This window comes from Nonomuraea sp. NPDC050451 (assembly GCF_044458585.1).
Map to the genome: position 1 here is coordinate 1 of NZ_JBITHZ010000027.1, position 112,438 is coordinate 112,438.

Sequence of the window (112,438 nt, forward strand, 5' to 3'; positions counted from 1 at the left end):
GACAGCTACCTCGCCGGCCTTCACCTACGCGGAGCCATCTTGTGGATCCGAAGCCTTCAACCCATCTGAAGATCTGAACTCCGTACAGGCCCTAGCGCCGCAGGTCCAGCCGTACCCTGGCCAGCCAGGACCCCCAGCCGTTGTCCGGCCGGCTGTCCCCGATGCGCAGGTAGAACGTACGGGCCTCGCCCCGCAGCTCGTTGAGGTCGAGCGTGCGCGCCGAACGGTTGGACAGGTCACGCACGTCGGCGCTCTCCTGCAGCACGGTCCGCCAGTCCCGGTTGTCGGCCGACACCTGCACCAGGAACTGGTTGCCGATGTCCAGCGTCACCGAACCTCCGCTCACCTGGGCCGGCAGCACGAACCGATAAGTGGCGTGGCTGTCGCCGTCGGTGAAACGGGCGCGCCCGTCGAACACCTCGCCGTCGAGCTGGGACCCGTCGGCCTCCAGCAGCCACGGCTCCTCGGCCGCCGTGCCGGGCGTGAACTCCACGGTGTCGCCGACCACCGTGACCGTCACCTGCTCGCCGGCCGCTCCCTGGTCGGAGGTCGCGGCGAGCCGGACCGGGTGGCTGCCGGGACCCGCCGTCGCCGGCACCGTCACCTGGAACGTCACGGTCTGCGACGCGCCCGGCGCGATGGGGCCGAAGGCGGCGGCCTCCGGCTGGACGGTCCAGCCCTGCGGGCCGGTCGCGGTCAGCCGCCCGGTGGCGGGCCGGTCGGCGTGATCGGACACGGTCACCGGGAGCGTAACGGTCTCCCCGGGCGAGGCGAAGACCCCGTTGGCCTCGATGACCAGCGGCGACGTGGCGGGCGGCGCGGGGGCGAGCAGCTCGATCTCCGCGAGCGACGTTCCGCCGGTGAACCTGATCCGGTAGTGGGCGTACGCGCCAGGATGCGCGATCTTGAACGGCCGGGTCTGCAGCCGCCACTGGAAGCTCTCGCCGGCCCGCTCGTCGAGCACCTTCCACGACGTGCCGTCGGCGGAGCCCTCCAGGACCCATCCGGAGGGATCCTCGGACGGCTGGCCGGCGCCGGAGGTGAGCGTGTAGTAACGCGCCTCCCGGTCGCCGTCGAAGGTGTACCGCACCCATTCGGGCAGCGTCGCCCGGGTCGCCGAGTCGTCGTCGAACAGCGCGCTCACGTCGGCGCCGCCGGCCGCCGACGCCGTGCCGCGCCCCGGCCCCGTGACGTCGTGCAGCGGGGCGGGGATCCGGTCGTCGCCGGTGATCGAGGGCGGGGCGGCGTTCTTGCCGGTGCCCCAGCGCGACGGCTTCGGTCCCATCTCGAACACCAGCTCGCCGCCCTTGGCGAGCAGGTCGTGCGGAAGGTACGTCTTGTCGTACGCCCTGCCGTTGACCTTCAACCCCTGCACGTAGACGTTGCGCGCGCTGTTGCCCGGCGCCCTGATGACCAGCTTCCTACCACCCTCCAGACGCACCGTCGCCTTCTTGAACAGCGGCGAGCCGATCGCGTAGTAGGGGCTGCCCATCTGCAGCGGGTAGAAGCCGAGCGCCCCGAAGACCTGCCAGGCCGACATCTCCCCGTTGTCCTCGTCGCCGGGGTAGCCCTGGCCGATCTCGCTGCCCAGGTACAGCCGCGAGAGCGCCTCGCGCACCTTGGCCTGGGTCTTCCACGGTTGTCCCGCGTAGTCGTACATGTAGGCGATGTGGTGCGAGGGCTGGTTGCTCTGCCCGTACTGGCCCATCCGGATGTCCCGGGCCTCGCGCATCTCGTGGATGATCCCCCCGTACGAGCCGGGGAAGGTCGCCGTCTCCTGGGTGGCGAAGAACGTGTCCAACTTGGCGGCCAGCCTGTCGGCGCCGCCGTACAGGTTGGCCAGGCCGCGGCCGTCCTGCGGGACGTGGAAGGCCATGTTCCAGCCGTCGGTCTCGGTGTAGTCGAAGCCCCATGTACGCGGGTCGTAGGCGCTCGGCTTGCGCCGGAAGGAGCCGTCGGCGTTCCTGCCCTGGAAGAAGCGCACCGCCGGGTCGAACAGGTGGACGTAGTTACGGGCCCGGTTCTGGAAGTATTCGTACTCCTCCAGGTAGCGGGCCCGCTGCGCCCCCGTGGATCGCTCGGCCAGCGCCTTGGCCATGTTCGCGATCCCGAAGTCGTTGATGTAGCCGTCCATCGCCCACGACATCGCCTCGCCGGTCGACTGGATGCTCGTGTAGCCGAGGAAGACGGAGGTGTTCAGGCCCTTGCGACCCACGTGCCGGGTGGGCGGGGCGACGGTGGCGTTCTTGACCGCGGCCTGGTACGCGGCCACGGCGTCGAAGCCGGTCACCCCCTTCAGGTACGCGTCGGCGAAGGCGACGTCGGAGCTGGTGCCGACCATCAGATCGGCGTACCCGGGCGAGGACCACCGGGCGATCCAGCCGCCGTCCAGGTACTGCCGCACGAACCCGTCGATCATCTCCCCGGCCGCCTTCGGCGTGAGCAGCGCGTACGCGGGCCAGGTGGTGCGGTAGGTGTCCCAGAAGCCGTTGTTGACGTACACCTTCCCGTCCGCCACCGGAGCCCCGGTCTGGGTGGGCGTGCTGGGCGGGGTGCTGGTCGCCGACTGCACGGCGTGCTTGTAGATCGGCGCGGCGGCGGTGCCGGTGTTCTCGAAGCCGGAGTTGGGATACAGGAACAGCCGGTACAGGTTGGAGTACAAAGTGGTCAGCTGGTCCCGGCTCGCCCCTTCGACCTCGATGACGCCCAGCTTGGCGTCCCACGCCCGCCGGGCCCGCTCGCTGACCGTCTCCAGGGTGTCCGAGGCGGCGATCTCCAGCTCCAGGTTGTGCCTGGCCTGGTCGACGCTGATCAGCGAGGACGCGATGCGCATGGTGACCGTCCGAGTCGTGCCCGCGTCGAAGGACAGGTAGCCGAGCACGTTGTCGCGGCCCTGGCCGGTCAGCTTGCCGCCGCCGGTGACCGGGCGGTCGAAGACGGCGTAGTAGAACATCCGCGTGGCCCCGGTGGACAGGTCGCTGCGCACGTCGGAGTAGCCGGTCACCACACCGCCGGTCGTGTCCAGGGTCAGGCCGCCGCTGTTGCCCACGTTGTCGAAGATCAGCTTGGCCTCGGGGCCGGGGAAGGTGAAGCGGGCCAGCGCCGAGTGGTCCGCCGGGGCGATCTCGGTCTTGAGCCCGCTGTCGAAGGTGACCGCGTACAGGTGCGGCTGCGCGACCTCCCGCTCGTGGCGGAAGGCCAGCGCGCGGGCGGTACGGGACGGGTTCGGCACGCCCTCGGCCGCCGAGGGCATGAACTGGAACGTCTGCCGGTCGCCCATCCACGGGCTGGGCTCGTGGCTGGCGGCGAACGCCTGGATCTGGGGCAGGTTGGCGGCGTTGTTGGCCCGGTGGTAGTCGTACAGCCAGCTCGTCGAGCCGGCGTTGGTCATCGGGGTCCAGAAGTTGAACCCGTGCGGCACCGCGGTGGCCGGGAAGTTGTTCCCCCGCGAGAAGCCGCCGGTGGAGTGGGTCCCCCGGGTGGTCACCACGTACTGGGCGGGGCTCCGGTCGTCGCGTGCCGGGCGGCCCTCGTACGGCTGCCGCTTCCGCTCCGAGACGATCTTGATGTCGTCCACCCACCCGCGGAACCCGGCGGGACCCACGGGGCTGTCGTAGGCCACCAGGATGCGGCTGATCCGCTTGCCCTTGGCGACCTCGCCGATCTGGGCGCGCTTGTAGTTCCACTGGTCGGCGTACAGGGTCTTGGACTCGCCCTGCTCGCGCGGCGCCAGCCGGACGCCGTGCTGGTCGACGGCCTTGAGGTCGCTGAGGTACGTGCCGTCGCGGAAGGCCAGGTCCACCGAGACGTACGTGCTGGGGTAGCGCAGGTCGGCCGCGGTGAACTCGGGGAAGACCAGGTAGGACAGCTCCGTCGTGGCCGTGACCGGGATGTCCACCTCGAACACCTTGTTGGTGGAGTGGCCGCCGGTCGGCGCCGTGGTGCTGCCCGCGTACTGGAACGCCCGCAGGCCGGAGAAGCCGGCGCGCGGCTTGGACACGAAGCCGCCGTTCGGCCCCGAGCCGATCTGGCTGCGCATGTCGCTGGGCGGCTCGGGGCCGGTCCGGCCGTCCGACAGCTCCCACTCGGCCAGCTGCAGGATCGAGCCGCTGCCGATCCGGGTGACGTTGAGCCGGTAGTGGGCGTAGGCGGTCGGGTTGGCGAAGCGGTACTCCTTGCGCTGGAAGCGCGCGGTGAACGTCTCGCCGGTCCGGGTGTCCAGGGTGGTCCAGTTCTGCCCGTCCTGGGAGCCCTGCAGCTGCCAGTCGCGCGGGTCGCGTTCGGGTGCGTCGTTGGCGGAGGTCAGCGCGTAGTGCACGACCGCGACCGGGCCGGACAGGCCGTACTGCGCCCAGGCGGTGCCGGTGAACACCAGCCACTTGGTGTTCGCGTCATCGTCGGCCAGGTTCTCCTTTCCCTCGCCGCCGGAGGCGTTCTCGCCGCTGGCGCTGACCTGGGCGAGCTGGTCCGAGATGCTGCCCTCGACGCGTCCGGGCAGGGTGCCGGTGACGTTCGCGGCCTTCTTGCCGCCGCGGGCGTCGGTCTCCGGCGTGTTGACCCACGTCGGCTGCGGGTCGCCGGGCTCGAAGGAGGAGGCGAAGGCCGCGCCCTCGGCCTGGGCCAGGGCCTGCCCGTCCCGCGCCGCCCGCTGCGTCTCCGCCGCGGGCGGGGCCGGCTCGGCGGCCTGCGGGCCGGGGGGCGGGCTGTAGGAGGGGTTGGGAGTCGGGGTGCCCGAAGGGCCGGGATTGGGCACGGCTTCAGGTCCGGCCGGGCCGGTCAGCGCGGCGGCGGGTGCGGCGAGGACGAGGGTGGTCACGGCGCATAAGACCGCCATCATAAGAGATCGTTTACGACGGGACGGGGAAGGCCAGAGGGTGCTCACAGCGGTCTCCCAAGAGGAGTGATGACAACGTTGTCAACCCCGATCTGTTAAGGAAGTTTTCAAATCGGCGGCGCCGTGTCAAGACCTCAATGGGAGCCGACCAGCGTCTTGAGCGCGATGATGGCCAGCCCCAGCGCGAGGTTGGCGGCCCCGGAAAGGGCTATGACCCGCGCGGGGGCCCGGGCGGTCACAGCCGCCGTGACGGCCCAGGCAGCCTGGCTCGCCACGGCGACGACCAGCGCCACCCAGGTCGCCGCCTTGTCGGACAGGCCCAGCGACGAGGCGAAGGCGGCGCCGATGGCAGGAGGGAAGGACGCCTGCGCCACCGGCCAGTCGTGCCGGCCGGCCGTGCGGAGCCGCTGCCAGGTCAGGGGCTGGGTTCTGCTGGACACCACCCAGGCGTAGACGTGGGCGAGCCAGAACACCACGCCCGTGCAGATCAACACGACCACGAGGTCGCCCGCATAGAGCGGCGTGCCGTCCACCGCGCTGCCGGCCACGACCGAGGCCGCGAGCAGCGAGCCGTACACGGCCCCCGCGAACTCGGTCCGCTCCTGGTCGCCTTCGGTGTCATGCGTGTCCATGGCAGCAGTGTCGTCGGGCGCCTGCCGGGCCCGGCCGGTCGGCGTGCGGGACGATGCACAGTTTTGGGCTGTTCGGGAAGATCGCCAACCTGCCCGGACCGGCCGCGTGAGAGGATCTCCTGGCGATATGGCCTGGTTTTCGATCGTTGGGGGAACGATGTTCGCAATATCCCTGGGCGAGGACGGCGCGGAGCTGCGCCCGCTGGAGCCGTGGCGGGCCGAGGAGCTCCTGGCCCACATGGACCGGGGCCGGGAGTTCGTCGGGCAGTTCATCGCGCTGCCGGACAAGGTCACGGACCTGGAGTCGAGCCGGTCCCTGCTGCTGTCGTACGCGGAGAAGGCCGCCACCGACACCGGGCGGATCTACGGCATCTGGACGGACGGCACGCTGGTCGGCGGCGTGCTCTTCCGCACGATGGACGTCCCGAGGGGGCTCGCGGAGGTGGGCTGCTGGCTGGAGCCGTCGGCGGCGGGCAAGGGCCTGGTGACCAGGGCCGCACGGGTGATCATCGATTGGGCCGTCGAGGAACGGGGCATCCACCGCATCGAGTGGATCGTCGCGGCGGAGAACGCGGCCAGCATCGCCGTGGCCCGGCGGCTGGGGATGACCAAGGACGGCGTGCTCCGGGAGAGCTACCCGCACCGGGGCAAGCGGCACGATCTGGAGATCTGGTCGGTGCTCGCGCCCGAGTGGCGTTCGGCCAGGCAGCCGTCCTAGCGTGACCGGCACCCGCCCGCGGTCCGGGCGGGCGGGTTCACTTCGAGGACCTCATGGGCTGACGTGGGCGCAGTGGCGGAACACGTCGCCGGGGTCCCAGGCCGCCTTCACCTGCTGCAGTCTGCGGTACCTGTTCACGCCCATCGCCCAGCGCACCCGGTCGTCGTCGGCCTGCTCCAGGTTCAGGTAGGAGCCGGTGACCCCGTGCTTCCTGATCGCCGTGGTCACCTCCTCCACCCAGGCGAGGTTGGCGGGGTCGTCGCCGGGATCCACCCAGACGCCGACGGGATGCACCAGCCAGCGCCCGCCGTCGCGGCTGGGGAAGGCGGAGTCCGGCGCCGTCCTGACCGCCTCCGGCAGCGGCGAGACGATCAGCTGCGACAGCGGGCTCGGCGCGGCGATCGCGGCGTCCTGCAGGTCGGAGATCAGGTTCGGCTCGAGGCCGGACACGAACTCCGCCGACCACCTGTTGCGCCGCCCCGGCTGCGAGCCGTCGTCCAGCATCGACTGCAGCGCCAGGTACGGCATCGGCTGGACGGCGTCGAACAGCGGCGTCGCCGCCTCGAAGAGCGGCTGGATCGTGTCGGCGCCCGCCTCCGGGTCGCCGAGCCAGACGGGCACGATCGCGAGGATCGGCCGCCCGACCACGTGCCCGGGTACGAACGGCGCCGGAGGCGCCGTCAGGAAGACCGCCGCGGGTGCGAAGTCGTCGTGCCCGGCCGAGTGCAGCCGGTCCAGGGCCTCCAGTACGGCGGGCGCGTCCGACACCCGGTAGCCGATCATGCCGCCGAGCACCAGCGGGCCCAGCGGGTGCAGGCGGAAGGTGAACGACATGACCACGCCGAAGTTGCCGCCCCCGCCGCGCAGCGCCCACATCAGCTCGGGCTCGCTCTCGTCGTCGGCGACGACCACCCGGCCGTCGGCGGTGACGAGCTCGACGGCGATCAGGTTGTCGCAGCTCAGCCCGTACTTCGCGGACAGCCAGCCCTCGCCGCCTCCGAGGGTGAGCCCGGCGACGCCGGTGTGGCTGATCCGGCCGCCGGGCACGGCCAGGCCGTGCGCCTGCGTGGCCTGGTCGACCTCGCCCCAGATCGCGCCGGCCTGGACGACGGCCGTCCGGGCGGCCGCGTCCACGGTGACGCCGCGCAGCGCCGACAGGTCGATCACGAGGTCGCCGCCCAGCGCGTGCCCGGCCACCCCGTGCCCGCCGCCGCGCACGCTGACCTCCAGACCGTGCTCGCGGGCGTAGGAGAGCGCGCTGACGACGTCGGCGGTGCCGCTGACCCGCACGATCGCGGCCGGCCTGCGGCTGATCATGCCGTTGTGCAGGGCCCGGGCGTCCTCGTAGCCGGCGTCCCGCGGCGTGAGGACCTCTCCTTGTACGGTGGATCGCAGGTCCGTGATGTCTTGTGTCATGCACCCAGCGTGAGCGGATGACCTTGCACCCCCATTTCACGGACGTCTCACGGAATTCGCTGAGATAATTCCCCCATGCCCTCCCTCCCCGGCCTAGACGTCCTCGTGCTCGGACCGGTCACTGTCCGTGCCGGAGAGGCGACGATCGTGGTGGATCGCCTCCTGGAGCGCGCGCTGCTGACCCGGCTCGCGCTCGCGGGCGGGTCTCCGGTCCCCGACGCGCGGCTGGCCGCCGACCTGTGGGGGGAGGCGGAGCTGGCCCGTCCCACCGAGCGCCTGCGGGTCCTCGTCTCCCGCCTGCGCGCCGCCCTCCCCGCCGGCTCCGGCGGTCCCGGGCAGAGCGGGGCCGGCGCGGGCCGGTCGCGGCAGGCGTCGCCCCTGGTCAGGACGCCTGGCGGCTACGCGCTCGACGCCCACGCCGCCGACCTGGTCCAGGCCCGGGCCGCCGCCGAACGGGCGCACGCTGCGGCCAGGTCCGGCGACCACGCGGGCGCCAGGGCCTCGGCGGCGCAGGCGCTCGGGCTCTGGCGCGGGAGCGCGCTGGCGGACCTGCGGGCGATCCCCTATGCCGAGCTGGAGGGGGAGCGGCTGGAGGCGTGGCGGCTGGACCTGCTGGTGCAGCGGCTCACCGCCGACCTCGCCCTGGGCGCGGCGGCCGAGGTGAGCGCGGAGCTGGAGCGGCTGGCGGACGAGCATCCACTGCACGAGCGCCTGTCCTGCCTGCTGGCGCTGGCCCTCTACCGCACCGGCAGGCAGGCCGACGCGCTCGACCGGCTGGCCAGGCTCCGCCGCAGGCTGGCCGACGCGCTCGGCGTCGACCCGGTCCCGGAGACGGCCGCGCTGGAGCTGCGGATCCTCCGCCAGGATCCGTCCCTGCAGGTCACGAACGCCGCCCCGGCGGAAAGCGAGATCGCGCCCAGCCCGGAGCCGCCCCTGCTCTCTGCAGGGTCGCCCGAGGCGGAGCCGTCCCCGCCCTCCGCCGGGTCGCCCGGCGCACCGTCCCCGACCTCCGCCGGGTCGCCCGGGGCACCGTACCCCCTCTCCGTCGGGCCGCCCGGGCCGGAGTCGTCGCCGCTCCCCGCCGAGCCGCCCGCCCCGGATCAGGCTCGCCCCCGGGTACGCCTGCCGGGCCCCGCGACGAGCTTCGTCGGACGGGACGGCGAGCTGGCGGCGCTGGTGAGGCGGCTCGCGCGGCCGGGGCTCGTCACGCTCACGGGCGGGCCGGGCAGCGGCAAGTCGCGGCTCGCGATCGAGGCGGCCAAGGCCGTGGCCCAGGCCCCGGCCGCGGAGCCCAGGGCGGTGACGCTGGTGGAGCTGGCGCCGTTACACCGGGAAGGGGCGGTGCGCGCGGCGGTGGCGGCGGCCGTGGAGCTGGAGTCGGAGTCCGACGATCCCCTGCCGGAGCTGGCCGCGCGCCTGGACGGCGGGCTGCTGGTGCTCGACAACGCCGAGCACCTCATCGACCAGGTGGCCGAGCTCGTCGTCGGGCTGCTGGGCCGTACCGATGGGCTGGCCGTGCTGGTCACCTCGCAGCTCCCGCTGCTGGCGGCGGGGGAGGAGCTCAACCGGGTCGGGCCGCTGCCCGCGCGCGCGGCGGCGACGCTGTTCACCCAGCGGTGCGCCCCCGACCAGGCCGACGCCGAGCCCGCCGCCGTCGCGGCGATCTGCGCCGCCGTGGACCGGCTGCCGCTGGGGATCGAGCTGGCCGCCGGTCTGACCCGTACGCTCACCGTGGCGCAACTGGCCGCACGCGTGGAGGACCGGCTGCGCCTGCTGGTGGGCGGCGGCCGCAACGCGGGCGGCCGGCACACGAGCCTGCGCGCCGCCCTCGACTGGAGCCACGACCTGCTGGCCGAGCGGGAGCGGCTGGTGCTGCGGCGGGTGTCGGTGTTCAGCGGCGGCTTCGACCTGGAGGCCGCCGAACACGTCGTGCCGGGCGCGGCGGGCGCCCCCGGCACGGGCGCTCCCGGCACGGGCGTCCCTGGCACGGGCGACGCCGCCGGGGAGGGCATGACCGTCGGGGACGTCGCGCCCGCGCTGGCCGAGCTGGCCGACCGGAGCCTGGTCACCGTGGAGACGTCCGGGGGCGGGCGGCGGTTCGGCCTGCTGGAGACGGTGCGCGACTACGCGCGGGCGAAGCTGCTCGCCGCCGGGGAGACGGAGGGCGCGCTGGCCTCCCACCTGGGCTGGTGCGTGGCGTTCGTCCGCCGGCTCGGCGCGCCGACCGACTTCCTCGCGGCGGAGGAGGTGTCGGCCGTGTTCGCGGAGTGGCCCAACCTGCTCGACGCGCTGGAGCGCGCCCCCGGCACCGAGCGGGCGGCCGACGGCCTGCGGCTGGCGCTCGAACTGCACACCCCGTGGCTGATCCGCGGCTGGTACGGCGAGGCCGAGCGGCATTTCTCGGCCCTGGCCGACGCGCCGGGCAGCACGCCGACCGAGCGGGCGACCGCGCTGAGCGACCACGCCTTCGTCTCCACCATGGTCGGCAAGTTCGACGCGGCGGCCGAGCTCCTGACCAGGGCCGCCGAGTTGGCCGAGATCGCGTCGGACGACATGGTGACCATGAACGTCCTCTACTACCGCGGCATCGTGGAGATCGAGCGCGGCCGCCTGCGCGAGGCGCTCCCTCCGCTGCTCCAGGGCCTGGAGCTGGCCGAAAGCGTCTCCCACACGCAGCGGGTGTCCGCCTTCGCCGACGCGCTCGGCACGCTCCACCTGTACTCGGGCGATGCCGAGCAGGCGCTCCAGCGCTATGTCACCGCCAACTCCTTCGACCTGGAGACCGGTGACGAGCACGGGCTGGCGCGCGGTCTCAGCAACCAGGCGCAGGCGCTGCTGGGCATGGGCCACCTCAAGGAGGCGCTGGCCTGCGCCACCGAGTCCGACCACTACGCCGCGCGGCTGGACGACCGGCAGATCCTCCCCCTCAACGAGCTGATCAGGGGCGCCGTCTCCACGGCCGAGGGGGATCTGGCCCGGGCGGAGGGTCACATGCGCACGGCCGTCGGTTATGCCGTCACCGACGGCTCCGGAGCGAGCATGGCGCACATCGACCTGGCCGACGTGCTCATCCGGCGCGGGGAGCTCGGCGAGGCCGCGGCGCTGCTGGACGAGGTCTACGCCGAGTCGGCCGAGCACAGCACGCCCTGGCTGGCGGCCCGGGCGGTGTCGGCGGCGCTGGCGCTCGCGGGCCGGGACCGGCGGCGGGCCGGGGAACTGGCCGAGGCGACGGCCGCCGCCTACGCCGCCTCGGGCTTCGGCTGGCCCCGCTACGCCGCCCGCCTGGAGGAGGTCAGAGCCGCGCTCACCACACCGTGACCGCCTCAGCTCGCTGCCACCTCGGCCGGGAGCGCCTGGTCGTAGCCGCCGACCTGGACCTTCACCGACGTGACGTTAGCGCTCGGCGCAGGGAAGAGCCCCCACAGCGTCACCTCGGCGCCCGCGGGCACCGTGTCGAGCTTGCCCGGCGCGAAGGAGGCGCTCATCGTGCCGACGAAGTCGAAGTACGTGGGCTCGGCGAAGCCGCACAGCTCCTGCCGGCCGTTCTGAGCCGCGATCGACAGCTGGCCCGAGGTGAGCTCCTTCGGCGTGAAGTGGTTCTCGTACTCGAGGGATGCGGCCTGCGACCCGGGGTTGGTGACCTTGACGCTCGCCAGGAGGTAGCCCGAAAGCCGCCGTACGCTCTCCACCCGCACCCGGAGCCCCGCGTCGGTCAGGTCGGTCCCCGTCTCCGGGGGGCGTACGGCGGTGTCGCTGTCGATCTGCACCTCGACCCGCCTGTTCTGCGCCCGCCCGTCCGGGTCGTCGCTGCCGTCGGGCTTGACGTTGGGCGCCACGGGCTCGCCCTCGCCGTGCCCCTTCGCCCGGTAGGCGAAACCGTCTCCGAGAGCGGGACGCAGCACCTGGCTGACGGCCGCGGCGCGCTCCTCCGACAGCGTCTGGTTGTCGGAGGTGCCCCCGATCGCGTCGGTGTGCCCGTCCACGGTCACAGATCCGGACGAGGCGGAGACGCGGCCGCGCAGCGCCTCGACGGCGGTCCTGGCCGACGGCGACAGCTTTGAGCTGCCGAACTCGAACAGCACGTCGCTGGGCAGCCGGAACGCCTCACGCGTGCCGCCCGTCGTCCTGCAGACCAGCGGACCGACCTGGAGCTTGTTGTGCGGGCCACGCAGCGCGGGGTCGTCGGCCGGTTCGGCGTCCGTGATCGGCACGGTCACCGGGAGCAGGCCGTTGAGCACGACGAGCATCTCGGTGGCCTCCTTGGGCGGCGCCGCGAAGACCGCCGTCACCGGGGCCGAGCGGCCCGGCTCGATGTCGACGTCCGCGCTGATCCGCCCGTCCGGGCCCGAGCTGCCGATCAGGCCGTACGCGGTGCCACGGGGCAGGTCCACCAGCGTGATCAGCTGCTCGCGGCTGTCGAGGCCGAGGGCGCCGAGCGAGATCTCGTCGTCCGTGCTGTTGAAGAGCTCGAACTGCAGCGCCAGCTCGTTCTCGCCGGACCTGACCAGGCGCAGGTTCCGGCCCTCGACCGGCAGCGCCGACGAGGTGGGCCCGGCGACCACGCCCTCCGAGGACGACTGCGAGGGCGCAGGGGACTCCTCCTGCGTGGGGGAGGGGTCCTCGGGCCGGTCCTGGGCCGGGGCCTCGGGAGCCTTCACGGAGGATGTGGGCTGGGCCGGCCGCCCCAGCGCACCACAGGCGGAAAGGGCGAGCACGAGCGCCGTCCCGCAGGCCACGCTCCTGGTCATGTCAGTCATCGGCATGCGGACCAGCCTGGGAGCACGGCGTTCCACGGACATTTCACCGGAGTCTCACCGCGGGACGGCGTGCCCGGAGTCATCCTCCCGACGATGACTCCCGTCAACAGGCGCCGATGACCGCGCACACTACTGCCGTCCGCGCGCCCCGGCCACCCTTGACGCATCGCAACAACGACGGAGGGAGACAGCGTGATCGAGGTTTCCGACCTCACGAAGCGCTACGGGGGCAGGCTCGCGGTGGAGGGCCTCTCCTTTCAGGTGCGACCCGGTGTGGTGACCGGGTTCCTGGGCCCGAACGGGGCGGGCAAGAGCACGACGATGCGGCTGATCCTCGGCCTCGACCATCCCACGCGCGGCACCGCCACGATCGGCGGCAAGCCGTACCGGAGCCTGAAGAAGCCCCTGCACCGGGTGGGCTGCCTGCTGGACGCCAAGGCCGCGCACGGGGGGAGGAGCGCCCGCGGCCACCTGCTCGGGTTGGCGCGCAGCAACGGGATCGCGCGCGGCCGGGTGGACGAGGTGCTGGAGTACACCGGGCTCACCAGCGTGGCCGTACGCAAGCCCAAGAGGTTCTCGCTGGGGATGAGCCAGCGGCTCGGCATCGCCGCGGCGCTGCTCGGCGATCCGGAGGTGCTGATCTTCGACGAGCCGGTGAACGGGCTCGACCCCGAAGGGGTGCGCTGGATCCGGACCATGATGAAGAAGTTCGCGTCGGAAGGGCGGACCGTCCTGGTCTCCAGCCATCTGATGAGCGAGATGGCCGACACCGCCGACCAGCTCATCGTCATCGGCCGCGGCAAGCTCATCGCCGACATGACCACCCAGGAGCTGATCGCGCAGGGCTCGCAGGGCCACGTTCGCGTCAAGGGCCGGCAGCTGTCCCGGGTGGCGACCGTGCTGGAGAACGCGGGAGCGAAGGTCACCATGGGGGACGGCGACCTGCAGGTGTCGGGGATGACTCCCGAGCGGATCGCCGAGCTGGCCACCGACCACGCGCTCACCCTGCACGAACTCACACCCGTGTACGCGTCATTGGAGACCGTGTTCATGGAACTGACCGCCGACAGCGTCGAATACCAGGCCCAGGGGGGCACCCGATGATCTACGTGCTCCGGTCCGAGCTGGGCAAGATGTCCTCGATCGCCTCCACCTACTGGAGCGCGTTCGCCGCCGTGCTCGTCTCCGTCGCCATCGGCGTCATGGTCGCGGCGGGCATGATGGCGGAATGGGCGAGTGCTTCCCTCGCCGAACGTGCGCAGGCCGAGTCGGCCTTCGCCCCCGTCAGCTACTCGATGTTCGGGGTCGGGTTCGGTCTGTTCGCGGTCCTGGTGTTCTCGGCGCAGAACATCACCTCCGAGTACGGCACGGGCCAGATCCGCTCCACGCTGGCCGCGGTGCCGAACCGGACGATGCTGCTGACCTCGAAGGCGCTGACCGTGTTCCTGGCCGGAATCGTGATCGGGCTGGTGATGAACGTGGCGTCGTTCGTCGCCGGCCAGTTCATCCTGTCCATACACGATCTCGATACCACGATCACGGCGCCGGGCGTGCTCGTCGGCATCGTCCGCGGCGCGGTCGCGGTGGGGCTCGCGGGGGTCGCGGCGTTGGCGGTGGGCTCGCTGGTCCGGAACACCCCCGCCGCCATCATGATCGTGTTCGCCGTCTTCTACCTGCCCATGTTTCTGGCGCCGATGGTCCCGGCTCGGGTGGCGGACAACCTGGATTACCTGCCCAGCATGCTGGCCGTCGGGGCCGCGGCACCCCAGTCGGAGGTGGGGCCCGAAACGGTGGTCGCCCCTCTCCCCTCACTCGGGCTGATGGTGGCCTGGGCGGTGGTCCCGCTCGCGATCGCGGTGGTCGTCAACGAGCGGCGTGACGCTTAGAGCCAGCCCATCCGCTGGGCGGTGCGGATCGCCTCCAGCCTGTTCTGGGCGTTCAGCTTGGACATGGCGTTGGAGATGTAGTTGCGGACCGTGCCCTCGGTCAGGTGCAGCTTCCTGGCGATCCCGCCGATGGTCGCACCGTCGTCGGCCAGTCGCAGCGTCTCCCGTTCCCGGGGGGTCAACGGGCTGTCGCCGACCGCCATGGCGTCCATCACCAGCTCCGCGTCGAGATACCGGCCACCCCGGTGGACCTTGCGGATCGCCTCGCCCAGTTCCTCGGCATGCGCGTGCTTGCCGAGGAACCCGCTCACCCCCGCCGCCATCGCCCGCCGTAGATGGCCGGGCCGTACCAGGCGGGTGAGGATCACGACCTTGCACTGCGAACGGATCGCCTCGGCGGCGGCCAGCCCGTCCATCCCGGGCAGCTCGATGTCGATCACCGCGACGTCGGGGCGGTGCTCGGCCACCGCCCCGCTGATCTCGTCCCCACGGGCGACCTGCGCCACGACCTCGATGTCCTGCTCCAACCCCAGCAGCGCGACGAGCGCCCCGCGGACCAGGTGCTCGTCGTCGGCCAGCAGTACACGCGCATTCATCCCCATGGGGACAAAGGTGGCGTGAGCCCCTTTCACCCACATCTCACGCACATTTCAGGACTCCGGACCTCGAACGCGCGGGTCAGAGCACGCTCTCACGGCTCCAGGCCGAACAGCGCCCAGGACTCGCCCGCGGCCAGGCCGGCCAGTTCGCGGCCGCACTCCCGCAGCAGCTGCGGGCCCGAGGTGATGTGCGCGGCTCCCGCGTGGACGTCCCTGAACAGCCGCTGGATCAGCCCGTCGCGCAGCGCCGAGGTGCCGCCGGACGCGTAGACGAAGTGGGAGACCTCGGTGATCGTCGACGTGATGTGGTTGAGCGCGAGCCGCACCATCGTCTCCTGCCGTACGTCGAGCGTCCGGCCCGAGTCGAGGGTGCGCTCCACGTCGTCCCACGTCTCGCGCACCAGGGCCGACGCGGCGCGGAACTTCGCCTCGGCACGGGCGAAATCGGTGTGGAAGGCGTGGCTGTCGGCGATCTGCCCGGTCCGCCCGGCCCGTGCCACGGCGTAGCGGCTCAGCTCGTCCAGCAGCCGGCGGCCGACGCCGAGCGCCCAGGCGGAGTGGCAGATCAGCGCCTGGTCGACCAGGCCGAGCCGGTAGATGGCGCCGCCGCGCAGGGGCTCGTTCGTGTCGAAGACGTGCGACTGCGACTCCGGCACGAAGACGTCGTCCATGGAGTAGTCGATGCTGCCGGTCGCGCGCAGGCCGAGGACGTCCCAGTTGCCGAGCAGCTTGACGTCCTCGATCGGGGTGATGAAGATCCGGACCTCGTCGGTGCCCTCGATGGTGCCCAGGCTGTGGACGTACTGGGAGTGCAGCATGGCGGAGGCGAAGCTCCACTGCCCGCTGAGACGGAAGCCGCCGTCCTCGGGGACGGCGATGCCCGGACGGGTGCCCTGGCCCGCGAAGAGCGGCATCCGCGGGCCCTTGAAGATGCGCTCGACGGCCTCGTCGCCCAGGTAGGCGCCGGCCGTGCCGTTCTCCAGGGTGGTGGCCATGACCACCCAGCCCGTCGAGGGGTCGGCGTAGGAGAGCTCTCCGAGGACGGCCATCAGCTCCCTGGGCGACAGCTCGGCGCCGCCGAGCGGCACTGGCACCCATATACCGAAAAGTCCTGCCTCGTGTAGGGCGTCCACGACGGGGGCGGTGAGTCTGCCCTGCTCCTCGGCCTGGTCCGCGTCGCGCTCGATCAGCGGGCGCAGTGCCCGGGCTCGCTCCAGCAGGGTGTTGCCCGCGGTGTGCAGTCGCGGCGTGTCGCTCATGTCCAGGTGCTCCTGTTCGCGATCGTCGGCGCTCTTACTCCGTCAGATCACGTAAGCGGCGCATTGTCCAGAGCCGCCGCGCAACCTCACGGTCCGGCGGCCCGGCTCGATCCGCGGACGATCAGCTCGGCGGCGAGCTCGATGTGGCGGGACTCGATCTTCTCGCCGGCGGCCAGGCGCAGCGCCGTGCGCAGGGCGACGCCGCCCATCTCGCGCAGCGGCTGGCGTACGGTGGTCAGCTGCGGCGAGGTCATGATCGCTATCTCGGTGTCGTCGAAGCCGACCACGCTGAGGTCCTCGGGGACACGCAGGCCCCGCGCCCTGGCGGCCTGTATGGCGCCGAGGGCGCTCTCGTCGCTGACGGCGAAGATGGCCGTCGGCGGGAGCCGCAGGTCGAGCAGGGCGGCTCCGCCCGTCTCCCCGTCGGGATAGCAGAAGCCCGAAGCACGGACGTATTCGGCGGGCACCGGCATGCCCGCGGCTTCCATCGCGGCGCGATAGCCGTGCATACGTGCCTGGTTGGACGCCGCGCCGGCGATGCCGCCGAGGTAGGCGATGCGACGGTGCCCGAGGTCCAGCAGATGCCGGGTGGCGGACAGGCCGCCGGCGAAGTTGGTGGAGCCGACGCTGGTCACAGGGGTGTCCGGCAGGTTCATCGGGTCGATCACGACCACCGGCAGGCGAGCCCGGGACAGCCCGGCGAGCTGGGCCGGGGCCGGCTCACTGCCGAAGGTGATCAACGCTCGCCGCCCGGCGTCGACCAGGCCGCGGACCCAGGAGGCCCCGCCGCCGGCCATGACCGCCGGGCTGGTGACGACGACGGCCGCGCCCGACTCGGCTCCGGCCTCGATCATGCCCTGGATGATCTGGGCGGAGTAGGCGCACAGATCCGAGGCCACCTCCACCTCGACGGTGGCCGCAGCAGCCGCCCGCGCCCGGCGTGACCGGCGGGCGACGTAGCCGTGCTCGTGCAGCAGGGACTGCACCAGCGAGCGGGTGGCGGGTGCGACGTCGCTGCGGCCGTTGAGGACCTTGGACACGGTGGTCACGGACACGCCGGCCGAGGCGGCGATGGTGGCCAGCGTGGAACGCCCGGGACTGCTCGGCATCGATACCTCCCTCAGGAAACCACCCTAAAGGGAAAGATCAACCGAGGACGGGCCGCCGGGACACGGTCAGGGATTTCCCGATCGGCAGACGGGTGTGGTGTGGTACTCGACGGACGCGCCGGTGGCGTCGGAGATCACCGCCCGGATGTCGTACCGCGCCGTGGGTTGGCAGCCGATCCCCACGAAACTCCTGTTGTCGTACGCGGGGATGTGGCCGCCGTTGACGTACCAGCGGACGGCGACCGGCGCGACCGCCCCGCTGTAGGAGACCGAGCAGAGGAAGCGCCGCGCGAGCGGTTCGCAGCTGCCCCCGTCGAGGGTCAGGGCCATCGCAGTGGTCCTGGCCGCGGCTGTCGAGGAGGCCGACGCGGGCGGGACCGGGCAGAGGAGCAGGCCGATCGCCAGGACAGCGGGCGGGACGAGTCTGTACGACGTGCGCATTCCTGATCTCCCTTTTGGCCGACGACGGAATCGGATTTTCGCGTTCACGGGCACGAGCGGGATCCCGCCCGGCATCGACGGCAGTCAGGTCCCCGGGCGTCGCCTTCAGTATGGAAGGGCGGGCAGGGCGAATCCAGGACCAGAGCCTGTACGGAGATGAGATCAGCGGGATTCGCCTGCGCCCGGCCGCCGATCCTGGTGGTCATCGCCATGGCGCATGGCGACCTCGCCTGCCGGGCGTGGCAGACGACGGCCAGGGGCTTGCCGGAGGCCAGCGCCTCGGTCAGCAGCCGGCCGGCGTCCGCGTCGACGCACAGGTCTGCCCATGGGGCCGTGGCCGCCGGGGAAGTAGACCGCGTCGTAGTCCTCCAGACGTCGAACGCGACCTCCCGCATTGGGTGACGCGCTTCCCGTACCGCCCGGGCTCCGACGGGGAGTAGACAACCCGAACGGCTGGTCAGGGCGCCGATCTCTACAAGCAACGCAACGTCAACCGGATCAAAGAGTGGCCCGGACCGGCCTTCGACCAATCCGAAGGCCGTGCGGGCCCTAGGAGGGCCGGTCGTTCGGCGGAGGCGTGAACTGGCCGTAGCGGACTGCGCGGGTCTGCTCGCCCGAGGGCGGCTGGGCCTGGCCGTGCGGCGGCGCGGGGTATCCGTACGGGCCCGGTCCGTACTGGGGGTTGCCGTGGTCCGGGGCCGAACCGTACTGGGGGTTGCCATGGCCCGGAGCCGATCCGTACTGGGGGTTGCTCTGGTCCGGGGCCGAACCGTACGGCGCGGCACCGTAGCCGCCGGCGTTGTACGCGACGGGGCCGTACCCGTCGGCGCCCTGCCCGTACGCTGCCTGCCCGTACGCTGCCTGCCCGTACGCTGCCTGCCCGTATGCAGCCTGGCCGTACGCCTCCTGCGCCGGAGGCGGGACCTGGCCCGCGGGGAGCTGCCGCCACGAAGGGGGAGCCACCGCGCCGGGCGGGGGCTGGACGAAGGACGGCTCGGAGTGGCGGCGCCGGCGGCCGCGTCCGCGGAGGACCTTGGCCAGGACTGCGACGATCACGGCGGCGATCAGCACCCCGGCCCCGATCAGCACCCACATCAGGATCGGCTTGGGCGACTCGTCCTTGCCCGCGGAGATCGCCTGCTGCGCGTCGCTGATGTACTTGGCCACGTACGGGTGGTTCGGGAACAGCGCCTGGACCTCACGGAACTTCGGCAGCGAGTCCGAGTAGTAGTGCCGGAAGAAGTCGTTGAGCGCCTCGTTGTAGCGGGTCGTCGTGGTGGTCTGGGCAGGCTTGATGTTCTTCTCGCCGAGCTTCTCCTTGATGATGCTCACCGGCAGGACGAAGCTCTCGCTCTCCGACGCCTCGCCGTTCTCGCTCACCGTGCCGGCGATCAGCATGCCGATGACCTTGCCGTCCTTGCTGAACACCGGGCCGCCGGAGTTGCCGTGGTAGGAGGGTGCCTGGGTCTGGATGTAGGGGACGCCGGTCTGCGTGGTGCGCTTGGCGTTGTACGGGCCCTCGGTCAGCGCCGGCTCCAGCTTGGACTCCAGGCTGAAGAACGGCGTATTGGTGACCAGGCCGGGGAAGCCGCTGATGTAGAGCGTGTCACCGGTACGCACGTCGGCGTCGTCGCCGAGCGGCACGGTCGGCAGGTTCTGCTGGCCGTTGACCTTGAGCAGCGCGAAGTCCTTGCCCGGGTAGCTCTCGCCCACCGACACCAGCTCGGCCGGGACCGGCTTGGCCGTCTTGTCCACGCCGCCGCCGGGCAGGCTCTGCATCACCGACAGGCTCTGCTTGAGGTTGCGGAGCTGCATGTGGTTGGTGTTGAACGTGACGTAGATCTGCTGCGCGAGCTTGACGATCTCCTCGTCGGCCTCCAGGCCCCGCAGCCCGCTGATGATCTCCTTGGCGTCCTGCTTGTTGAACTTGGCCAGCGCCTGCTGCGCGAACAGTTGGCTCAGCTCGGTCTCGCCGACCTGAACGCAGTGCGCGCCGGTGACCATGTACCCGTCGGGGGTGACCCACCAGCCGGTGCACAGGCCGCCGACCTCGGCTTCGACCGTGCGCTCCGGGGTGGTCGAGGCGAGGTAGGTGTCCACGTCGGCCGCGATCTGCTGGAACAGCCACTTGGCGATGCTGCGCTCGTCCGAGGAGATCTTGCCGGACGCCACGGTGGCGGTGGCCTGCTCCACGAGCCGGTTGAACGCGGTCTGGTTGATCGTGCTGGTCGGCACGGCGACCGTGCCGGTGTAGGTGAAGCTCGTCAGCTGGACCGCGGGCTGGGTGCGCGCGGCCAGCCAGGTGCCGACGGGCACGTCGGGCCGCTCGTCGGGCGTGTCGGCCGCCGCCGGTAACGCGGGCAGCGCGACCGCCATGGCGACCGCCGCACCTGCGGCGATCTTCATCAATCTTGTCCTGAAATTTCCGCTCACATCCGGAAATGGTGAGGTCCGGCTCTTGTGCGCGGCTTGGAGCTGACTTGGGGGTGCGGCGGGGGACGCGCGGGCCGGGATGCGCAGTCCTCACGGACTGGGATGCGCAGTCTTCTCGCGCCGAGATGCTCAGTCCTCCCGGGCCGGGATGCGCAGGACGAAGCGGGCGCCGCGGTCGGAGTCCTCGATCGTGAGCGTGCCGCCGTGGGCGTGCGCGATCTCGCGGGCGATGGGCAGGCCGAGCCCGGTCCCGCCGGCGTCGCGGTTGCGCGCGGCGTCCAGGCGGGTGAAGCGCTGGAAGACCGTCTCGCGCTGCCCGGGCGCGATGCCGGCGCCGTCGTCGAGCACCTCCAGCACGGCCTGCCGGCCCTGCTGCCGTACGGTGACGAGGATCTGCGACTCGGCGTGCCGCTCGGCGTTGTCCAGCAGGTTCGTCAGGAGGCGGGCCAGCTGCAGGCGGTCGCCCGTGACGGCCACGCCCGGCTGCAGCGTGGTGACGACGCTCTTCGAGCGCGGCCTGTCGGTCTCGGCGGCGACCAGCTCGCACAGCTCCACCGGTTCCCGGGAGCTGGGCGCGCCCGCGTCCAGCTTGGTCAGCGTGAGCAGGTCGGTGACGATGGCCTGGAGCCGGTCCAGGCTGGCCAGGAGCGCCTCGCCCGTCGCCCGCCAGTCGGCGTCCTCGGGGCTGAGCAGCGCGTCCTCGACCTGGGTGCGCATCGCCGTGATCGGGCTGCGCAGGTCGTGCGAGGCGTCCCCGGCGAACCTGCGCTGCTGCTCCACCGCCTCCGCCTGCTTCTTCATCGCGGCCTCCAGCCGCTCCAGCATCTGGTTGCCGGTCCAGGCGAGCGTCCTGATCTCGTCGTCCACGTTCTCCGGTACGGGGAGCCGCATCCCGCCTCCCCCCGCGGTGATCTCGGCCAGCCTCTTCGTGATGTTGTGGACGGGCGCGAGCGTCCGGGCCACCACGCGCGACACCCCGAACCAGGTCAGCGCGACCAGCAGCGACGTCACGCAGATCTGGAAGAGGACCACTTTCAGGCTGACGTACCAGGGCACGGCCGGGGCGAGGGCGTAGATGACCCACGCGCCGTCCGGCTGGTACGCGTGCATGGCGACCACCAGCTCGCACCGCCCGGGGAACGCGCGCAGGTCACAGAACTCGGCGGCGTCGTTGGCCGTGTTCCGGCGGGGGATGGCCGTCGTGAGCCGGGGCAGGCCGGCCAGGTTCGGCGTCGAGGAGACCACGCGTCCCGCCGAGTCGATCACCTGGATGCCGTCGAGCCCGTTGGCGGTCACCGTCGCGGGCAACTGGTTGCGCTTGACCATGAGAAGCACGCGCAGGGCCTCGCTGGCCACGTCGTACGCGCGGATGTCGGCGGCCTCGTTCCTGATGGCGTACAGCACGAACGCGCTGACGACGACGTTCAGCAGCAACATGGCCAAGCTGGCGAGCAGCGCCAGCCGCATCCGCAACGACCGGCCCAGCCGTCTGATCACTCCACACCCCGTAGTCAGAAGACCACATGGAGTGTGTTCGCCCCTAATTCAGGGAGATTCCCCCACAAATCCGATAAGTGGGTCACAGCTCCCGTGAACGGCTACCGTAGGCGTCCGGAGGTGATCAAGAAATCTTGCGTAGGACGATCGCGGGCCTGTGCCTGGTGCTGCTCCTGGCCTCCTGTGGCTGGTGGTCCGATCGGGTCTCGCCGGGCCGGTTCGAGACACGTGCCCAGGAGGTGGTGGCGCGCTGGGACGGCTCGGCCGCAGACCGCGCCTGGCGTTCGGGTCTGGTCCCGCTAGGAGGGCTCCAGGATCGGGGTGGCTGGACCGACCCTCCTGCCTGGGTCACCCGGAGCACGCATAACGGCGTGTGGAAGCTCGCGGCCGAGTTACCCGCGGACCCCCTGACCGACGCGCGCGTGCGGTGGCCGGACGGCTCGGTCTCGGCGGTGCCGCTCGTCACGGCGGCCGACGCGTACGCGGAGTTCAGCAAGCCGGCCGACTTCGTCGAGGAGGAGTGTCCGGCCAAGGGCTGCCGCCCGCTCCGGGTGACCGGGGCCGAGCTGGGCGAGGCGACGGTGGAGACCAGCCGCGGCACGATCACGGTGCCCGCCTGGCTGTTCACCGCCAAGGGGGTCGAGTTCAAGTTCGCGTACGTGGCGGTCGCCCCGTCGGCCGTCACCGCCCGGCCGCAGGCCGCGGAGGGGGAGACCGAAGAGGTGACGGGTTTCGACCTCGTTGCAAGCAAGCCGCACGATCTGCTCCTGAAGTACGGCCACGGCTCCTGCGACCGCATTCACGGGGCGCGGGCGTACGAGACCGGCAGGCTCGTGGTGGTGGACGTGGACGAGGAGGGCTCCGGCGGGATGTGCGACCTGATGCTCAACATGGCCACGATCACCGTCACGCTGACGCGTCCGCTCGGCGACCGTCTCGTGCTCGACTCGGGCACGGGGCTGCCCGTCGTGCGCGGGGTGACACCGGCGCTGTACGGTCACCGGTAGCAGGGGCACAATGGCGCGATGGCAGCGCAGTACGACAACACCGACGCGTTCCGCGGCGCGAACTTCACGATGGCCGACCTCTCCGCCGCCACGTTCCGCAGCTGTGACCTACGCCGGATCAAGATCGTCGACTCCTGGCTCATGGACGTCAACGTGTCCGGAGAAATACGCAATTTCCGCGTCAACGACGTGGACGTCACCCCCTACGTCGAGGCCGAGCTCGACCGCCGCCATCCCGAACGGGTGCGGCTACGGGAGATGCGCACGGCCGACGACTTCCGCGCGATGTGGGAGACCATCGAGCAGCTCTGGTCCGAAACGCTCACCCGCGCCGAACGGCTGCCCGAAGAGGCGCGCCACGAACGGGTCGACGACGAATGGTCCCTCGTCGAGACGCTTCGCCACCTCGTCTTCGCCACCGACGCGTGGGCGGGCCGGGCGATCCTCGACGCGCCGGACCCGTTCCACCGGCTCGGCCTCACCCATTCCGGCTACCCGCCCGAGGACGCGGCGGCGCTCGGCATCGAGCTCGCCGCCCGCCCGTCGTACGCGGAGGTGGCGCAGGCGCGCGCCGACCGCGTGGCGCTGGTACGCGGCATCCTCGACGGCCTCACCGACGAAGGGCTCGAACGGGCCTGCACCCGCGCCCCCGCGCCCGGCTATCCGGAGGAGCCGCGCACGGTCGGCAGCTGCCTGCGCGTGGTGATGGGGGAGGAGTGCGAGCACCGCCGCTACATGCTGCGCGACCTCGCGGCACTCGAAGCACGCTGACCGCGATCACCGCGCTGTCCGGCAGCACGTCATCCGGTGGTGCGGAACGGGTCGCCGGCCGGCAGCCAGGCCGTGTCGGCGTCCAGGCCGAGCCCGCCGACGTCCCGGGCCAGCGCCTCGACGGCGGCCCGTACGGCCTTGCGGGTCTCGTCGCGCCGGGACACCAGGCCCCAGGTCCAGTACGGAGCCGGTTCGACCACCGGCCGCTGGACGAGGTCCGGGGGCACCGGGGTTCGGGCAGCCAGGGCCCGACGTAGGTCTCGCGGCGCCGGCGCAGGGCGCTCTGGTGGGGAACAGCAGTTCGCGATGGTCGTGTGACATCCCCGCCGGGAAAGTGACCTGAGTCGCAAAGTTCCCTTTTTGTGACAGATGACCAGAATGACGCAACAGTTTGTCGTCCCTTCAGCCTCTCTATGCACAACGTTCACTCGTGCGCTCCAACGTGTCCGCCCGGGAGCAAGCCGCTTTATGGGCTGCTTATGCACGTATAGAAGGGACTGCCAATGGCAGCACGAAAGTCACTGGGCGGTTTAGGGGGCCGGGCGCGTTTCGCCCTGGCCGCCTCGATCGCGACGCTGCTGGTGAGCAGCTTCGTCACGGCCGCGTACGCCGACCCGGGGACGACGGAACAGGACCGGGGCCGGCCCAGCCCCACGCCGACGACCACCGCCGTCCCGAGCCCTCCGACGCTCACCCCCGCGAGCGGTTCGTACCTGGAGGGCACGGCGAAGGTCGCGGCGGTCCCGACCGCGGCCGGTGACAGCGTCACGAAGCTCGCCGTCGACGACACCGCGCTCAACGCCACCCGTACGGTGGGCGTCTCGAAGCTCCGCTTCGACGTGGGCTCGAACTCGACGGAGGCGCAGTACCACAGCTACGTGCTCGTCAACGGCGAGTACCGCAGCGAGATCGGCAACTTCGTGAACGAGCGCGCGAGCATAGAGATCCCGAACGAGCGCCTCGTCAAGGGAGAGAACACCGTCGAGATCGTCGTCGGCGCGATCCAGTCCTCGTGCGGCACCAACTACGACGACTTCGTGCTGTCCGACGTGGGCCTCGAACTCCTCGGCGAGGTCGCGGACGGCGAGGACAACCCGTACACGCTGTCCTTCGGCGACGGCAGCTGCGGCACGAACACCACGCTGCTGAAGCGCGCCACGCTCAAGTTCTTCGTCCAGGGCGAGCCGCAGGGCACCACGGGCCTCGCCGCGGACCTGGACACCACGACCCTGTCCAACGGCGAGCACACCATCACCGCCACGACCGCGGCCGGCGTGACCGTCAAGAACACCGTGACCGTGAACAACGCCCCGGCCGGGGCGCCGCGCCTGCTGCCGACGGACGGCACGCTCGTGGCGGGCACCAAGCCGGTCTTCGCGACGGTCCCGGCGAACAGCGGGGGCGGCGTCAAGTCCCTCACCGTGGACGGCGAGAAGCCCGTCACGAAGCCCACGCTGGGCAACGGCGCCGCGATGCTCAGCTTCGACGTCGGCGCGGACGGGATCGAGGACAAGTACGACGACTTCCTGCTCGTCAACGGCAAGCGTATCGACCTGGGCGGCACCTGGGCGAGCCGGCGCGTGACCGTCGCGGTCCCGGCCAAGTTCCTGGTGCCCGGCGACAACACGATCAAGGTCGTCACCGGCGACGCCAAGGAGACCTGCGGCAACAACCGCGACGACTTCACGATCACGAACCTCGAGCTCACCCTCGACGGCGCCACCGTGACCGGCCAGGACGTCCTGGCGTCGTACGAGATGGGCGACGGCACCTGCGGCAGCAGCCAGACCCTCCTGCGCGAGGCCGAGCTGCGCTACAAGATCGACGCCCCGGCGGTGCAGATCATCGAGACGCTCGGCTCGGGCGAGGCGACCTTCAGCTTCAACGTGGGCAGCAACTCGATCGAGGCGCGCTACCAGAACTTCCTGCTCGTCAACGGCCAGAAGGTCGTGCTCGACGGCGACTTCGTGAGCAAGCGCGTCGACTTCACGATCCCGAACGAGTTCCTGGTGCCCGGCTGGAACACGATCGACTTCGTGGCCGGCACCTTCCCGACCTCGTGCGGCAACAACCGCGACGACTTCGCGATCTCGAACGTCGCGCTCACCCCGGCGCAGGGCACGGCGACCGGACAGCTGCTGAAGACCTCGTACAGCCTGGGTGACGGCAACTGCGGCGACAACGTCAACCCGCTCACCGAGATCGACCTCGAGTTCCTGGTGGACGCCCCGGCCCGCGGCCTGCGCGCGGACCTCGACACCACCGCCATCAAGGACGGCAAGCACAAGCTCGCCGCGGAGTCGGTCACCGGCGAGGTCGCCACCCGCACCCTGATCACCGACAACTCGGCGCCGAGGGTCGCCAGGAGCGTCCCGGCCGAGGGTGAGAAGATCGCCGCCACGGTCGTGCTGGACGTCAAGCTGGAGGACGCCTCCGGCGTCGTGTCCGGGCCGGACGTCAAGCTCGACGGCCGGCCGATCGAGCTGGGCGCCCAGGTGGGCCCGGGGCTGCGCGCCGGCAAGCACACCCTGGCCGTGACCGGCGCCGACGGGCTCGGCAACGCCACGACCCGCGACGTCGTGTTCGAGTCCGCGGGAATCCCGGACGTGCCGGCCGAGCTGAGCCCGGCGCGGGGCGCCACCGACGTGTCGGACCCCGTCACGCTCTCGGCGAAGGTGGCCGAGCCCGACGGCGGCCAGGCGACGGCCACGTTCAACGAGGCGAAGATCCTCACTCCGGAGCAGGTGTACCAGGGCACGGCCCAGTCTCTCCCGACGACCCTGCGGGTGCCGGGTGAGAAGCGCGTCAGGACGGACGGGCTGGAGCCCGCCGACGGCAAGACGCTGGACGCGCCCTCCGGGCAGGATCTCGTCTACCAGCGGTACGACGTCGAGGTGCAGGGTCACGTGGACTCCCCGGTCCTGCGCTGGGAGGGCGGCATCGACCCCGAGCGCCTGGCGGGGCTGCGGGCGTGGAACGCCAAGTCCAAGGCGTGGGACCTGCTGACGAGCGCCCGCGGCGCCGCCGAGGGCAAGACCGTGCTCACGGCCGTCGTCGACGACGACTACATCGACAGGCGCCAGATCCACGTCATGGTGACGGGCGAGGACCCGTTCGCCGACGACATCGACCCCGGCGACCCGAACGGCTTCGCCGACCCCTCCAGCTACGACTTCTCGATCGTCCACTTCACCGACACCCAGTACATCTCCGAGGGCGCGGTGGAGCAGGAGACCGCCGAGGAGCGCGCGGTGTGGGAGTCCGCCTACGCCGGCATCGTCAACTGGATCAAGGACAACAAGGACCAGCGCAAGATCTCGTACGTCGCGCACACCGGCGACATCATCGAGAACAACATCCGCAAGCCCGCCGACGAGGCCACGCGGCAGCAGGTCGTCGGCGAGCTGGAGGTGTCCTCGAAGCAGCAGAAGGTGCTGGACGACGCGGGCATCCCGAACGGCGTGATCGCCGGCAACCACGACAACCAGTCCGGTACCGAGAACGGGCCGGAGGCGATCTACAACAAGTACTACGGCCCCGGCCGGTACCAGGGTGCGTCGCAGGGCTGGCAGCACGCCGAGTACGGCGGGCCGTGGAAGGAAGGCGACAACCAGAACCACTACGACCTGTTCTCCGCGGGCGGGCTGGACTTCGTCGTGGTCGGCCTGTCGTACGGCGTGACGAGGGAGGAGGCCGAGTGGGCCGACTCCGTCTTCAAGAAGTTCCCCAACCGCAACGGCATCCTGCTCTCGCACGACTACCTCGTGCCGAGCACCAACCCGGACGGCCGCGGCGCCGGCTTCTCGGCTCCCGACGGCTCGATGCTGTACAAGACGGTGGTCGAGAAGAACCCCAACGTCTTCCTCATCCTCGCCGGTCACGAGCACGGCGTGGGCACCAACGTGAAGCCGAAGGTGGGCCAGGTCGGCAACGGCGTCGTCGAACTCCTGGCGGACTACCAGTTCTACACGGTGTCGGCCGACCGGCTCGGGCTGACCGCGATCGGCGGCTACAACCCGCAGGACCAGCTCCAGTTCGGCGCGAGCTTCTTCCGGATGCTGCAGTTCAACGTCAAGCGGGCGGAGCTGAGTGTGGACACCTACTCCCCGCTGCTCAACGAGTTCGGCGCCAACGAGTACGACCCGCTGCGCCGCTACAACGGGCTCGAGGACAACATGGTGCTGCCGGTCGACCTCAGCTCCCGTACGACGACCTTCCAGACCGACTCGCTGGCGATCTACAAGCCCACGCGGGTCATCGGTAAGAGCACGGTCACGTCGGGCCAGGTCGCCTCGGTGACCTGGAAGCGCCTCAAGGACGACACGGCCTACGCCTGGTTCGTCACCGCGCGCTCCGCGGGCGGCGGCGTGACCGCCTCCGAGCCGAGTGTCTTCGTCACCAAGGACGAGCACGGCCGCCCCGGCACGTGGGGACCGGACTCGCCCATGTACCACTGGTTCAACCGCTGACCCAATCCCCGCCGCCCCCGGACCCCGGTCCGGGGGCGGCCCTCATCCCTGACATGGAGAGACGAGACATGCCCCGCATGCGCCGGCTGTCCGCGGTCGTCCTCGCCCTGGTCCTCGGCGGTGTGTTGCTGGCCGACCTGGCGCGTCCCGCCCCGGCGGCGGCGCACGACGCGACCACGACCGCCCACGCCGAGGTCACCGGCTCGGGCCTGGACGTCAAGGCCGTGCTCGACCTCGAGTACGACCTCCTCATGAAGTCGGCCTGGCTCTACGCCGAGGCCTACGACGCGAAGGAGCGGGCCGAGCAGCTCCGCCAGCTCAAGATCAACCGCGATGCCGTGACCGACTATGTCACGCGCCGCTTCGCCGTGGCGTACGCCGGCAAGCCGTGCGCGCCCACACAGGTCGGCGAGGCGGACATCCGCGTCCGCGGCAAGGCGGCCTTCGCCGTGCTCACCTACGCCTACGCCTGCCAGGGCGAGAGCGGGGGAGCGCACGAGATCTCCAGCGCACTGTTCCCCGACGCCGAGAGCTTCGTCCACAGCACGAAGACGATGGTCCGCTACGAGCTCGACGGCGAGACGGGCTCGGCCGTCCTGGAGGCCAGGGCGCCGACGGTGAAGGTCGGCGAACACGAGGCGTCGAGCCAGATAGGCGAGTTCTTCATGCTCGGCGCCGAGCACCTGCTGTTCGGCCTCGACCACATCTTCTTCCTGCTGGCCCTGGTCATCGGGGCCCGCCGCCTGCGCGACGTCGTCGTCACGGCCTCCGCCTTCACCGTCGCCCACAGCATCACGTTCCTGCTGGCGGCGATGGGGGTGGTGGACGTTCCGAGCGCGATCGTCGAGCCGGTCATCGCGGTGTCGATCATCGTCGTGGCGGTCGCCAACCTCCTGGGCCGCGAGGAGGACAAGCTGGGCAAGTGGCGGCTGCCGATCGTCTTCGCCTTCGGCCTGATCCACGGGCTGGGCTTCGCGGGCGCGCTGGACATCAAGGAGAGCGGGTCCTGGGGGCTGCTCCTGTCGCTCCTGAGCTTCAACCTCGGCATCGAGGTGACGCAGCTCGTGTTCGTCGCGGTGCTCTTCCCGCTGCTGGCGCTGCTGCGCCGCACGCCCGCGGCCCGCTGGGCGGTGGCCGCCATCTCGGTCCCGATCGTGGCGGTCAGCCTGTACTGGTTCTTCGACCGCATCCCGCTGCCGCTCTGACGGTTCTGCCTACCTCTGAGGTAATCGACGCCCTTACGTGCACCCCGGCAGGATGTCGTCCATGAGGCCGCCGGGACGGCGGCCCGCTGACGAAGGAGAAAGCCATGAGCGCGTACGCCCTCGCCCACCTGCGTCCTGTGGCGAAGCCGCACGAGGAGGTGTACGAGTACATGGAGCACATCCAGGCCACCATGGACCCGTTCGGCGGCAGGTTCGTGGTGCACGGGGCGCCGGTGGAGGTGCGTGAGGGCGAGCGGCCCGGCGGGTTGGTGATCATCGAGTTCCCGTCGATCGAGCAGGCGCGCGAGTGGTACGACTCGCCTGCCTACCAGGCGATCCTGCGCCTGCGTGCCGACCACATCCCCGGTGACCTGGTGCTGGTGGACGGCACGGAGCCGGACCACGACTCGGCGGCGATGGCGGCCGCGCTGCGGGCGGCGGCGAACCAGTGAGGTCCCGCCAAAGGTGAACGCAGCATGCACGTTTTGTTAGGAAACGCGTCATTTGCACCCTCTACCGTGCCGGGCATGAAACGCATCTCCCTGGCGGTAGGCGCCGCCGCGCTGGCCGCGAGCATCGCCGCGACCGGTCCCGCGTCCTACGCCACCGCCACCGCTGCCGCCACGCCGGACGGCGCGGCCCGGGCCACGCTGACCGGGTTCGCCTCGCTCCCCGCCCAGACCTTCGTGCCCGGCAGCGAGCCGTCCGGCTCCCAGATCGGTACGGCTCCGATCAACGGGGTGACCCCGCCCTTCTCCGGCCAGCCGGTCCAGGGGTTCAGCGGCATCGTCCGGCGCGGTGACGGCACGTTCGAGGTGCTGTCCGACAACGGGTACGGGAACAAGGCCAACAGCGCCGACTTCCTCCTGCGCGTCCACCGCATCAAGCCGGACTTCCGCGCGGGCACCGTGGACGTGCTCGGCGGCTTCAACCTGTCGGACCCGCGCGGCCGGGTGCCCTGGCCGCTGACCAGGTCCGACCGCAAGCTCACCGGCGCCGACTTCGACGTGGAGTCGATCGTTCGGGCCGATGACGGCACGTACTGGATCGGCGACGAGTTCGGCCCGTTCCTGCTGCACTTCTCCGCGCGGGGCACGCTGCTGGAGGCGCCGATCGAGCTGCCGGGCGTCAAGGCGCCCGAGAACCCGACGCTGAACGGCGCGACCCCCAACCTGGCCGGCAGCAAGGGCTTCGAGGGCATGGCCCGCTCGGGCGACGGGCGGTGGCTGTACCCGCTGCTGGAGGGCATGGTCAACGGTGACCCGGCGGGCACGCTGCGGATGAACGAGTTCGACGTGCGCAAGCGCGCCTACACCGGCAAGCGGTGGACGTACCGGCTGGACAGCCCCGCCAACGCGATCGGCGACGCCATCGCGGTGGACGAGCACCGCTTCCTGATCATCGAGCGGGACAACAACCAGGGCGACGCGGCCGCGCTCAAGCGCGTCTACCTGGCCGACAACCGCGACCGCGACCACGACGGCGCCATGGACAAGACCCTGGCCGCCGACCTGCTGGACCTGGCCAACCCCAAGGGGCTCGGCGGGTTCGGCGAGACGTTCCGCTTCCCGTTCCAGACCATCGAGGACGTCGTCATCCTGGACGACCGCACGCTCGGGATCCTCAACGACAACAACTTCCCGTTCTCGTCGGGACGCACGCCGGGCCAGCCGGACAACGACGAGTTCATCACCGTCCGCCTGCCCTGGCGCCTGCACGCCCGCTGACGGGCGAGGGTCTTCCCGGCGGCCCGCCGGGAAGACCCTCAGGCCGAGGTGACGTGGCTGGGCTGGGGCGCCTGGCGGGCGAGCCAGGTGGTCGGATGCTGGCGGATCTGGTCGATGGAGGTCAGCGCGGCGCCGATGACGGCCGCGTCCGGGCCCAGCAGGGCGGGCCGGAGCGTGATGGGCGCCCAGGCGGCGGTCAGGACGCGCCGGTCGATCTCGGCTCTCGCGTTCGCGGTGAGCCAGGACGCCAGGAGGGAGAAGCTGCCGCCCAGCAGCACGGTGTCGATGTCGAGGATGTTGAGCATGTCGGCCAGCGCGATGCCCAGCGCGGTGCCGGCCGCGTCGAGGGCGGCGATGGTGGCGGGGTGGCCCGCCTCGGCCCGGCCGGTGGCGGCGGCGTCGGGGGTGGTGCCGGCCGGCGCGGGCTCGTCGCCGAGGACGGCCGACAGGCTGGCGTACGTCTGCAGGCAGCCGCGCGAGCCGCACGGGCAGGCGTTGCCGTCGGGATAGACCGTCACGTGGCCGAGCTCGCCGCTCCAGCCGCGGGCGCCGCGCATGAGCTGCCCGTCCAGGACGATGCCGGCGCCGATGCCGAGCCCGCCGGAGACGTACACGAAGCTGTGCAGGGTGTTGTCGCTGGCGTAGAGCTCGCCGAGGGCGGCCAGGTTGGCCTCGTTGTCGACCGTGATCGGCAGGCCGAGGGGCTCGATGGCGTCGCGCAGCAACGCCTGGGCGTCGACGTCGCGCCAGCCGAGCTCGGGCGCGGACTGCACGATGCCCGCCTGCACGGGGCCGGGGACGGCGAGGGTGGCGGTCAGGACGGTGAGGTCTTCGGCGGCGGTGGCGTCGATGGCGGCCCTGGCCATGTGGGCCAGCCGCGCGAGCACGTCGGGAGCGCTCCGGCCGGAGTACGTCGCGGGGGTGAAGGCCAGATGGCGGACGGTACCGGTGAGGTCGACCACGCAGGCCGCCAGGCCGTCCGCGCGGATGTCGAGCCCGAGCCCGGCCGGCCCCTTCTCGGACAGCGTCAGGCCGACGCGGGGCCGCCCCGCGCGTCCGTTGTGCGACAGGCCGGCCTCGGTGATGAGCTTGCCGGCCAGGAGCTCCTCGGCGATGCGGGTGATGGTGGGGCGGGTCAGCCCGGTGACCGAGGCGAGCTCGGTTCGGGAGATGGGGCGCCCGGCGGCGAGGATGTGGCGGAAGACCAGCTCCAGGTTGAGCGTGCGCAGGTTTTCCTGCCGTACGGGTTCTTCGGACTGGCGCGGCCTGCTCGGCCGGACGCGCGCGGTCATGCGGCCGACCGGGCGGTGCCGGCCAGCTCGGCGGCCGTGGCGGCGGAGATGACACCGTCGATCACCACGGTGACGACGTGCCGGTCGACGGTCTCGCCGGGCGCCAGCACGAGTGGCTTGTCCCAGGCCGGCGACGAGCAGACCCCGAGGTAGTCGCGGGCGCGGACGAACCACCTGTCCCGCGCGCCGGCCTCGTCGGCGTGGGTGAAGAGCGTCGTCCAGGGGCGGCCGTCGCGGTCGCGGCCGGTGACGGCGACCCAGTCGGCGATCTGCCCGTGGACGCGCTGGACGTCGGCGCCGTCCGGGCTGAGCACCTGCGCGGCGCCGGCGAAGGCGGGGCCGCGCCAGAAGACGCCGCCGTAGCCGGCGCCGACCCGGCCCAGCGCCGCCGGGGTGCGCCACGGCAGCGGCCGGTCGGTGGCGTTGGTGAGCCGGGTGTGGACGCTCAGGGACCAGGCGGTCTCGTCCACCGCCCGGCAGGTGATCGAGCGCTGCTCCCGCAACAGCGTCGCCTGGCGCGGGTCGGCCCATTCGAGGGTGTGGTGCAGCTCGGTGTTCGTGCGGCGCAGCCATCGCTGGTGGCGCTGCGTGCCGTGGTTGTCCAGCCAGGCCGGGCCGTGGCCGGCGACGAAGGTGCGCCCGCCCCAGAAGTTGCACCCGTCGAGGTCGGGGGCGGCCACGCTGATGCCGAACTGGTGGGGGTGCGAGTCGGGCGCCGCGTCGGTGACGGTGACGCCGGCGAGCGTGCGCACCGGATGCAGGTAGGGACGCGGGGACGCCGACAGCGGCAGGTCGGGCTCCCAGACGTACTCGGCGACGTCGTGCCCCCGCAGCCGCAGCACGGCGACTCCGTGCGGCCGGTCGGTGCGCGCGGGAGGTACGCCGGGAGCGTGCATGGTCGTATCGCCGCCTCTCTGGGCCTCGCCGAGGCCGAGGGTGTCCCCCAGGGTCGCTGTGCTTCTTGAGCGTACGACACTTCCCGGCTTCCCCCGTTTCGTGATCGGCGGGCGTACAGGGCGCGTCCCGGCGGCGTCACGTGGGACGGGACGCGGAGGCCGGCGGCAGCCCGAGGTCGTCGAGGCGGACGGCCTTTCCCGGTGCGTGACGACTCGTTGCCCGCGACCCCGGTCAGCACGCTCGCGGCGCCGCGCTACGCGGCCAGCAACTCACGGTCCAGCAGCGCCTTGGCGGCCTTGCTCTTGGTGGCGAGGGCCTTGGCGCTCAGCGGCTTGGTGCCCTTGCCCTGCGTGCAGTCGTCGGGAGTGGGCACCGGCTCGGGATCCGCGGCATCTCCCTGGCGACGCCGCATTCGTGAGATAATGCCTTTATCGGAGCCCTCTCGGCCTCGGGCGCAGCCCAGGCGAGAGGGTTTTTTCATGCGCGCCTTCAGAGCGGGCGCCTCCCCCTTCTCCCATCAAGGAGCACCTCTATGGACCTCGGTCTGACCTGCCCGCGTTTCCTCTGGCCCGGGGGCGACGCCGCGATCGGCGGCAAGTTCGCCGCCGTCGCCCGTGGCGCCGACCAGGCGGGGCTGCGCAGCCTCTGGGTGATGGACCACTTCTTCCAGATCCCCAACTTCGGCTCCGCGGAGGACCCGATGCTGGAGGCTTACGGTGCGCTGTCGTACGCCGCCGCCCTCACCAGCCGGGTGAGCCTGGGCGCGCTCGTGACCGGCGCGGTCTACCGCGCGCCCGGCCTGCTGATCAAACAGGTCAGCACCCTGGACGCGCTCTCCGGCGGCCGTGCCGTTCTCGGCATCGGCGCCGGCTGGTACGAGCCCGAGGCCCGCGGCCTCGGACTGCCCTTTCCGCCGCTGGCCGAACGGTTCGAGCGGCTTGAGGAGACCCTTCAGATCGCCAGGCAGATGTGGAGCGGCCAGGACAAGCCGTACCGGGGCCGGCACTACAGCCTGGAGCGTACGCTCAACGCGCCGCAGGCCGACCCGCCCATCCTCATCGGCGGCAGCGGCGAGAAGAAGACCCTCCGCCTCGTCGCCCAGTACGCCGACGCCTGCAACTTCCTGTACGGCGCCGACGTCCGGCACAAGCTCGGCGTGCTGCGTGCCCACTGCGAACGCCTGGGCCGGCCCTACGACGACATCGAGAAGACCCTCCACATGCGCATCCCCGAGGGGGAAAGCGTCGAACAGAGCGTCCGGCGCTGCGCCGAACTCGCCGCCCTGGGGATCGACCACGTCATCGTCGCCGTGCCCGACCCCGCCGCCGACTCGTGGCTGACTCACCTGGCCGAACTCGCCGCGCGGATATCCACCATCACGCCATTCGGCCGTAAAGGGAGTAATTCCGGCTGAATAACGTCTCGCGATGCGATGAATATCGCGTCCGCGTACCATGGAATGGTGGTTTTCCGGGTGCACTCGAGATTCGCCTCATGAGCGCGCAGGGCGTGGCCTTGCTGACCGCGACGATGAACCTCGTCACGCTGCTCTTCGTCGGGCTCCAGACGAGGGCGTTAACGAGGCAGACCAGGCTGGTGGCCGCGAATCTCGAGTACGGCACCCATCAGCGGCTCATCGATTATCTCAACGAGATCAACACCATGATCATCGATAATGACCGCGTTCGCGAGATATTCGCCGACATCGATTTCATCGGCGACAGTGTCCGGCGAAATCCGGAGATTTCCGTGCAGAACATCGCCCTCGCCTGGTCGATATTCAACCGCTACGAGGCCGCCCACACCGGCTACCGGCTGGGCGTCATCAAGGACGACGACTGGGAGATCTGGCTGCGACGGATCAGGAAGGACCTCAAGATCCCCTTCATCCGCGCGGTGTGGCTGCAGGACATGCAGAACTTCGACTACCGCAAGGACTTCAGGGACCTGATCAACGACCTCCTGTAGGCAACCCCGCCCGACTGGACGATGGGAGCAGAACGCCACGTTTGACACCAAACCTGACTGGCCTCCTTCGCGGATTGCGATAGCTTGTGTACGGAATGATCACGAATGGAGGCCGTGGCATGCCGGAGCAAGGCGGTGGCGGAGCTATGGGGATCGACGTCACCAGGCCAAGCGTCGCCCGTATGTACGACTACTACCTCGGAGGGAAGGACAACTTCGAGGTCGACCGGGACGCCGTACGGCGGGTCGAGAAGGCGATGCCCGAGATCCGTCAGCTGGCCCAGGAAAACCGGGCGTTCCTGCGCCGCGCGGTGCGGTACATGGCCCGGCAGGGGATCCGGCAGTTCATCGACATCGGCTCCGGCCTGCCCACCGTGGGCAACACGCACGAGATCGCCCAGCAGATCATCCCGGAAGCCCGGGTGGTGTACGTCGACAACGACCCGGTCGTGCTGCAACACGGCCGCGCGCTCCTGGCGACCGACCGCAACACCACCGTGGCCGCCGCCGACATGCGCCGCCCGGCCGACGTGCTCGGGCATCCGGAGACCGTCAAGCTCATCGACTTCAACGAGCCGGTCGGCGTCCTGATGATCGCCATGGTCCACTTCCTCACCCTGGAAGAGCGCGGCTCGGTCATGGGCCAGCTGCGCCACGCCCTGGTGTCCGGCAGCCACCTGACGGCCACCCACGTCACCGTCGACGGCCACTCGGCGGACGCGGTCGCCCAGATCGAGACGGTGTACGCGGCCACGCCGACGCCGATCTACTTCCGCGAGCACGCCGACGTGGCGGGCTTCTTCGATGGGTTCGACCTGGTGGATCCCGGTCTGGTCACCATCGACACCTGGCACCCCGACCCGGCCGACCCGGCTCCCGCCGCCACGCGGTGGCTGTACGGGGGAGTCGGCCGCAAGCCGTGAGCCGCCTCATCGAGGTGTCGCGCGGCCGGCGACCAGGCGTTTGCCGAGGCGCTGGGCCGGGGCCTCGATCAGCCGGTAGGTCATGGCGCTGAGCGGGATCAGGGCCAGGAAGTACAGCACCGGGTGCGGGACCACGTGCAGCAGGATCGGGTGCAGCAGGTAGAGGGAGAAGCTGATCACGCCGAGCCACGCCAGCCAGCGTGGGAACGCCCGCCGGCGCAGCGCGAACGCCAGCCCGAAGGCGCCGTACGCCAGCGCGATCGCGGGCGCCCAGCTGGGCTCGTCCTTGGCGAAGAGCCCGCAGCCCAGCACCACCGCCACCGCGACGGCCGCCGTACGCCAGGGAACGGCTCCCCGCTCGGCCCGGTACAGCGCCGTCCCCGCGAACATCGTCGCCAGGATGATCACGCCCTGCCAGGTGCCGGCCCGGCTGCCCAGGATCACCAGCCCGAGCCCGAGGAGACCGCCCGCGACCGCGGCGGCCGTACGGACCCTGCCGCTCCCGAGGGCAGTCACCGCGATGGCCGCGACGACCGCGACGGGGAGCAGCACGGCGGCCAGGTCGTCCCGGCCGCCGATCATCGTCTGCGGCACCAGCAGGCCCAGCGCCACGGCCACCAGCGCCAGGACCACGGCGATCTCCGCGGACCTGCCGGCCTGCCGCACCTGGAACAGCGCGACGCTGATCAGGTAGAACGCCATCTCGTACGAGAGCGTCCACGTCACGCTGATGACGGCCGGCAGGTTGAGCAGCTCCTGCAGCATGGTCAGATTGCCGAGCGCGACCACGGGGAGAGGGCGCTCGGCGAGCCGGGGTTCGAGGGGGAGCACGCCTGCCAGGGCGAGGAGGAGCACCAGGCAGCAGGCGCTGACCAGCAGGGGGAGGAGGCGGAAGGCCCGCCCGGTCCAGAAGGCCCGCACGTCGCCGCGCCGTTCCAGGGAGGCGGGGATGATGTACCCGCTGACCAGGAAGAACACGAACACGCCCCAGGTGCCGAGGTCGATCCGCCGGTCCACCTCCGTCCAGAGCTCAGGGACGAAGGTCCAGCCGGCATGGTGCAAGGTGACGGCCAGCGCGGCCGGTCCCCGCAGGGCGTCCAGCCAGGCCAGCCGGGCGGGGGCCGCGAACATCTGCCGGATTCTAGGCCATATGAGACCGTCGGGAGTCCAGCTGCCGTTCGGGATGATGGGCGCGATGACGATCAGCGGCGAGTACACGTCCGGCATGATCGACGCGACCCTCGTCGCCACGCCGTCCAGAGGGCGGGTGCCGGCGGCCAAGGCGATGGTCCTGAGCGGGGCCGCGGTCGCCGGCTCCCTGCTCATCGCAACGGGGCCGTGGCGACCGCGGCGCTGGTGACGATCGTCCTCGTGCTGCTCGCCGCCCGGCGGTGGGCGTGAATGTGCCGGATGCCGGGGTAGGGGGCGCCCGTAGTCCGAAGAAACGGGGAACGTATATGAGCCGCATCGGGGAATGGCTGAAGAAGGCGGAGAACCTGGCCAGAGGGCATTCCAAGCAGGCCGACCAACTGCTGGATCGCGCCGAGCGCTACGCGAAGGAGCGGACCGGCCACAAGTACGACGACCAGATCCGGAAGGGCGCGGACGCGGTGCAGCAGCGCTACGGCGGCGGCGAGAAGCAGCCGCCCGTCCGGGACGAGGAGACCAGGGACCAGAGGCGCGAGGGCTGAACGGCCGGCTACCTGTCCTCGACGTCCTCGACAAAGGAGAGGTAACGGTCGGCTGAGCGGCGGACGGCCTCCGCGCCGTCCCCGTACACGATTCTCTTCCACCAACCCCCGTAAACCCTCTCGAACGCGTACGGCTCCAGCAGGTCCAGGGCGCGGCGCACGACGTGCGGACGTTCCGGGATGTAGTTGGGGTAGCTGTACATGAAGCTCACCCAGCGCCGGTCCTGGACGACCTGGAGGATGTCACCCGAGAACAGGGCACGCTCGGACGACCAGTGCAGCACCTGGCCGCCCTCGAAGTGCACGCCCGCGTTGATCAGGGTGAGGTCCTCCGACAGCCGGTGGGTGTCGCCTTCCCAGAAGACCACCGCGTCGTCCGGCCTGGCCACCCACTGCCTGTCGGCGGCGTGGATGTACACCGGGGCGTCGAAGGCCCGGGACCATTCGATCATGGAGCCGTAGAAGTGCGGGTGGCTGATGGCGATGGCCGACACCCCGCCGAGCTCCTCGACCTCGGCGACCAGGTCGTCGTCGAGGTAGGAGACCATGTCCCAGAGCACGTTGCCCTCCGGCGTGCGGAGCAGGAGCGCGCGCTGCCCGATCGCCGTGGGCGGGGCGGTGCCGATGCCCACCACGCCCGGGCCCTCCTCCTCCACCCGGCCGCGATGGCCCTCGGCCGCCAGGCCCGCCAGCGTGGTCCACCGCTGGCCGTCCCAGCCGACGTACTGGCGCTCGTCCTCGCAGATCGGGCAGTCGGGGCGCGGCTCGGCGTACTGGATGCCGCACGTGCGGCAGATGGGCAGGTCAGCCGGTGGCATGCGGCCAGCCTAGCGCGCGACCTGTACGGTGATCGCATGGTCAGAGGGGGGTTGCTGGTCGCGGGGACCACGTCCGACGCGGGCAAGAGCGTGCTGACGGCGGGGATCTGCCGGTGGCTGGCCCGCAGGGGCGTGCGCGTCGCGCCGTACAAGGCGCAGAACATGTCGCTCAACTCGTACGTCACCGCTCAAGGCGCCGAGATCGGCCGGGCCCAGGCGACGCAGGCGCAGGCCGCCTACCTGGAGCCGACGGTGGACATGAACCCCATCCTCCTCAAACCGGGCACCGACCGCCGCAGCCAGGTCGTCCTCATGGGCAACCCGGTGGCGGACGTGGACGCGATGGAGTACGGCGCGCTCAAGGACCTCCTGCGCGCCGCCGCGCTGGAGGCGCTCGAAAGGCTCAGGAGCCAGTACGACGTGGTCGTGTGCGAGGGCGCGGGCAGCCCCGCCGAGATCAACCTGCGCCGCGGCGACATCGCCAACATGGGCCTGGCCAGGGCCGCGAACCTGCCCGTGATCGTGGTCGGCGACATCGACAGGGGAGGGGTGTTCGCCGCGTTCTACGGCACGGTGGGCCTCTTAGACGCCGACGACCAATCGCATATTTCCGGATTTGTCGTGAACAAGTTTCGAGGCGCGCGGGAGCTCCTGGAGCCCGGGCTCGACATGCTCAGGCGGCTGACCGGGCGCGAGGTGTACGGCGTCCTGCCCTGGCTCGACGGGCTCTGGCTGGACGTCGAGGACTCGCTGGCCCTGGACAGCCGGAAGGTCGCGGTCCGCCCCCCGTACGGCAGGCAGACCCTCCGGGTGGCCGTGGTGCGGCTGCCGAGGATCTCGAACTTCACCGACGTGGACGCCCTGGCCGCCGAGCCGGGGGTCGTGGTGCGTTTCGTGACCGATCCGGTCGAGCTGGACGACGCCGACCTGGTGGTGCTGCCGGGCTCCAGGGCCACGGTGAGCGACCTGGCGTGGCTGCGGGAGCGCGGGCTGGCGGCGGCGATCATCGACCGGGCGGGGCCCGTGCTGGGGATCTGCGGCGGGTTCCAGATGCTCGGGCGGGAGATCGTGGACGAGGTCGAGTCGGGGGCGGGCAAGGTCGAAGGGCTCGGGCGGCTGCCGGTACGCGTCGAGTTCGTCAAGGACAAGCGGCTCGGGCGGCCCGAGGGCACGGCGTACGGGCAGCCGGTCCGCGCGTACGAGATCCACCACGGGCTGGCCTCGGTCGACGGAGGCGAGCCGTTCCTCGACGGCTGCCGGGTCGGCAACGTCTGGGGCACCACCTGGCACGGCGCTCTCGAGAACGACGGCTTCCGCCGGGCCTTCCTGGCCGACGTGGCCGCGCGGGCGGGACGCGACTTCGCACCGGCCCCCGGCACGGACTTCGCCGCGCTCAGGGAGGAGCGGCTCGACGCGCTCGGCGACCTGGTGGAGCGGCACCTCGACACGGACGCGCTGCTCCGCCTCATCGAGCAGGGCCCGCCGGACGTCCCGGTCCTGCCCCCGGGCGCGCCGCCGCTCGGCTAGCCGGCGCTCCGGGCCATGCGCTGGGCGGCGATCCAGGCGTCGATCTGCTCCCAGTGGTCGTACAGCCATCCGATCCGGTCCTCCCGCTCCGTCGGGATCTCGGCCGCGGGCACCCGCCACCACTTCGCGGTGATGTGAGCCCTGAAGGGCAGCTTGCGCCAGACGTCCCCCAGCGTGATGAGGTCGTCGAGCCCGGTGTGCGCGACGAAGATGACGTCCGCCGACGGGCACGCCTCGATGGCCGTGATGGCGCCGTTCGGGCGGGGCGGGAGCAGGTGGTCCATGCCGCGCGCCCGCTCCGCCTCCTCGGTCAGCCCCTTCTCCTCCAGCCGCCGGATGGCGAGCCGGCGGCGGCGCGGGGTGAAGTTCCCGCCCTCGGGGAAGATCACGAGGGCGTCCTGGGCGCCCATCGTGGCGGCGAGGCGGTGGATTTCCTCGATGATCCGCTTCTGTCCGGACTTGCGGGGCACGAACGCGTTCGGCAGCCGGTTGATCACGACGTCCAGCGAGGGATCGTACTGGAGCGCGGCCTTCATGACGATGCGCGGCTGCCGGCGATAGAGCGCCAGAAGATAATAGATCAGCAAAAAGGAGTCGCCGGGGCCCGCGTGCCGCGACAGCACGATCACCGGTCGCGTCAGCCTCGCGGCCTGCTCCTCGGTCGTCAGATCGGGCTCCTGGATCTCCAGCGTCAGCCGGAAGATCCGCACGGCGGCCGCGTGCACCTTGGCCAGGAACCACCTGATCAGGGCGTAATGCCGCTCCTGGCGCCGCGCCCCGCCCGCCACCCACAGCCACAGGCACGTGATCAGCACGCCCGACTCCAGTGTCAGCCACACCGTGGCGAACCAGACGAAGCGAGCCCCTCTGCGCCGCGGCGGCGGCAGGCGCAGCGAGGCCGCGGCCGTGACGACGAGCCAGAACGGCAGCGTCACCACCATGAACACGGTCACCACGATGACCAGCGGAGCCAGCACCAGCCGGCGCAGAATACGCGGTGGAAGCAACGGCGGCCTCCCTGCAACGGTCTAACCCTCATCCTCCTCTGTTACGCAAATAGCGGGAAGACGCGTCGTAGGCCCGCTCGATGCAGGCGGAGATCTGCGAGATGTCGCGGTAGCGCAGCGGGGACAGCGCCTCGGTCATCCCGGCGGGCAGCACGTGCACCTCCACGCCGGGCGGCAGGCTGGCCATGTCCTCGGCGAACCGGTGCCTGCGCGCGATCTCGAACGCCACCATGCCCACCTCCCAGAACCTCCTGGGCGGCGCCAGCGGCCGTTCGATCCGCCCGACGTGCAGGACGAAGACGCGCTTGGCGCCGAGCTGCACGGCCCGCCCCACGGGGATGCTGTGCACCAGCCCCCCGTCGTAGAAGTGCTCGCCGCCGATCACGACGGGCGGCAGCAGCCCGGGCACCGCGCACGAGGCCAGCACCGCCTCGACCAGCGGTCCGCCGGTGAACCAGTGAGCCGCGGCCCGCTCGACCGAGGCCGCCACGCACTGGAAGGGGACCTCCAGCTCCTCGATCCGCGAAACCCCCACCGTGCCGCTCAGAACCTCGCGCAACGGCCCTATCGGGTGCAGATGGGTGCCGGTCCTGGCCAGCGTGGACAACCGGGCCACCCACGAGCCGGCGAAGGCCGTACGTACGACGTCGGAACGCCACAGAGAGGTCAGCCGCTCCACCGCCTCGGACGGGGCGGCGGCGATGACCACCCCGTTCAGGGCGCCCACGGACGTGCCCACCACGAGGTCGGGGCTGATGCCCGCCTCGTCGAGCGCCTGCAGCATGCCCACCTCGTGCGCGCCGAGCACGCCCCCGCCACCGAGCACGAACGCCGTTTCCACGCAACACACCCTCTCGTTGCCGCGTCCCGGAAGCAAAGCCATCCGCACGCTGCCGGACCTGTCCGATGACGGAGGTCCCGCGTGGCGGGACGATTCGGCCATGACAGCAGTGGTGCAGGCCGAAGGGCTGACCAAGTATTACGGCAGGCGCCGCGGCCTGGAGGATCTCACGCTGGAGATCCAGCCTGGGGAGATCTTCGGGTATCTCGGGCCGAACGGCGCAGGCAAGACGACCACGCTCCGGTTGCTGCTCGACGTGATCAGGCCCACCCGGGGCACGGTACGCGTCCTCGGCGCCGACCCGCGCGAGGCCGCGACCCGCTCCAGGATCGGCTACCTGCCGGGCGAGCTGGCGCTGGAGGGCCGCGAGCGGGCCAGGGACTACCTGCGCTTCCTCGGCAGGATGCGCGGCGGCGTGCCGGACACGCGCATCGACGCCCTGGCCGAACGCCTCGACGCCGACCTGTCGGTGCAGATGCGCAAGCTCTCCAAGGGCAACAAGCAGAAGGTCGGGCTGATCCAGGCGCTCATGCACGAGCCGGAGTTCCTCATCCTGGACGAGCCGACGGGCGGGCTGGATCCGCTGGTGCAGCACGAGTTCCTGGCCATGGTCAGGGAGGTGCGCCAGTCCGGGCGTACCGTGCTGATGTCCTCGCACGTGCTCGCCGAGGTCGAGAACGTCTCGGACCGGGTCGGAATCGTACGGGACGGGCGCCTGGTGGCCGTGGAGGACGTGGCGGCGCTGCGCGAGAAGGCGGTGCGCCGGGTCGAGCTGCACTTCGACGCGCCCGTGCCGCGAGCGGCGTTCGAGAACCTGCCCGGCGTGCGCGAACTGCGCGTGGAGGACGCCGGTCTGCGCTGCACGATCGACGGCCGGCCGGACGCGCTGATCAAGGCGGCGGCCGCCTTCACCGTGGTGCACATGGTGAGCGCGGAGCCGGACCTGGAGGAGATCTTCCTGACCTACTACAGCGACGAGGAGCGGCACCATGATCGCTAAGAGCCTGCGGGACAACCGGCGGTCGCTCATCTGGTGGTGCCTGGGCATCAGCGCTTTCATGGGCGTCTATCTGGGCGCGTACGCCAACGTCAAGCTGAACCCCGAGACCTACGACTCCATGGCCATGGCCAAGTTTCCGGGGCCGCTCAAGGACCTGATGGGCGGGCTCGGGGACTTCGCCTCCGGCGCCGGCTACCTGCAGACGGTCGTCTACCAGCTCTTCGTCCCCATGCTGTTCATCGTGTTCGCGATGAACCTGGCCAACCGGGCGATCGCGCAGCCGGAGGAGTCGGGCACGCTGGAGCTGGTCGTCACGCTGCCGGTGGACCGGCGGCGGCTGGTGCTGGACAGGTTCGCCGCGCTGGCGGTCGCGATGCTCGTGCTGGCCGTCGTGACGCTGCTCGCCACGTGGGCGATGAGCGAGGTCGTGGAGATGGGGGTGCCGTTCGACCGGATCCTGGCCGCGCAGCTCGGGGTGCTCCTGGTCGGGCTGCTGTTCGGGACGATGGGACTGGCGGTCGGCGCGGCCACCGGGCGCAGGGCGATCGCCTCCGCCGTGGTCGGCGTGTGGGCGGTGGCCGGCTTCGTCGTGGTCACGATCGGCCGGAACATCGACGCCATCTCCTGGCTGAAGTGGGTCTCGCCGTTCCACTACTACTCCGAGGGCAGGCCGCTCTATGAGGGGCTGCCGGTCGGGGACTACCTTGTGCTGGCGGGGGCGACGGCCGTGCTCGCGCTCACCGCAGTGCTCTCCTTCGACAGGCGTGACGTAGGAGTGTGATGGCGATCTCCGAGATGCCCGCCGACCTGCTCGCCGACCTGCTCGGCGGGCATCGGCAGGTGCTGGCCGAGCACGCCGCGACCGGCCGATTACCCACCCGCGAGGCGCTCGACGCCTACCGCGCCGCGGGCAGGCGCGCCGCCAGGCTGGGGATCCCGCTGCGGGTGCTGGTGGACGGCGCGCTCGCCGCCGGCGAGGAGCTGCCGGGAGCGCTGCCCGCGCTGCGCAAGGCGGTCTCCGCGCTGATGGAGGGGTACGAGAGGGCGCAGGCCGCCGCCATCCGCGAGGAGGAGCAGGCTTGGCGGGAGTTCGTGGACGACCTGCTCCAGGGGCGGGCCGAGCGGCTGGCGGAGCGGGCCGAGCACTTCGGGCTGCGGCTGGCGGGGTCGTACGTGGTGGCCGTGGCCCGCGGCATGCGCGGCGGCGACCAGGACCGCATCGAGCGGGACCTGATCGCCCGGTTCGGCTCCCACAACGTGCTCGTGGCCGTGCGCGACGGGCTGCTGGTGTGCGTGGCCCCGGCGACGCTGCCGGCCGCGGTGGGGGAGTTCACCCATCACGTACGCGCCCGCTTCCCGGCCGGGTGGCGGGTCGCGGTGGGACGCCCGCAGCGTGGTCCCGGCGGCGTGGTGGCCTCCTTCCGGGAGGCGGCGCAGGCCCTGGAGCTGGCCGACGGGCTGGGGCTCAGGGCCGACGTGGTCAAGGCGGCCGACCTGCTCGTCTTCCCCGTGCTGCTGCGTGACAGGGGCGCGATCGAGGACCTCGTGACCAGCGTGCTGAGCCCGCTGCTGGGGGTGCGGGGCGGGCATGAGCCGCTGCTGGAGACGCTGGAGGCGGTCTTCGCCTCGCACGGCAACCAGACGGCCGCGGCCCGGCGGCTGGGGCTCAGCCCGCGGGCGGTCACGTACCGGCTGGAGCGCATCCGCCGCCTGACCGGCTTCTCGCCGGACGACCCGACGCAGCGCTTCACCCTGGAGACCGCCGTGCTCGGGGCCCGCCTGCTGGGCTGGCCCACGAGCCCCGACTTCGGCCTCAGTCGGTGACGGCGAGGCGGATGCCGAAGCCGACGATGACCACGCCGGTCAGGCGGTCGAGGAAGCGGCGTACGGCGGGCGTCCGCAGGAAGCCGCTCACCAGCGACGCGAACCCGATCAGCGCCGCGCTCCACAGCAGCCCCTCGGCCACGCCCCCGAACCGCACCGCCTGCTCCGGCTCGTCGTGGGGCGCGGCCTTGGCCAGGAGCATGCGCAGACCCATCCACACCAGGTACGCCACGCCGGCCCAGCGCAGGCTCTCGTAGCCGAGCCGCGAGGCGGCCAGCAGCGCCGACAGCCCCGCCGCGGTGAGAACGCCCCACGTGAGCGTGCCGAGCTGGATCCCGAGCGTCACGCCCCAGGCCGCCCGCCTGCCCGCCAGCAGGGACGTACGCAGGATCAGGGCCGTGTCGAGGCCGGGGGTGAGCGTGAGAAATGCCGCTACGAGGGCGAACGACCAGACTGATCCTGCGATGTCCATGCTCGTCAGGGTATGAGGAGCAGTTTCCCTGTCGTCCGGCGGGCCGCCAGGTCCTCGTGCGCCTGGTGCGCCTCGGCCAGCGGATAGCGGTGGGAGACGTTGATGGTGAGCTGTCCCGACTTGATCCAGCCGAACAGGTCGGAGGCGCGCTGGAGCAGCTCCTCGCGTTCGGCTATGTAGTGGACGAGCGTGGGCCTGGTGAGGAAGAGCGAGCCCTTCCGGTTGAGGATCTGGGGGTCGATCGGCGGGACCGGGCCGCTGGCGGCGCCGTACAGGGCCATGAGGCCGCGCGGCCGCAGCGCCTCGAGCCCGCCCTCGAACGTGGCCTTGCCGACGCCGTCGTACACGACGTCGATCTTGTTCCGCAGCGCCTCGGCGAAGTCGTCGTACCGCAGCACCTCGTCCGCACCGGCCTCCCTGGCCAGCTTCTCCTTCTCGCTGGTGGAGACGGTGGTGTGGACCTTGGCGCCCTTGAGCTTGGCGAGCTGGATGAGCAGCTGCCCCATGCCGCCGGCTCCGGCGTGGACGAGCACCTCGTCCCCTTCGCGCACCTCGTGGGTGGAGTGGGTGAGGTAGTGGGCGGTCAGCCCCTGCAGCATCGCCGCCGCGGCCACGTCGGCCGGGACGCCGTCGGGCACCGGCACCGCCCGGTCCGCCGGGATGACCGCCTTCTCGGCGTAGCTGCCCAGGACGTTGGCCCAGGCCACGGTGTCGCCCACGGCCACCCCCTGCACCCCCGGGCCGACGGCCGAGACCGTGCCCGCGCCCTCGGAGCCGATGGGGGTGGGCAGATCGAGCGGGTACGCGCCGGAGCGGTGGTAGATGTCGATGAAGTTGACGCCGCTTGCGGCGACGTCGACCACGATCTCCCCTTCGCCGGGTACGGGATCGGGCCGCTCGACGTATTCGAGAACCTCTGGACCGCCAGGGGCGGAGACGATGATGGCATGCATGACGACTAGTCAACTCCGTACGTGCGGGGGAAGGCCACTCAGGGTGGGGGCATGTACGTGGTGTGCTCGACCCTGCGCGGTAAGCGGCGGGTCGGTAAGCTAGCGCGCCGTGAGCGGTGAAACCTCCCACATCGGGCGCTACAGGTTGCTTAGCGTGCTGGGTCGGGGCGGCATGGGCACGGTCCATCTCGCCGAGGATCCGGCTGGGCAGCGGGTCGCCGTCAAAGTGATCAACCCGGAGCTGACCCAGCACGAGCAGTTCCGCATGCGGTTCCGCAGGGAGGCGGACGCCGCCCAGCGGGTGCGCAGGTTCTGCACGGCCGCTGTGATCGAGGCCGCGCTCGACGGCGACCAGCTCTATGTCGTCACCGAATACGTGCCGGGCCCCAACCTCGAGGCCGCCGTGCGCCAGTCGGGCCCCCTGCGCGGCTCCAGCCTCGACGCGCTGGCCGTCGGCGTGGCCACCGCGCTGACCGCCATCCACGGCGCCGGTGTGGTGCACAGGGACCTCAAGCCGTCGAACGTGCTGCTGTCGCCCGTCGGCCCGCGCGTGATCGACTTCGGCATCGCGCGGGCGCTCGACACGCTCGGAGGCGTCACGGGCACCGGCGAGCTGGTGGGCACGCCCCGCTACATGGCTCCCGAGGTGCTGCGGGGCGAACCCGTGTCCCCGGCCTGCGACGTGTTCTCGTGGGGATGCCTGGTCGCGTTCGCCGCCAGCGGCAGGGCGCCCTTCGGCGGCGACACGCTGCCCTCGATCGTCTACCAGGTGCTCAACACCGAGCCGGATCTCAGCGACGTCGAGCCCGGCCTGCGCGAGCTGGTCGGGGCCGCGCTGCGGAAGGACCCGGCCGCGCGGCCCACCGCGCAGCAGCTGCTCGACCAGCTCGTCGGGCGGTCGGCCGCGCCCGAACAGGCGGCGCACACCGTACAGGTGGCCTGGCAGCAGGCCACGGCACCGTACACGTCCGTCCAGCAGCCGTCCAAGGGCAGCCGCACCAAGCTGATCGCGGGCGTCGCGGCGGCGGCCGCGGCGGTGCTCGTGGCGGGCTCCGTGGCCGCGTGGGCGGTGTTCAACCCCAGCGGGCCGCCCGACATGAGCGTCCTCTACCGCGAGGACTTCACGCAGACCTCCGGCGGCTGGAACGGCGTCTACGACCCGGACGAGACGGCGAGCTACGGCTACCGGACGGACGGGACGTACGGGCTGGACGTGGAGAAGGGGTCCGAAGAGCGGTGGGCGAAGGCTCCCATACCCTTCCTCATCGCCAAGCCGACCAACACGCCCGAGCCGTCGGCCACCCCTACGCCGATGTTGCCCTCGTCCGTCGTCGTGGCCGTCACCGCCCAGGTCAAGAAGTCCGTCGGGAGCGGTGAGTACGGCGTGTACTGCCACAACGTGGACGATGACGACACGTACTACGAGTTCGCGCTCGACACGACCGGGAAGGCCAGGATCCGGCGGATCGTGGACGGATCGGGCGGGACGCTGGCCCAGCCGGTGCAGGTGGACGGGCTGCCCGGCAAGGCCCGGCTGGTGGCGGCGTGCGAGCAGGTCGGATCGGCCGTGCGGCTGACGATGTGGGTGAACGATCAGCGGGTGCACCAGGTGGAGGACCCGAACGGGCTCGGGAACGGGTACGTGGGGCTGTTCGCGCGTACGCCCAAGGACGAGACGTCGCTGCTGAAGACGACGTTCGACGACTTCGAACTACGCGGCCAGAAGGAGCCCTGACCGGACGGGGTGGGCTCACAGAACACCGGCGCGGGCGGCGGCTCAGAGAACACCGGCGCGGGCGGCGGCGAGCGCCGCGTCGGCGGCACGATCGGCGTCCCGCTCGGTGACCGGCTCATGCGCCACGAACAACCGGTAGTAAACAGGCGCGACCGCCACCCTGATCACCTCCCGGACGTCCACGACGTCAGGCAGCTCACCGCGTGCGACCGCCCGCCGCACCACCTCGGCCGACTGATCGTGCCGGGCCATGAAGAACTCGTGCAGCGCCCGCGCCGCGTCGGGATCCTGTACGGCCGCCGCCACGAACGCCGATGACACCGGCCCCAGGTCCGGGTCGTCGAAGCCGCTGCGCACCAGCTGGACGATGCCCCTCAGGTCGCCCTCGATCGAGCCCGTGTCGGGAATGGGCCACGGCTCGTCCCTGGCCAGCTCGAGGGCGTCGGAGATCAGCCCCGCGACGCTGCCCCAGCGCCGGTAGACGGTCGTCTTGTGCACCCCTGACCGCTCGGCCACGTTTTCCACCGTCAGGCCCCGGTATCCGTGCTCGGCCAGCTCGGCGAGGGTGGCCTGCCGTACGGCGTCCCGAACCCGGGCGCTTCGCCCGCCCGGCCGCTTGTTTGACTCCAAAAACTACTCCAGTTGCGTTAGCTTCTCCCGTGTGCCACACTAACGCTACAACAGTTGCGATTGGAGTTCCATCCTGATCAGTCTTCGAGGGGTTTTCAAGTCGTACGGCGAACGGGCCGTCCTCGCTGACGTGTCCATGTCCGTGAAGCCCGGCGAGCGCGTGGGCGTCGTCGGCGAGAACGGCTCGGGCAAGTCCACGCTGCTGCGGCTGCTTGCCGGGGTCGAGCGGGCCGACGACGGCGAGGTGACCCTGGCCGACGACATCGGCTACCTCCGGCAGACGCTCGACCTGCCGCCCGACCACACGGTCCAGCAGGCCGTCGACGCCGCGCTGGCCGGCCTGCGCGCCATGGAGCGCCGGATCCGCGAGCTGGAGTCGGCGCTCACCGATGACGTCATGGCGGAGTACGGGGAGTTGCTGACGGCGTACGAGCTGCGCGGCGGCTACGAGGCGGACGCGCGGGTCGACAAGGCCTTCCACGGGCTGGGGCTGTCCCACGTGGGCCGCGACCGGCCGCTGTCCAGCCTGTCGGGCGGCGAGCGCGCCCGCCTCGGCCTGGCCTGCGTCCTGGCCGCCGCGCCCAGGGTGCTGCTGCTCGACGAGCCGACCAACCACCTCGACGAGTCGGCCCTGACCTGGCTCGAAGCCCGGCTGCGCGAGCACCGGGGCGCGGTCGTCGTGGTCTCCCACGACCGCGTCTTCCTCGACCGGGTGGCCACGGCCGTGCTCGAGGTCGAGCACGGGGCGATCACCCGGTTCGGCGGCGGCTACACCGGCTTCCTGGCCGCCAAGGCCGCCGCCAGGGCCCGCTGGGAGCAGTCGTACGCGGCATGGTGCGAGGAGGTCCGGCAGGTGCGCGACTACGCGGCCACGACCGCCCACCGGGTGGCCGCGGGGCGGCTGATGCGCGACAACAACAAGATGGCCTACGACCGCAACGCCGGGCGGGTGCAGAGCTCGGTGGCAAGCCGAGTCCGCAACGCACACGAGCGCCTGCGCCGACTCGAGGCCGACCCCGTCCCCCGCCCACCCGCCCCACTCCGCTTCCACGGCACCTTCACCCCCACCCCCGAGCCCCCAAGCATCGTCGACACCACTCCCACCCTCACCCCCGAGCCCCTACACGCCGTCGACACCACTCCCACTACCGCCCCCGAGCTCCCCGACACCCCACACACCGGCAACGCCACTCCCAGCACCACCGCTCCAGCCCAGGCCCCCAACGCAGCACCTGAGTCCGCCCAAGGACGCCAGCCCGGCACACGCTCTGATACGACACGCGAGCCTGGTCCGATCCATGAGCCCGTATCGGGACGCGCGCCTGGTGCGAGACGCGCCCCTGATGCGGGACGCGAGCCCGGTGTCGGACACCGGCACGTCGGACACCAGCGTGCTGGACACGGGCATGCGGCCGGGCATGCGGCCAGACACGGCCGTGCCCGAGCTCGCGTGCTCGTGGAGCTGCGCGATGTCCGGGTCGGCGACCGGTTGCACGTCCCCTCCCTGACCCTCGAAGCCGGTGACCGGCTGCTGGTCCGCGGGGCCAACGGTGCGGGCAAGTCGACGCTGCTCCAGACCCTGGCCGAGCATGCCCAAGTGAGGGTCGGCCACCTGCCGCAGGAGGTGACGTTCGACCCCGACCTGACCGTCCTGGACGCTTACAACCACAACCACAGCTATGCGGACGAGCGGCGTGCGGCTCTGCTGAGCACCGGCCTCTTCAAGCCCCGGACCCTCGACCAGAAGGTGGGGACGCTGTCGGTCGGGCAGCGGCGCAGGCTGGCGCTGGCCCGGCTGCTGGCGCAGGAGTACGACCTCCTCCTGCTCGACGAGCCGACCAACCACCTGTCGCCGGTCCTGGCCGAGGAGCTGGAGCAGGCACTCGACGACTACCGCGGCGGGCTCGTCGTGGTGTCGCACGACCGCGCCCTCATCCGGCGCTTCCGGGGGACCGAGATCACGTTGGCAGGAGGACGCATATGTTGAGCCGCACAGGATCGACCAGTGAAGGACCGCAGATGTTGACCAAAATCGATGAAGGCTCGCCGTATGGCATCGCCACCGGGCCGGACGGGTCGCTCTGGTTCACGCTCGTCCACGAAGGACGCGTCGGCAGGATGATGCCGGGCCAGAAGCCCGTGATCCATCAGCTTGATCCGGCCGACGGGCAGCCGACCGTGATCGTCCCGGGGCCGGACGGGGCGATGTGGTTCGCGGAGGGCACGGGCGGCCGGGTCTCCCGGATCACCGCCGACGGGCAGGTCACCTCCTATGAGGCGGACTCGCCGTACGGGATCGTCGCCGGACCCGACGGGGCCATGTGGTTCACCCAGATGCAGACCGGCCGGATCGGGCGCATCGGGCCCGGTGGGGAGCGGACAGAGTTCGAGGTGCCGGTGGAGGGCGGCATGCCCGCTTTCATCACGGCGGGGCCGGATGACGCGCTCTGGTTCACGATCAACCAGGGCAACGCCATCGGGCGGATCTCGCTGGCGGGCGAGGTGACCGTTCACCCGCTCCCCACAGAGGGCGCCGCCCCGGTGGGCATCACGCTGGGGCCGGACGGGGCGCTCTGGTTCGTGGAGATCGGCGCTGGTCAGGTCGGGCGGATCGACACCGCCGGAAAGATCACCGAGTACCCCTTGCCTGACCGGGTCGCACGACCGCACGCGATCGTCACCGGCCCCGACGGCGCCCTCTGGTTCACCGAGTGGGCCGCCGACCGCCTCGGCCGCATCACCACCGACGGCACCATCCAATCGCACCCCCTCCCAACCGGACTGCAGCCGGGGGACGATGGCGCGCGAAAGGCCGAGCCGCACGGGCTGACGGTCGGGCCGGACGGGGCCATCTGGGTGGCCCTGGAGGCGGGCGCCCTGGCCCGCATCAGCATCGGCTGACGAACCACGACCACCTCAGCGACCTCACTGCCAACCGATCACGTACTCACCGGCACCGCTCACCGCGGATCGGGCACTGGACCGGGCACTGCGGATCGGGCATCGGGCACGCCGCAATGCACCGCTCACCCCCAGTCCGCACCGGTCAGCGGTACCGGTCACCGCGGGCCGGGGACGGCGCATCCCGCACGCGCACCGGGCACCGCGCACCGCGCAGCCACATCGGGCACTGCGGACCGGGCACGCCGCAACGCATCGCTCATCCCTCGCCCCAACCCTCAGCCGCAGCCCTCGCCCCCCAGCAAGCGCCCCGCTGGGTGCGAGGGTGCGGGGGTGGTTAGCGGTTGTTGGGCTCTGGTGGGTGGTTGTTGGCCATGAGGTCGGTCAGCGGCGGCAGGCCCTTCTTCGGGGACGTCACCAGGACGCGGCACCCCGCGGCCGTGGCGGCGGCGACGCCTGTGGGGCTGTCCTCGACGGCGATGCAGCGGGAGGGAATCGTGCCGAGTCGGCGGGCCGCCTCCAGGTACGGGTCCGGGTACGGCTTGCCGCGGGCCGTGTCCTCGTTCGCGATCACCAGGTCGAACGTGTGCCCGAGCCGCGGCAGCACCAACTCCACGATGGTCCGGGGAGAGGCGCTGACCAGGGCCGTCGGGATGGCGGTGGCGGCCAGCTCGGCCAGGAGCTCCGATGCCCCCGGCGTGACCTTCACGCCCTGCTCGATGAGGTCGGCGAAGGCGTCCGTGAGCTGCCTGACCACCTCGGCCATGAGCGGCGTGTCCCGGGCCGACCGGGGGACCGGCGCCGACCGGGGGACTGGCGCCGACCGGGGGTCCGGCGCCGGTCGGGGGACTGGCGGCGGGGCGGGTGGGGGGTTGTGGCCGGGAGGGGGAGTGGGGGTGAGGAGGTGGGCGGCTACGTCCTCGACCGTGCGGCCGAGCACGTACGGCATGTCCTCCGCCCCCAATTGCCGGCCGAGGGAGGCGGCGATGGAGGCGGTGGCCTGCCACCACAGCCCTTCGGTGTCGACCAGGGTGCCGTCCATGTCGAACAGGACGGCATCCGGGCCGGCGTGCTCAGATCGCATCGGCCGCCACGACCGGGGCCGGGACCGTGACCGTGCGGGGCGCCACCAGGACGGGCCGGTCCACCAGGCGGACGGTGACCCGCGTTCCGGGGGTGAGGCGGGCCGCCTCGTGGCCGGGGACGTCGGCCAGGACCTCCCCGCCCTCCACCGCCAGCCGGAGGCGGACGGAGGCGCCGCGGAAGGAGGCGGCGAGCACGTGGGCGGGACCGTCGTCGACCGGGACGACCTGGACGGCCTCGGGACGGATCAGGACGTCCACGGACGGATCCGCGGGCACCTGGCCGTCCACCGGCAGAAGCTGGCCGAGCACCGTGACCTGGTCACCGGAGACCTGGCCGGCGAGGTGGTTCATGGTGCCGACGAACTCCGCCACGAAGGGGGTGGCCGGGCGGTCGTAGATCTCGGCGGGCGAGCCGACCTGTTCGAGCCGCCCGTCGCGCAGCACCGCCACCTGGTCCGCGATCGACAGCGCCTCCTCCTGGTCGTGGGTCACGAAAATGGTGGTGATGCCCAGGTCGAGCTGGAGGCGGCGGATCTCCTCGCGCAGCGACACGCGTACTTTCGCGTCCAGCGCCGACAGCGGCTCGTCCAGCAGCAGGACGCGCGGTTCCAGGGCGAGCGCGCGGGCCAGGGCGACGCGTTGTTGCTGGCCGCCGGAGAGCTGGTGCGGGTAGCGGTCGGCGTGCGAGGGGAGGCCGACCAGTTCGAGTAGTTCGTCCGCCTTCTTCCGCCTGGTGCCCACGGGCACCTTGCGGACGCGCAGGCCGAAGGCCACGTTGTCGCGGGCGTTCAGGTTGGGGAAGAGGGAGTAGGACTGGAAGACCATGCCCGCGTCCCGCTTGTTGGCCGGTACGTCCGTGATGTCCCGGCCGTCCACGAGCACCGCGCCCGAGTCAGGCCGCTCGAACCCGGCCACGCACCGCAGCGCGGTCGTCTTCCCGCAGCCCGAGGGCCCAAGCAGCGCGACGAACTCGCCGGGCGCGACGACGAGGTCGAAGCCGTCCAGCGCGACCGTCTTGCCGAACACCCGCCGCAGCCCACGGAACTCCACCGATGCGGTCATTTGTTTCTCTCCTTACCGAACGCCGAGGACACGGCGAGCAGCAGCAGCCAGATGAGCAGGAGGCTGAGGATCGACACGGCGACCGAGAGCTGCCCCTTGGAGCCGGCGACGGTCACGATCCACACCGCGAACGGCTCGTACCCCAGCAGGCTGGCCACGGTGTATTCGCCCAGCACGAGGGCCAGCGTCAGGAACGACGCGCTGGCCAGGGCCGAGCGCAGGTTCGGCATGACCACCCTGACCAGCACGTACGGCCACGAGGCGCCCAGGTTGCGGGCCGCCTCCACCAGCGTCCGCACGTCCATGGCGCGCAGCCCCGCGTCCAGCGACCGGTACACGAACGGCAGCACGAGCACCACGTACGCCAGCACCAGCACCACGGGGAAGGCCGGGTCCTGGACCGCGATCAGCGTGGCCCAGAACGGCGTCGGAGCCAGCACGTCGGTCCCGGTGCGCAGCGACGTGCCGATCCCGGCCACGAAGGTGATGGGCGGCACCACCAGGGGCAGCGTGCACAGCACCTCCATCAGCGGGCGCAGCCGCGGCGCGAAGAGCCGTACGGCCAGCATCGCGGGCAACGCCAGCAGCAACACCAGCACGATCGTGGCGACGGCCAGCGACAGCGACAGCAGCAGCGAGCGCACGAACCCGTCGGCCGTCAGCAGCGAGCCGTAGGCCGCGAACGACACCCCCGTGGTCGGGGTGTAGATCGTGTACCAGAACGAGGCCCCGAGCGGGATCAGGAAGTAGGCCGCCGCCAGGAGGAAGACCGCTCCGCGCCACACGCGAGGGCGCGAGGAGCCCCCCGAGATGCGCTCCAGGCCGGTCAGTGCAGCCATCGGGAGCTCCTCTTCTGCAGCGGCAGGTAGATCGCCATCACGAGCCCGGCCACCACGACCATGTCGAGGCTGAGGGCCAGCGCGATGTTCTCGTAGCCGATCAGCACGTCGCCGGTGAGCGCGCTGGCGATCTTCAACGTGACGAGCGGGACGACGGTCCCGACCATGGCGTTGGCGGTGGCGTACGCGGAGAAGGCCGACCCGAAGAGCAGCACCACCCCGCCCAGCATCGACGGCGCCAGCACCGGCAGCGCGACGAAGCGCCAGTAGTGCCAGGCGGTGGCCCCGTTGTTGGACGCCGCCTCGCGCCACTGCGGCCGCAGCCCGTCCAGCGCGGGCGCCATGACCAGCACCATCAGCGGGATCGAGAAGTACAGGTAGGTCACCGCCAGGCCCCAGAACGTGTAGAGCGAGCCGGACGGCAGCCCGACCAGGCCGCTGACCACGCCGGAGTTGCCGAGCGTGGCGATCCAGAAGAACGCCAGCGGCACCCCGCCGAAGTTGGCCAGCACGCCGGAGGCCGTCAGCACGGCCTCGCGCAGCAACGTGAGGCGGGAGGTCACGACGGCGTACGCGAGGAACGTCCCCAGCACGGCGCCCAGCAGGGCGACCACGGCGGACAGCTTCACGCTGCCGAGCATCGCGACGAGGTAGCCGCCCTGCAGGCTCTGCGACAGGTTGGCCAGGCTCGGCCGCCCCTGCGCCGTGAACGCCCCCGCCACCAGCGCGATGGCGGGGATGCCGAAGACGAGCGCGAAGAAGGCCAGCAGCGGCAGCGCCCCCAGCCAGCCCTTCGAACGGGAGCGGTTCATCCCGAGATCGCGGCGTCCCAGCCGCTGGCGAGCTTGGCCTTGGCCGCGTCCACCTGCTGGCTCGTCGGGAAGGTGGGCGTGCCCTCCACCGACGGCAGCTTCTCCGCCAGGGCCTTGTCCACGGTGCCGTCGGAGGTCATCGAGGGGAGCAGGACGGGGCGGGCGAAGCCCTTGAGGAAGAGGTTCTGGCCCTCGGCGCTGTAGAGGTACTCCTGCCACAGCCTGGCGGCCGCCGGGTGCGGGGCGTCCTTGTTGATGGCCTGGGCGTACATCTGGAAGTACTTGCCGTCGGAGGGGATGTTCACCTTCCAGTCGAGGCCCTTGGCGGCCATCTGGGGCGCGTAGGCGGCGTTGTTGTAGTCCCAGTCGATGCTGATCTGGGTCTCGCCCTTCTCGATGGTCGCGGGCGTGGTCTCCACCGGGTTGTAGTTGCCCGTGTCCTTCAGCTTCTTGAAGAAGTCGATGCCGGGCTGGATGTCGTCGAACGAGCCGCCGTTGGCGAGGGCGGCGGCGTACACGCCGGCGAAGGCCGAGCCGGCCTTGGTCGGGTTGCCGTTCATCGCGACCTTGCCCTTGTATTCGGGCTTGAGCAGGTCGGCGAAGCTCGTCGGGCACGTGGTGATCTTCTTGGCGTCGCAGCCGATGGACACGTAGCCGCCGTAGTCGTTGACCCAGAGCCCGGTGCTCTCCTTCTGCCCCTCGGGGATCTTGTCGAAGGACTGCACCTTGTACGGCGCGAACAGGCCCTCGCCGGCTCCGCTGATCGCGAACGACTGGCCGAGGTCGAGCACGTCGGGGGCGCGGTCCTGGCCCTTGCGCGTCTTGACCGCGTTGATCTCGTCGGCGCTGGCCGCGTCGGGCGTCTCACTCTCGATCTTGATGCCGTACTTGGCCTGGAACTTCTGGATGATCTCCCCGTAGTTCGCCCAGTCGGGCGGAAGGGCGATGACGTGGAGATTTCCCTCCTTCTTGGCCGCCTCGACGAGCTTGTCGAGGCCGCCGAAGTCCGCCGCCGAGGTGGCGGTGGCCGCGTTCGGCCCGGAGGAGGACGCGGTGGACTGTTGGGTGCCGGGCGCGGCGCCGCACGCCGCGGTGACTACGGTAAGGGCTGCGGCAACGCCGGCCGCACGGGCGCGAGATGTGAACACGACGCCTCCACTTTCAGGGGGTGTGGAAGGGAACCTAAGGGAACTTGTACAAACAAGCGAGCACCAGTAAGTCGCATGAATGTTGCTCTTTCATGAATGGGAAGGGTCGCTGATGGTTGCGCGCTATGAACTGATCGCCGATGATCTTCGGAACGAGATCGTCTCCGGCGCGCTCCCGGTCGGTTCACAGCTCCCGAGCGAGGCTGAGCTGGCCGAACGCTACCGGGCGGCCCGCGGCACCGTACGCCAGGCGGTGGCCGTGCTCGCCGCCGAGGGCCTGGTCGGCTCCCGGCAGGGGGCCAGGCGCATCGTGCTCGGCAGGGCGCGCAGCCAGAGCTTCGCCGAGCTGCACAGTTTCGCGCAGTGGGCGCGCGCGAACGGCTACCGCTTCGGCGGCCAGGTGATCACCCAGCGCCGCAGGCCCGCGAGCACCGCCGAGTCGGCCAGGCTCGGCCCCGGCGAGGTCCTGGAGGTGCTGCGGCTGCGCTCGCTGGAGGGCGAGCCCGTCCTGCTGGAACGCACCGTGTACGCCGAGTGGGTGGCCGCAGCCGTCGAACGGATCCCGGACGACTGCGAGTCCGTCACCGAGGCCCTGTACGACTCGATCGGCCTCGTGTTCGCCTACGGCGAGCACCTCATCGACGCGGTGTCCGCCGGCGTCGAGGACGCCCGCCTGCTGGGAGTGCGCAGGGGGAGCCCGCTCCTGCGCCAGCGCCGGGTCACGACCACGCACGAGGGCCGTCCGGTGGAGTCCTCGGACGACCGCTACCGGCCGGGCAGCGTGACCTTCAGCATCCGCAACTCGATCGGCGCCAACCCTCTTGTGAGACAGGCCGGCGACTTGCGTTCGGGGCGCTGAGAACATATGTTCGACTTATAAGCGCCCGCCTTCCCCCGGGTGGCTCAGCATAACGACCAGAGCCGCGGGGAGAAGCGTCTTGAGCAGACTCTATGGCGATCCGATAGAGGTGTGGACCAGGGACGGGGAGCCGACCCAGTTCGTCTGGCGGGACCGGCTCTATCTCGTCCGCCGGGTCCTCGACCACTGGGTGGTCGCACGCGAGTGGTGGAAGACCAGCGAGGGTGATCCCGGTGAGCGCAAGTTCTGGCGGGTGGAGGCCAGCCCAGGGCGTGAGGTGGGCTCGTACGAGTTGCGGTACGACACCGCCGGCAACGCCTGGCTGCTGCTGAGGGCGTGGGACTGATGGCGGCGCCGTTCCCGCACCTCAACGTGTGCTCCGCGTACTCCATGCGCTACGGCACGGCCTTCCCGTGGGCGCTGGTGAGCCGGGCGGTCGAGCACGGGATGGACATCCTCGCGCTGACCGACCGCGACGGGCTCTACGGCGCGATCAAGCACGCCCACGCGTGCGCGGCGGCCAGGATCTCCGCGGTCTTCGGCGTCAACCTGGCGCTCGACGCCCTGCCCCCGCTGCCGGGTTTCGGGGTGCCCGGGCTGGACCTGCCCGGGCGCCGCCGCCCGCCCGCCCCCAAGACCGGGCCGGACGCCGAGGACCGCGTCACGGTGCTGGCCCGCGCCAAGGGCTGGTCGCGGCTGTGCCGCCTGGTCACGGCCGCGCATTACGCGGGCGAGCGCGGCGCGCCCAAGGTGACCCGCGAGCTGATCGGGGAGTGGGCCGGCGGACCGGGCGGCGACCACGGGTTCGGCGCCGAGGACGGGCTCGTGGTGCTGCTCGGCCCCAGGTCCGACGTGGGCCGCGCGGTGGCCGAGCGGCGCGACGAGCACGCCAGGATGCTGCTCGGCCTCTGGCGCGCCGCGGTGCCCGGCGTGGTGATCGAGCTGGTCGACCAGTACGGCTACCGCGACGCCACCACGGCCGTGCGCATGCTCGGGCTGGCCGAGTCCATGGGCGTGCCGGCCGTGCTGACCAACGCGGTGCGCTACCTCGACCCGGTCGACCACCAGGTCGGCGACGTGCTCGACGCGGCCCGCCAGCTCGTCCCGCTGCATCCGCGCCACCTCGACCGCACCACCTCCCACGCCTACCTCAAGGGCACCAAGGAGATGCGGCAGGTGGCCAACAAGGTCTGCGGGGCGGACCAGGAACGGGTGTCGCGGCTGCTGTTCACGACCAGGCGGCTGGCCGAGGCGTGCTCGATGGAGCCGGAGGAGCTGCTCGCGCTGCGGAGCGACCCGCCCAACCTGCACCTGCCCGAGATCGGCCGCGACCCGGTGCCGCTGCTGCGCCACCGGGTGGAGGACGGGCTGATCTCGCGCGGCCTCGACCGCTCGGGCGACGCCAGGCGGCGCCTCCGGGACGAGATGGCCATCATCGAGCGCAAACGCCTGTCCGGATATTTCATCGCCGTGGCCGGCATCACGGACATGATCCGCGGCATGGGCATCCGCTGCGCCATCCGCGGCTCGGGCGCGGGCAGCCTGGTCAACTACCTCATCGGCATCGGCGAGGTGAACCCCCTCGACCACGCCCTGCTCATGGAGCGCTTCCTGTCGGAGGGCCGCATCGGGCTGCCCGACATCGACGTGGACGTGGAGTCAGCCCGCCGCCTCGACTGCTACAAGGCCATCTTCGAGCGGTACGGCGAGGCCCGCGTGGCCTGCGTGTCCATGATGGAGACCTACCGGGCGCGCAGCGCCATCCGCGACGTCGCCGGAGCGATGGGCCTGCCGCCGCACGAGATCGACGCCATCGCCAAGGCGTTCCCGCACATCAGGGCCAAGCAGATCACCGCGTCCCTGCACGACCTGCCCGAGCTGCGCGACAGCCGGCTCGGCGAGGCGGGGCTCGACCGGGTGTTCCGGTTGGCGGAGAGGCTCGACGGGCTGCCCAGGCACATCGCGATGCACCCGTGCGGCGTGCTGATCGGCAACGCGGGCCTGCACGACAGGACGCCGGTGGAGCGCAGCCTGCTGGACTTCCCGATGTCGCAGTTCGACAAGGACGACGTGGAGGAGGCGGGGCTGCTCAAGCTCGACGTGCTGGGCGTGCGGATGCAGTCCGCGATGGCGTACGCGCTGAGCGAGATCAAGCGGGTGGACGACGTCGTGGTCGCCCTGGACACCCAGCGCGGCGACGACGCCGCCATCCAGTACGTGCCGCACGACGACCAGGACACCTACGACATGATCTGCGCCAGCCGCACCCTCGGTTGCTTCCAGATCGAGTCGCCGGGGCAGCGCGAGCTGGTCGCCAAGCTGGAGCCGCGCACCCTCCACGACCTGATCGTGGACATCTCGCTGTTCAGGCCGGGCCCGGTCAACTCCGACATGGTCACCCCCTACCTGGAGGCCAGGCACGGGTGGCGGCAGCCGTACTACCCGCACGAGAGGCTGCGGGAGGCGCTGAAGGAGACGCACGGCGTCGTGGTGTTCCACGAGCAGGTGCTCAGGATCATCGAGGCGATGACGGGGCGGGACCTGTCGTTCGCCGAGAAGCTGCGGCGCACGCTGGACACGTCCGAGGGGCGGGAGCGGGTGCGCAAGACGTTCGTGCCCATGGCCAAGGCCAACGGGTTCGACGACGCGGCCGTCGAGCGGGCCTGGCAGGTGCTGGACGCGTTCGGGGCCTTCGGGTTCTGCAAGGCGCACGCGGCGGCGTTCGCGCTGCCCACGTACCAGTCGGCCTGGCTCAAGCGGCACCACGCGGCGGCGTTCTTCGCCGGGGTGCTCACGCACGAGCCGGGCATGTACCCGCCGCGCGTCATCATCGACGAGGCCAGGCAGTGCGGGGTCAAGATCCTGCCGCTCGACATCAACAAGTCGGGCAGGGACTGGCGGGTGGAGCGGCTGGGGCTGCGCGTGCGTCCCGCCGCGCTGGAGGGCGCCTCTTCCCCGGTGCGCAGGGAGTTCAAGGTCGGGGAGATCGGCAAGGGGTACGCGTTGCGGGTGCCGTTCTCGGCGGTCAAGGGGGTGAGCGAGGCCGAGGTCGAACGCATGGTCGCCGGGCAGCCGTACACGTCGCTGGCCGACTTCTGGGACCGCGCCCGGCCCTCGCGGCCGACCATCGAGCGGATCGTCCAGGTCGGCGGGCTGGACGCGCTCCACGACCTGCACCCGGGCGGGCCCCGCTGGCGTCCGGGCGTGCTGACCCGGCGCGACCTGATCGCCCAGGTGGGGACCCTCGAACGGGCCTCGTCGATCGGCGTGCGGTCGGGCCCGCGCGCCTCCCAGCGCTACACCTCGCGACCCGCTCGCGTGGAGGAACCGCCGTCGGTGCAGCTCCCGCTGGGCTTCACCGAGCACCTGCCGCCGGGGGAGCTGCCGGAGATGACGGAGACGGAGATGGTCGAGGCCGAGCTGGAGATCCTGGGCATCGACATCAGCCGCCACGTCATCAGCTTCTACGACGAGCTGCTCGACGCGCTCGGAGTGGTACGTTCCAGAGATCTCCTGAAGCAGCGCAACGGAGCGGTGGTGATGGTCGCGGGGGTCAAGGTGGCGACCCAGACGCCGGCGGTGCGCTCGGGGCAGCGGGTCATCTTCACCACGCTCGACGACTCGACGGGGCCGATCGACCTGACGTTCTTCGAGTCGGTGCAGGGGCGGTGCGCGGCCACGGTGTTCGGCTCGTGGCTCATGCTGGCCAAGGGGGTGGTCAGGCGCACGGGGACGCGGGCGGTGTCGATGCGCGCGGTGGACTGCTGGGACCTCGTGGACCTCGACCGGCTCTGGCGCGCGGAGGGCATCGAGGCCGTTCGCGCCCTCCTCGCCCATGCGCCGGAGAAGGCCGCGGGGGTGGGGGGCCGCAAGATCGAGTACGCCAACGGCTTCCGCCTCTCGCCCTACGCCGACCTCGGCCCCGCCGTCACCGACCCGCCCCGGCAGCTCTGGCACGCCAGCCCGGGCAGCTCCGGCCCTACAGCCGCCTGACCCCCGCAGCTGACCCCACCGCGCCCGAGCGCAGTGGGGTCAGTCCGGGCGGGGGGCCGGGTCGGCGGTGACCGAGCGGAGCAGGGGGCGGCTCAGGGCGCCTGCGGCGACCACGCCGGCGAAGCCGACGGCGACACAGCCCACCAGCGTGACCACGCCCACCACGTTCATCGTGCCGATCATGAACGGCACCGCGCAGAACGCTCCCACCAGGATCGCCCCGCCGCCCATCACCGTCAGCGGGATGAGCGTCTCCGCGCGCCGCGCCCGGTCGAGGACCTCCAGCGGGGTCCCCGCCAGCCGCATCAGCCCGTACGTCTGCCGCCGGTCCAGCACCGACGACGCGGCCGTGATGCCCGAGCTGGCGATGGCCACCAGGAACGACACCGACAGCACCACGATCGTGCCCACCCGGACGTCGGCCAGGAGTTGCAGGCCGAACCGCCGGTCGTCGTCCCCCGTCGTGGGGGTGCGCCCGGGAACGAGCCCGGCGAGCGCGGTGCGGGCACGGTCGATCGTCGCCGGGTCGGCGGAGCTGCCCAGGGCGGCGATCACGACCCGATCGGAGGAGCGCCCCGCGACCTTCACCGTCGCGCTGACCCCGGCGGCCCGCAGCCGGTCGCGGGCCTGGCCGGCGGCGGCCGTCGCCTGGGCGCCGGGCGCGGAGATCCGCAGCTGCGGCGGCTCCTGGCCGTCGGCGAACACGCCCGGGCTGAGCAGCCCGAGGAAGCCCGCCACGAAGCCGGTCAGGGCGACGCCGCTCACCGTACGCCAGGCGGAGCGCGGATCGTCGACCAGCCGGCGGCCCGCCAGCAGCCGCGCGGGCGCCCGGGCGCTCTTGGCGGTGACGCGGCCGATGACGCCGACCACCCACGGGCCGGCCAGGTTGATGCACAGGAACGCCAGCCCGAGCGCCACCGCCACGATCGCGACGCTGGTCCCCCTGGTCAGCAGCGGGAACACGGCCAGCACGGCCAGCAGGGCGACGACCCGGACGAACTTCATGCCGGGCGGCGTCTCGCGCTTGGCCACCCCGAGCGGGCTGACCACGACCCGCCGCAGCCCCGCGACCGCGGACAGGCCCACCAGCAGCGGCACCGCGACCAGCATCGCGGCCAGGATCAGCGGGGAGGGGAACAGGTCGGAGACGAACCACGCACCGCCTCCGATCGGGATGCGGGCCAGCAGCGGCGCGGCGACCGCGTAGCCGACGGCCCCGAGCAGCGCGCCCGCCAGCGCGACGATCACGGCCTCGGCCACGGTCATCCGGATCACCTGGCCCGGCGTCGCGCCCACCAGCCTCAGCGCGGCCAGCCGCTGGTCGCGCCGGGCGACCGTGAGCCTGGCCGCCGCGCCGCCGAACACCAGCAGCGGCACCACCATGAGCACGCTCGCGACGAGCGTGAGCGCGCGGTAGGCCTCGGAGTCCTCCGACGGCGTGCCCGCGAGGTCGGCCACCCGGGCCGGGCCCTTGCCGATGATCCAGTCGTCGCTGCGCGCGGCCGTCATCGCGGGCGCGTCCGGCTCGTGGCCGACGACCGCGACCAGCTCGCCGGGGTGGACCAGCGCCTCGTCGCCCAGTACGCCCTTCGGGCCGGGGTAACGCTTGGCGAGCTGATCGGCCGGAAGCGACTTGGCCAGCTCGGCCAGCGCCGGTGACAGCCACACCTCACCCGGCGCGGGGAAGCGCGGCATACCGGGCGGCGCGGGCGCCCCGGCCTTGAGCGCGGCCAGGTCGATGACGGTGATCGCCTGGTCGCCGACGAAGTCGTAACGGGCCGCCTCGACGGCGACCGCGTCCCCCTTGGCGGGGACCGGGTTGCGCCAGGCGCCGCGCTCGCCCCTGGCCTCGAAGGCGAAGTTCGCGGCCACGGCGAACAGCAGCAGCGCCGTGGACACGGCGACGGCGCCCAGCGTGAGCCAGGTGCCCAGCATCCCCTTGCGGCCACCGCCCTTGAGCAGCCGCCAGGTCAGGTCGAGATTCACGCGCGTGCCCCGCTCGCAGCGAGGAGCTGGCCGTCGCGGACCTCGACCGTGCGGTCGCACCAGCCGGCCACGTTCGGGTCGTGGGTGACGACGATCAGGCAGGCGCCGTTGTGCCTGGTCGCCTCGACGAGCAGCCGCATCGTGTCCTGCCCGGTCTGCTGGTCGAGCGCCCCAGTGGGCTCGTCGGCGAACACCACGGCCGGCTTGGTGACCAGCGCCCTGGCGATGGCCACCCGCTGGGCCTGGCCGCCGGACAGCTCACCGGGGCGCCGGGCCTCCATGGAGTGCAGGCCGAGGGGCGCGAACCACTCGCGCGCCTGGCGTACCGCCTGGGCCCTCGGCACCCCGCCCAGCATGAGCGGGAGTGCCACGTTCTCCTCGGCGGGCAGCTCGGGCAGGAGCTGGCCGAACTGGAAGACGAAGCCGAAGCGGGTGCGGCGCAGCGCGCTGCGCTCCCGCTCGCCCATCGCGTCGATGCGCTGGCCGAGCAGGTGCACCTCCCCGGCGTCCGGCTTCATGATCCCGGCCAGGCAGTGCAGCAGCGTCGACTTGCCGGAACCGCTCGGCCCCATGATCGCCACGGCTTCGCCCGCCCGTACCGTGATGTCCACGCCGCCCAGGGCGACCGTCTGCCCGAACCTCTTGGTCAGGGTTCGTCCAACAAGCACGTCGTTCATGCCGTAAAGAATCACGGCGGGCGGGGGTGTGGCGGATCGGCCGTGCGACCATTTCCGCCTCGGCCGAACGGCCGATCCTTAGAGTTGGGGCCGTGACTATTCGGGTTCTCATCGCCGACGACCAGCAACTGGTACGAACCGGCTTCCAGATGATTTTGGACGCTCAACCGGACATGGAGGTCGTCGCCGCCGTGGCCGACGGCGCGGAGGCGGTGTCGGAGGCCAGGCGGCTCAGGCCGGACGTGTGCCTGCTCGACATCCGGATGCCGAAGCTCGACGGGATCGAGGTGACCCGGGCGCTGGCCGGGCCGGGGGTGGAGAACCCGCTGCGGGTGGTCATCGTCACGACGTTCGACCTGGACGAGTACGTGTACGGAGCCCTGCGCTCCGGCGCGACCGGCTTCCTGCTCAAGGACAGCGGGCCCACCCTGCTGATCGAGGCGGTCAGGGCGGCCGCGGCGGGCGACGCGCTGGTGTCGCCGTCGGTGACGATACGGCTGCTGCAGCACCTGGCCCAGCCCAGGCGGACCGTGCCCGCCATGAACGATCCGCTGACCGATCGCGAGCTGGACGTCGTGCGCCTGGTGGCGAGGGGCCGGACCAACCAGGAGGTGGCCGCGGAGCTGTTCGTGTCGCTCTCGACGGTCAAGACGCACCTGGGCAGCATCCAGGCCAAGCTCGGTGTCAGAAATCGAGTCGAAATCGCAGCTTGGGCGTGGGAATCCGGCGTGGTGAGCTGATTAACAGCGGGGCTCCCGGGATACAAGTGAATCAGAACCTCAGCGCATGGCCCGGGGGGAGAACAACGTGCGCTATGACCAGACACCGACGAGAGCCGCCTCTGCCGTATATGTGACGCTTGCCGCCCAGGTTCTCACCCTCGGCGCCCTTGTGAGCTTCGAACACTCCCGCGGGCGCCACCTCGCCGCCCAGCTCGCCGCGTTCGGCGGCCGCCCGCAGGGAGCCGACGCCGAGGCCGTGGTGGGCGCGGTGACGGCGTTCGCGGTGCTGATGATGCTGGTGGCGGGCACCTCGATCGCGGCGGCGGCCGCTTACGTGACGTGGTTGGTACGTGCCAGGCAGGCCAACGACCGCTCGGCCGTCTCCGGCCCCGTGGCGGCCGCCTGGCTGATCCCCGGCTACAACCTGGTGGCGCCCGTCGTGCTCGTGGACGAGGTGTGGCGCGGCACCAGGCCGCCCGCGGGCCACAGGGCGAGGTGGCTGGCGCTGCTGACCGGGTGGTGGCTGAGCTGGCTGGCCATGCTCGCGCTGGTCACGATCCGGCTCCCTCTCGACTCGTCCGCCGGCGACCTGACGGGCGTGGGCGTGCCTGAGCTGCTCTGCTCGGCGCTGGCGGCCCTGCTGTGCGCGGGGACCGTACGCGAGCTGACGCGCCTCCAGAGGGCCGCCCGCGTGCCCCGTGCCGCCGAGCCCGGCACGGTTCACGCGTTCTCGCCCCAGCCGCCCCAGCCGGCGCCGGGCTCCACTCCGATCGGCCGTACGGGTTAGCGCGGCGAGGGGTCAGCCGAGCACCAGGTCGCGGATGAGCTTCAGCGAGGGCTCGTCGCGCGGGCCCATGACCAGGAGGCTCGTGACCGGACTCTTGTGCCAGAGCTCCAGGCGTTCCTTGATCCGCCCGGGCGGCCCGACGAGCGAGATGCCGTCGGCCAGCTCGTCCGGGATCGCCCGGAACGCCTCGTCCTTGCGGCCCTCCAGGTAGAGCGCCTGGATGCGCTCGGCGGCCTCCGCGAACCCCATGCGGCCGATGATGTCGGCGTGGAAGTTGCGCTGCCGGGCGCCCATGCCGCCGATGTACAGCGTGAGCATCATCTTCACGCCGTCCAGAGCCGCCCGCACGTCGTCCGAGATGACCACCATCACCATCGCGGCCACGTCGAAGCCCGGGGGAGCGCCGGCGAGCGACTCGCCGTACATCTCCTCGATCTTGGAGGGGAACGCGAACAGCGGCAGCCAGCCCTGGGCCACCTCGGCGGCCAGGGCGACGTTCTTGGGGCCCTCCGCACCGAGATAGACGGGGATGTCCGCGCGGAGCGGATGCGTGATGAGCTTGAGGGGTTTGCCCAGGCCGTCCGCCAGGGGGAGCGGGTAGTGGGGGCCGTCGCTGGTGACCGGCTCCTCGCGGCGCCACACCTTGCGCATGATCTCGACGTACTCGCGCGTCCTGGCCAGGGGCTTGGCGAACGGCTGGCCGTACCAGCCCTCCACGACCTGCGGGCCCGAGGCGCCCACGCCGAGCAGCAGCCGGCCGCCGGTGAGGTGGTCGAGGGTCATGGCGGTCATCGCCGTCGTGACGGGCGGTCTGGCGGAGATCTGGGCGATCGAGGTGCCCAGCTTGATGCGGCTCGTACGCGATCCGTACCAGGCCAGCGGCGTGAAGACGTCGCTGCCGTACGCCTCGGCGGTCCACACCGAGTCATAGCCGAGCCGCTCGGCCGCCAGCACGGATTCGGTCGCGTCGTCGGCGTTGCGCTGCCAGTAGCCCAGGTTCAGGCCGAGCTTCATATGACACCTCCGGAATTAAGTTCTATTACGGCTGGGACGGCCGTGAGTGTCAATGGCGGATATTCCGGGGTATTCAGACCGTGTGGTCAACGGTCTGTGTCGACTCGTGTGCTTGCTGCTACTGGTGCTGGCGGCAGGGCCCACGGTGGCCGAGGGTGAGTCCCGGCCGAACATCGTGCTCGTGATGGCCGACGACCTCGAATCCGGGACGTTGCCGTACTTTCCCAACATCACCCGGCAACTCGTGCAGCAGGGCACCTCGTTCGACCGGTACTTCGTGACGAACTCCTGGTGCTGCCCGTCGAGATCGTCGATCTTGCGCTCCCAGTACGTCCACAGCCATGGTGTGTGGACGAACACACCGCCGGAGGGTGGATTCGATCGCTTTCATACCGGGGATCTGGAACGTTCCACGGTCGGCACCTGGATGAAGCAGGCCGGATACCGCACGGCGCTGATGGGCAAATACCTCAACCACTACCCGGGCGGGTCGGCCGAGGAGACGTTCGTGCCGCCCGGCTGGGACGAGTGGGACGTGCCCACCCGGCGCCTCTACGAGGAGTACGACTACCGGCTCAACGAGAACGGCTCCCTGTACGACTACGGCTTCTCCGAGCGCGCCTACCTGTCGGACGTGCTGGCCGGCAAGGCCCGCGAGTTCATCGCCGGCGCGAAGGGCGAGCCGTTCTTCCTGTACCTGGCGCCGATCGGCCCGCACAACCCGGCCAACCCCGCCGTCCGGCACGCGAACGCGTTCGCGGGCGCGATGGCGCCGCGGACGCCGTCGTTCAACCAGGAGGACGTGAGCGCGGAGCCGGAGTGGCTGCGTGAGCGGCCCAGCCTCGACGAGGCGACCGTCGACCAGGTCGACGAGCGCTACCGCGCCAGGATGCGGTCCATGCTCGGTGTGGACGACCTCGTCGGGGCCGTGGTGGACGAGCTCCGGCGGACCGGCCAGCTGGACAACACCTACATCTTCTTCACGTCGGACAACGGCTTCCATCTCGGCACGCACCGGCTCAAGCAGGGCAAGACCACCCCGTTCGAGGAGGCCATCAAGGTCCCGCTCGTCGTGCGCGGCCCCGGCATCAAGGCGGGCGCCACGATCAGCCAGCTGACTTCGTCGGTCGACCTGGCGACGACGTTCGCCGAGCTGGGCGGGGCCACGCCGCCGCCGTTCGCGGAGGGGCGGTCGCTGGTGCCCCTGCTGAAGGGCAAGCCGCCGGCGGTGTGGCGGCGGAACGTGCTGGTCGAGTTCGCCAGGCCGCTGGACCAGTCGTCGGCCGCGCAGACGCCGGTGCCGCCCTATCGCGCGTTGCGTACGGATCAGTACAAGTACGTCCGGTACGCGACGGGGGAGTCCCAGCTCTACGACCTGCGTGCGGACCCGTACGAGCTGCGCAACCTGATCGCGACGGCCGATCCCGCGCTGCTCGACGGCTTGCGGCAGCGGCTGGACGCGATGGTGGCCTGCTCGGGCGCCACGTGCCGGCAGGCCGACCTCCGTCAGTGATCGAACAGCGAGGGGTAGGCGTGCGCCAGGTGATCGGAGACGGCCCGGGTGGCCTCGTCCGCCTCGCCCCGGTCGATGGCGTCGAGGATGCGTACGTGGTCGGCGCGCAGGACCGACGTGTCACCCAGTCGCTGCACCGCTTCGACCGAGTATCTCCGCATCGAATCGCGCAGCGACCGCATGATGGCGGCGATGAGCCGGTTGCCCGACGCGTCCGCGATCGCGCAGTGGAAGGCGGTGTCGTGCTCCACGAACTCCTCGGCGCTCTTCGCCCGGTCCATCCCGGAAAGGGCCGCGGCGAGCGCGGAGGTGTCGGCCCGCGCGGTGGCGGCGTGGGCGGCGGCCCACTGCTCGATCATGTGCCGGGTGTCGATGACCTCGCGCATCTCCAGGCTGGCCAGGCCGAGGTGCAGCCTGAGCAGGTCGGTCAGCGCCGTGTCTGGGCGCGAGGTGAGCACGGCCCCCGCGTCCGGCCCCCGGCCCACCTGCGAGGACACCACGCCGAGCGTCTCCAGGACGCGCATGGCCTCGCGTACCGACGAGCGGCTGACGCCGAGTTGCTCGGCCAGCTGGCGCTCGGCGGGCAGCCGGTCGCCCACGGTGAGGCCGTCCTCGGCGATGCGCCGCTCGATCTGTGCGAGAACGTCCTCGAACGTCCGCGTCCGCTTGACGGGACGCCAGCCGCTGTCGTCCAACGGACCCCCTCATGGTGGCCGGAAAGGATGTGGTTCGGTATGGTCTGACCATACTGTGGTCGGACCATACTCTGGAAGGAGAGCCGTGCGAGTCGCCCTGTTCATCACGTGCGTGAACGACACGCTCTTCCCCGGCACCGGCAAGGCCGTCGTGTCGCTCCTGCGCAGGCTCGGGTGCGACGTGGACTTCCCCGCCGCCCAGACGTGCTGCGGACAGATGCACGTCAACACCGGCTATCGCGAGGAGGGCGTGCGGCTGGCCCGCCACTTCACCGAGGTGTTCGCCGGGTACGACGCCGTCGTGGCGCCGTCGGGGTCGTGCGCGGCCATGGTGCGCGAGCAGTACCCGAAGCTGGCCAAACCGGGCAGCAAGGGAGCGGCGGCCATCGCGGAGGTGGCGCCGAAGGTGTACGAGCTGTCCGAGTTCCTGCTGGACGTCCTGAAGGTCGACGACGTAGGCGCATATTTCCCGCACCGGGTGACATATCACCCGACGTGCCACTCGCTCCGCGGCCTCCACCTGGGCGACCGGCCCACCAGGCTGCTGCGGAACGTCCGAGGCCTGGAGCTGGTCCCGCTGCCGGGAGCCGAGGAGTGCTGCGGCTTCGGCGGCACGTTCGCGGTCAAGAACGCGGCCGTCTCCGCGGCCATGGGTGCCGACAAGACCCGCAGCATCCTGGACACGGGCGCGGAAGTGCTCTGCGCGGCGGACAACTCGTGCCTGATGCACATCGGCGGCACGCTGAGCCGCCAGAAGACCGGCGTCAGGACGATGCACCTGGCCGAGATCCTCGCATCGACGGAGGAGAAGCAGTGAGCGCGACTTTCCTCGGCATGCCCGGCAATTTCCCGAAAAATGCTGCAAAAGCCGTACAGGACTCGCAGCTTCGCTACAACCTTCGCAAAGCCACGCACACGATCCGCGGCAAGCGCGCCAACGTCGTCGGCGAGCTCCCGGACTGGCAGGAGCTCCGCGCGGCCGGCAAGGCGATCAAGGACCACACCCTCCGCAACCTCGACCGCTACCTGGTCCAGCTCGAAGCGGCCGTGACCCGGGCGGGCGGCACCGTCCACTGGGCCAGGGACGCCGCCGAGGCCAACGCCATCGTCGCGGGCCTGGTCAAGGCCACCGGCGAGACCGAGGTGGTCAAGGTCAAGTCGATGGCCACCCAGGAGATCGAGCTCAACCAGGCGCTGGCCGCGCAGGGCATCACCGCGTACGAGACGGACCTGGCCGAGCTGATCGTCCAGCTCGGCGACGACTTCCCCAGCCACATCCTGGTCCCGGCCATCCACCGCAACCGGTCGGAGATCCGTGAGATCTTCCTGGAGAAGATGCCCAAGGTCCCGCCGAACCTGACCGACGACCCGCCCGCCCTGGCCGAGGCGGCCCGGCTTCACCTGCGCGAACGCTTCCTCAAGAGCAAGGTCGCGATCTCCGGCGCCAACTTCATGATCGCCGAGACCGGCACGCTCGTGGTGCTGGAGTCGGAGGGCAACGGCCGCATGTGCCTGACGCTCCCGGAGACGCTCATCAGCGTCGTCGGGATCGAGAAGCTCCTACCCTCCTGGCGGGATCTGGAGGTGTTCCTCCAGCTCCTGCCGAGAAGCTCCACAGGCGAGCGGATGAATCCCTACACGAGCATGTGGACGGGCGCCGTCGAGGGCCAGGACTTCCACCTGGTGCTGCTGGACAACGGCCGCACGGACGTGCTCGCCGACGAGGTGGGGCGCCAGGCGCTGCGCTGCATCCGCTGCTCGGCCTGCCTGAACGTGTGCCCGGTGTACGAGCGCGCGGGCGGCCACGCGTACGGCTCGGTCTACCCCGGCCCCATCGGCGCGATCCTCACTCCGCAGCTGCGGGGCATGTCGTCGGACCTGGACGCCTCGCTGCCGTACGCCTCCAGCCTCTGCGGCGCCTGCTACGAGGCCTGCCCGGTCGCCATCGACATCCCCGAGGTCCTGGTCGACCTGCGCGCCAAGGCCCCGCACGCGGCGGCCGAGCGGGCCGGGATGAAGGTCGCGGGCTGGATACTCAACGACCACAAACGCCTGGCCAAGGCCCAGCGGGCGGCGACCCGCCTGCGGAAACTCGTGCCGAAGCGCCTGCCCGGGCCGATGGCGGCCTGGACGGACACCAGGGACATACCTGATATTCCGGAAGAATCCTTCAGAGACTGGTGGGAGCGGAATGAGCGCGCGTGAGGAGATCCTCGCCAGGATCGGCAAGGCCGTCGCGGGGGCGGAGGACGTCGAGATCCCCCGCCACTACCGGACGGCGCAGCAGGTCGAGGACATCGTGGGGCTGTTCGCCGAGCGGGTGGACGACTACCGGGCCATCGTGCACGTGCTCCCGGCAGCCGAGGTGCCCGCCAAGATCGACGAAGCCGTCGCGGGGCGCCGCATGATCGTCCCGGACGGCTTCGACCGGGAAGGCGGCTGGGCCGACCTCGACACGGCCGACGGCGTGATCACCTCCTGCGCCGTCGCCATCGCGGAGACCGGCACGATCGTGCTCGACCACGGCCCCGGCCAGGGCACGCGCGCCCAGACGCTGGTCCCCGACTACCACCTGTGCGTGGTGCGGGCCGACCAGATCGTGGGCGGGGTGCCCGAGGCGATCGCCAGGCTCGACCCGGCGCGCCCGCTCACCTGGATCAGCGGCCCCTCGGCCACCAGCGACATCGAGCTGAACCGGGTCGAGGGCGTCCACGGCCCCAGGACCCTCGAGGTGATCATCAGTACCTGAGGACGGCCGCCACGTCGGAGACGCCGTCGCAGAACCACAGCTCCGCGTCCGTCATCGCGGCGGCCCTGGCCAGGGCGGAGTCCGCGCGCTCCTTGACGGGCTCGTCGACGCCCCAGCGCCGCAGCTCCTGCGGATCGGTGGCCAGCTGGGTGCCGCCCTCGCCGATCCAGATCTCCCTCGGCAGCTCGCCGGGCACGAGGATCGCCTGTACGCGGCCCTCACGCAGCGCGTGCGCCACGCGGGCCACCCCGGTGGGCCCGGACGTCTCCTGGTGCCGCCCCAGCAGCTCTGCGCGCTTGCGGTCGAGCCACTGGTCGAGCGCCCGCTCCACGTCCTCCTCGAACTGCCCGTGGTCGGCGCGGCTGCCGTGCTCGACCATCATCACCCGGTCCGCGGACTTGGTGTTGAGGTGGTGCAGCAGGTACGAGCGTGACTTCGGCTCGCCGGCGACCAGGATGAGCTCCGGGCTGATGCGGCGTACCTGCTCGTCGATCTCGTGCGCGACGGCGACGGCGTTCTTCTCCCAGGTCTCGTCCACCGCCCGCTCGTAGCGCTTCTGCGACCAGCCGCCCTGCGCGGTCTTCTGCAGCGGCCAGTCCTCCGCCTCCACGACGGCCGTGCGCGGCGACCCGCCGCCGAACACCGTCAGCTCGGCCCCCGCGTGGTCCACGATGACCCGGATGTGCGGGACGTTCTCGCCGCGGTACATGAGCATGGGCGTGACGTGCGGCAGCGGCGACCACCTGCCCAGTTCCCCCGGCGGCTTCTGGAGCGAGTCGGCCAGCACCACGTCGCCGTGGCAGGCGAACATCGCCCGCCCGGCCACCGGCCGCTGGGCCTCCTCGTCCAGGGCCTCCAGGGTGGCCTTGTCGGCCCCGTCCTTGTCGAGCGGGTCCCGTACGCCGCGCCAGTGGGCCTCACGTTCCTGCCCGGTGTAGGCGCCCAGGTAGACGGACGCGTACGGGCCGTGCCGCTCGTACAGCGGGCGGATGAAGTCGAGCCGCACCGTTCACCACCTCCGCTTCTCCACGCCGAGACCGAGTGCCTTGGCCACGTCGGCCACGTTCCGGTACTGGCGATCCGGGAGGGATCGCACCATGTCCATCACCCGGTCCGGCGCGCCCGCGCTGTCGGCGTGCCGCACCAGATCGTCGTGGCCCGCGGGCCAATGTGCGTCGCTCAACCATTTCGCGAGGTCGCTGCGGATATCGACGCCCTGCGGCGTGATGCCGGACGGAGTGCCGGGCTCGTGGCCCGGCGGGTACGACTTCGACGACTCCTCGCCGGGCGCCGGCATGGCCTCGGGCTCCTTCCACTCCTCGGCGTGCGTCGTTCCACCGCCGCGTACCATGCCCTCGGTCTCGTGCTTCTGCTGGTCGTCCAGCCGAGGACCGTGCTTGTCGCTCCCACGTTGCTCCATAGTCACCTCACTCCTCTCAATTGCGCCCCTACCCCCGCTTTCGTGGGCAAACATCGCGAGTGTGTACCCTGCCGACGTGTTCGACGCTGACGTGAGCATCGCCACGGAACGGCTGACACTGCGGCCGTTCAGCCTCAAGGACTCCGCCAGGATCCGCTCCATCGTGCGGTCCGGCGTCCGGTTCCTTCCGCCCGGCGCCCCCGAGAAGACCTCCGGCATCCCCCGGTGGCTGTCGATCGGGGTGCACGAGCTGCGCCGCTCGGGGCAGGGCCTGCATCTGGCCATGGTCGACGCCGAGGGCGTCATCGTGGGCGCGATCAGCCTGTTCAAGACCTCGTGGACCGCGGGGACGACCGAGGTCGGTTATGGGGTCCACCCCCTCTACCGGGGCCGCGGCTTCGCCACCGAGGCCGTGCGCGGCCTGGTGAGCTGGGCGTTCGAGACCGTCGGGCTGCGCCGGGTCGACCTGACCGCCAAGCTGGACAATCTGGCCTCGCTCCGCGTGGCGCTGAAAGCCGGCTTCACCTGGGAGGGTCTGCTGCGCGACGCGGTGCTGGACGAGGACGGACCGCACGACCTGGTCATCTTCGGCCTGCTGGCCTACGACCGCCGCCGGCCGGCCGACGCCCTGCCCAGGACGGAGCTGCGTACCCAGCGGCTGCTGCTGCGGCAGCCGTCCGCCGAGGACGCGCCCGACCTGGCGGCAACCGTCGCCGACCCGGTCACCCAGGCAATGACGGGCTATCCGCGCGACTACTCGCAGGAGCACGCGCGGGCGTCCGTCGGCACGGCCGAACGGATCCGGATGAGGGGCGGGGGCATCACCTGGACGGTCGTGGAGCGGGAGACCGGGCGGTTCGCCGTGAACGTGGACCTGAGGGACGTCGACTGGGCCCACAGGTCGGCCGAGATCGGCTACATGACCGCGCCGTGGGCCCGCGGCAACGGGTACGCGGGCGAGGCCGTGGTGGCGATCGCGCGCTGGCTGTTCGAGCGGCAGGACTTCAGAAGGCTGCAATTGCGCGCCCTCGCCACGAACACGGCCTCCCAGCGGGTGGCGGAGAAGGCGGGTTTCGTCCGCGAGGGCGTCGCCAGGTCCTCGCTGGGCGGCCAGGACGTGATCGTCTACAGCCTCATCCCGTCCGACCTGGCCTGAGGGCACACCGGACTGACCTTCGTACCCTTTGTGAAACCCGATCGCAGCCGTCACCCTTGAGGTGAGGACGGTGAGGCGTGATGATCACGGTGGTCGGGTGGGACGGGCACGAGTTCTCGGCCAAGGCGGTGGACAAGCTCCGCGAGGCGAGGCTCGTCGTGGGCCCGGACGCCGTTCTCGGGCAGCTCAGGCTCTCCGCGCCGACCGCGGCCGACGGCGCGCTGCTCGAAGTTCTGGACGATCACCTCGAACACGGAGAAGGTCCTGCGGTCGTGGTCGCCGAGGGCGATCCCGGATTCTTCGGCGTCGTCCGCACGTTGCGGGCACATGGCCTCAAACCGGAGGTGGTGCCGGCGACCTCGCTGATCACCCGCGCCTTCGCGTGTGCCGGGCTCAACTGGGAGGACGCGCTGGTCGTGGCCCCATCCGGCCCGAGCCAGATCGACCGGGTCGTGAACGCCTGCCGGGCCCATCCCAAGGTGGCGCTGCTGGTCGCGCCCGGCGTCGGCCCCGGGGAGATCGCCAGGGAGCTGGCGCCGACCACGCCCCGCGCGCTGATCGTCTGCGAGGACCTCGGCGGGCCTGACGAGCGGGTCACGCACAGCCGCATGGGGGAGGCCACGACCAGGCCGTGGAAGGACCCCGACGTGGTCCTCGTCGTCGACCCGCTGCACCAGCCCAAGGAGCAGGGCTGGGTGGCGGGCGCGCAGCCGGGACCGGCCGAGTGGGCGCTGCCGTTCGAGGGGGCGCTGCCGCCGGAGGTGCGGGCGTTCATCCTGGCCAAGCTGGGACCGCGGCTCGGCGACCTGGTCTGGGACGTGGGCGCGGGCGAGGGCGAGATCGCCGTCGAGTGCGCGCGGATGGGCGCCGCCGTCGTGGCCGTGGAGCGCGAGGAGGAGTCCTGCGCCCGGCTGCGCGTCAACGTGCTCAAGCACGGCGTCAAAGTGGCTCTGACCAGGGGCCAGGCGCCGCCGGCGCTGGAGCCGCTGCCCGACCCCGACGCCGTCTACGTGGGCGGCGGCGGCCCCGACGTGGTGGTGGCCTGCGCCGCCCGGGGCCCGCGGGCGCTGGTGTGCTCGCTCAGGAAGGTCGAGCAGGTCACGGCCGTCCTCGAACGGCTGCGCGAGCACGGCTACCGCGGCGAGGGCACCCAGATCCTGGCCTCGAGACTGACGCTCGACCCCGACGGTTCACACCGTCTGACCGCCTCCGACCCCGTGTTCGTCGTGCATGCGACGCCCGCGCACACAGCGTGACCTGTTCCCTACCGGGGCGCATCGGTTATCCTCGCGTGTCTTTGTCTAACGCACCGGAGATTCCCTCACAATGAAGCCGCCGCTCCTGCTGATCGGGCAGGGCTCACAGGATGATGCCTACGCCGCGGAGTTCGGCAGGTTCGTACATCGGCTGCGTTGCCGGCTGGACCAGACGGGCGCCGACGTGTCCGGCGGCTACCTGGAACGTGCCTCGCCGCGGCTGAGCGACTCCGTCGCCTCCCTGGTCGCCAAGGGGCACCACCGGCTCGTGGCGCTGCCGATGAGCCTCAGCAGGATGAGCGAGGAGTTCCCGGCCGCGATGGAGCTGGAGCAGAAGCGGCATCCGATGCTCATGTACGACTACGGTCGCCCCCTCGGCCCCGACCCGCGCGTTCTCGGCCTGCTCGCCGAGCGGCTGAACGAGGCCGCCACCGAGATCTCCAAGCCGCGCGCCCTTGAGCTCGTGGGCGCCAGGCCGCGGCTCCGCGCGGTCGACTCCCTGCCCGTCGAGGACCATCCCGTGCACATCGAGCCAGGTGAGACGGCGGTCGTGCTGGTCGGCGAGGGCTCGACGGACGCGACCGCCAACGCCGAGATCCACCGGGTCTCCCGGCTGTTCTGGGAGACGCACGCCTACGACTTCATGACCGTTGAGACCGCGTTCGTGTCGGTCACCCCGCCCGGGGTGCCCGGCGGGCTCGAGCGCTGCCGCCGTCTCGGGGCCAAGCGCGTGATCGTGGTGCCGTACCTGCTGTTCGCGGGCGGCCTGCTGGAGCGCGTGTGGGCCCAGGCGCTGGCGTACGGCGCGGGACACCCCGATCTCGACATCCGATGCGCCGAGGTGATCGGCGACTGTGAGACCCTGGCCGACGTCGTGATCGACCGATATGAGGAAGCGCTCCAACTCGTCCCGTAAGTGGAGGTTTGCCGTGCTCGCTGAGACGCTCGCCGCGATCCGTCCCGCGGATCCTCGAGCCATCGCCGAGGCCCGCGCGTACCAGGACCGCCTCACCAAACCTCGCGGCTCGCTCGGCGCGCTCGAGGAGATCGCGGTACGCCTGGCGGGCGCCGCCGGCGTCACCCCGCCGCCCATGCCCGAGCCCGCGGCGCTGGCCATCTTCGCCGCCGACCACGGCGTGCACGCGCGTGGCGTCACCCCGTGGCCGCAGGAGGTCACGGTGCAGATGGTGGCCAACTTCCTGGCCGGCGGCGCGGTCGCCAACGCCTTCGCCGCCCAGGCCGGCGTGTCCGTGACGGTCGTGGACGTGGGCGTCGCCGCCGACCTGCCCGACGCGCCCAACCTGGTCAACCGCAAGATCGCGTACGGCACCGACGATCTGTCCGAGGGCCCCGCGATGAGCGTCGACCAGGCGGTCAGGGCGCTGGAGGCGGGGATCGGCGTGGCCCGCGACCTGGTGGCGTCGGGGGCCCGCTGCCTGATCACCGGCGACATGGGCATCGCGAACACCACAGCCTCCGCCGCCCTGATCGCCGTCTTCGCCGGCCGTGACCCGGCCGAGGTGACCGGCAGGGGCACCGGGATCGACGACGAGACGTTCGACCGCAAGGTGGGCATCGTCCGCGAGGCCCTGCGCACGAATGGCCTGTCGGGGGCCCTGACCACGCCCAGCGACGCGCTGCGCGCCCTGGCCGCGGTCGGCGGGTTCGAGCACGCGGCCATCGCGGGCTTCATCCTGGGCGGCGCCGCCGCCCGCGTGCCGGTGATCCTCGACGGCGTGATCGCCGGCGCCGCCGCCCTCGTGGCCGCCGCACTCGACCCGGCCGCGATCGACCACTGCATCGCCGGCCACCGCTCGGCCGAGCCCGGCCACGCCGCCGCGCTCACCCACCTCGGGCTGCGCCCGCTGGTGGACCTGGAGCTGAGGCTGGGGGAGGGCACGGGCGGGCTGCTGGCGCATCCGGTGGTCTGCGCGGCCGTACGGGTGATGCACGACGTCGCGACGTTCGATTCGGCGGGAGTGACCGAAAAGACCATGTGATGATGGAGGGCACTGGAGGTGAGCGGTGTCCCGTTACGGCCCCATGTACGGTCCTGACATCACGTTCCTGGGCATAGACCGTTGCGACGTCAACGATCCGTCCTCCTATGAGGGTGCCGACGTGGTGATCGTCGGCGCCCCCTTCGACGGAGGCACCAGCAACCGCCCCGGCGCCAGGTTCGGCCCGATGGCGCTGCGCCAGGCCTGCTACCTGCCGCACGACGGCTCCAGGCCCAGCCTGGCGCTGCGCGTGGACGCCCTGCGCGACCTGCGGGTGCTGGACGCCGGTGACGTCGAGTGCTACTCGGGCGACGTCGAGGGCTCGCTGGCCGCGATCGAGGACGCGGTGCACCGCGTGGCCGCCTCCGGGGCCGTCCCGCTGGTGCTCGGGGGCGACCACACGGTGGCGCTGCCCGACGCCCGCGGCACCGCGAGGGCGTACGCGCCCGGCCGTACCTCGATGATCCACTTCGACGCGCACGCCGACACCGGGAACATCGCGTTCGGCCACCTCTACGGGCACGGCCAGCCGATGCGACGGCTCATCGAGTCGGGGGCGATCCGGGGCGACAGGTTCCTGCAGATCGGGCTGCGCGGCTACTGGCCCGAGCCGGAGACGCTGGGCTGGATGGCCGCTCAAAACATGCGTTCGTACGAAATGACGGAGATCGTGTCCCGTGGGCTGGAAGAGTGCCTGACGGAGTCGTTCACGATCGCGCTCGACGAGTGCGACCAGATCTTCCTGTCCGTCGACATCGACGTCTGCGACCCCGGCCACGCTCCCGGCACCGGCACGCCCGAACCTGGGGGACTGACCGCCAGGCAGCTGCTCGATGCGGTTCGCCGCATCTGTTATGAACTGCCCGTGGCCGGAATGGAGGTGGTCGAGGTGGCGCCGCCGTACGATCACGCGGACATCACCGCCTACCTGGGAAACCGGGTTATCCTTGAAGCGCTTTCAGCGATGGCCAGACGCCGGAAGGATGCTCAGGGCGGGCCTCGCTGGGACCCGCGGCAGCCCCTTCTCGACGGTCGTTGACCCGTGCGCAGCAAATGACGGTTCCGGAGCCGGTAGGTTTACGTCCTAACACAGAACCTTCGCGAACGGGAGATTCCCCCCCATGGGCCCCTACCTCCTCGGCCTGCGGCTTTCCGGCCGCCGGGTCCTCGTCGTGGGCGGCGGGCGCGTCGCGCAGCGGCGGGTTCCCGCGCTGCTAGAGGCCGGTGCGGAGGTCACGGTCGTGTCGCCGAGTGTGACGCCGGCGCTCGACGACCTGATCGCCGCCGGCAGGGTCACCTGGCACGAACGGCCCTACGAGGTCGGCGACTGCGACGGTGCCTGGCTCGTACAGGCCTGCACCGACGACAGGTCCGCCAACACGGCGATCGCCGCCGAGGCCGAGGCCAAACGCGTGTGGTGCGTGCGGGCCGACGACAAGGAGGCCTCGGCCGCCTGGACGCCCGCCACCGGGCGCGTCGACGAGATCAACGTGGCCGTCACCGCGGGCGGTGACCCGCGCAGGGCCGCCGGCATCAGAGACGCGGTCGTGGAGGCGCTGCGCGACGGCACGGTCGACGCCCGGCGCAACCGCACCAAACCGGTCGGCGTGGCGCTCGTGGGCGGCGGCCCAGGCGATCCCGGCCTCATCACCGTGCGGGGGCGCCAGCTCCTCGCGCAGGCCGACGTGGTGGTCGCCGACCGGCTCGCGCCCCGGGCCCTGCTCGACGAGCTGGCCCCCGACGTCGAGCTGATCGACGCCGCCAAGGTCCCCTACGGCCGCTCGCTCTCCCAGGAGACCATCAACGAGCTGCTCGTGGACCGCGCCAGACAGGGCAAGTTCGTGGTCCGGCTCAAGGGCGGCGACCCGTTCGTGTTCGGGCGCGGCGGCGAGGAGATGATCGCCTGCGCCCGGTCCGGCATTCCCGTGCTGGTGGTCCCCGGCATCACGAGCGCCGTGGCGGTGCCCGCCGCGGCCGGGGTGCCGGTGACGCATCGGGGCGTCAGCCAGGAGTTCCACGTGATCTCCGTGCACGTCGCGCCCGACGACCCCAAGTCCACCGTCGACTGGCCCGCCCTGGCCCGTTCCCAGGGCACGCTGGTGCTGCTGATGGCCGTCGAGCGGCTCGCGAAGGTGGCAGAAGCGCTCATCCGAGACGGACGTCCCCCGGAGACTCCCGCAATGGTGGTACAGGACGGTACCCTTCCGACCCAGCGGGCGGTTACCGCTTCCCTTTCCACCGTGGCCGACCGCGTGTCCGCGGCTGGGATACGGCCGCCGGCGATCGTCATCGTCGGCGACGTCGTGAGGGTCGGCCAGGAGGTCGAGATGGTTCGAGCGGAGCGCTTGCCGTGAACACGGCCATGGATGACGGGCGGCAGGAGTCACCGGGAGAGCAGACGTTGAGCTTTCTCCCCGTGAGTGACGAGGACCTGGCAGAGGTCCAGGGCGACGACGCCTTCGACGCCTTCGGCACGAAGAAGGCGCGGAAGAAGCCCGCGCCTCCCCCCGAGCCACCGGCTCCGGGGGAGCGGGAGGCTGCCGCGGAGCCACCGGCGCCTGTTTCGGAGGAGCCCGACGAGGCGGATCCGGCGGATGACGACGTGTCTGAGGAGGCCGGCGATCCCGTGGAGGCTGAGCGGCCCTCCCTCTTCGTGAAGCCCGCCGCGCTGGGCGGCCCAGGGGCCGGCAAGACGCGGCCCGTGCGTCCGTCCGGAGGTGAGCGGCCGTCCTTCCCGACGGAGGACTCGTCCGACGAGGATCCCGAGCCGGAGCCTGAGCCGCGCGCCGAGGAGCCGTCGTCGCTGGACGGGCCGCCGTCACTCGACCAGCAGCTTCAGGACGACGTGGCGACCGAGGACGACGAGCTTCAGGGCGCGGAGCCGGCCGACGAGCAGCCCCAGGACGCCGAGCCGGAGCGACCTCAGGACGCCGAGCCGGAGCGATCTCAGGACGCCGAGCCGGGCGAGGAGCGGCCTCAGGGCTCGGAGCAGGCCGATGGGCAGCCCGAGGACACCGAGCCGGGCGAGGAACAGCCTCAAGGCGCGCAGCCGGCCGACGAGCAGTCGCAGGCCGAGCCGACGATTGACGACCCTTCTCCGGCCGACGGGGCGGATGACGACGAGCAACCGCAGCCCGAGCCGGCGGATGGCGACGAGCCGGAAGCCGAGCGGCAGCCCCGCGACGGCGAGGACTCGCATGATCGCGAAGAGCCCCAGGACAGCGCGAAGCCGCAGGACGGCGCGGAGCCCCGTGATGGCGCGGAGCCGCAGGGGAGCCAGGAACCGGCAAAGGGCGAGAAGCCGGGCCGCGGGGAGGAACTGCCCGCCGAAGCCGCCGAGGCGCTCATGGCGGCGCTCGGCGCGCTCCGGGAGAGCGTCGCGGACCTGCGCTTCGGCCTGGACCTGCCCGGCGCGGACGAGGCCAGGCAGACGCAGGCGGAGCTGCTGGCCCAGCTGGAGGGCTACGTGCTCCCCCGGGTCAAGACCAGCGCCGCCCCAGCCCTGATCGTGGTCGCCGGCTCCACCGGCGCGGGCAAGTCCACCCTGGTCAACACGCTGGCCGAGAAGAACGTCTCGCGCACCGGCGTACGCCGCCCGACCACCGGCACCCCCGTGCTGGTCTGCCACCCGGACGACCGGAAGTGGTTCGCGGAGGGAGAGCTGCTCGCCAGCCTCCAGCGGCTCGACAAGCCCGCCCCGGAAGCCGGGGTGCGGAGCATGGTCGTCGTCGCGACGGAGAAGCTGCCGCAGGGCGTCGCGCTGCTCGACACCCCCGACATCGACTCGGTCGTCGAGGAGCACCACGAGGTCGCCCACCGCATGCTCGACGCCGCCGACCTGTGGATCTTCGTGACCACGGCGGCCCGCTACGCCGACGCCCCCGCCTGGAACCTGCTGAAGCTGGCCAAGGAGCGCGGCGCCCGGCTCGCGATCGTGCTGTCGCGGGTGCAGCCCAGGTCGGCCGAGGTGGTTCTGAAGCACTTCGTACGGATGCTCACCGAATACGGCCTGGGCGAGATCGACAGGTTCGTCATCAACGAGGCCAAGGTCACCGACGGCAGGCTGCCCGACAGCGAGGTCACCGACCTGCGGCTCTGGCTGGCCGAGCTGTCGGTCGACGAGGAGCGCAGGGCCCAGGCCGTGCGCGAGACGCTCAACGGCGTGCTCAACAGCTTCCGCACCCGCGTACCCGCGCTGGCCAGGCACCTGGAGGGGCAGGTCGCGTTCAGGACGGAGCTGCGCAGCGACGTGGAGGCGGCCTTCCGCGGCGCGCTCAGCGAGGTCGACAAGGCGTCGAAGAACGGTTCGCTGCTGCACGGCGAGGTGCTGGCCCGGTGGCAGGACTTCGCCGGCTCCGGCGATCTCATGCGCTCGCTCCAGGTGCGCAAACGCGGCCGGTCGGCCAAGCACGCGCCGGAGCGGGTGCTGGCGTTCAAGGCGGCGATCCGGGCCGGGCTCGAGTCGGTGATCGTCGCCGCCGCCAACCGCGCCACCGAGGAGGTGGTCGCGCGCTGGCGGCACCGTTCCGAGCTGGGCGCCAAGCTCGGTGAGGGCCTCGACAGGCCCTCCGACAATCTCGTACGTCACGCCGGTCGCGCCATCGCGTCATGGCAGGAGCACCTGAGTGAGCTCGTACGCACCGACGGCGTGGCCAAGCGGTCTGTGTCGAAGCTCGTGTCGTTCGATCCCGACGCGCTCTCGTTGATCTTCACGGTCGCGATGTTCAGCGGGACCAACGGTGAAGGGGTGCCGCACCGGCTGGTCAACGCCCTGCTCGGCGCGGAGTCGCTGCGTGGCATCGGGGCCAAGGCGCTCAGCGATTTGCGGGCCAGGATCGGCATGCTGTTCGACGAGGAATCCATGCGTTACGTGCAAGCCCTCGACACCGCGGGCATTCCGGACGAGTCCGTGGCGACCCGTCTCTACCAGGCGACGTACAACCTCGAGGTCGCCCGATGACCACCATGACGACCAGGCCCGGACTGGCTCCGCGGTTGACCGCGCTCACCAAGGTGGTGGAGCACGGCCCCGGGCGGCTGGACAAGAAGCTGCTCAACGAGGCCAACACGCTGCTGACGCAGGCCGGGGACCGGCTCAAGCTGTCCTCCGAGCACACCGTCGTCGCGCTGGCCGGCGGCACGGGCAGCGGCAAGTCGTCGCTGTTCAACGCCATCTCGGGGCTGGAGCTGTCGCCCACCGGCGTCCGCCGGCCGACCACCGCCCGTACGCACGCCTGCGTGTGGGGGCTGGAGGGCGCGGGCCCGCTGCTCGACTGGCTGCAGATCCAGTGGCGGCACCGCTTCTCCCGGGCCAGCGCGCTCGACAAGGGCGACAGCCAGCTCCACGGGCTGATCCTGCTCGACCTGCCCGACCACGACTCGATCAGGGCCCTCACCGACACCGAGGCCGACCGGCTCATCGGCCTGGCCGACCTGGTGGTGTGGGTGCTCGACCCGCAGAAGTACGCCGACGCGTCCACGCACCGCCGCTACGTGACGGAGCTGGCGGGGCATGAGGCGGTGACCGTGTTCGCGCTCAACCAGGCCGACAGGCTCACCAAGGAAGAGCTGGCCGAGCTGGTCATCGACCTCAACGACCTGCTGCGCCGCGAGGGCGTCGAGCATCCCAGCGTCGTACCCACCTCCGCGGTCACGGGCCGCGGCATCGAGAGCCTCAGGAGCGTCATCGCGACCGCGGTGGCCCGCCGGCGCGCCGCCATCCAGAAGCTGGAAGCCGACCTGCACCGGCTGGAGCAGCGCCTCAGCAAGGCCATGCCGCTGGGCGAGGCCCTGTCGGCGCCGTCCTCGGTCGACGAGGCCCGCCGGATGGGGCTCACGGACGCGCTGTGCGACGCGGTGGGCGTACCGGCCGTGGGCGAGGCCATGGAGAACGTCTACGCCGAGCGGTCGAGCCACTGGGTGGGCTGGCCGTACCCGCGGTGGTTCTCGAAGTTCCGCTCGGACCCGCTCAAGAGCCTGCGCCTTCAGGACCTTGGGGAGGAGATCCGCGGCATCACGACTGGCTCGGTGAGCGCGCAGTCGGCCGAGGTCGCCAACGCCGTACAGGCACTCGCCGACGGGCTGTCGGGGGGGATGCACCCGGTGTGGCGCACCGCGGTCCACCAGGCCGCCCGCTCCCGCTCCAGCCAGCTCCCGCAGGCCCTCACCGAGGACCTCACGGAGGTCGCACCGCAGCTCGACCGCGTACCCGGATGGTGGCGCGCGCTCAAGATATGGCAGTACGTCCTGGTGGTGGCCTTCGTCGCCGGCCTGGCCTGGCTGGCCGCGGGCCTCCTGATGCCGGGACAGCTTCCTCCGGCCTTGGAACTGCTGGGCGACAGCGCGACACTGCCGTGGGTGGGGCTGATGATGGCGTCCGTACTGGGCTTGGGAGCGCTGTCCGGCATCGCCTCCCGCAACTTCGTTGAACTGGGGGCTTCGCGGGAGCGCGAGCGCCTGGAACGGGAGATGCGCCGCCGCGTGGCCGCCGTGTCGACCACGATGGTCGTGGAGCCGGTCGAACGCGAACTGACCCGCCACCACGCCTTCTACACAGCCCTACGCGACCTGTCCCCCTGACCCTCCCACCGACCCACGCGGGCCCGGACCCGTACCCGACCTGCCACCACGCCTTCTGCACGGCCCTTCGCGACCTGTCCCCCTGACCCTCCCGTCGACCTACGCGGGCTCGACCCGTACCCGACCTGCCACCACGCCTTCTGCACGGCCCTGCGCGACCTATTCCCTCTGCCCCCTCCCACCGGCCCACCCAGGCCCCGACCTGCTTCCTTCCGTGCCCCCTACCAGCCCATGCCCGCCCGCCGCATGATGTGAGTGGATTCCCGCGAGCCACGGCCCTGCCCTTGGCGCTCGCGTGCTGCGGCCGGACGTGCCTGCGCCCTACGATCATTTGCGCCCGCAAGCCACGGCCCGATGCGCCCGCAAGCCACGGCCCATGCCCACAAGAGCGGTGGATCTGGCGGCCGGGTCGCGAGACGACACGAGCCAAAGGCAGCCGGAACCTCGCATACCGGGATCGCTGCTCTGATGTGCCTGGCACCCAGTGCCTGAACCTCGCCAGCGGCCCTTACAGCCTTCGCGTGAGCTTTATGGCCTTTGCGTGCGCTTCACGGCCTTCGCGTGGGCCTTCGGTCTTCGCGCGGGCCGGAAGCCTCCCGTCTTCAGCCACGCCACCTGCCCCGCACCCCTCACACCCGTACAGCCGTACACCCGTACAGCCGTACACCACGCACCGCCAGGGCCATAACCCTGCGCCCGCGCAGACGCCCGCAGCGACAGCGCAGAGTAGCCCCTCGCGTGCCCCGCACTTTGCGCTGGCAGCCCCAAGCAGCCCTCGCGGCTGGCTTCTCCACCGCAAGCAGCTCTCGCCCCCCGGCGGATCTCCACCTACAGCCTCCCTCGCGGAACGCGCCTTTCCCGGACAGGGGCTTCACCACCGACAGCCCCCTCATCCACAGGCTCACCAAGACGGTCCCGCCCATCCACAGAACCGCGTTCCAGAGCTCGGGACCAAGCCTTCCCTCGGCACCCTGATCCCAGATCGCGGGCAGCCTGCCCGCCGCATGGGAGGCATGGGATGAACGACATCTACATCACGCTCACCGGCAACGTCGCAGCAGAGCCGAGGCAGTACAGCTTTGATGACGGCAGCAGGGTCACCTCGCTGAAGGTGTTCTCCTCACACCGCTACTTCGACAAGAAGGCGGGGCAATGGATGGACGGCGACAGGGTGTGCTTTACAGTCCGCTGCTGGCGCACCTTGGGCGACAACGTCGCCTCCTCCGTCCGGGCAGGACACCCTGTGGTGGTCTCCGGCAAGCTGCGCATCCGCGAGTTCGGCCCGGAGGGTGATCGCCGCTTCGTCCCCGAGATAGAGGCCAACGCGGTCGGGCACGACCTGCGCTGGGGCACCGGCGCCTTCACCAAGCCGGACCGTGCCGGAATCACCTCGATGAGCAAGGAGATGCGCGACCGCCTGGACGAGGAGACCCGCGACTGGGCCATGGGCACCCGCAGCCTCCGAAGCCTCCCCCGCTCCGCCTCCACCCCCGAACCCAACCCCTTCCACACCCTGAGCACCGACCAAGACTCAGGCTTGGACGACGCCGCACACACCCTGACATCCGAGGCCGACACCCTGCTCTCAGGAGAAGCCGGCAGCACCGCAGTCTCCTCAGAAGGTGAGGACAACACCATGCGCTCCGCAGAGGAGGAGAACAGCAAGAGGCACACCCTGAGCACGGGAGACCACACGGTCCGCTTCCTTGGCCCCGAGACCGACGAGACAACGAGCAAGGCGGGCGTCGGCGAGGAAGACGACGATGCCGAAGAGCCCTTGCTGGAGGAACGAGCAGCGGCGTAAGAGCACGCGAAGGGGCACCGATCGGCCAACCGGTGCCCCTCACCCCAAAGACCGGGCGCCAACGCACGTCCGGATGCCAAGCGGTAGGCCCGCAAAACGCAGCACCAGCGACATCGAGCCCATGCGCAGGAGGGGAAGAAACCCCTTGAACGGACGGCATCGAGGGACCAGCCCAGAGGCGACAGAAGAGGAGGCTTTTCGAAGGGTTGGCGCAACTCGAAAAACTGAAGACGAGCAACTCCCGGAGAGTGAGCCACACAGCAGCAACCACAGACGGTGAGGTCTTCGTGAGCGCAGCCGCGGCAAGGGAAACCCCGGCGGGTGGGGTTGTGGCGGCAGAAGCCGTAGAGGGGAACCCTTCCCGCGTGAGCTGCGACGGGCGGAAAGGGGACGTCCTCGTGGGTGGAACTGCTGCGACAGAGGCGATCTCGCGTGAGCGGAGCCGCGGTGGCAAGCGACAGAAAGAAAACCCTCGCGAGTGAGCTGTCACGGCAGCAGGCAGAGGAGGACGGGTTCCCGGCACTAGCCATGGCCGCGACCGGAGAAAGCAGGACGGGGTTCTCAGGGCGAGAGTCGTAACGCGGAAGGGCGATGGAGAGGCGGACGAGCGAAGAGGAAGCAGGTGAAGGCGGTGGTGGAGGGGAAGGAGGGGGGAGGGGGCACCGGCCGTGGCTCCCGTTGACTGGCACCCCCGAGGGCGGCCGATGGTGTGTTGTCCGCGGCAGATGGCTAGAGCATCTGTCAGGTCCAGGTCACGCCCTGCACCATGGCTGCTCCTTTCGGCACGGCTGTCCCAACACGACCCACTCGCGGCATGAGCAGGTGTGTGTAGTCATTGCCAACGTATCCGTTCCCATCGCACATCGCACACTCCGCAATTATTGTGTTACACATCGTTAGTCAGGGAGGAGATGAGATGGCGGCGACCAGTCACGCCTCGATCGGGTCTCGCGACGGTGTGTCAACATTGGCCGGCCGCTGGCCGTTGCTCGGGCAACGTCGCCCGCTCGTGATCTATTTGTGTGCGATCGTCGCTCTCGACTTTGCCGCGATCATGGTGTTCGCGGTGACCACCGTCTTCCAATGGTGGGACCTGGCCACGTTCGGTGCCCTCATGGCTTGCGGTGCGGTCTGCATCGAGGCCAGTAGGCGGCTGGGCATGCCCGCCGGCGTCTCGCGAGACCTGCTGTCGGCCTGGTGGCTGCCGGTTGCGCTGCTGCTGCCGCCGCTTTACGCCATTTTCGCGCCGATCGTCCTGCAGATTCTGCTTCAGGTACGCGTCCGGGCGACCGTCCTCTACCGGCGGGTGTTCAGCGCGGCCGCCATCGGTCTGGCCGGGTGCGCGGCGTCCGTCGCGTTCCACTGGGTGATCGAGGACCCGTGGGTGCTGTCGCTCGGGAGCGGCCCGCCGATCCTTTGCGCGGTCGGGGCGGCTGTGCTGTTCTCCCTGCTCAACATCGCCCTCATCGCCATAGCCGCCCACACCGCAGACCCCGACATGCCGTGGCGGGAGGTCCTGTGGGACAGGGAGAGCGTGCTGCTGGACATCGTCGAGCTCTGCCTGGGCGTGACGGTTTCGATCTGCTGCGGACTCAACCTGGCCCTGCTGATCCTGACGCTCCCGCCGGTGGTGCTGTTGCAGCGCAGCCTCCTCCATGCCCAGCTCCAAGCCGCAGCTCGTACGGACGCCAAGACAGGTTTGCTGAACGCCGCGGCCTGGCAGCGCGAGGCCGACACCGAAATCGTCAGGGCCCGCCGTACAGGGGAAACGCTGGCCCTCCTGATCATCGACATCGATCACTTCAAGCGCGTCAACGACGCCTACGGACACCTGGTAGGCGATCAGGTGCTGGTGGGGGTGGCGTCCACGTTGCGCAGTCAGCTGCGGGACTACGACGTTGTGGGTCGGTTCGGGGGCGAGGAGTTCGTCGTCCTCCTGCCTGGCGCTGACATCCACGAGGCCCGCCAGGTGGCCGAACGCCTCCGTACCCGAATCGGCCACATGGCCATCCCCGTCGACGACGCCCTCGTCAGGGTGACCATTTCGGCGGGGGTCGCGTTGATGAGCGTGCACGGAGACGACCTGATCGACCTGCTGGCGGCCGCCGACCTGGCGCTTTACCGGGCGAAGGAGCTAGGCCGGGACCGTGTCTGCATTCCTGTCGTCCAATCACCACCTCCTCCACGCTCCCTCCCCAGCGACGATCACACCTCCTGACCTCCTGAGCGCCGCCGGCCCTGGTTAGGGATGCCGGTTTTGCGTGCGATAGTGCCCAGAGCTCGATGCACTGTCCGTCGCCGATGGCCGTGTCTGGCGAGCGCGGTGTCCACTGGACGATCCGCCTGGGCGACCAGGCGGGTTGGCCGCGTGAATGCGTTGTTGTTCGAGCGCCGACTGTCGCCGTCGTCCCGTGTTGAGGAGCTGTTCGCGGTCGAGCCTGGTGTTCAAACAGTGTCCGCGCCCGCTAGCCCGTGCCCAGGGCGGCGTTCTGGGTGCCCGAGGGGGTGTTGTGCGCGTGCCTCAGGTGTAGTTGTGGGCGGGGCAGGGCGCGGTATCCGCAGGGGTTCTCGGCCTTGGTGCTGTCTTTGTGTGTACGTCGGGGTGGGGTCTTGCGGTGGATGTGTGGGTGCTGCCTGGTCTTTCGGGCCTTACCGGGAGGAGCGGCGGAAGCCTGGGTGGAGAGCCCCTAAGCTAGAGGGCATGCCGGAGTACATCTATACGCTGCAGCGCGTGCGCAAGGCGCACGGCGACAAGGTTGTCCTTGACGACGTCACGCTGTCGTTCCTGCCCGGAGCCAAGATCGGTGTTCTCGGCCCGAACGGCACCGGAAAGTCGACGCTGCTCCGGATGATGGCCGGCCTGGAGCAGCCGTCCAACGGAGAGGCCAGGCTGATGCCGGGCTTCACGGTCGGCATGCTCCAGCAGGAGCCGCCGCTCAACGAGGAGAAGACCGTCCTCGGCAATGTGCAGGAGGGCGTCGCCGAGACGATGGCGATGCTCCAGCGCTACAACGAGATCGCCGAGCAGATGGCCACCGACTACAGCGACGAGTTGCTGGAGGAGATGGGCAAGCTTCAGGACCAGCTCGAGCACCGCAACGCGTGGGACCTCGACAGTCAGCTCGAGCAGGCCATGGACGCGCTGCGCTGCCCGCCGCCCGACGCCGAGGTGACGAAGCTGTCCGGTGGTGAGCGTCGCCGGGTAGCGCTGTGCAAGCTGCTCCTCGAGGCCCCCGACCTGCTGCTGCTCGACGAGCCCACCAACCACCTCGACGCCGAGAGTGTGCAGTGGCTGGAGCAGCACCTGGAGAAGTACGCCGGCACGGTGCTGGCCGTCACCCACGACCGCTACTTCCTCGACAACGTGGCGGGCTGGATCCTGGAGCTCGACCGCGGCCGGGCGTACGCGTACGAGGGCAACTACTCCACCTACCTGGAGGCCAAGGCGCAGCGCCTCAAGGTCGAGGGGCAGAAGGACGTCAAGCGGAAGAAGCGCCTGGAGGACGAGCTCGAGTGGGTTCGGTCCAACCCGAAGGCCCGCCAGACCAAGAGCAAGGCCCGACTCCAGCGGTACGAGGAGATGGCGGCTGAGGCGGACAAGTTCCGCAAGCTCGACTTCGACGAGATCCAGATCCCGCCGGGCCCGCGCCTGGGCACCACGGTGATCAAGTCCGACGAGCTGGCGAAGGGCTTCGGCGATCGGCTGCTGATGGAGGGGCTGACGTTCGACCTGCCGCGTAACGGCATCGTCGGCATCATCGGCCCCAACGGCGTCGGCAAGACCACGCTGTTCCGCATGATCACCGGTAGCGAGACGCCTGATACCGGTTCGATCATCGTCGGTGAGACGGTCAAGATCTCGTACGCGGACCAGAGCCGCGGCGGCATCGACCCGAACAAGAACGTCTGGGAGGTCGTCTCCGACGGGCTCGACCACATCAAGGTCGGCAACGTGGAGATGCCGTCCAGGGCGTACATCGCGGCGTTCGGGTTCAAGGGGCCCGACCAGCAGAAGAAGGCGGGGGTGCTGTCGGGAGGCGAGCGCAACCGGCTCAACCTGGCGCTCACCCTCAAGCAGGGCGGCAACGTGCTGCTGCTCGACGAGCCCACCAACGACCTCGACACGGAGACGCTGTCGTCGCTGGAGAACGCGCTGCTCGACTTCCCGGGCTGCGCGGTGATCACCTCGCACGACCGGTGGTTCCTCGACCGCATCGCCACCCACATCCTGGCGTGGGAAGAAGGTTCGAACTGGTTCTGGTTCGAGGGCAACTTCGCCGACTACGAGAAGAACAAGATCGAGCGACTGGGCGCCGACGCGGCCCGTCCGCACCGCGTCACGTACCGGAAGCTCCACCGCGACTGATCTGATCCGCACGCGCTCCGCCGTTCCGGAGGGAACTTCCACCGTGTACGGCGGGGCGCAGGTGACGTCGCCTGCCGCACAAAGCCGGTCGCCGTTCGGGTGGTGTACGGGGGCCGGGACCGTCGGGTGGTCGGGTGGCATACGGGTGCCCGGCCCGGTGGTGGACGGGTGCCTGGCGACGTGACGGACGCCGGGCGGCGCGGGTCGGTCGCAGCGTTCGTTCAGAGCTCGACGGGGACGTGGGACAGGGCGGCGAGAGACTCCACGAAGAAGTAGATGACCCGGAAGAACGCCAGCACGTCCCCGCGTTCCAAGCGTAACCCCCGATACATCACCACCCGTCCGGGATCGGCTCTCTCCCGCAGCTCCCGCCACGTCGACTCCCCGGCCGCCAGCACATAGTCGGCGTCCGCAGGGTCGGAGGTGATCGCCGCTTCGGCGCACTTGCCGTCTTTCCAGGTCAGGACCAGGTACGCCCCTGTCTCGCGGACGCCCAGCGCCCACGTGGCGGTGTAGCCGACGCGGGCACGGTCGATCCAGCTCCAGTACGCCGGCAGCTTGCCCTCCTGGGGAGGTCCCGTGTCCACGGCGGCGCGGACGGCTTCGGCCCATTCCGGGGTGAAGAAGCGCATGCGTCAGCCTCCGGCGAGCTCTGGTTCGATGCGGGCGACCATGTCCTGGATGTCCGGAGGGAGTGCGATGCCCACGTCCACCAGCTTCATGTGGAGTTGGCGGATCATGAGGCGCCTGACCTCCTCCGGCGACCAGCCCAGAGACTCGAGGGCGAGCCTGCGGCTGGTGGCGCCGTTGATCGCGAGGATCGTACGGAGCGTCTCGTGGATCTGGAGCAGCAGCCGCGGATCCTCCTGCACCGAGTCGCGCAGGAACCGCATCCCGAACTGCACGTGCCTGGCCTCGTCCCGGCACGTGGCCGTGAAGCCGGTGTAGTAGCCGGGCAGGAACCCCCGCTCCCGGCAGTACGTGAGCGTGATCTTCATGACGGACAGGGCCAGCACGCCCTCGATCCACAGGAAGTACGTCGTGCCGTAGCGCACCCGGGCGGCGGGGTCTTCGGGGTCTTTCCGCAGTTCGTCGGCCTGGTAGGCGAGCAGACCGAACGGCCCTACGAACGTCTCCGACACGTGTTCGAACGACGCGTCCAGCACATCCTGCACCGAGTCGCCCGGCATGCCGACCACTTCGCGGTAGAAACGATCGAAGAACACCGTGTGCCGGGCCTCGTCCTCGATCTGGCTGGACATGTAGATCTTTGACTCCTCGGAGCCGCCCAGCATGAACACCGGCAGCTCCACCTCCACCTGCCGCTCCCCATGGTGGAACCCGGCGGAGATCCCGACGAACGCGTCCCGTTCCTCCTGTGACATGCGTTCGCGCCAGTCGACGATGTCCTGGGAGAAGTCCAGCTCGTAGACGTCCCAGCGCTGGCGCAGGTAACGCTTGTACAGCTCGGTGTAGTCGGGCAGCCGCTTGAGGTCGCGGTGCACGTACGCGAGCACGTCGTCGATGTCGAGGTGACGGATCCCACGCAGGTCGGAGTCGGCGACGTCGGACAGCTCGCTCATCCTTCGGCCTCCCCGAGGGCGACTGTGACAGGCGTACGGGCGGGGCGGCGCCACGGCCCGTTGAACATGACGATCGCAGGGATGAACAGGACAAGACAGCCCAGCGCCACGAACAGCCACGTCTGCCAGTCCGTTGCCGCGACGACTCGCGGGATGGCCAGCAATCCGACCACCGCGATGGCCTTGGTCAGGAACCCGAACAGCCCCCACGCCGTGCCCTGCAGCCGCGGGTCGACGTCCTCGGCGTCCTCCGAATAGTTGGCCATCCAGGGTGCGAACGCCACACCGAGCGAGCCGCCGAGCAGCGCGCCGACCACCATGAGCGTGCCGGTCGAGACGCCTTCCTGGCCCAGGGAGACGGCGAGGTAGGCGGTGACGAGGACGGCCGCGATGGTTCCGCCGAGGGAGAACGGCTTGCGCAGCTGGGTCCGGTCGGACAGGCGCCCTGTTACGATCAGCGTGAGCAGATTGAGACTCCAGAACGCCGCCATGATCGTCGAAGCCTGAGCACTGCTGATACCGAGCGCATCGACCAGCATCGTCTGCCCGAAGAGCGACAGCGTGATGTAGAGCACCAGCCACAGCGAGATGCCGATGACGTGCGCCCAGATGTTCCGCCTGGCGAAGAGCGAGCGCACGCGCGCCGGCCGTCCGAGATCCACGACCTGAGCCGCCGCCTGCTCGGTGTGCTGGATCCGGGCCCGCAGCTCGGGAGACAGGTCCGCGATGTTGAGTGCGATGACCGCCGAAATGACGAGCGAGAAGCACCCCATGATGACGAACTGCGAGCGCCACGAATCGTTGAAGATCGGCAGAGTCCAGCCTGCGATGGCCGCGGCCAGGAAGTTCGCGCCGACGGGTCCCCACGTCCAGAAGCCGAACGCCTGAGCCCGCCCTAGGCGCGGTGAGAAGTCCCTGATCAGCGGTGCGGTGCTGGCCATGGCCACACCGTCTACGAATGCCAGCACGATCCTGGCGATCAGCAGGTCGCGCGGGTTGTGCACGAGTGTCATGGCGAAACAGCACACGGCCGTCAGGCCCATGAGCGGGATGAGCAGGCGCACCCGGCCGAGCCGGTCGGTGAGCCTGCCGCCCAGGATGGAGGCGATCGCCCCGGCCACCGCCGCGGCGCCTGACACGGCGCCGTACGTGGCCAGCGACATCTGAAGATCTTTGAGGAGGAGAGGTACGACGGGTGCGATCTGCCCTTCGTAGGAGCCGATGAGGATGGCCAGCACGGCCATCGTGAGGATCTTCATGCGGCGGGCGCCGGTCGGGTACTCGTCGAGCTCGCGGACGTAGGACAGCCTCATGGCTTGCCTTTCTGTGGGCTGGACCCCCGTCAAGCGTTCTAGAAGATTGCTCTAGAATTCGTTTCTGTGATGTTGCCCCTCACTGTGCCTGTCGTCAAGGGTGAGATGTTCATCCCTGACTAGAATCAAATTCTAGGATCGCCTGGAGTAAGGAGTCGTGTCTTGGATCTTGAACTCGACGGCCTCGAAGTCTCCTTCGACCACACGGCCGTGGCCGCTCCCCGGATCAGGGACCTGTTGCCGATCTACCGCGACCTGCTCGGCGGCCGGCACCTGGGCGGCGGCGGCGACAACCGGATCGCCGGTTACCGCACGTTACAGCTCACTTATGCGAACGGCGGCAAGGTCGAGCTCATGGAGCCGTTGGCCGGATCGACGTTCTTCGACAGCTTCTTCGAGCTCACCAGGGGGCGGGGTGGCGTCCACCACCTGAACTTCCACGTCGACGACCTGGCGGCCGCCGTGACCCTCTTGACCGCCCGCGGCTACCGCCTGCACGGCCTCAACCAGGCGGACCCTCGCTGGCGCGAGGTCTTCCTGCACCCTAAGGAGGCTCACGGCGTCCTGATCCAACTGGCCCAGCCTGGTCGACGCGAGCCGGGCGACGTCCGGCCGACGCTTGAGGAGGTGCTGGCCGGCCGGGGGCGGAACGGCAACGGCGTACCCAGCCCTTGACGCCTTGGAATTCCGCGGGGAGCGGGGCGAGGAGAATCCGGTGGGGCTGTGGCAGGTAACGAGAGGGCTTTCCCGCTTCGGTGCGATGCGATCTCGGCTCCTGACGGGCAGGGCGCGGGTAGGAGCGGCGCCGTACGCCTTGACCGTGCCCGTCGTCCTGTGGGGCGCGGGCAGTGGGCAGGTCGCGGGCCTCGCGTCGCTTATCGAGTCCGCTCAAGGAAGGAGGACCTGCTGGCCCTTTGAGGTGGTGCTGAAGCCAACGCTTGGGATGATCGCTGTCGTCCATGGTGGTGGGTGAGGGGGCGTCCATGGTGTTGGGACGCTCGCGCGGTGTTGGGACGCTCGCGATCGTCCGTGGTGGTGGGTGATGGCAGTCATCGGTGGTGGTGGACGATGGCGGTCATCTGTGTGGTGAGGCGGTCATCTGTGTGGTGAGGCGGTCACGATCGTCCATGGTGGTGGGCTGATGTCAGGAGCGATGGCGGTCGTTCAGGGCGGTGGGCGGGTCTGCGTCGGTCAGCGGTCGGCCGTCGTGATGCACCGGCGCGGGTCGACCCTGGGATGGTCGTAATCGTCCATGGCGGCAACCCGGCCGACGCCGAGTGTGACCGCGGGCGGTCATGGGTGACGGGGCTGGTTGCCGGGTGACTGTGGGCGTTCTCGGAGGGGGCTGCTGTCGCGTGCCACCATCGTCGGATGGCGGCAGCGGGAGCCCTGGGCGGATGGCGGCAGCTGGAGCCCTGGACGGATGCGCGGGCTCAGCTACTGACTGCGGGTTTGGTTGGGTGGCGGTGGCACGGGGTGGCACACGATGGAACGCCTTTTCCTCAGAAGGCACACGACGTACCGGATGGTGCAGGAGGAGGGGACGCGATGGCGAAGTTCATGGACGTGCACAGCGGGTTCGTGGGTGTCACGGAGGAGCAGTTGCGTGCGGCACATGAGCGCGACCTGGCGATAGAGGAGTCCGAGGGTGTGCACTTCGAGCGCGCCTGGCTGGACCCCGAGTCGGGCAAGGTGTTCTGCCTGTCGTCGGGGCCGTCCAAGGAGGCGGTGCTGCGCGTACACGAAGAGGCCGGGCATCCCACGACGGAGATCTACGAGTTGGCGGTCGAGGTGGAATAGTCGCACACGGCAGAAGAATGGGCAGCCGCCCGTCGCCCATTCTTACTGTCCCTCAAATGATCTCGCGCTGATCAGGCCATGACCTCGGGCCACCGCCTCCAGGCCTACCGGCTCGCCTGTGGTGGAATTGGATTCTAGAATTAGCTGGTTATACTCTGCTGCGTGGCACGTAAGTCCTCGTGGGAGTGGAGTCGTACGGCTCAGACCCGCAAAACCATGCTGCAGGCGGCTCGCGAGGTCTTCGGCGAGCACGGCTTCGCCGAAGCCAGCGTCTCCGAGGTGGTCGCCCGCGCCGGTTCCAGCGTCGGCAGCCTCTATCACCACTTCGGGGGCAAGACCGAGCTGTTCCTGGCCCTGTACGAGGACCATCAGGCGGCGCACGAGGAGGCGTCGGCCGCCAGCGTGGCCAAGGCCAAGAAGGCGGGCGTCGATGATCCCGTCGAGCTGCTGATCGCCGGGGCTCGTGCTTACCTCGCCGGGGCCTGGGATCGGCGTGATCTGGTGCGGCTCTTCATCGACGGGGACGGGCCGCCGGGATTCGAGCTGATCCGCCGTACGCGGGGGCGGGAGTGGGTACGCCAGAACGCGGTACTGCTGGGGGCTGGAGGCGATCCGCTCGATCGGTTCACCGTGGCCGTGCTGACCAGCATCATCGGAGAGGCGGCCCGGGAGGTCGCCACCTCGGACACGGAGGAGGAGGCGCAGGAAGTCATCGAGGCTGCGATGACCCTGATCCGCCGCCTCGACCCCCTCAAGGTCCTCGAAGAGGGCTGACCGGGGTGTGCCGGGTGGCTCTCCGACCGGACGGGTGCGCTGGGTGGCGGGGATATCGGACACCGGGCCGGCCGGGGACTGAGTGGATCCGGCAGTGGGTAGGTTGGGCGATTGTTACGCTGAGTAATCGAGATCTGCTGGGGTGGGCGGTTGCCTGGAGTGAGGTCGGGGCCGGTTTGGGTTGGTGACGCTGCCTCGCGACCGCATGGCGGTGTGGTCAGGGTGGGAGGATGGTGGTGTGGCGGTGGTCCCGGGTCAACGGTCCCGTCGTACTTGGTCGTCCTGAACGGCACCTCCACCAACGTGCCGCGCAGGTGCACCCTGACCACGTCGTCCCACTCGTCGGCGGTCATGTTGACCAGCATCCGGGCCCGCAGGATGCCCGCGTTGTCGGCCAGCACGTCCAGGCCGCCGAAGCGGTCGATGGCGGCTTGCACCAGCCGCTGCGCGCCGTCGAAGTCGGAGACGTCCTCGCGGTTGACGACTGCCTCGGCGCCCATGGCCTCGAACTCCGCGACCACCTCGGCGGCGGCCGCTGAGGTGTCGGTGTTGTCGGCTTCTGCGGCCGCCTCGGGTGTGGCGGCCTCGGGTGTGGCCGCCTCGGGTGTGGCCGCCTTGGGCGTGGTCGTGGAGGTGTCGGTGTTGTCGGCTTCTGCGGCCGCCTCGGGTGTGGCGGCCTTGGATGCGGCCGCCTTGGGCGTGGTCGTGGAGGTGTCGGTGTTGTCGGCTTCTGCGACCATTTCGGATGTGGCCGCCTTGGGCGCGGTTGCTGAGGTGTCGGTGTTGTCGGCTTCCGCGGCCACCTTGGGTGCGGCCACCGCGGCCGTGGAGGTGCCGGTGCTGTAGACCTTCGCGCCTGGGTCGTTGACCGGCGCCTTGGCTCCTTGCCTGGTGAAATCGCGCGCGTGCCCGCGCCCGATCCTCCTGCCCGCCCCCGTGACGATCACCACGTGGCCTTCGACCAGCCCGCTCATGGCGTACCTCCGGCTATGAGAAACAGACCTGGCGCGAGGACATCTGACCCGGGCGGGTACGGTGGCGGACGTGGTTGAACGCTCCCAAGCCCAGCGGCACGTATACCTCCGAACGGTGAGATTTGCCGATATCGACTCCCAGGATCACGTGAACAACGTGCGCTTCCTCGACTATCTCGAGGACGCCCGGTTCGGCATGTTCCACATCGATCCGTACAACGCGGGCGAGGAGCCGTTCAAGGGCCTGGTGGTGACCCGCCACGAGATCGACTACCGCCGTCCGCTCGGCTTCCGCGCCGAGCCGGTGCGGGTCGAGACGTGGGTGACCGAGATCAGGTCGGTGCGGTTCACGATTAAGTACGAGATCCGCGACGACACCGACGTGTACGTCACCGCCACCTCGGTCCTCGCGGCCTACGACGTCGAGCGGGCGGCACCGCGCAGGCTCACCGAGAGCGAACTGGCCTACCTCAAACGCTTCTCGTGAAACGGTGGCTGATGCTGGCGCTGGGCGTCAACGCGCACACCAGCGTCACCTTAGGACTCGGCGGCCTGCCCCTGATCCTGCCCGAAATACAGCGACATTTCGAAGTTTCGTTGCCGGTCGCGGGGATCATCGCGAACGCCCCGGCCATCGGCATCCTGTTCGCCCTGGTCGCCTGGGGCGCGCTGGCCGACCGGCACGGCGAACGAGTGGTCCTGGGTACGGGCGTGGGCCTGGCGGGGCTGCTGTTCGCCGCGGTCGCGTTCGTCGACCAGACCTGGGCGGTGGTCGCGCTGCTGGCCCTTGCGGGCGCGGCGGGCTCGGCCGCGCTGGTCGGCGGCGGACGGATCGTGTTGCGCTGGTTCGAGCCGCCCGAGCGCGGCGTCGCCATGGGCGTGCGCCAGGTCTCCTTCACCCTAGGCATGGCCATCGGCGCCTTCGTCCTCCCGCCGGTCGCGCGGGCACACGGCCTGACCGGCGTGCTCACCGTCTGCGCCGCCGTCAGCCTGCTGGCCGCCGTGCTGGCCGCGCTCTTCCTGGCCGAGCCGCCGCGTACGATCTCCGGGCCGGACACCGCGCCGGTGGGCACGCCGTACCGGCAGCCCGCGCTGTGGCGGGTGCACGCCACCAGCGCCCTGCACGTGGTGCCCCAGATGGTGGTCAGCACGTACGGCGTGACCTGCCTGGTGCACCTGTACGGCTGGGACAGCGTGGCGGCCGGGCAGTTGTTCGGGGTGGCGGCGATCGGCGGGGCGGCGGTGCGCATCGCGGCCGGACGCTGGTCCGACAGGACCGGCCTGCGCATGCGGCCCCTGTTATTGATCACCATCGCCACCCTCGGCGTGCTGGCGCTGCTGGTCGCCGGCACGCTCACCGGCGGCTCGTTCGGGCCCGCCATGCTCGCCCTGGCCGCGGTGATGACCGTGGCCGGCAACGGGCTCGCCTACCTCGCCGCCGGCGAGCTGGCCGGACCCGCCTGGGCCGGTCGGGTGCTGGCCACCCACAACACCATCCAGAACACCGTCTCCCTCATCATCACGCCGCTCGCCGGCGTGCTGATCGAGCACGCCGGGTTCTGGGCGGGGTTCGCGGGTGGCCTGGCGTGCGCGCTGCTCTCGCTGCCCGTCATCCCCTTCCGCGGCGAGCGGTCGCGAAGGTCATGACTCGTGCCGGTGCGACACCAACACCGCTGTCCGTCGTTCCCTTTCGTGGTGTGTGGGTGCGGGGGCTGGGGCTTGTGGTGGTGCGGCACTGCGGTGTCGGTCGTTCGCTTTCGTGGTGAGTGGTCGGGGGTTGTGGCTCGTGCTGGTGCGGCACTGCGGTGTCGGTCGTTCGCTTTCGTGGTGAGTGGTTGGGGAGGTTGTGGCTCGTGCCGGAGCCACACTGCGGTGTCGGTCATTCCCTCTCGTGGTGAGCGGTCGCGAAGGTCATGACTCGTGCCGGAGCCACACCGCGGTGTCTGGCGGTAGCAGGTCCCGTTTGAGTGGACCGCTCGACAGGAGCACGGTGTCGTGCTCGGGCAGGCGTACTGGCTGGAGCCCGCAGTTGATGGCGCAGATCAGCGGGCCACGGGTGAAGAAAAGCACACCCTCGGGTGAGTCCAGCCACTCCAAGGTATAAGGAATTGATCCGACCAGGTCACGGCGGCAGGCCAGGGCCCGGCGGTAGAACTCCAGTGTCGAGCCGGCGTCCCCTTCCTGCTTCTCCACGCTCAGCTCCGCGAACGTGGCCGGTTGCGGCAGCCACGGTTCCACCCCGCCGGGGGAGAAGCCGTGGGAGGGCGGGTCCACCGTCCAGGGGATCGGCACCCGGCACCCGTCGCGCCCCGGCAGCTCGCCCTTCGATTGGAAGAAGACGGGGTCCTGCCTGGCCTCGTCGGGCAGGTCGGTCACCTCGGGCAGCCCCAGCTCCTCGCCCTGGTAGAGGTAGGCGGACCCGGGCAGGGCCAGCATCGTCAGCAGCGCCGCTTTGGCCCGCGCGAGCCCCGTGCCGGGGTCGGCGGTCCCGTAGCGGGTGCGGTGGCGTACGACGTCGTGGTTGGACAGCACCCATGTGGCGAACGGCACAGAGGCCAGGGTGTCGTCGATCACCTTCTTGAACGCCGTCGGCGACCACGGCGCCTGCAGCCAGGCGAAGTTGAAGCTCTGATGCAGCTCGTCCGGGCGCACGTAGAGGGCGAGGTCCTCGGAGCTGTCCGTCCAGACCTCGCCCACGGCCATCCGCTCGCCCGGATAGCCGTCCAGCAGCCGGCGCCAGTCGCGGTAGACGTCGTGCACCTCGGGCTGCCCCCACACCGGCGAGACCGACTTGAACGACTGGTCGCCCACGTCGGGCAGCCCTTCGGCCTTGTAGAGCCCCATGGCCACGTCGATGCGGAACCCGTCGACGCCCCGGTCCAGCCAGAACCGCAGGATGTCCAGGAACTCGGCGTGCACCTCGGGATTGCGCCAGTTGAAGTCGGGTTGTCCGGGAGCGAACAGATGCAGGTAGTACTGCCCGTCAGCCGCCTTCGTCCAGGCGGGTCCGCCGAACGTGGACTGCCAGTTGTTGGTGCTGTCGCGGAAGATGTAGCGGTCGCGCCGCTCGCCCCGCAGCGCCGCCTGAAACCAGGGATGCTCGGAGGAGCTGTGGTTGGGCACGATGTCGACCAGCACCCGCAACCCGTGCTCGTGCGCCTGCGTGACTAGCGACTCGAAGTCGGCCAGCGTGCCGAACAGCGGATCGACACCCCGGTAGTCCGCCACGTCGTAGCCGCCGTCGGCCATGGGAGAGGGGTAGAAAGGCGTCAGCCAGATGGCGTCGACCCCCAGCCGCCGAAGGTACGGCAGGCGCTCGCGCACCCCGGCCAGATCGCCGACGCCGTCTCCCGAGGCGTCGGCGAAGCTGCGAACGTAGATCTCGTAGACGATGGCATCACGCCACCAGGGGATATCCATGTGGCGTGTCATGCCCGCTATGTCGGGGAGTTCACCAGGCTGTGGGCCGCGTAGACCAGATAGTCCCAGAGCCTGGTCTCCAGCTCTTCCGGCAGGTCGAGCGAGTCGACCGCGTCACGCATGTGCCGCAGCCAGGCGTCCCGCTCCGGCTCGCCGATCACGAACGGCATGTGCCGCATGCGCAGCCTCGGGTGGCCGCGCTGCTGGCTGTAGGTGTTGGGCCCGCCCCAGTACTGGATCAGGAAGCCCCGCAGCCGCTCCTCCGCGCCCTCGAAATCGGACTCCGGGTAGAGCGGCCGCAGCAACGGGTCTTCTGCGACCCCCTCGTAGAAGCGGTGCACGAGGCGCCGGAAGGTCTCGTCGCCACCGACGGCGTCGTAGAAGGAGGTCTCACTCACGTTCTCAGCCTATGCGGTGGCGACCATGGGGATGCCGGCGGAGTCGAGTGCGGACTTGACCCGGTACCTGAGTTCCCTGGACACCTCGGCCTGCGCCGAGGGCAGCGTCTTGGCGGTGATGCGGAACACCAGCGAGCTGTCGGACAGCTGCTCGACGCCGAACACCTGCGGCTGCTCCACGATCTTGGTCTCGCGGAACTCGCCGTCGGCCCAGATCTCCTCGGCCACGTGCTCAAGGAGCACCCGCACGCTCGTGATGTCCGCGTCGTAGGCCACCGGGACGTCCATGTAGGCCCGCGACCAGCCCTGCGACTCGTTGCCGACCCGGGTGATGGTGCCGTTGCGGACGTACCAGACGCGGCCGTCGGCGTCGCGGAGCCTGGTGACGCGCAGGGTGACAGCCTCGACCGTGCCGACCGCGGCGCCGGCGTCGATCACGTCGCCCACGCCGTACTGGTCTTCGAGCAGCATGAACATGCCCGCGATGAAGTCCTTGACCAGCTCCTGAGCGCCGAAGCCGATGGCCACGCCGAGGATGCCGACGCTGGTGAGCAGGGGAGCGATCGGGATCGTCAGCCGGTCGAGCACGGTCAGCACCGCGGTGCCGAGGATGACGATGGAGGCGACGTGCTTGAGCACCGAGCCCATGGTCTCGGCACGCTGCTTGCGCCGCTCGTGCAGCAGCGCGTCGATGCTGTCGGGGACGGCGCTCTTGCGGAACCTGCTGGTGAGCGAACCACCCGTGGCCGCGCGGTTGACCACTCTCGTGATGAGCCGGTGCGCGACGTTGCGGAGCACGAACGCCAGCACCAGGATCAGGACGATGGTGATCAAACTGGCCACCAAGGGCGCCCAGGTCGCATTGTCGAACATCCCGACAAGGGTAGAGCAAATGCCCGCCGGGTCGTTCTCGCAGCTCCCAGCCATTTGCTGGGTCAACTTCTCGAGGTCGGACAGACCCGACGGAGAAGTGGGTGGTAGCGACGCTGTCACCAGCAGTAACACTGGGTAGATCCCCCTCCGGAAGCGGTTCGGTCGGCTGCTTTGGACCGATTCGATCCAAAATACCGCCGACCGGACCGCCCGCCGTCACATCACGCCGGGGAAGACGGGGACGCCTGCTCTCTGGGCCGCGGAGGGAGAGAGTGGACGCTCCGATGACGGACGGCTCGGAACGGGACGCGCACCCGGAAGCGTGTCCCGTGCCGGTTCCGGGAGGGATCCCCCGAACACCCGCCCGGAAGACCGGGTGGGTGGCTGTGGACAGGCACGGCATGCGAGACCGTGCCTGGGCCGGAACCGGCGGGGCGACCAAGGGCTCCGGCATACGGGAGTCCCTCCGCACCGGCCACCCCGCCGGCTCCGTTGACGCCGCCGTGGGTGCGGTGAGCCGTGGTGGCTGCGCTCCACCCGGGTCACCGCCTTCTCACTCGCCCACGGCGGCCAGCACGCGCGCGACCTTCGTGGCCGCTCCAGCCGGGTCGTCGGCCTTGTGCATCCGTTCACCCCAGGACCAGCAGTACCACCAGTCCGGTGCGTCGGATGCGCTCGTCGACCGACAGGTGACGTTCTCCGACAGGCTCGTCGCGTTCGGGTTGATGACCCGTGCGAACATGCGCCCGCCCTGAGTCTGGACCACTCTCGCGAGCAACCCGTGAGCGTCGAGTTCGGATACGAGACGCTTCAGATGCTCGAAGTTGTCGTCCCCCACCTTTCGTCCCCTCCTCATTGGGAATCTGGCTGGTGGGCCAAACATGGCTCATGTCAACGGCGGACGCAACGCCGGTCCCCCGGTCACGGGGAGTTGCTTCTCCCTCGTGGGATGTAAGAAACAGTCCCTCGGAGGACGATCCTTATCCGTAGGCTTGATGCCGGGCGTTTTCAAGCTGGCGACATTGGTTCACACTCTTGGGTAGGCGCACAGCTACATGGACGCTACGCTGAGTCACCAGTTGTGGACCGGTCGAGACACGCGCGAGAGGGGCCGGGATGTCCGGCAGACAGCACAGGGAAACGGAGATCGCACGGCGGATCAGAGCCAAGGGCCTGGCCGCCGGGCGCACTTCGGCCCAGATAGCTGACGAGATCCATGAGCAGTGCACTCCGCAGTTCGGCACCAGCCGCGTCAAATCCCACCGTCTTTCCTACGGCATCGCGCTGGCGGACGTCATCGAGCAGATCAGAGCCCTGTTCGAACGTGACCGCAAGGCGATGCCCGGCATCGGAGAGACCCTGCTGTCGGCCTACGAGAGCGGGCTCAAGCGCCCGGGGCCCGAGTACATGCACTATCTGTGCACGGTCTATCGGGTGGAGCCGCTGGAGCTCGGTTTCGACGGGCCGTGCATCTGCGGCCACGGGCACCGCAACCCGACCATGCTGATGGAAGACGGCACCGAGCGGCCGTTAGCGCAGGCGGAGCGCGAGACCGGGTCGCCCCCGGAGCCCGAGGCCGACGAGGACGAGAACATCCTCCGGCGCACCATGCTCAACCTGCTCAATCCGGCGACCAGCGCCGCCACCGAGCTTGACGGGCCGGTACTCGGCGCGTGCGAGGGCATCAGGCGCCGGATGGACGAGACGCTCGTCTCGGCCACGGTGTCGGCCGCGATGCTCGACCAGTGGGAAGAGGCCACGCAGAGCTTCGGCCGCCAGTACACGACGACGGCCCCGCTGCGCCTCCTGTGCGACGTGCTGCTCGAGATGAGCGCCGTACGCCAGGCGATGGCCCGCCGTCAGCCCATCGACCTACAGGACCGCCTTCTGCGGATGGCGGCCCAGCTGGCGGGGCTGAGCGGCATGATCATGATCAATCTCGGTGACCACCGGCTGGCCCGCTCCTTCTTCAGGACCGGGCGCACCGCGGCCGACGAGACGGGCGACCGCGCGCTGCGCGCGTGGATCACCGCCCGCGAGTCGCTCGTCCCCCTCTACTTCGGGGACGCCCGGGAGGCGCTCAACCTGGCGAAGAAGAGCCGCGACCTGGCCGGCGCCATGCCCTGCCCCGCGCAGGCCATGGCACCGGTCGTCGAGGCGCGGGCGCTGGCCATGCTCTCGGGCGCCGAGAACAAGAAGGAGATCGTCGACCAGGCGAAACGCGCGCTGGCCAGGGCCAGGAACGCCTTCTCCCACATGCGGCCCGAGCACCAGGAGGACATGGCGTTCGGCTACACGGAGAAGCAGCTCTACTTCTACCAGGGCGACGTGCTCACCAAGCTCGGCCAGACCCTGGAGGCCGAAGTGGTGCTCGACCAGGCGCTGGAGAAGTACGAGGACCACATCCTCGACCAGACGCTGATCAGGCTCGACCAGGCCCAGTGCCGCATGATCGACGGGGAGTTCGACTCCGCGCTGGACATCGGCACCAGAGCGCTGCGGATGCTCGGCGACGAGTACATGACCGATTTCATCATGCGTCCCGCCCTGGCGCTCGAACAGGCGATCACGGCTCGCGACGCGAACAACTCGAAACTCGAGGAGTACAGGGCCGAACTGCGCCGGCCGAGGGTCCAAACGAAAGGGGGCGGTGCATGAACTTGGAGATCCGGCGCTATCGGTGGTCCGATCTCGACACCATCCTCGCACTCCACCGGATCTCCCTCGCCGAGGTGGGACTGGTGCCGGGCGACGGCGTCTACTACGACGACGACTTCCCGCGCATCCAGGAGATCTACCTGGGCTGCGGCGGTGACTTCCTGGTCGGCGAGGTGGACTCGCGGGTCGTCGCGATGGGCGGACTGAAACCCGTCGACACGGCCACGGCCGAGATGTGCCGGCTGAGAGTGCACCCTGAGTTCCAGCGGCGCGGCTTCGGCGCGGCCATGCTGCTCGCACTCGAACGACGCGCGGTGGAGCTCGGCTTCGAGCGCGTCAGAGGCGACACCACGCTCAATCAGGAAGCCGCCCTGGCGCTCTACGAGCGAGAGGGATGGCGCGAGCTCTCCAGACAGCGGGTCGGTGGCCACACTGTCGTGTACCTCGAGAAACGCCTGGCTCCTCCGGCGGTCATCGAGCTCTGAGAGCCTTCCGGCGCACGGCCCCACCCTCACCCCTCCTGGGGCCGCCTCCTCCTCTTCCCCGGTGACCTTTCCCGGGGTCCCGGCGTGACTCTCCCGCCGATCTTCCTTCCGTCACCCGCAGTACGCGGCGACGCCGGTTCCGGTGACCGCGGTATGGATGTACAAACCCGCGGGTGAGGCTCTTAACACCGAGTTGTAGAGGAACCTCACCGACTGCTCCCTGTACATCAGTGGCTGCGAATAGTAGTGAGATGCTTTTGCCATGGCAGTCGTGCCCGCTCCCCGACCCCTCCTGGGAGCCGTGCTTCTGTTGTTCGTCAGCGCCGCTTGGGGGTCGGCGTTCCCGCTGATGAAAGATCTCATCCACCGGTTACCGGTGGAGGATCTGCTCGCCGAGCGCTACCTGATCGCCGCGCTCACCCTCCTCGCCATCAGGCCGCGCTGCCTTCGGGGGCTGCCGCGCAAGACGTGGATCAACGGGGTCGTTCTCGGGGTCATGTTCGGGGTGGGTCAGGCCGGTCAGGCCGTCGCGCTGCACGGCCTGCCGTCCTCGCTGTCGGGGTTCGCGGTCGGCTGCAGTGTGGTGATCACACCGATCCTGGCGCTGGTCCTGTTCAAGGTGAGAGTGCCGCGGCGGATCTGGGCGGGGGTGGTGCTCGCGCTGGCCGGGATGACCGTGTTCACGCTGCTGAGGGGGGTGGAGGATCACGACGTCTCGGTGCTCGCGCTCGGGGTCACGCTGTCCGCCGCCGCCCTCTACTCCGGCCACACGCTGCTGCTGGCGCAGTTGTCCAAGCGGGGTGAGACCTTCCACGCGTACGCGCTGACGGTGATCCAGCTGTTCACCATCGGGCTGCTCACCGGGGTCGCCGCCGTCCGCGACGGGGTCGTGCTGCCGTCGGGAGGGTCCGACTGGCTGATCCTGGGGCACCTGGCCGTGGTGTCGTGCGCGCTGGGGTTCCTGGCCCGCTCGTACGGTCAGGCGCATGTCACGGCCGTGCCGAGCGCGATCCTCATGTCGTCGCAGCCACTCTGGGTGGCGGCGATCTCGGTGATCTGGTTCCACGAGCAGATCGGCTGGAGCATGGTCGTCGGCGGGGGGTTGATGGCCGGCGCGATGCTGCTCGCCCTCCCCGCGAGGACCGCCGCGCTGGGAAAAGAGCGCGTCAACGCCAACCGGGCACTCCTCACCGTCGCCGGACGGGCGGCCAGAACGCTGGCCGACCTGAGGATCAAACGTGAGGATCCGCTGCCGCTCGGCGGCGCCCAGGCGCCGTACCTCGACAGAGGGGCCTGTGCGAACGTCGAGTCGTGCCCCTGGCACACGCGCTCGCTCAAGGGCGGTGGGGAGCCCAGCCTTGAGCGGCTGATCGAGCGGGCCACGGTCATCGTCCGGGCGAGGAATCTGCCGGGGCCGGGGTGCTGCCGGTCGGTCACCCTGCTCGGCCGGTGCCTGTGCGATCTGATGGAAGAGGCCGGGCAGGCTCGGACGAAAGCCCTCCCACGTTGGTTTCGGTCCCAATAGGTTACAGGTGTCAATCAAAAGGCAGGCGCTTTTCGCGGTTTAACCTCCCACTTATTCACCATAAATCTTGATATTCGGCGGGGTGCACTAATAATGGGAAAATAGCCCCAGTGGGAGAGGTATGTCATGAAGCGCATCATTGTCCGCAAGCCTGGAACCGCGAGGCTGGCGGGGACCTCCAGCGTCCTTCACAAGGGGTGACAGAGGCAAGGTCCCATCTCAGAGTTCAGGGCGAACCACCCGCTCAATGGGGGGCCGTGCGGCTGCTGACACCGTTGATCGACGGACATCGTCGGCCGCGCGGCCCCTACACTGTCGCCGCCGCCCTGCTGCGTCACCTGGTGCCGCAGGCTCTGGAATGGGACGGCGACCTGGTGGCGGCGCACGATATCGAGATCCGTGCCGCCGCGCCCGAACTCGCCCCTCTCGTGCCGATCCGGCGCGTCACGGTCGACGCCGGGCTGTCCGAGGACGAGCGCATCCTCGTGCCCGCGCCGCGCCGTACGCTGCGGCTGGCCAACGGGCTCACGGAGTTCTTCATGGACGCCGTACGCCCCGGGCAGGCGATCGCCGTGTGCAACGGCGCCGAGGCCGACCCGACGGACACCGAGCTGCTGGACGTCATGATGCGGCGGATCCCGCCGGACCTCCTCACGATCACGCTGTACTCCGGCGGCCCCGACCCGCCGCCCGACACCCGCAGCGCCGACGAGCTCTGGGCCCTGGTGGACCGGTGCATGCGCGACGGCTTCCTGCACGCCGCCGTCGAGCTGGGGGAGCGCGGCATGGCGCGCACGGAGCCGGGCGGCGAGCACTGGTGGCGTTTCGCGCAGCGCACCGCGACCGCGCTGGGCGGCCTCGGCCGCACCGGCGACGCCCGGGCGGTCTGGGACCGGGTGCGCTCGGCCAGCCAGGATCCGGCGATGCACGCCGCCAGCGCGTACGGCACCGCCATGCTCGACGCCCGCCACCCCGACCCCGCGCACCGCGACCTGGGCCGCGCCCGGCGTTGGATCAACGAGGCCATCGCCATCTCCACCCTGCTGCCGGAGCCCTTGGACCGGGCGTTCAAGCTGGGCTTCGACCTCAATGGCCTGGCACTGATCGAGCTGCGGCACGGCCGGCCGGGCGCGGCGCTGTCGCTGGTCGAGTCGGCCATCGAGCTGGCCCGCGAGCTGCGGGAGCGGCACCCGCTGCACCGGATGGTGCTGCTGGCCAACCGGGCCCAGCTGCTGGCCGCGCTCGGTCACGTCAAGGAGGCGATGGAGGACTACGCCGCCGCGATCGCGCTCGACCCGGCCTTTCCCGACTACTACCTGGAGCGGGGGAACCTGCTGTTCAAGCTCGGGCGGCACGAGGAGGCGCTGGCCGACTTCGAACGGGCCATGCGGGTCGGGCCGCCGCTGCCCGAGGCGTACTACAACCGGGCTGAGCTGCACACCGTGCGGGGCGAGACCGAGGAGGCGCTGGCCGACCTGGGACGGGTGATCGAGCTGGACCCGTCCTACCTGGACGCGTACATCAACCGGGCCGGGCTGCTGGCCGCCGCGGGCCGGGACGGGGAGGCCCTGGCCGACGTCGTGGCCGGGCTGGTCCTGGAGCCCGGCAACCCGCACCTGCTCACGGTGCTGGGGCAGCTGGAGACGGCGGCGGGGCGGCTGGCGGCGGCGGGGGAGGCGCTGGACCGCGCGGTGGAGCGCGCGCCCGGGCTCGCCGCCGCCTGGGGGAACCGGGGGGTGCTGCGGTACGCGGCCGGGGACCTGGAGGGGGCGGTCGAGGACCTGAGCCGGGCCATCGAGCTGCAGCCCGAGCCCGACCTGTACACCAACCGGGCCGTCGCCCTGCGTGCGCTCGGCCGCGCCGCGGAGGCCGACGCGGACGAGCGGCGAGCCGATCGGCTCTCCTGACGACCGCCTGTCGCGATGGGATTATTGGGTTATGCGGGGGCGAATGGGGCGGGCGGCTGCTGTGTGCGCCGCTCTGGGGGTGCTGTGGTGGGCCAGCGTGCGCCTGGCCTGGGCGGGCATCGGCTGCGAGGACTGGGGGTGCCTGGCCCCGGCGGTCGGCGTCGTGGTGATGATCACGCTGGCCGTGCTCGCCGGGTCCGCGCTCGTGCTGGAGCGGGTGGACGTACGGCCGGGCCGGCGGGTGGCGCTGGTGGCGGGCGGGGTGCTGGTGGTGTTCAGGCTCGCCGGTGAGGCGCTGCCGTCGTGGACGTCCTCGCTCGCGCACGCTGTCACGGCCGGGGCGGTCTTCGCCGGGGCAGGGGCCGTGGCGGCGTTCGTGACGGAGCCGGGGGTGGCGCGGCGGTGGAAGGTGGTGACAGCGCTCGGGGTGGTCGCGCTGGTGCCTGCCGCGCTCGTCGTGACGTGGGCGCGGTTCGGCGCCTAAACGGGCCGGATCACGAGCAGGCTCTTGCCGGTCACCGCGCGCGCCTCGATGGCGGCGTGCGCCTCGGCGGCCGACTCCAGGGGGTAGGTGGCGCCGACGGTCGGGCGCAGGCGTCCGGCGGCGGCCAGCGTCAGGGCCTCCCTGGCCAGCTCGCGCAGGTCCGCCTGCGGCCAGGTGACCGCGGTCACGCGCGGGTCCGGCGTGGTCATCGGACCGCCCGCCATGCCGTACGCGCTCAACCTGCCGCCGTCCTTCAGTAGTTCCTGCGCCGCCGCGCCGACCTCGCCGCCCACCCCGTCGAAGACCAGGTCGAGGCCGCCCGTCGCGTCCCGTACCAGGCGGGTCCAGGCGGGGTCGGTGTAGTCGACCGTCAGCTCCGCGCCCAGGCTCGCCGCCAGGTCGCGCTTGCCGGCGCTGCTCGCCGCGCCGACCACGCGCGCGCCCGCCGCCGCGGCGAGCTGCACCAGCAGGCTTCCCACGCCGCCGCCGGCCGCCTCGACCAGCACCCACTCCCCGGGATTGGGGGCGGCGGCCCGCGCGAGGCCGACGGCGGTGCGCCCGTCCGCGAGCAGCGCCACCGCGAACTCGGGCGACAGGCCGTCGGGGATCGGGATCAGGTCGTCCGCGCTCGCCACCGCGAGCTCCGCGTATCCGCCGTGACCGCCGAGCGTGCTGACGACCGGCGTGCCGATCAGCGCCGGGTCGACGCCTTCGCCGGTCGCGGTCACCGTCCCCGCGACGCCGTTGCCCAGGATCGCGGGCAGCTCGGCCTGCCGCGGCCCCCGGTTGGCGCGTACCTGCGTCTCCACGAACGTGATGCCCGCCACCGACACGTCCACGAGCACCTGCCCGGGCCCGGCCACCGGGTCCGGCACCTCCTCCACGACCAGCGCCTCCGGCCCGCCGTACCGCCTCAAGACCACCGCACGCATGATGAGCCCTTCTCTATCGGAGCGATTCGCTCCGGAAATACTAATATCCTGTACGGCATGAGCACACGCGGGAGGCAGGCCGAAGCCGCACGCAACGATCTGCGACTGCTGCGGGCCGCTCACGAGGTGTTCACGACGCAGGGCTTCGACGCGCCGGTGTCGGCCATCGCCAAGGCGGCGGGCGTGGGCATGGGCAGCCTCTACCGGCGCTATCGCACCAAGGAGGAGCTGCTCCAGCGCCTGTGCGTGATCGCCATGGAGCGCGGGGTCGAGGCGGCCGAGGCCGGGCTGGCCGAGCCGGACCCGTGGGAGGGGCTGGTCTCCTACGTACGCGCGTGCGTGGGGTTCAGGGCGGGCGCACTCGCGCCGGTCGCGGGCACCATCGAGGTCACCGACGAGATGTGGCGCACGGCACGCAAGGGCGCCGAACTCGCCGGCCGGCTGATCGCCAGGGCGCGCGAGGCCGGCGTGCTCAGGGGCGACGTCACCACGCTGGACATCTCGCTGCTCATGGAGCAGTTCAGCCGCCCGGCGCCCGGAGGCGAGCATCCGCACGTCAAGGAGCGGCTGCTGACCATCGCGCTCGACGGCCTGCGCGCGCCGGGGGCCACCGAGCTGCCGGGCGACCCGCCGAGCACGGAGTGGTACGAAGGCCGCTGGGGGAGCGCCTCGTAGGTCTACGGTGGGGGCGTGGGCTTCAACGAGCTGCTCAAAGACCTCGATCACAGCGCCAGCGTCCAGGCCGCGGGCATCAGACGCGGCTACGGCGGGCCGCCCGCCCGCACGGTGGGCGTCACCGTGGGTCTGGCGCGGCTGCGCTGCGCCTCGCTGCTCAAGCCCCTGTACGCCTGGGTGAGCGCGGCCCACATCCCCGACGCCGAACGGTGGCGGCGGCACGCCGAGCCCGCCGTGATCGTGTCCTCCAACGCCGACACGCTCAACCTGTGGCTGTCCATCGGGCCCAGGGTCATCCTCGACGACCTCCGCAAGCGCACCGGCATCGCCTGGTCGCCGCCCAACGGCGACCCCTCCCGGTTCGGCTCGGTCGAGGTGGCCGCCCACGAGGTCGCGACCGCGTACGCGGTGCTCGCCCAGGCCGCCGTCGCCGGTGACCCGGTCGCGGAGACCATCCTGGGGTGGATGCGGCAGGTCAGCGCGTCGCAGGCGTTCGGGGCGCGGGAGGCGATCCGCTCGCCCGGGGCCGGGGTCAAGAGCGGCTGGTACGGCGCCCCGGACGAGACGTGCCTGCGTACGCACACCGTGGCCGTGCTGCCCCGCGGCGGCACCCGGGTGGCGGTGGCCGTGGGGATGACCGCGCTGCCGTACACCGACGTGCGGGAGCGCGAGGTGTACGCGGAGAAGGTGGGCAAGGGCGTGCCCGTGGAGCCCGAGCACGAGAAGGTGGCCGGGCGGCTGCTGCGCGGGCTCCTGGTGACGACGCTCGACGAACTGGGCCATTTCCGCGACGGCCCGCACGCGTGAGGGCAGGCTCACTCCCAGAGCGGTAGCGGCCTTCCCTCGCCCCGCTCGACCGCGGCCGCGTACAGGGCCTGGGCGGCGGCCGCGTCCTGGATCGCGGTGCCGGTGGAGTCGAAGACGACGATCTCCCGGGCGCTCTCGCGGCCCTTCGCCAGGCCCGTGACGATCTCACCGAGCTCGGCCCTGACCGGGGTGTCCGGGCGGTGATGCAGCTCGCCGACCTCCGCGCACTGGTGGGTGACGTCCGTGACGAGGGCCGCGGCGGCGAGCAGGTCGTCGCGGAGCTCGCGCTTTGTGGGCGCGTCGGAGCCGACCGCCGCGACCAGCGCTCCCGGCCGAACGTCGTCGACGCCCAGGTACGGGGTGGTGGCGGGGGTCAGGGTGACGACGACGTCCGCCTGGCTCGCCGCGTCGTGGGCCGTCCGGGCGGACTCCGCTCGGTGCTCGATCGCGAACCGCTCGGTCCTGGCCCGGTCGCGGCCCCAGACGATGACGCGTTCGATGGGGCGAACGTCGCGGATCGCCGCGATGTGGGCGGCCGCCTGGGCGCCGGTGCCGAGGACGGCCAGGGTGGAGGCGTGGGGGAGCGCCAGGTGGCGTACGGCGACGGCGGTCGCGGCCGCCGTGCGCAGCCTGGTGACCGTGGCCGACTCCAGGAACATCACCGGCTGGCCGGTCGAGCCGTCGAACAGGGCGATGACGCCGACGATGCTCGGCAGGCCCAGCGTGGCGGGGCGGTCGTAGAAGCAGGCGCCGATCTTCACGGCGACCATGTCACGCAGCCCGGCGGCCTTGATGTGGAACTCGCCGGGCGGGCTGTCGAGGTGGGCCAGGCGGCTGGGGAGGGTTTCGTGGCGGGCGTAGGCTGCGAAGGCTTGTTCGATGAGGTCGGTGTAGGCGGACGGGGGGAGCAGCCGTTCGATCTCGGACCGTGTGAGCATGAGCACGGTTGGGGATGGTTACCGATTTTTCCTACTTCGTCTAGGGGTTAGTGTGAGATTTACTGTTGTGGGCGGATGTGGAGCTTGGCCCGCGGCGGGGCAGGCGTGCAGTGGGTACGTGGTGGAGGCCGAAGGATTCCGCGTCCTCGTCGATCCCGGCTACGCCACCCTGCCGAGGCTCCTCGGGCGCATGCGGGCCGACGAGGTGGACGCGGTGCTGGTCACCCACGGCCACCCCGACCACTGCGCCGACCTGAACCCGCTGCTGCGCGCCCGCGCCCTCGCCGACGTCCCCGCTCCCGCGCTGCCGGTGTACGCGCCGCCGGGCGCGCTGGACGCCGTCCTGGCGCTGGACAACCGGCGCATGCTGGCGGGCAGCTTCGTGACGCACGATCTGGGGCCCGGCGTGCCGTACGAGATCGGCCCGTTCCGCCTGGACGCGTTCGACCTGCCGCACCATGTGCCCAATGCCGGGCTGCGGCTGAGCGCCGGAGGTCGCGTGATCGCCTACACCGGTGACACGGGGCCGTCCCCCGAGCTGGTGGCGCTGGCGGAGGGGGCGGACCTGCTGGTGGCCGAGGCGACATATCCGGAACGGGTCCCGGAAGAGGACGCGCCTTACCTGTCCAGCGCCCTGGACGCGGGCCGCACCGCGGCGGCGGCGGGCGTGGCCCGCCTGCTTCTCACCCACCTGTGGCCCGACACGTCCCCGGGGCCCGCGCTGACGGCCGCCGCGAAGTCCTATGACGGCACGCTGGCGGTCGCCTCCGAGGGTGTCACGCTGGACCTGTGATGACGCCTCACCGCGTCGTGAGCCGCTCGATCACCTTCGCCAGCTCGGGCGGCTCCACGTCGCCGGGCAGCTCCTCGACCCAGGCGTACCCCCTGTAGACCTCTCGCTCCTCCTCGGTGAGCTCGCCGGGATTCACCTCCGGCCGCGACTCCCCGAACGTGGCGAGAAAGAACGGCTCGGTCTTCACGTACCGCACTCCCAGCCACGAGAAGTCGCGCTCGACCTCGACGAACCGCTCCTGCACCGCCGAGCCCGGCAGCCCCGTCTCCTCGCCCAGCTCCCGCCTGGCCGCCTCCAGCGCCGTCTCGCCGGGGTCGATCCCGCCGCCGGGCGGCTCC

The 112,438-nt window shown here is 70.9% G+C and carries 99 protein-coding genes and 1 pseudogene (1 of these 100 cut by a window edge); 56 read left to right on the top strand and 44 right to left on the bottom strand.

From position 1 onward, the window contains the following. Positions 1-91: 91 nt before the first annotated feature. Positions 92-4,816 carry a GH92 family glycosyl hydrolase gene (locus ACIBI9_RS47755; RefSeq protein WP_397233194.1) on the bottom strand — a complete coding sequence of 1,575 codons (4,725 nt, stop codon included), beginning with the start codon at positions 4,814-4,816 and terminating at the stop codon, positions 92-94. A 152-nt stretch (positions 4,817-4,968) separates the two neighbouring features. Continuing rightward, positions 4,969-5,466: a hypothetical protein gene (locus tag ACIBI9_RS47760; RefSeq protein WP_397233196.1), complete on the bottom strand. Its 498-nt coding sequence runs from the start codon at positions 5,464-5,466 to the stop codon at positions 4,969-4,971. Positions 5,467-5,623: 157 nt separating this feature from the next. On the opposite strand from ACIBI9_RS47760, the gene ACIBI9_RS47765 reads away from it, so the two are divergent. Then, a complete protein-coding gene (locus tag ACIBI9_RS47765; protein ID WP_397233198.1) occupies positions 5,624-6,184 on the top strand; it encodes a GNAT family N-acetyltransferase in 561 nt (186 codons plus the stop codon). A gap of 51 nt (positions 6,185-6,235) precedes the next feature. On the opposite strand, the gene ACIBI9_RS47770 is transcribed toward ACIBI9_RS47765, so the two are convergent. Beyond that, positions 6,236-7,600, bottom strand: coding sequence for an FAD-binding oxidoreductase (locus ACIBI9_RS47770; protein WP_397233200.1), 1,365 nt, complete (start codon positions 7,598-7,600; stop codon positions 6,236-6,238). 75 nt (positions 7,601-7,675) lie between these two features. On the opposite strand from ACIBI9_RS47770, the gene ACIBI9_RS47775 reads away from it, so the two are divergent. Next, on the top strand, positions 7,676-10,918 hold the full coding sequence (locus ACIBI9_RS47775; RefSeq protein WP_397233202.1) for an AfsR/SARP family transcriptional regulator: 3,243 nt from the start codon (positions 7,676-7,678) through the stop codon (positions 10,916-10,918). Positions 10,919-10,923: 5 nt separating this feature from the next. On the opposite strand, the gene ACIBI9_RS47780 is transcribed toward ACIBI9_RS47775, so the two are convergent. After that, positions 10,924-12,363 (bottom strand): OmpA family protein, encoded by a 1,440-nt coding sequence (locus ACIBI9_RS47780; protein WP_397233204.1) that lies wholly within the window; start codon positions 12,361-12,363, stop codon positions 10,924-10,926. 186 nt (positions 12,364-12,549) lie between these two features. Between ACIBI9_RS47780 and ACIBI9_RS47785 the strand changes: the two genes are divergently transcribed. Both ACIBI9_RS47785 and ACIBI9_RS47790 read left to right on the top strand, forming a co-directional pair. Then, a complete protein-coding gene (locus tag ACIBI9_RS47785; protein ID WP_397233206.1) occupies positions 12,550-13,461 on the top strand; it encodes an ABC transporter ATP-binding protein in 912 nt (303 codons plus the stop codon). Then, positions 13,458-14,243 (top strand): hypothetical protein, encoded by a 786-nt coding sequence (locus tag ACIBI9_RS47790; RefSeq protein WP_397233208.1) that lies wholly within the window; start codon positions 13,458-13,460, stop codon positions 14,241-14,243. Before ACIBI9_RS47785 ends, ACIBI9_RS47790 begins: the two co-directional genes overlap by 4 nt. Here ACIBI9_RS47790 and ACIBI9_RS47795 read toward each other — a convergent pair. The 6 genes from ACIBI9_RS47795 to ACIBI9_RS47820 form a co-directional block, all read right to left on the bottom strand. Further along, positions 14,240-14,839 (bottom strand): response regulator, encoded by a 600-nt coding sequence (locus ACIBI9_RS47795; protein ID WP_397233210.1) that lies wholly within the window; start codon positions 14,837-14,839, stop codon positions 14,240-14,242. The two genes, ACIBI9_RS47790 and ACIBI9_RS47795, sit on opposite strands and share 4 nt — an antisense overlap. A gap of 95 nt (positions 14,840-14,934) precedes the next feature. Further along, complete coding sequence (locus tag ACIBI9_RS47800; protein ID WP_397233212.1) at positions 14,935-16,101, bottom strand: acyl-CoA dehydrogenase family protein; 1,167 nt, start codon at positions 16,099-16,101, stop codon at positions 14,935-14,937. Positions 16,102-16,187: 86 nt separating this feature from the next. Then, positions 16,188-17,210: a LacI family DNA-binding transcriptional regulator gene (locus tag ACIBI9_RS47805; RefSeq protein ID WP_397233214.1), complete on the bottom strand. Its 1,023-nt coding sequence runs from the start codon at positions 17,208-17,210 to the stop codon at positions 16,188-16,190. 66 nt (positions 17,211-17,276) lie between these two features. Further along, complete coding sequence (locus ACIBI9_RS47810; RefSeq protein ID WP_397233216.1) at positions 17,277-17,651, bottom strand: hypothetical protein; 375 nt, start codon at positions 17,649-17,651, stop codon at positions 17,277-17,279. A 549-nt stretch (positions 17,652-18,200) separates the two neighbouring features. Beyond that, positions 18,201-20,057, bottom strand: a complete 1,857-nt coding sequence (locus ACIBI9_RS47815; protein WP_397233218.1) for a trypsin-like peptidase domain-containing protein — start codon at positions 20,055-20,057, stop codon at positions 18,201-18,203. Positions 20,058-20,213: 156 nt separating this feature from the next. After that, entirely contained in the window at positions 20,214-21,581 is a 1,368-nt protein-coding gene (locus ACIBI9_RS47820; protein ID WP_397233220.1) for a sensor histidine kinase, read from the bottom strand. A gap of 134 nt (positions 21,582-21,715) precedes the next feature. Here ACIBI9_RS47820 and ACIBI9_RS47825 point away from each other — a divergent pair, with 134 nt between their 5' ends. Together ACIBI9_RS47825 and ACIBI9_RS47830 are read left to right on the top strand one after the other, a co-directional pair. After that, positions 21,716-22,588, top strand: coding sequence for a hypothetical protein (locus ACIBI9_RS47825; protein WP_397233222.1), 873 nt, complete (start codon positions 21,716-21,718; stop codon positions 22,586-22,588). Between the two features lie 18 nt (positions 22,589-22,606). After that, positions 22,607-23,359, top strand: coding sequence for a DinB family protein (locus ACIBI9_RS47830; protein ID WP_397233224.1), 753 nt, complete (start codon positions 22,607-22,609; stop codon positions 23,357-23,359). Positions 23,360-23,388: 29 nt separating this feature from the next. Here the strand turns inward: ACIBI9_RS47830 and ACIBI9_RS47835 are convergent, their stop codons facing one another. Beyond that, positions 23,389-23,586, bottom strand: a complete 198-nt coding sequence (locus ACIBI9_RS47835) for a hypothetical protein (protein ID WP_397233226.1) — start codon at positions 23,584-23,586, stop codon at positions 23,389-23,391. A gap of 276 nt (positions 23,587-23,862) precedes the next feature. Here ACIBI9_RS47835 and ACIBI9_RS47840 point away from each other — a divergent pair, with 276 nt between their 5' ends. From ACIBI9_RS47840 to ACIBI9_RS47855, 4 genes are all read left to right on the top strand, one after another. Continuing rightward, complete coding sequence (locus ACIBI9_RS47840) at positions 23,863-27,828, top strand: metallophosphoesterase (protein WP_397233228.1); 3,966 nt, start codon at positions 23,863-23,865, stop codon at positions 27,826-27,828. A gap of 53 nt (positions 27,829-27,881) precedes the next feature. After that, positions 27,882-29,033 (top strand): HupE/UreJ family protein, encoded by a 1,152-nt coding sequence (locus ACIBI9_RS47845; RefSeq protein WP_397233230.1) that lies wholly within the window; start codon positions 27,882-27,884, stop codon positions 29,031-29,033. A 104-nt stretch (positions 29,034-29,137) separates the two neighbouring features. Next, positions 29,138-29,485, top strand: coding sequence for a DUF1330 domain-containing protein (locus tag ACIBI9_RS47850; RefSeq protein WP_397233232.1), 348 nt, complete (start codon positions 29,138-29,140; stop codon positions 29,483-29,485). 75 nt (positions 29,486-29,560) lie between these two features. Further along, positions 29,561-30,760 (top strand): esterase-like activity of phytase family protein, encoded by a 1,200-nt coding sequence (locus tag ACIBI9_RS47855; protein WP_397233234.1) that lies wholly within the window; start codon positions 29,561-29,563, stop codon positions 30,758-30,760. A 38-nt stretch (positions 30,761-30,798) separates the two neighbouring features. On the opposite strand, the gene ACIBI9_RS47860 is transcribed toward ACIBI9_RS47855, so the two are convergent. The 3 genes from ACIBI9_RS47860 to ACIBI9_RS47870 all read right to left on the bottom strand — a co-directional run bounded on the left by ACIBI9_RS47860 (position 30,799) and on the right by ACIBI9_RS47870 (position 33,361). Then, positions 30,799-32,052 (bottom strand): ROK family protein, encoded by a 1,254-nt coding sequence (locus ACIBI9_RS47860; RefSeq protein WP_397233236.1) that lies wholly within the window; start codon positions 32,050-32,052, stop codon positions 30,799-30,801. Then, on the bottom strand, positions 32,049-32,948 hold the full coding sequence (locus ACIBI9_RS47865; RefSeq protein ID WP_397233238.1) for a PmoA family protein: 900 nt from the start codon (positions 32,946-32,948) through the stop codon (positions 32,049-32,051). Before ACIBI9_RS47865 ends, ACIBI9_RS47860 begins: the two co-directional genes overlap by 4 nt. Before the next feature lie 254 nt (positions 32,949-33,202). Continuing rightward, positions 33,203-33,361, bottom strand: a complete 159-nt coding sequence (locus ACIBI9_RS47870; protein WP_397233240.1) for a hypothetical protein — start codon at positions 33,359-33,361, stop codon at positions 33,203-33,205. 120 nt (positions 33,362-33,481) lie between these two features. Between ACIBI9_RS47870 and ACIBI9_RS47875 the strand changes: the two genes are divergently transcribed. The 3 genes from ACIBI9_RS47875 to ACIBI9_RS47885 all read left to right on the top strand — a co-directional run bounded on the left by ACIBI9_RS47875 (position 33,482) and on the right by ACIBI9_RS47885 (position 35,840). Further along, positions 33,482-34,363 (top strand): LLM class F420-dependent oxidoreductase, encoded by an 882-nt coding sequence (locus ACIBI9_RS47875; RefSeq protein ID WP_397233242.1) that lies wholly within the window; start codon positions 33,482-33,484, stop codon positions 34,361-34,363. Between the two features lie 80 nt (positions 34,364-34,443). Next, the gene (locus ACIBI9_RS47880) at positions 34,444-34,917 is read left to right on the top strand and encodes a hypothetical protein (protein ID WP_397233244.1); all 474 of its coding nucleotides are present in this window, start codon (positions 34,444-34,446) and stop codon (positions 34,915-34,917) included. A gap of 146 nt (positions 34,918-35,063) precedes the next feature. Next, positions 35,064-35,840 carry an SAM-dependent methyltransferase gene (locus tag ACIBI9_RS47885; RefSeq protein ID WP_397233246.1) on the top strand — a complete coding sequence of 259 codons (777 nt, stop codon included), beginning with the start codon at positions 35,064-35,066 and terminating at the stop codon, positions 35,838-35,840. 6 nt (positions 35,841-35,846) lie between these two features. On the opposite strand, the gene ACIBI9_RS47890 is transcribed toward ACIBI9_RS47885, so the two are convergent. Further along, positions 35,847-36,971 carry an acyltransferase family protein gene (locus ACIBI9_RS47890; protein ID WP_397233248.1) on the bottom strand — a complete coding sequence of 375 codons (1,125 nt, stop codon included), beginning with the start codon at positions 36,969-36,971 and terminating at the stop codon, positions 35,847-35,849. A 19-nt stretch (positions 36,972-36,990) separates the two neighbouring features. On the opposite strand from ACIBI9_RS47890, the gene ACIBI9_RS47895 reads away from it, so the two are divergent. Together ACIBI9_RS47895 and ACIBI9_RS47900 are read left to right on the top strand one after the other, a co-directional pair. Then, complete coding sequence (locus tag ACIBI9_RS47895) at positions 36,991-37,200, top strand: hypothetical protein (protein ID WP_397233250.1); 210 nt, start codon at positions 36,991-36,993, stop codon at positions 37,198-37,200. A 97-nt stretch (positions 37,201-37,297) separates the two neighbouring features. Further along, the gene (locus ACIBI9_RS47900; RefSeq protein WP_397233252.1) at positions 37,298-37,531 is read left to right on the top strand and encodes an antitoxin; all 234 of its coding nucleotides are present in this window, start codon (positions 37,298-37,300) and stop codon (positions 37,529-37,531) included. Positions 37,532-37,539: 8 nt separating this feature from the next. Here the strand turns inward: ACIBI9_RS47900 and ACIBI9_RS47905 are convergent, their stop codons facing one another. After that, complete coding sequence (locus tag ACIBI9_RS47905) at positions 37,540-38,349, bottom strand: MBL fold metallo-hydrolase (RefSeq protein ID WP_397233254.1); 810 nt, start codon at positions 38,347-38,349, stop codon at positions 37,540-37,542. 36 nt (positions 38,350-38,385) lie between these two features. On the opposite strand from ACIBI9_RS47905, the gene ACIBI9_RS47910 reads away from it, so the two are divergent. Further along, positions 38,386-39,876 carry a cobyric acid synthase gene (locus ACIBI9_RS47910; protein WP_397233256.1) on the top strand — a complete coding sequence of 497 codons (1,491 nt, stop codon included), beginning with the start codon at positions 38,386-38,388 and terminating at the stop codon, positions 39,874-39,876. Here the strand turns inward: ACIBI9_RS47910 and ACIBI9_RS47915 are convergent. Further along, positions 39,873-40,883 carry a 1-acyl-sn-glycerol-3-phosphate acyltransferase gene (locus tag ACIBI9_RS47915; protein ID WP_397233258.1) on the bottom strand — a complete coding sequence of 337 codons (1,011 nt, stop codon included), beginning with the start codon at positions 40,881-40,883 and terminating at the stop codon, positions 39,873-39,875. The two genes, ACIBI9_RS47910 and ACIBI9_RS47915, sit on opposite strands and share 4 nt — an antisense overlap. Positions 40,884-40,911: 28 nt before the next feature. Further along, entirely contained in the window at positions 40,912-41,724 is an 813-nt protein-coding gene (locus tag ACIBI9_RS47920) for a patatin-like phospholipase family protein (protein ID WP_397233260.1), read from the bottom strand. A gap of 100 nt (positions 41,725-41,824) precedes the next feature. On the opposite strand from ACIBI9_RS47920, the gene ACIBI9_RS47925 reads away from it, so the two are divergent. Genes ACIBI9_RS47925 through ACIBI9_RS47935 form a run of 3 tightly spaced genes read left to right on the top strand, consistent with a single transcriptional unit; the run spans position 41,825 to position 44,548 of the window. Beyond that, positions 41,825-42,724 carry an ATP-binding cassette domain-containing protein gene (locus tag ACIBI9_RS47925; RefSeq protein ID WP_397233262.1) on the top strand — a complete coding sequence of 300 codons (900 nt, stop codon included), beginning with the start codon at positions 41,825-41,827 and terminating at the stop codon, positions 42,722-42,724. Then, on the top strand, positions 42,714-43,505 hold the full coding sequence (locus ACIBI9_RS47930) for an ABC transporter permease subunit (protein ID WP_397233264.1): 792 nt from the start codon (positions 42,714-42,716) through the stop codon (positions 43,503-43,505). The genes ACIBI9_RS47925 and ACIBI9_RS47930 overlap by 11 nt, the downstream gene beginning before the upstream one ends. Continuing rightward, entirely contained in the window at positions 43,505-44,548 is a 1,044-nt protein-coding gene (locus ACIBI9_RS47935; protein WP_397233266.1) for a PucR family transcriptional regulator, read from the top strand. Before ACIBI9_RS47930 ends, ACIBI9_RS47935 begins: the two co-directional genes overlap by 1 nt. Here the strand turns inward: ACIBI9_RS47935 and ACIBI9_RS47940 are convergent. Together ACIBI9_RS47940 and ACIBI9_RS47945 are read right to left on the bottom strand one after the other, a co-directional pair. Then, on the bottom strand, positions 44,538-45,020 hold the full coding sequence (locus tag ACIBI9_RS47940) for a LysE family translocator (protein ID WP_397233268.1): 483 nt from the start codon (positions 45,018-45,020) through the stop codon (positions 44,538-44,540). The genes ACIBI9_RS47935 and ACIBI9_RS47940 overlap by 11 nt on opposite strands. Positions 45,021-45,025: 5 nt before the next feature. After that, a complete protein-coding gene (locus ACIBI9_RS47945) occupies positions 45,026-45,973 on the bottom strand; it encodes a quinone oxidoreductase family protein (protein ID WP_397233270.1) in 948 nt (315 codons plus the stop codon). Positions 45,974-46,082: 109 nt separating this feature from the next. On the opposite strand from ACIBI9_RS47945, the gene ACIBI9_RS47950 reads away from it, so the two are divergent. After that, the gene (locus ACIBI9_RS47950) at positions 46,083-47,708 is read left to right on the top strand and encodes a serine/threonine-protein kinase (RefSeq protein WP_397233272.1); all 1,626 of its coding nucleotides are present in this window, start codon (positions 46,083-46,085) and stop codon (positions 47,706-47,708) included. Between the two features lie 42 nt (positions 47,709-47,750). Here ACIBI9_RS47950 and ACIBI9_RS47955 read toward each other — a convergent pair whose 3' ends face one another. Next, positions 47,751-48,338: a TetR/AcrR family transcriptional regulator gene (locus tag ACIBI9_RS47955; protein ID WP_397233274.1), complete on the bottom strand. Its 588-nt coding sequence runs from the start codon at positions 48,336-48,338 to the stop codon at positions 47,751-47,753. Positions 48,339-48,468: 130 nt separating this feature from the next. Between ACIBI9_RS47955 and ACIBI9_RS47960 the strand changes: the two genes are divergently transcribed. Both ACIBI9_RS47960 and ACIBI9_RS47965 read left to right on the top strand, forming a co-directional pair. Beyond that, on the top strand, positions 48,469-50,325 hold the full coding sequence (locus ACIBI9_RS47960) for an ATP-binding cassette domain-containing protein (RefSeq protein ID WP_397233276.1): 1,857 nt from the start codon (positions 48,469-48,471) through the stop codon (positions 50,323-50,325). Between the two features lie 32 nt (positions 50,326-50,357). Further along, positions 50,358-51,239 carry a virginiamycin B lyase gene (locus ACIBI9_RS47965; protein ID WP_397233278.1) on the top strand — a complete coding sequence of 294 codons (882 nt, stop codon included), beginning with the start codon at positions 50,358-50,360 and terminating at the stop codon, positions 51,237-51,239. 337 nt (positions 51,240-51,576) lie between these two features. On the opposite strand, the gene ACIBI9_RS47970 is transcribed toward ACIBI9_RS47965, so the two are convergent. The 5 genes from ACIBI9_RS47970 to ACIBI9_RS47990 are packed head-to-tail and all read right to left on the bottom strand — an operon-like array spanning position 51,577 to position 56,185. Continuing rightward, complete coding sequence (locus ACIBI9_RS47970) at positions 51,577-52,323, bottom strand: HAD family hydrolase (protein ID WP_397233280.1); 747 nt, start codon at positions 52,321-52,323, stop codon at positions 51,577-51,579. Then, positions 52,313-53,386, bottom strand: a complete 1,074-nt coding sequence (locus ACIBI9_RS47975) for an ABC transporter ATP-binding protein (RefSeq protein WP_397233282.1) — start codon at positions 53,384-53,386, stop codon at positions 52,313-52,315. The genes ACIBI9_RS47970 and ACIBI9_RS47975 overlap by 11 nt, the downstream gene beginning before the upstream one ends. Further along, complete coding sequence (locus ACIBI9_RS47980; RefSeq protein WP_397233284.1) at positions 53,383-54,225, bottom strand: ABC transporter permease; 843 nt, start codon at positions 54,223-54,225, stop codon at positions 53,383-53,385. Before ACIBI9_RS47980 ends, ACIBI9_RS47975 begins: the two co-directional genes overlap by 4 nt. Beyond that, positions 54,213-55,037, bottom strand: a complete 825-nt coding sequence (locus ACIBI9_RS47985; protein WP_397233286.1) for an ABC transporter permease — start codon at positions 55,035-55,037, stop codon at positions 54,213-54,215. The genes ACIBI9_RS47980 and ACIBI9_RS47985 overlap by 13 nt, the downstream gene beginning before the upstream one ends. Continuing rightward, positions 55,034-56,185 (bottom strand): ABC transporter substrate-binding protein, encoded by a 1,152-nt coding sequence (locus ACIBI9_RS47990; RefSeq protein WP_397233288.1) that lies wholly within the window; start codon positions 56,183-56,185, stop codon positions 55,034-55,036. The genes ACIBI9_RS47985 and ACIBI9_RS47990 overlap by 4 nt, the downstream gene beginning before the upstream one ends. A 112-nt stretch (positions 56,186-56,297) precedes the next feature. Here ACIBI9_RS47990 and ACIBI9_RS47995 point away from each other — a divergent pair, with 112 nt between their 5' ends. The 3 genes from ACIBI9_RS47995 to ACIBI9_RS48005 all read left to right on the top strand — a co-directional run bounded on the left by ACIBI9_RS47995 (position 56,298) and on the right by ACIBI9_RS48005 (position 61,037). Further along, on the top strand, positions 56,298-57,044 hold the full coding sequence (locus ACIBI9_RS47995; RefSeq protein ID WP_397233290.1) for a GntR family transcriptional regulator: 747 nt from the start codon (positions 56,298-56,300) through the stop codon (positions 57,042-57,044). A gap of 79 nt (positions 57,045-57,123) precedes the next feature. After that, positions 57,124-57,390 carry a DUF6504 family protein gene (locus ACIBI9_RS48000; protein ID WP_185067348.1) on the top strand — a complete coding sequence of 89 codons (267 nt, stop codon included), beginning with the start codon at positions 57,124-57,126 and terminating at the stop codon, positions 57,388-57,390. Continuing rightward, complete coding sequence (locus ACIBI9_RS48005) at positions 57,390-61,037, top strand: DNA polymerase III subunit alpha (protein ID WP_397233469.1); 3,648 nt, start codon at positions 57,390-57,392, stop codon at positions 61,035-61,037. Before ACIBI9_RS48000 ends, ACIBI9_RS48005 begins: the two co-directional genes overlap by 1 nt. 39 nt (positions 61,038-61,076) lie before the next feature. On the opposite strand, the gene ACIBI9_RS48010 is transcribed toward ACIBI9_RS48005, so the two are convergent. Further along, positions 61,077-63,023 carry an FtsX-like permease family protein gene (locus ACIBI9_RS48010; protein WP_397233292.1) on the bottom strand — a complete coding sequence of 649 codons (1,947 nt, stop codon included), beginning with the start codon at positions 63,021-63,023 and terminating at the stop codon, positions 61,077-61,079. Beyond that, on the bottom strand, positions 63,020-63,700 hold the full coding sequence (locus ACIBI9_RS48015) for an ABC transporter ATP-binding protein (protein WP_397233294.1): 681 nt from the start codon (positions 63,698-63,700) through the stop codon (positions 63,020-63,022). The genes ACIBI9_RS48010 and ACIBI9_RS48015 overlap by 4 nt, the downstream gene beginning before the upstream one ends. A gap of 92 nt (positions 63,701-63,792) precedes the next feature. Between ACIBI9_RS48015 and ACIBI9_RS48020 the strand changes: the two genes are divergently transcribed. Together ACIBI9_RS48020 and ACIBI9_RS48025 are read left to right on the top strand one after the other, a co-directional pair. Then, complete coding sequence (locus ACIBI9_RS48020) at positions 63,793-64,440, top strand: response regulator (RefSeq protein WP_397233296.1); 648 nt, start codon at positions 63,793-63,795, stop codon at positions 64,438-64,440. Between the two features lie 46 nt (positions 64,441-64,486). Beyond that, complete coding sequence (locus tag ACIBI9_RS48025) at positions 64,487-65,209, top strand: DUF4328 domain-containing protein (RefSeq protein ID WP_397233298.1); 723 nt, start codon at positions 64,487-64,489, stop codon at positions 65,207-65,209. A gap of 12 nt (positions 65,210-65,221) precedes the next feature. Here the strand turns inward: ACIBI9_RS48025 and ACIBI9_RS48030 are convergent, their stop codons facing one another. Further along, positions 65,222-66,223, bottom strand: coding sequence for an LLM class F420-dependent oxidoreductase (locus ACIBI9_RS48030; RefSeq protein WP_397233300.1), 1,002 nt, complete (start codon positions 66,221-66,223; stop codon positions 65,222-65,224). Positions 66,224-66,329: 106 nt separating this feature from the next. Between ACIBI9_RS48030 and ACIBI9_RS48035 the strand changes: the two genes are divergently transcribed. Then, positions 66,330-67,736, top strand: coding sequence for a sulfatase (locus ACIBI9_RS48035; protein ID WP_397233302.1), 1,407 nt, complete (start codon positions 66,330-66,332; stop codon positions 67,734-67,736). Here ACIBI9_RS48035 and ACIBI9_RS48040 read toward each other — a convergent pair. Then, positions 67,730-68,431, bottom strand: coding sequence for a FadR/GntR family transcriptional regulator (locus tag ACIBI9_RS48040; protein WP_397233304.1), 702 nt, complete (start codon positions 68,429-68,431; stop codon positions 67,730-67,732). The two genes, ACIBI9_RS48035 and ACIBI9_RS48040, sit on opposite strands and share 7 nt — an antisense overlap. Before the next feature lie 85 nt (positions 68,432-68,516). On the opposite strand from ACIBI9_RS48040, the gene ACIBI9_RS48045 reads away from it, so the two are divergent. The 3 genes from ACIBI9_RS48045 to ACIBI9_RS48055 are packed head-to-tail and all read left to right on the top strand — an operon-like array spanning position 68,517 to position 71,180. After that, a complete protein-coding gene (locus ACIBI9_RS48045) occupies positions 68,517-69,248 on the top strand; it encodes a (Fe-S)-binding protein (protein WP_397233306.1) in 732 nt (243 codons plus the stop codon). Then, on the top strand, positions 69,245-70,636 hold the full coding sequence (locus tag ACIBI9_RS48050) for a lactate utilization protein B (protein ID WP_397233308.1): 1,392 nt from the start codon (positions 69,245-69,247) through the stop codon (positions 70,634-70,636). The genes ACIBI9_RS48045 and ACIBI9_RS48050 overlap by 4 nt, the downstream gene beginning before the upstream one ends. After that, positions 70,623-71,180, top strand: a complete 558-nt coding sequence (locus tag ACIBI9_RS48055) for a lactate utilization protein C (protein ID WP_397233310.1) — start codon at positions 70,623-70,625, stop codon at positions 71,178-71,180. Before ACIBI9_RS48050 ends, ACIBI9_RS48055 begins: the two co-directional genes overlap by 14 nt. Here ACIBI9_RS48055 and ACIBI9_RS48060 read toward each other — a convergent pair. Then, positions 71,170-72,186, bottom strand: coding sequence for a Vms1/Ankzf1 family peptidyl-tRNA hydrolase (locus ACIBI9_RS48060; protein ID WP_397233312.1), 1,017 nt, complete (start codon positions 72,184-72,186; stop codon positions 71,170-71,172). The two genes, ACIBI9_RS48055 and ACIBI9_RS48060, sit on opposite strands and share 11 nt — an antisense overlap. A gap of 3 nt (positions 72,187-72,189) precedes the next feature. Further along, a complete protein-coding gene (locus ACIBI9_RS48065; RefSeq protein ID WP_397233314.1) occupies positions 72,190-72,600 on the bottom strand; it encodes a DUF2795 domain-containing protein in 411 nt (136 codons plus the stop codon). 76 nt (positions 72,601-72,676) lie between these two features. Between ACIBI9_RS48065 and ACIBI9_RS48070 the strand changes: the two genes are divergently transcribed. The 9 genes from ACIBI9_RS48070 (at position 72,677) to ACIBI9_RS48110 (ending at position 85,395) form a co-directional block, all read left to right on the top strand. After that, positions 72,677-73,756, top strand: coding sequence for a GNAT family N-acetyltransferase (locus tag ACIBI9_RS48070; protein WP_397233316.1), 1,080 nt, complete (start codon positions 72,677-72,679; stop codon positions 73,754-73,756). 80 nt (positions 73,757-73,836) lie between these two features. Then, positions 73,837-75,012: a precorrin-6Y C5,15-methyltransferase (decarboxylating) subunit CbiT gene (locus tag ACIBI9_RS48075; RefSeq protein WP_397233318.1), complete on the top strand. Its 1,176-nt coding sequence runs from the start codon at positions 73,837-73,839 to the stop codon at positions 75,010-75,012. Between the two features lie 70 nt (positions 75,013-75,082). Further along, a complete protein-coding gene (locus ACIBI9_RS48080; RefSeq protein ID WP_397233320.1) occupies positions 75,083-75,928 on the top strand; it encodes a sirohydrochlorin chelatase in 846 nt (281 codons plus the stop codon). A 13-nt stretch (positions 75,929-75,941) separates the two neighbouring features. After that, positions 75,942-77,012 (top strand): nicotinate-nucleotide--dimethylbenzimidazole phosphoribosyltransferase, encoded by a 1,071-nt coding sequence (gene cobT / locus ACIBI9_RS48085; protein WP_397233322.1) that lies wholly within the window; start codon positions 75,942-75,944, stop codon positions 77,010-77,012. Between the two features lie 25 nt (positions 77,013-77,037). Beyond that, positions 77,038-78,051 carry an agmatinase gene (speB, locus tag ACIBI9_RS48090; RefSeq protein WP_397233324.1) on the top strand — a complete coding sequence of 338 codons (1,014 nt, stop codon included), beginning with the start codon at positions 77,038-77,040 and terminating at the stop codon, positions 78,049-78,051. An 82-nt stretch (positions 78,052-78,133) separates the two neighbouring features. After that, positions 78,134-79,366, top strand: a complete 1,233-nt coding sequence (cobA, locus tag ACIBI9_RS48095; protein WP_397233326.1) for a uroporphyrinogen-III C-methyltransferase — start codon at positions 78,134-78,136, stop codon at positions 79,364-79,366. A 62-nt stretch (positions 79,367-79,428) separates the two neighbouring features. Beyond that, positions 79,429-81,972: a dynamin family protein gene (locus tag ACIBI9_RS48100; protein WP_397233328.1), complete on the top strand. Its 2,544-nt coding sequence runs from the start codon at positions 79,429-79,431 to the stop codon at positions 81,970-81,972. Further along, a complete protein-coding gene (locus ACIBI9_RS48105; protein WP_397233330.1) occupies positions 81,969-83,591 on the top strand; it encodes a GTP-binding protein in 1,623 nt (540 codons plus the stop codon). Before ACIBI9_RS48100 ends, ACIBI9_RS48105 begins: the two co-directional genes overlap by 4 nt. A 1,018-nt stretch (positions 83,592-84,609) precedes the next feature. Further along, entirely contained in the window at positions 84,610-85,395 is a 786-nt protein-coding gene (locus ACIBI9_RS48110) for a single-stranded DNA-binding protein (protein ID WP_397233332.1), read from the top strand. Between the two features lie 752 nt (positions 85,396-86,147). Here ACIBI9_RS48110 and ACIBI9_RS48115 read toward each other — a convergent pair. Next, positions 86,148-86,252, bottom strand: coding sequence for an SWIM zinc finger family protein (locus ACIBI9_RS48115; protein ID WP_397233334.1), 105 nt, complete (start codon positions 86,250-86,252; stop codon positions 86,148-86,150). Positions 86,253-86,404: 152 nt separating this feature from the next. Here ACIBI9_RS48115 and ACIBI9_RS48120 point away from each other — a divergent pair, with 152 nt between their 5' ends. Together ACIBI9_RS48120 and ettA are read left to right on the top strand one after the other, a co-directional pair. After that, complete coding sequence (locus ACIBI9_RS48120; protein ID WP_397233336.1) at positions 86,405-87,613, top strand: GGDEF domain-containing protein; 1,209 nt, start codon at positions 86,405-86,407, stop codon at positions 87,611-87,613. A gap of 483 nt (positions 87,614-88,096) precedes the next feature. Continuing rightward, the gene (gene ettA / locus ACIBI9_RS48125; RefSeq protein WP_397233338.1) at positions 88,097-89,761 is read left to right on the top strand and encodes an energy-dependent translational throttle protein EttA; all 1,665 of its coding nucleotides are present in this window, start codon (positions 88,097-88,099) and stop codon (positions 89,759-89,761) included. A gap of 221 nt (positions 89,762-89,982) precedes the next feature. Here the strand turns inward: ettA and ACIBI9_RS48130 are convergent, their stop codons facing one another. The 3 genes from ACIBI9_RS48130 to ACIBI9_RS48140 are packed head-to-tail and all read right to left on the bottom strand — an operon-like array spanning position 89,983 to position 92,657. Beyond that, positions 89,983-90,393, bottom strand: a complete 411-nt coding sequence (locus ACIBI9_RS48130; protein WP_397233340.1) for a hypothetical protein — start codon at positions 90,391-90,393, stop codon at positions 89,983-89,985. Between the two features lie 3 nt (positions 90,394-90,396). Further along, entirely contained in the window at positions 90,397-91,344 is a 948-nt protein-coding gene (locus ACIBI9_RS48135) for a ribonucleotide-diphosphate reductase subunit beta (RefSeq protein WP_397233342.1), read from the bottom strand. After that, positions 91,341-92,657: an MFS transporter gene (locus ACIBI9_RS48140; protein ID WP_397233344.1), complete on the bottom strand. Its 1,317-nt coding sequence runs from the start codon at positions 92,655-92,657 to the stop codon at positions 91,341-91,343. Before ACIBI9_RS48140 ends, ACIBI9_RS48135 begins: the two co-directional genes overlap by 4 nt. 162 nt (positions 92,658-92,819) lie before the next feature. Between ACIBI9_RS48140 and ACIBI9_RS48145 the strand changes: the two genes are divergently transcribed. From ACIBI9_RS48145 to ACIBI9_RS48155, 3 genes are all read left to right on the top strand, one after another. Continuing rightward, on the top strand, positions 92,820-93,332 hold the full coding sequence (locus tag ACIBI9_RS48145) for a VOC family protein (protein ID WP_397233345.1): 513 nt from the start codon (positions 92,820-92,822) through the stop codon (positions 93,330-93,332). Between the two features lie 873 nt (positions 93,333-94,205). Next, positions 94,206-94,457 carry an SCO4226 family nickel-binding protein gene (locus ACIBI9_RS48150; RefSeq protein WP_397233346.1) on the top strand — a complete coding sequence of 84 codons (252 nt, stop codon included), beginning with the start codon at positions 94,206-94,208 and terminating at the stop codon, positions 94,455-94,457. 162 nt (positions 94,458-94,619) lie between these two features. Then, positions 94,620-95,231 (top strand): TetR/AcrR family transcriptional regulator, encoded by a 612-nt coding sequence (locus tag ACIBI9_RS48155; RefSeq protein ID WP_397233348.1) that lies wholly within the window; start codon positions 94,620-94,622, stop codon positions 95,229-95,231. Between the two features lie 359 nt (positions 95,232-95,590). Here ACIBI9_RS48155 and ACIBI9_RS48160 read toward each other — a convergent pair. Next, positions 95,591-95,731: pseudogene (locus ACIBI9_RS48160) on the bottom strand (SDR family NAD(P)-dependent oxidoreductase); the annotation flags it as partial. Between ACIBI9_RS48160 and ACIBI9_RS48165 the strand changes: the two are divergent. The 3 genes from ACIBI9_RS48165 (at position 95,730) to ACIBI9_RS48175 (ending at position 97,852) form a co-directional block, all read left to right on the top strand. Next, positions 95,730-96,077: a hypothetical protein gene (locus tag ACIBI9_RS48165; protein ID WP_397233473.1), complete on the top strand. Its 348-nt coding sequence runs from the start codon at positions 95,730-95,732 to the stop codon at positions 96,075-96,077. The pseudogene ACIBI9_RS48160 and the gene ACIBI9_RS48165 sit on opposite strands and share 2 nt — an antisense overlap. Before the next feature lie 243 nt (positions 96,078-96,320). Next, complete coding sequence (locus ACIBI9_RS48170; RefSeq protein ID WP_397233350.1) at positions 96,321-96,692, top strand: acyl-CoA thioesterase; 372 nt, start codon at positions 96,321-96,323, stop codon at positions 96,690-96,692. Continuing rightward, entirely contained in the window at positions 96,689-97,852 is a 1,164-nt protein-coding gene (locus ACIBI9_RS48175) for an MFS transporter (RefSeq protein ID WP_397233352.1), read from the top strand. Before ACIBI9_RS48170 ends, ACIBI9_RS48175 begins: the two co-directional genes overlap by 4 nt. A gap of 264 nt (positions 97,853-98,116) precedes the next feature. Here ACIBI9_RS48175 and ACIBI9_RS48180 read toward each other — a convergent pair whose 3' ends face one another. From ACIBI9_RS48180 to ACIBI9_RS48195, 4 genes are all read right to left on the bottom strand, one after another. Then, positions 98,117-99,625 carry a glycoside hydrolase family 13 protein gene (locus ACIBI9_RS48180; RefSeq protein WP_397233354.1) on the bottom strand — a complete coding sequence of 503 codons (1,509 nt, stop codon included), beginning with the start codon at positions 99,623-99,625 and terminating at the stop codon, positions 98,117-98,119. Positions 99,626-99,642: 17 nt separating this feature from the next. Then, positions 99,643-100,023, bottom strand: a complete 381-nt coding sequence (locus tag ACIBI9_RS48185) for a globin (protein ID WP_185067323.1) — start codon at positions 100,021-100,023, stop codon at positions 99,643-99,645. 9 nt (positions 100,024-100,032) lie between these two features. Continuing rightward, positions 100,033-100,896: a mechanosensitive ion channel family protein gene (locus ACIBI9_RS48190; RefSeq protein WP_397233356.1), complete on the bottom strand. Its 864-nt coding sequence runs from the start codon at positions 100,894-100,896 to the stop codon at positions 100,033-100,035. Positions 100,897-101,449: 553 nt separating this feature from the next. Next, on the bottom strand, positions 101,450-101,734 hold the full coding sequence (locus ACIBI9_RS48195; RefSeq protein WP_185067321.1) for a hypothetical protein: 285 nt from the start codon (positions 101,732-101,734) through the stop codon (positions 101,450-101,452). A 278-nt stretch (positions 101,735-102,012) separates the two neighbouring features. Here ACIBI9_RS48195 and ACIBI9_RS48200 point away from each other — a divergent pair, with 278 nt between their 5' ends. The 5 genes from ACIBI9_RS48200 (at position 102,013) to ACIBI9_RS48220 (ending at position 107,955) form a co-directional block, all read left to right on the top strand. Continuing rightward, positions 102,013-103,554, top strand: coding sequence for an XRE family transcriptional regulator (locus ACIBI9_RS48200; protein ID WP_397233358.1), 1,542 nt, complete (start codon positions 102,013-102,015; stop codon positions 103,552-103,554). After that, complete coding sequence (locus ACIBI9_RS48205; protein ID WP_397233360.1) at positions 103,551-104,039, top strand: GNAT family N-acetyltransferase; 489 nt, start codon at positions 103,551-103,553, stop codon at positions 104,037-104,039. Before ACIBI9_RS48200 ends, ACIBI9_RS48205 begins: the two co-directional genes overlap by 4 nt. Positions 104,040-104,340: 301 nt before the next feature. Further along, positions 104,341-105,564 carry a DMT family transporter gene (locus ACIBI9_RS48210; protein ID WP_397233362.1) on the top strand — a complete coding sequence of 408 codons (1,224 nt, stop codon included), beginning with the start codon at positions 104,341-104,343 and terminating at the stop codon, positions 105,562-105,564. 257 nt (positions 105,565-105,821) lie between these two features. Continuing rightward, positions 105,822-107,471 (top strand): tetratricopeptide repeat protein, encoded by a 1,650-nt coding sequence (locus ACIBI9_RS48215; RefSeq protein ID WP_397233364.1) that lies wholly within the window; start codon positions 105,822-105,824, stop codon positions 107,469-107,471. A 31-nt stretch (positions 107,472-107,502) separates the two neighbouring features. Continuing rightward, a complete protein-coding gene (locus tag ACIBI9_RS48220) occupies positions 107,503-107,955 on the top strand; it encodes a hypothetical protein (RefSeq protein WP_397233366.1) in 453 nt (150 codons plus the stop codon). Here ACIBI9_RS48220 and ACIBI9_RS48225 read toward each other — a convergent pair. Continuing rightward, complete coding sequence (locus ACIBI9_RS48225; protein WP_397233368.1) at positions 107,952-108,887, bottom strand: zinc-binding dehydrogenase; 936 nt, start codon at positions 108,885-108,887, stop codon at positions 107,952-107,954. The two genes, ACIBI9_RS48220 and ACIBI9_RS48225, sit on opposite strands and share 4 nt — an antisense overlap. A 57-nt stretch (positions 108,888-108,944) precedes the next feature. On the opposite strand from ACIBI9_RS48225, the gene ACIBI9_RS48230 reads away from it, so the two are divergent. Both ACIBI9_RS48230 and ACIBI9_RS48235 read left to right on the top strand, forming a co-directional pair. Continuing rightward, positions 108,945-109,562 (top strand): TetR/AcrR family transcriptional regulator, encoded by a 618-nt coding sequence (locus tag ACIBI9_RS48230; protein ID WP_397233370.1) that lies wholly within the window; start codon positions 108,945-108,947, stop codon positions 109,560-109,562. Positions 109,563-109,577: 15 nt separating this feature from the next. Further along, positions 109,578-110,369, top strand: a complete 792-nt coding sequence (locus ACIBI9_RS48235) for a hypothetical protein (protein WP_397233372.1) — start codon at positions 109,578-109,580, stop codon at positions 110,367-110,369. A gap of 8 nt (positions 110,370-110,377) precedes the next feature. Here the strand turns inward: ACIBI9_RS48235 and ACIBI9_RS48240 are convergent, their stop codons facing one another. Continuing rightward, positions 110,378-111,307 carry an ornithine cyclodeaminase family protein gene (locus ACIBI9_RS48240; protein ID WP_397233374.1) on the bottom strand — a complete coding sequence of 310 codons (930 nt, stop codon included), beginning with the start codon at positions 111,305-111,307 and terminating at the stop codon, positions 110,378-110,380. On the opposite strand from ACIBI9_RS48240, the gene ACIBI9_RS48245 reads away from it, so the two are divergent. Continuing rightward, positions 111,306-112,100: an MBL fold metallo-hydrolase gene (locus ACIBI9_RS48245; RefSeq protein WP_397233376.1), complete on the top strand. Its 795-nt coding sequence runs from the start codon at positions 111,306-111,308 to the stop codon at positions 112,098-112,100. The two genes, ACIBI9_RS48240 and ACIBI9_RS48245, sit on opposite strands and share 2 nt — an antisense overlap. A gap of 7 nt (positions 112,101-112,107) precedes the next feature. Here ACIBI9_RS48245 and ACIBI9_RS48250 read toward each other — a convergent pair whose 3' ends face one another. Continuing rightward, on the bottom strand, positions 112,108-112,438 hold the 3' portion of the coding sequence (locus ACIBI9_RS48250; RefSeq protein ID WP_397233471.1) for an NUDIX hydrolase. The gene runs 116 nt beyond the window's last position; 331 of the gene's 447 nt are visible here — the last part of the coding sequence; its start codon lies beyond the right edge, outside the window; its stop codon occupies positions 112,108-112,110.

What these genes read in the sequence shown, in the direction of transcription:
- ACIBI9_RS47830 (WP_397233224.1), top strand. Translation starts at nt 22,607, where the DNA reads ATGGCAGCGCAGTACGACAACACCGACGCGTTCCGCGGCGCGAACTTC.
- ACIBI9_RS47940 (WP_397233268.1), bottom strand. Translation starts at nt 45,020, where the DNA reads ATGGACATCGCAGGATCAGTCTGGTCGTTCGCCCTCGTAGCGGCATTT.
- ACIBI9_RS47805 (WP_397233214.1), bottom strand. Translation starts at nt 17,210, where the DNA reads ATGCCGAGCAGTCCCGGGCGTTCCACGCTGGCCACCATCGCCGCCTCG.
- ACIBI9_RS47980 (WP_397233284.1), bottom strand. Translation starts at nt 54,225, where the DNA reads ATGGCTGCACTGACCGGCCTGGAGCGCATCTCGGGGGGCTCCTCGCGC.
- ACIBI9_RS48245 (WP_397233376.1), top strand. Translation starts at nt 111,306, where the DNA reads ATGAGCACGGTTGGGGATGGTTACCGATTTTTCCTACTTCGTCTAGGG.
- ACIBI9_RS48105 (WP_397233330.1), top strand. Translation starts at nt 81,969, where the DNA reads ATGACCACCATGACGACCAGGCCCGGACTGGCTCCGCGGTTGACCGCG.
- ACIBI9_RS48005 (WP_397233469.1), top strand. Translation starts at nt 57,390, where the DNA reads ATGGCGGCGCCGTTCCCGCACCTCAACGTGTGCTCCGCGTACTCCATG.
- ACIBI9_RS48110 (WP_397233332.1), top strand. Translation starts at nt 84,610, where the DNA reads ATGAACGACATCTACATCACGCTCACCGGCAACGTCGCAGCAGAGCCG.
- ACIBI9_RS47900 (WP_397233252.1), top strand. Translation starts at nt 37,298, where the DNA reads ATGAGCCGCATCGGGGAATGGCTGAAGAAGGCGGAGAACCTGGCCAGA.
- ACIBI9_RS48065 (WP_397233314.1), bottom strand. Translation starts at nt 72,600, where the DNA reads ATGGAGCAACGTGGGAGCGACAAGCACGGTCCTCGGCTGGACGACCAG.
- ACIBI9_RS48130 (WP_397233340.1), bottom strand. Translation starts at nt 90,393, where the DNA reads ATGCGCTTCTTCACCCCGGAATGGGCCGAAGCCGTCCGCGCCGCCGTG.
- ACIBI9_RS47895 (WP_397233250.1), top strand. Translation starts at nt 36,991, where the DNA reads ATGAGACCGTCGGGAGTCCAGCTGCCGTTCGGGATGATGGGCGCGATG.
- ACIBI9_RS47910 (WP_397233256.1), top strand. Translation starts at nt 38,386, where the DNA reads ATGGTCAGAGGGGGGTTGCTGGTCGCGGGGACCACGTCCGACGCGGGC.
- ACIBI9_RS48055 (WP_397233310.1), top strand. Translation starts at nt 70,623, where the DNA reads ATGAGCGCGCGTGAGGAGATCCTCGCCAGGATCGGCAAGGCCGTCGCG.
- ACIBI9_RS47800 (WP_397233212.1), bottom strand. Translation starts at nt 16,101, where the DNA reads ATGAGCGACACGCCGCGACTGCACACCGCGGGCAACACCCTGCTGGAG.
- ACIBI9_RS47880 (WP_397233244.1), top strand. Translation starts at nt 34,444, where the DNA reads ATGAGCGCGCAGGGCGTGGCCTTGCTGACCGCGACGATGAACCTCGTC.
- ACIBI9_RS47875 (WP_397233242.1), top strand. Translation starts at nt 33,482, where the DNA reads ATGGACCTCGGTCTGACCTGCCCGCGTTTCCTCTGGCCCGGGGGCGAC.
- ACIBI9_RS47925 (WP_397233262.1), top strand. Translation starts at nt 41,825, where the DNA reads ATGACAGCAGTGGTGCAGGCCGAAGGGCTGACCAAGTATTACGGCAGG.
- ACIBI9_RS47815 (WP_397233218.1), bottom strand. Translation starts at nt 20,057, where the DNA reads ATGAAGATCGCCGCAGGTGCGGCGGTCGCCATGGCGGTCGCGCTGCCC.
- ACIBI9_RS48030 (WP_397233300.1), bottom strand. Translation starts at nt 66,223, where the DNA reads ATGAAGCTCGGCCTGAACCTGGGCTACTGGCAGCGCAACGCCGACGAC.
- ACIBI9_RS47790 (WP_397233208.1), top strand. Translation starts at nt 13,458, where the DNA reads ATGATCTACGTGCTCCGGTCCGAGCTGGGCAAGATGTCCTCGATCGCC.
- ACIBI9_RS48225 (WP_397233368.1), bottom strand. Translation starts at nt 108,887, where the DNA reads ATGCGTGCGGTGGTCTTGAGGCGGTACGGCGGGCCGGAGGCGCTGGTC.
- ACIBI9_RS48205 (WP_397233360.1), top strand. Translation starts at nt 103,551, where the DNA reads ATGAACTTGGAGATCCGGCGCTATCGGTGGTCCGATCTCGACACCATC.
- ACIBI9_RS48080 (WP_397233320.1), top strand. Translation starts at nt 75,083, where the DNA reads ATGAAGCCGCCGCTCCTGCTGATCGGGCAGGGCTCACAGGATGATGCC.
- ACIBI9_RS47845 (WP_397233230.1), top strand. Translation starts at nt 27,882, where the DNA reads ATGGAGAGACGAGACATGCCCCGCATGCGCCGGCTGTCCGCGGTCGTC.
- ACIBI9_RS47850 (WP_397233232.1), top strand. Translation starts at nt 29,138, where the DNA reads ATGAGCGCGTACGCCCTCGCCCACCTGCGTCCTGTGGCGAAGCCGCAC.
- ACIBI9_RS48180 (WP_397233354.1), bottom strand. Translation starts at nt 99,625, where the DNA reads ATGGATATCCCCTGGTGGCGTGATGCCATCGTCTACGAGATCTACGTT.
- ACIBI9_RS47795 (WP_397233210.1), bottom strand. Translation starts at nt 14,839, where the DNA reads ATGAATGCGCGTGTACTGCTGGCCGACGACGAGCACCTGGTCCGCGGG.
- ACIBI9_RS47810 (WP_397233216.1), bottom strand. Translation starts at nt 17,651, where the DNA reads ATGCGCACGTCGTACAGACTCGTCCCGCCCGCTGTCCTGGCGATCGGC.
- ACIBI9_RS47930 (WP_397233264.1), top strand. Translation starts at nt 42,714, where the DNA reads ATGATCGCTAAGAGCCTGCGGGACAACCGGCGGTCGCTCATCTGGTGG.
- ACIBI9_RS47975 (WP_397233282.1), bottom strand. Translation starts at nt 53,386, where the DNA reads ATGACCGCATCGGTGGAGTTCCGTGGGCTGCGGCGGGTGTTCGGCAAG.
- ACIBI9_RS48220 (WP_397233366.1), top strand. Translation starts at nt 107,503, where the DNA reads ATGCGGGGGCGAATGGGGCGGGCGGCTGCTGTGTGCGCCGCTCTGGGG.
- ACIBI9_RS47775 (WP_397233202.1), top strand. Translation starts at nt 7,676, where the DNA reads ATGCCCTCCCTCCCCGGCCTAGACGTCCTCGTGCTCGGACCGGTCACT.
- ACIBI9_RS47985 (WP_397233286.1), bottom strand. Translation starts at nt 55,037, where the DNA reads ATGAACCGCTCCCGTTCGAAGGGCTGGCTGGGGGCGCTGCCGCTGCTG.
- ACIBI9_RS47870 (WP_397233240.1), bottom strand. Translation starts at nt 33,361, where the DNA reads ATGCGGCGTCGCCAGGGAGATGCCGCGGATCCCGAGCCGGTGCCCACT.
- ACIBI9_RS47965 (WP_397233278.1), top strand. Translation starts at nt 50,358, where the DNA reads ATGTTGACCAAAATCGATGAAGGCTCGCCGTATGGCATCGCCACCGGG.
- ACIBI9_RS47865 (WP_397233238.1), bottom strand. Translation starts at nt 32,948, where the DNA reads ATGCACGCTCCCGGCGTACCTCCCGCGCGCACCGACCGGCCGCACGGA.
- ACIBI9_RS48150 (WP_397233346.1), top strand. Translation starts at nt 94,206, where the DNA reads ATGGCGAAGTTCATGGACGTGCACAGCGGGTTCGTGGGTGTCACGGAG.
- ACIBI9_RS48075 (WP_397233318.1), top strand. Translation starts at nt 73,837, where the DNA reads ATGATCACGGTGGTCGGGTGGGACGGGCACGAGTTCTCGGCCAAGGCG.
- ACIBI9_RS47860 (WP_397233236.1), bottom strand. Translation starts at nt 32,052, where the DNA reads ATGACCGCGCGCGTCCGGCCGAGCAGGCCGCGCCAGTCCGAAGAACCC.
- ACIBI9_RS47855 (WP_397233234.1), top strand. Translation starts at nt 29,561, where the DNA reads ATGAAACGCATCTCCCTGGCGGTAGGCGCCGCCGCGCTGGCCGCGAGC.
- ettA (WP_397233338.1), top strand. Translation starts at nt 88,097, where the DNA reads ATGCCGGAGTACATCTATACGCTGCAGCGCGTGCGCAAGGCGCACGGC.
- ACIBI9_RS47945 (WP_397233270.1), bottom strand. Translation starts at nt 45,973, where the DNA reads ATGCATGCCATCATCGTCTCCGCCCCTGGCGGTCCAGAGGTTCTCGAA.
- ACIBI9_RS48165 (WP_397233473.1), top strand. Translation starts at nt 95,730, where the DNA reads ATGGCCTCGAACTCCGCGACCACCTCGGCGGCGGCCGCTGAGGTGTCG.
- ACIBI9_RS48230 (WP_397233370.1), top strand. Translation starts at nt 108,945, where the DNA reads ATGAGCACACGCGGGAGGCAGGCCGAAGCCGCACGCAACGATCTGCGA.
- ACIBI9_RS48240 (WP_397233374.1), bottom strand. Translation starts at nt 111,307, where the DNA reads ATGCTCACACGGTCCGAGATCGAACGGCTGCTCCCCCCGTCCGCCTAC.
- ACIBI9_RS47840 (WP_397233228.1), top strand. Translation starts at nt 23,863, where the DNA reads ATGGCAGCACGAAAGTCACTGGGCGGTTTAGGGGGCCGGGCGCGTTTC.
- ACIBI9_RS48200 (WP_397233358.1), top strand. Translation starts at nt 102,013, where the DNA reads ATGTCCGGCAGACAGCACAGGGAAACGGAGATCGCACGGCGGATCAGA.
- ACIBI9_RS48190 (WP_397233356.1), bottom strand. Translation starts at nt 100,896, where the DNA reads ATGTTCGACAATGCGACCTGGGCGCCCTTGGTGGCCAGTTTGATCACC.
- ACIBI9_RS47765 (WP_397233198.1), top strand. Translation starts at nt 5,624, where the DNA reads ATGTTCGCAATATCCCTGGGCGAGGACGGCGCGGAGCTGCGCCCGCTG.
- ACIBI9_RS47905 (WP_397233254.1), bottom strand. Translation starts at nt 38,349, where the DNA reads ATGCCACCGGCTGACCTGCCCATCTGCCGCACGTGCGGCATCCAGTAC.
- ACIBI9_RS48015 (WP_397233294.1), bottom strand. Translation starts at nt 63,700, where the DNA reads ATGAACGACGTGCTTGTTGGACGAACCCTGACCAAGAGGTTCGGGCAG.
- ACIBI9_RS48115 (WP_397233334.1), bottom strand. Translation starts at nt 86,252, where the DNA reads ATGGGAACGGATACGTTGGCAATGACTACACACACCTGCTCATGCCGC.
- ACIBI9_RS47770 (WP_397233200.1), bottom strand. Translation starts at nt 7,600, where the DNA reads ATGACACAAGACATCACGGACCTGCGATCCACCGTACAAGGAGAGGTC.
- ACIBI9_RS47760 (WP_397233196.1), bottom strand. Translation starts at nt 5,466, where the DNA reads ATGGACACGCATGACACCGAAGGCGACCAGGAGCGGACCGAGTTCGCG.
- ACIBI9_RS48135 (WP_397233342.1), bottom strand. Translation starts at nt 91,344, where the DNA reads ATGAGCGAGCTGTCCGACGTCGCCGACTCCGACCTGCGTGGGATCCGT.
- ACIBI9_RS48140 (WP_397233344.1), bottom strand. Translation starts at nt 92,657, where the DNA reads ATGAGGCTGTCCTACGTCCGCGAGCTCGACGAGTACCCGACCGGCGCC.
- ACIBI9_RS47780 (WP_397233204.1), bottom strand. Translation starts at nt 12,363, where the DNA reads ATGCCGATGACTGACATGACCAGGAGCGTGGCCTGCGGGACGGCGCTC.
- cobA (WP_397233326.1), top strand. Translation starts at nt 78,134, where the DNA reads ATGGGCCCCTACCTCCTCGGCCTGCGGCTTTCCGGCCGCCGGGTCCTC.
- ACIBI9_RS47970 (WP_397233280.1), bottom strand. Translation starts at nt 52,323, where the DNA reads ATGCGATCTGAGCACGCCGGCCCGGATGCCGTCCTGTTCGACATGGAC.
- ACIBI9_RS48025 (WP_397233298.1), top strand. Translation starts at nt 64,487, where the DNA reads ATGGCCCGGGGGGAGAACAACGTGCGCTATGACCAGACACCGACGAGA.
- ACIBI9_RS47890 (WP_397233248.1), bottom strand. Translation starts at nt 36,971, where the DNA reads ATGTTCGCGGCCCCCGCCCGGCTGGCCTGGCTGGACGCCCTGCGGGGA.
- ACIBI9_RS47935 (WP_397233266.1), top strand. Translation starts at nt 43,505, where the DNA reads ATGGCGATCTCCGAGATGCCCGCCGACCTGCTCGCCGACCTGCTCGGC.
- ACIBI9_RS47995 (WP_397233290.1), top strand. Translation starts at nt 56,298, where the DNA reads ATGGTTGCGCGCTATGAACTGATCGCCGATGATCTTCGGAACGAGATC.
- ACIBI9_RS47885 (WP_397233246.1), top strand. Translation starts at nt 35,064, where the DNA reads ATGGGGATCGACGTCACCAGGCCAAGCGTCGCCCGTATGTACGACTAC.